General features: G+C 69.2%; 106 protein-coding genes (2 of these 106 only partly in view). 69 read left to right on the forward strand and 37 right to left on the reverse strand.

Annotated elements, in window-relative coordinates:
* Positions 1–34 carry the 5' end (the start) of a hypothetical protein gene (locus MRBLWH11_RS11105; RefSeq protein ID WP_341944900.1) on the reverse strand. It extends 377 nt beyond the left edge of the window, so only the first 34 of its 411 coding nucleotides appear in the window; the start codon lies at positions 32–34; the stop codon falls past the left edge of the window.
* 118 nt (positions 35–152) lie between these two features.
* Here MRBLWH11_RS11105 and MRBLWH11_RS11110 point away from each other — a divergent pair, with 118 nt between their 5' ends.
* Positions 153–1,763 (forward strand): LuxR C-terminal-related transcriptional regulator, encoded by a 1,611-nt coding sequence (locus tag MRBLWH11_RS11110; RefSeq protein WP_341944901.1) that lies wholly within the window; start codon positions 153–155, stop codon positions 1,761–1,763.
* 21 nt (positions 1,764–1,784) lie between these two features.
* Here the strand turns inward: MRBLWH11_RS11110 and MRBLWH11_RS11115 are convergent, their stop codons facing one another.
* Positions 1,785–2,573, reverse strand: a complete 789-nt coding sequence (locus MRBLWH11_RS11115) for an IclR family transcriptional regulator (RefSeq protein ID WP_341944902.1) — start codon at positions 2,571–2,573, stop codon at positions 1,785–1,787.
* 52 nt (positions 2,574–2,625) lie between these two features.
* On the opposite strand from MRBLWH11_RS11115, the gene hutH reads away from it, so the two are divergent.
* The 3 genes from hutH to hutI are packed head-to-tail and all read left to right on the forward strand — an operon-like array spanning position 2,626 to position 7,002.
* Complete coding sequence (gene hutH / locus MRBLWH11_RS11120) at positions 2,626–4,167, forward strand: histidine ammonia-lyase (RefSeq protein WP_341944903.1); 1,542 nt, start codon at positions 2,626–2,628, stop codon at positions 4,165–4,167.
* Positions 4,160–5,833 carry a urocanate hydratase gene (gene hutU / locus MRBLWH11_RS11125; protein ID WP_341944905.1) on the forward strand — a complete coding sequence of 558 codons (1,674 nt, stop codon included), beginning with the start codon at positions 4,160–4,162 and terminating at the stop codon, positions 5,831–5,833. Before hutH ends, hutU begins: the two co-directional genes overlap by 8 nt.
* Positions 5,830–7,002, forward strand: coding sequence for an imidazolonepropionase (hutI, locus tag MRBLWH11_RS11130; protein ID WP_341944906.1), 1,173 nt, complete (start codon positions 5,830–5,832; stop codon positions 7,000–7,002). Before hutU ends, hutI begins: the two co-directional genes overlap by 4 nt.
* 13 nt (positions 7,003–7,015) lie before the next feature.
* Here hutI and MRBLWH11_RS11135 read toward each other — a convergent pair whose 3' ends face one another.
* Genes MRBLWH11_RS11135 through MRBLWH11_RS11150 form a run of 4 tightly spaced genes read right to left on the reverse strand, consistent with a single transcriptional unit; the run spans position 7,016 to position 12,067 of the window.
* On the reverse strand, positions 7,016–8,881 hold the full coding sequence (locus tag MRBLWH11_RS11135; RefSeq protein ID WP_341944907.1) for a glycogen debranching N-terminal domain-containing protein: 1,866 nt from the start codon (positions 8,879–8,881) through the stop codon (positions 7,016–7,018).
* The gene (locus MRBLWH11_RS11140; protein WP_341944908.1) at positions 8,878–9,717 is read right to left on the reverse strand and encodes a carbohydrate ABC transporter permease; all 840 of its coding nucleotides are present in this window, start codon (positions 9,715–9,717) and stop codon (positions 8,878–8,880) included. The genes MRBLWH11_RS11135 and MRBLWH11_RS11140 overlap by 4 nt, the downstream gene beginning before the upstream one ends.
* Entirely contained in the window at positions 9,714–10,811 is a 1,098-nt protein-coding gene (locus MRBLWH11_RS11145; protein ID WP_341944909.1) for a sugar ABC transporter permease, read from the reverse strand. Before MRBLWH11_RS11145 ends, MRBLWH11_RS11140 begins: the two co-directional genes overlap by 4 nt.
* A 2-nt stretch (positions 10,812–10,813) precedes the next feature.
* Complete coding sequence (locus MRBLWH11_RS11150; RefSeq protein ID WP_341944910.1) at positions 10,814–12,067, reverse strand: extracellular solute-binding protein; 1,254 nt, start codon at positions 12,065–12,067, stop codon at positions 10,814–10,816.
* Between the two features lie 126 nt (positions 12,068–12,193).
* Here MRBLWH11_RS11150 and MRBLWH11_RS11155 point away from each other — a divergent pair, with 126 nt between their 5' ends.
* Entirely contained in the window at positions 12,194–13,198 is a 1,005-nt protein-coding gene (locus tag MRBLWH11_RS11155; RefSeq protein WP_341944912.1) for a LacI family DNA-binding transcriptional regulator, read from the forward strand.
* A gap of 44 nt (positions 13,199–13,242) precedes the next feature.
* Here MRBLWH11_RS11155 and MRBLWH11_RS11160 read toward each other — a convergent pair whose 3' ends face one another.
* From MRBLWH11_RS11160 to MRBLWH11_RS11170, 3 genes are read right to left on the reverse strand one after another with little or no spacing between them, the layout of a single operon-like run.
* The gene (locus MRBLWH11_RS11160) at positions 13,243–13,773 is read right to left on the reverse strand and encodes an AAA family ATPase (RefSeq protein WP_341944913.1); all 531 of its coding nucleotides are present in this window, start codon (positions 13,771–13,773) and stop codon (positions 13,243–13,245) included.
* Entirely contained in the window at positions 13,770–14,687 is a 918-nt protein-coding gene (locus tag MRBLWH11_RS11165) for an agmatinase family protein (protein WP_341944914.1), read from the reverse strand. The genes MRBLWH11_RS11160 and MRBLWH11_RS11165 overlap by 4 nt, the downstream gene beginning before the upstream one ends.
* Position 14,688: 1 nt before the next feature.
* Positions 14,689–15,966: a DUF445 domain-containing protein gene (locus MRBLWH11_RS11170; RefSeq protein ID WP_116636986.1), complete on the reverse strand. Its 1,278-nt coding sequence runs from the start codon at positions 15,964–15,966 to the stop codon at positions 14,689–14,691.
* A 36-nt stretch (positions 15,967–16,002) separates the two neighbouring features.
* Here MRBLWH11_RS11170 and MRBLWH11_RS11175 point away from each other — a divergent pair, with 36 nt between their 5' ends.
* Positions 16,003–16,275, forward strand: a complete 273-nt coding sequence (locus MRBLWH11_RS11175) for a metal-sensitive transcriptional regulator (RefSeq protein ID WP_056517673.1) — start codon at positions 16,003–16,005, stop codon at positions 16,273–16,275.
* 27 nt (positions 16,276–16,302) lie between these two features.
* Here the strand turns inward: MRBLWH11_RS11175 and MRBLWH11_RS11180 are convergent, their stop codons facing one another.
* Positions 16,303–17,850, reverse strand: coding sequence for an amino acid permease (locus MRBLWH11_RS11180; RefSeq protein WP_116636985.1), 1,548 nt, complete (start codon positions 17,848–17,850; stop codon positions 16,303–16,305).
* Positions 17,851–18,007: 157 nt separating this feature from the next.
* On the opposite strand from MRBLWH11_RS11180, the gene MRBLWH11_RS11185 reads away from it, so the two are divergent.
* Genes MRBLWH11_RS11185 through MRBLWH11_RS11205 form a run of 5 tightly spaced genes read left to right on the forward strand, consistent with a single transcriptional unit; the run spans position 18,008 to position 22,992 of the window.
* The gene (locus tag MRBLWH11_RS11185; protein ID WP_341944915.1) at positions 18,008–19,363 is read left to right on the forward strand and encodes a glutamine synthetase family protein; all 1,356 of its coding nucleotides are present in this window, start codon (positions 18,008–18,010) and stop codon (positions 19,361–19,363) included.
* The gene (locus MRBLWH11_RS11190; protein ID WP_341944916.1) at positions 19,344–20,096 is read left to right on the forward strand and encodes a gamma-glutamyl-gamma-aminobutyrate hydrolase family protein; all 753 of its coding nucleotides are present in this window, start codon (positions 19,344–19,346) and stop codon (positions 20,094–20,096) included. Before MRBLWH11_RS11185 ends, MRBLWH11_RS11190 begins: the two co-directional genes overlap by 20 nt.
* Entirely contained in the window at positions 20,093–21,454 is a 1,362-nt protein-coding gene (locus MRBLWH11_RS11195; protein ID WP_341944917.1) for an aldehyde dehydrogenase family protein, read from the forward strand. The genes MRBLWH11_RS11190 and MRBLWH11_RS11195 overlap by 4 nt, the downstream gene beginning before the upstream one ends.
* Positions 21,455–21,493: 39 nt before the next feature.
* Positions 21,494–22,273: a 3-oxoacyl-ACP reductase gene (locus MRBLWH11_RS11200; protein ID WP_341944918.1), complete on the forward strand. Its 780-nt coding sequence runs from the start codon at positions 21,494–21,496 to the stop codon at positions 22,271–22,273.
* Positions 22,270–22,992, forward strand: a complete 723-nt coding sequence (locus MRBLWH11_RS11205; RefSeq protein ID WP_341944919.1) for a GntR family transcriptional regulator — start codon at positions 22,270–22,272, stop codon at positions 22,990–22,992. The genes MRBLWH11_RS11200 and MRBLWH11_RS11205 overlap by 4 nt, the downstream gene beginning before the upstream one ends.
* A 28-nt stretch (positions 22,993–23,020) precedes the next feature.
* Here MRBLWH11_RS11205 and MRBLWH11_RS11210 read toward each other — a convergent pair whose 3' ends face one another.
* From MRBLWH11_RS11210 to MRBLWH11_RS11245, 8 genes are all read right to left on the reverse strand, one after another.
* A complete protein-coding gene (locus MRBLWH11_RS11210; protein ID WP_116636980.1) occupies positions 23,021–23,920 on the reverse strand; it encodes a hypothetical protein in 900 nt (299 codons plus the stop codon).
* 30 nt (positions 23,921–23,950) lie between these two features.
* Positions 23,951–24,856, reverse strand: coding sequence for a hypothetical protein (locus tag MRBLWH11_RS11215; RefSeq protein WP_341944920.1), 906 nt, complete (start codon positions 24,854–24,856; stop codon positions 23,951–23,953).
* 84 nt (positions 24,857–24,940) lie between these two features.
* The gene (locus tag MRBLWH11_RS11220) at positions 24,941–26,335 is read right to left on the reverse strand and encodes an aspartate aminotransferase family protein (protein WP_116636978.1); all 1,395 of its coding nucleotides are present in this window, start codon (positions 26,333–26,335) and stop codon (positions 24,941–24,943) included.
* A complete protein-coding gene (locus tag MRBLWH11_RS11225) occupies positions 26,332–26,799 on the reverse strand; it encodes an Lrp/AsnC family transcriptional regulator (protein WP_341944922.1) in 468 nt (155 codons plus the stop codon). The genes MRBLWH11_RS11220 and MRBLWH11_RS11225 overlap by 4 nt, the downstream gene beginning before the upstream one ends.
* Positions 26,800–26,887: 88 nt before the next feature.
* Positions 26,888–28,048, reverse strand: a complete 1,161-nt coding sequence (locus tag MRBLWH11_RS11230) for an acyl-CoA dehydrogenase family protein (protein ID WP_341944923.1) — start codon at positions 28,046–28,048, stop codon at positions 26,888–26,890.
* Entirely contained in the window at positions 28,045–28,803 is a 759-nt protein-coding gene (locus tag MRBLWH11_RS11235) for an alpha/beta hydrolase (RefSeq protein ID WP_116636975.1), read from the reverse strand. Before MRBLWH11_RS11235 ends, MRBLWH11_RS11230 begins: the two co-directional genes overlap by 4 nt.
* Positions 28,804–28,934: 131 nt before the next feature.
* A complete protein-coding gene (locus MRBLWH11_RS11240) occupies positions 28,935–29,849 on the reverse strand; it encodes a sugar kinase (protein ID WP_341944924.1) in 915 nt (304 codons plus the stop codon).
* Positions 29,846–31,054: an MFS transporter gene (locus tag MRBLWH11_RS11245; RefSeq protein ID WP_165808135.1), complete on the reverse strand. Its 1,209-nt coding sequence runs from the start codon at positions 31,052–31,054 to the stop codon at positions 29,846–29,848. The genes MRBLWH11_RS11240 and MRBLWH11_RS11245 overlap by 4 nt, the downstream gene beginning before the upstream one ends.
* A gap of 391 nt (positions 31,055–31,445) precedes the next feature.
* Between MRBLWH11_RS11245 and nrdH the strand changes: the two genes are divergently transcribed.
* From nrdH to nrdF, 4 genes are read left to right on the forward strand one after another with little or no spacing between them, the layout of a single operon-like run.
* Positions 31,446–31,679, forward strand: a complete 234-nt coding sequence (gene nrdH, locus MRBLWH11_RS11250; protein WP_046012882.1) for a glutaredoxin-like protein NrdH — start codon at positions 31,446–31,448, stop codon at positions 31,677–31,679.
* Positions 31,680–31,703: 24 nt separating this feature from the next.
* Positions 31,704–32,168, forward strand: a complete 465-nt coding sequence (gene nrdI, locus MRBLWH11_RS11255; RefSeq protein ID WP_116636971.1) for a class Ib ribonucleoside-diphosphate reductase assembly flavoprotein NrdI — start codon at positions 31,704–31,706, stop codon at positions 32,166–32,168.
* Positions 32,165–34,309, forward strand: a complete 2,145-nt coding sequence (nrdE, locus tag MRBLWH11_RS11260; RefSeq protein ID WP_341944927.1) for a class 1b ribonucleoside-diphosphate reductase subunit alpha — start codon at positions 32,165–32,167, stop codon at positions 34,307–34,309. Before nrdI ends, nrdE begins: the two co-directional genes overlap by 4 nt.
* A gap of 48 nt (positions 34,310–34,357) precedes the next feature.
* The gene (nrdF, locus tag MRBLWH11_RS11265; protein WP_341944928.1) at positions 34,358–35,338 is read left to right on the forward strand and encodes a class 1b ribonucleoside-diphosphate reductase subunit beta; all 981 of its coding nucleotides are present in this window, start codon (positions 34,358–34,360) and stop codon (positions 35,336–35,338) included.
* Positions 35,339–35,487: 149 nt separating this feature from the next.
* On the opposite strand, the gene MRBLWH11_RS11270 is transcribed toward nrdF, so the two are convergent.
* Complete coding sequence (locus tag MRBLWH11_RS11270) at positions 35,488–36,351, reverse strand: LysR family transcriptional regulator (RefSeq protein WP_341944929.1); 864 nt, start codon at positions 36,349–36,351, stop codon at positions 35,488–35,490.
* Positions 36,352–36,652: 301 nt separating this feature from the next.
* On the opposite strand from MRBLWH11_RS11270, the gene MRBLWH11_RS11275 reads away from it, so the two are divergent.
* The 5 genes from MRBLWH11_RS11275 to MRBLWH11_RS11295 all read left to right on the forward strand — a co-directional run bounded on the left by MRBLWH11_RS11275 (position 36,653) and on the right by MRBLWH11_RS11295 (position 42,798).
* Positions 36,653–37,585, forward strand: a complete 933-nt coding sequence (locus MRBLWH11_RS11275; RefSeq protein ID WP_341944930.1) for a dihydrodipicolinate synthase family protein — start codon at positions 36,653–36,655, stop codon at positions 37,583–37,585.
* Between the two features lie 125 nt (positions 37,586–37,710).
* Positions 37,711–39,198 carry an ABC transporter substrate-binding protein gene (locus MRBLWH11_RS11280; RefSeq protein ID WP_341944931.1) on the forward strand — a complete coding sequence of 496 codons (1,488 nt, stop codon included), beginning with the start codon at positions 37,711–37,713 and terminating at the stop codon, positions 39,196–39,198.
* A gap of 59 nt (positions 39,199–39,257) precedes the next feature.
* On the forward strand, positions 39,258–40,199 hold the full coding sequence (locus MRBLWH11_RS11285; protein WP_341944933.1) for an ABC transporter permease: 942 nt from the start codon (positions 39,258–39,260) through the stop codon (positions 40,197–40,199).
* The gene (locus MRBLWH11_RS11290; RefSeq protein ID WP_341944934.1) at positions 40,196–41,947 is read left to right on the forward strand and encodes a dipeptide/oligopeptide/nickel ABC transporter permease/ATP-binding protein; all 1,752 of its coding nucleotides are present in this window, start codon (positions 40,196–40,198) and stop codon (positions 41,945–41,947) included. Before MRBLWH11_RS11285 ends, MRBLWH11_RS11290 begins: the two co-directional genes overlap by 4 nt.
* On the forward strand, positions 41,944–42,798 hold the full coding sequence (locus MRBLWH11_RS11295; RefSeq protein ID WP_341944935.1) for an ATP-binding cassette domain-containing protein: 855 nt from the start codon (positions 41,944–41,946) through the stop codon (positions 42,796–42,798). The genes MRBLWH11_RS11290 and MRBLWH11_RS11295 overlap by 4 nt, the downstream gene beginning before the upstream one ends.
* A 20-nt stretch (positions 42,799–42,818) precedes the next feature.
* Here the strand turns inward: MRBLWH11_RS11295 and MRBLWH11_RS11300 are convergent, their stop codons facing one another.
* Complete coding sequence (locus MRBLWH11_RS11300; protein ID WP_341944936.1) at positions 42,819–43,433, reverse strand: TetR/AcrR family transcriptional regulator; 615 nt, start codon at positions 43,431–43,433, stop codon at positions 42,819–42,821.
* A 56-nt stretch (positions 43,434–43,489) separates the two neighbouring features.
* Between MRBLWH11_RS11300 and MRBLWH11_RS11305 the strand changes: the two genes are divergently transcribed.
* Positions 43,490–44,422, forward strand: coding sequence for an aldo/keto reductase (locus MRBLWH11_RS11305; RefSeq protein ID WP_341944937.1), 933 nt, complete (start codon positions 43,490–43,492; stop codon positions 44,420–44,422).
* Between the two features lie 838 nt (positions 44,423–45,260).
* Here MRBLWH11_RS11305 and MRBLWH11_RS11310 read toward each other — a convergent pair.
* Positions 45,261–45,698, reverse strand: coding sequence for an organic hydroperoxide resistance protein (locus tag MRBLWH11_RS11310; RefSeq protein ID WP_341944938.1), 438 nt, complete (start codon positions 45,696–45,698; stop codon positions 45,261–45,263).
* A 342-nt stretch (positions 45,699–46,040) separates the two neighbouring features.
* On the opposite strand from MRBLWH11_RS11310, the gene MRBLWH11_RS11315 reads away from it, so the two are divergent.
* Positions 46,041–47,228, forward strand: a complete 1,188-nt coding sequence (locus MRBLWH11_RS11315; RefSeq protein WP_341944939.1) for an FAD-binding domain — start codon at positions 46,041–46,043, stop codon at positions 47,226–47,228.
* Positions 47,228–47,860 carry a TetR/AcrR family transcriptional regulator gene (locus MRBLWH11_RS11320; RefSeq protein ID WP_341944940.1) on the forward strand — a complete coding sequence of 211 codons (633 nt, stop codon included), beginning with the start codon at positions 47,228–47,230 and terminating at the stop codon, positions 47,858–47,860. The genes MRBLWH11_RS11315 and MRBLWH11_RS11320 overlap by 1 nt, the downstream gene beginning before the upstream one ends.
* A gap of 37 nt (positions 47,861–47,897) precedes the next feature.
* On the opposite strand, the gene MRBLWH11_RS11325 is transcribed toward MRBLWH11_RS11320, so the two are convergent.
* On the reverse strand, positions 47,898–48,719 hold the full coding sequence (locus MRBLWH11_RS11325; protein ID WP_341944941.1) for an SDR family NAD(P)-dependent oxidoreductase: 822 nt from the start codon (positions 48,717–48,719) through the stop codon (positions 47,898–47,900).
* An 89-nt stretch (positions 48,720–48,808) separates the two neighbouring features.
* On the opposite strand from MRBLWH11_RS11325, the gene MRBLWH11_RS11330 reads away from it, so the two are divergent.
* The 3 genes from MRBLWH11_RS11330 to MRBLWH11_RS11340 all read left to right on the forward strand — a co-directional run bounded on the left by MRBLWH11_RS11330 (position 48,809) and on the right by MRBLWH11_RS11340 (position 52,297).
* Positions 48,809–49,798 carry an aldo/keto reductase gene (locus tag MRBLWH11_RS11330; RefSeq protein ID WP_341944942.1) on the forward strand — a complete coding sequence of 330 codons (990 nt, stop codon included), beginning with the start codon at positions 48,809–48,811 and terminating at the stop codon, positions 49,796–49,798.
* A 272-nt stretch (positions 49,799–50,070) separates the two neighbouring features.
* Positions 50,071–50,640, forward strand: coding sequence for a TetR/AcrR family transcriptional regulator (locus MRBLWH11_RS11335; RefSeq protein WP_341944943.1), 570 nt, complete (start codon positions 50,071–50,073; stop codon positions 50,638–50,640).
* A gap of 649 nt (positions 50,641–51,289) precedes the next feature.
* Positions 51,290–52,297: a hypothetical protein gene (locus tag MRBLWH11_RS11340; RefSeq protein WP_341944944.1), complete on the forward strand. Its 1,008-nt coding sequence runs from the start codon at positions 51,290–51,292 to the stop codon at positions 52,295–52,297.
* Between the two features lie 22 nt (positions 52,298–52,319).
* Here the strand turns inward: MRBLWH11_RS11340 and MRBLWH11_RS11345 are convergent, their stop codons facing one another.
* A complete protein-coding gene (locus MRBLWH11_RS11345) occupies positions 52,320–52,931 on the reverse strand; it encodes an NAD(P)H-dependent oxidoreductase (RefSeq protein WP_341944945.1) in 612 nt (203 codons plus the stop codon).
* Between the two features lie 94 nt (positions 52,932–53,025).
* On the opposite strand from MRBLWH11_RS11345, the gene MRBLWH11_RS11350 reads away from it, so the two are divergent.
* Positions 53,026–53,232 (forward strand): hypothetical protein, encoded by a 207-nt coding sequence (locus MRBLWH11_RS11350; protein WP_116636965.1) that lies wholly within the window; start codon positions 53,026–53,028, stop codon positions 53,230–53,232.
* Between the two features lie 12 nt (positions 53,233–53,244).
* On the opposite strand, the gene MRBLWH11_RS11355 is transcribed toward MRBLWH11_RS11350, so the two are convergent.
* The 3 genes from MRBLWH11_RS11355 to MRBLWH11_RS11365 are packed head-to-tail and all read right to left on the reverse strand — an operon-like array spanning position 53,245 to position 54,676.
* The gene (locus tag MRBLWH11_RS11355; RefSeq protein ID WP_116636964.1) at positions 53,245–53,847 is read right to left on the reverse strand and encodes a GNAT family protein; all 603 of its coding nucleotides are present in this window, start codon (positions 53,845–53,847) and stop codon (positions 53,245–53,247) included.
* A gap of 8 nt (positions 53,848–53,855) precedes the next feature.
* A complete protein-coding gene (locus MRBLWH11_RS11360) occupies positions 53,856–54,293 on the reverse strand; it encodes an ImmA/IrrE family metallo-endopeptidase (protein WP_341944946.1) in 438 nt (145 codons plus the stop codon).
* An 8-nt stretch (positions 54,294–54,301) separates the two neighbouring features.
* Complete coding sequence (locus MRBLWH11_RS11365; protein ID WP_243409025.1) at positions 54,302–54,676, reverse strand: XRE family transcriptional regulator; 375 nt, start codon at positions 54,674–54,676, stop codon at positions 54,302–54,304.
* A gap of 118 nt (positions 54,677–54,794) precedes the next feature.
* Between MRBLWH11_RS11365 and MRBLWH11_RS11370 the strand changes: the two genes are divergently transcribed.
* From MRBLWH11_RS11370 to MRBLWH11_RS11380, 3 genes are read left to right on the forward strand one after another with little or no spacing between them, the layout of a single operon-like run.
* Positions 54,795–55,070, forward strand: coding sequence for a hypothetical protein (locus MRBLWH11_RS11370; RefSeq protein WP_341944947.1), 276 nt, complete (start codon positions 54,795–54,797; stop codon positions 55,068–55,070).
* Positions 55,071–55,080: 10 nt separating this feature from the next.
* The gene (locus tag MRBLWH11_RS11375) at positions 55,081–56,010 is read left to right on the forward strand and encodes an aldo/keto reductase (RefSeq protein WP_116636996.1); all 930 of its coding nucleotides are present in this window, start codon (positions 55,081–55,083) and stop codon (positions 56,008–56,010) included.
* A 38-nt stretch (positions 56,011–56,048) separates the two neighbouring features.
* Positions 56,049–56,432, forward strand: a complete 384-nt coding sequence (locus tag MRBLWH11_RS11380; protein ID WP_116636962.1) for a PLDc N-terminal domain-containing protein — start codon at positions 56,049–56,051, stop codon at positions 56,430–56,432.
* 3 nt (positions 56,433–56,435) lie between these two features.
* Here MRBLWH11_RS11380 and MRBLWH11_RS11385 read toward each other — a convergent pair whose 3' ends face one another.
* Genes MRBLWH11_RS11385 through MRBLWH11_RS11395 form a run of 3 tightly spaced genes read right to left on the reverse strand, consistent with a single transcriptional unit; the run spans position 56,436 to position 58,686 of the window.
* The gene (locus MRBLWH11_RS11385; protein WP_341944949.1) at positions 56,436–57,410 is read right to left on the reverse strand and encodes a DUF1731 domain-containing protein; all 975 of its coding nucleotides are present in this window, start codon (positions 57,408–57,410) and stop codon (positions 56,436–56,438) included.
* Positions 57,407–58,042 (reverse strand): DUF4166 domain-containing protein, encoded by a 636-nt coding sequence (locus MRBLWH11_RS11390; RefSeq protein ID WP_341944950.1) that lies wholly within the window; start codon positions 58,040–58,042, stop codon positions 57,407–57,409. The genes MRBLWH11_RS11385 and MRBLWH11_RS11390 overlap by 4 nt, the downstream gene beginning before the upstream one ends.
* A gap of 38 nt (positions 58,043–58,080) precedes the next feature.
* Entirely contained in the window at positions 58,081–58,686 is a 606-nt protein-coding gene (locus tag MRBLWH11_RS11395; RefSeq protein ID WP_341944951.1) for a helix-turn-helix domain-containing protein, read from the reverse strand.
* Positions 58,687–58,792: 106 nt separating this feature from the next.
* Between MRBLWH11_RS11395 and MRBLWH11_RS11400 the strand changes: the two genes are divergently transcribed.
* Positions 58,793–59,599 carry a sugar phosphate isomerase/epimerase gene (locus tag MRBLWH11_RS11400; protein WP_341944952.1) on the forward strand — a complete coding sequence of 269 codons (807 nt, stop codon included), beginning with the start codon at positions 58,793–58,795 and terminating at the stop codon, positions 59,597–59,599.
* A complete protein-coding gene (locus MRBLWH11_RS11405; RefSeq protein ID WP_341944953.1) occupies positions 59,599–60,729 on the forward strand; it encodes a Gfo/Idh/MocA family oxidoreductase in 1,131 nt (376 codons plus the stop codon). Before MRBLWH11_RS11400 ends, MRBLWH11_RS11405 begins: the two co-directional genes overlap by 1 nt.
* Positions 60,730–60,757: 28 nt before the next feature.
* Here the strand turns inward: MRBLWH11_RS11405 and MRBLWH11_RS11410 are convergent, their stop codons facing one another.
* Positions 60,758–61,954 carry an ROK family protein gene (locus MRBLWH11_RS11410; protein ID WP_116636956.1) on the reverse strand — a complete coding sequence of 399 codons (1,197 nt, stop codon included), beginning with the start codon at positions 61,952–61,954 and terminating at the stop codon, positions 60,758–60,760.
* 114 nt (positions 61,955–62,068) lie between these two features.
* On the opposite strand from MRBLWH11_RS11410, the gene MRBLWH11_RS11415 reads away from it, so the two are divergent.
* The 8 genes from MRBLWH11_RS11415 to MRBLWH11_RS11450 all read left to right on the forward strand — a co-directional run bounded on the left by MRBLWH11_RS11415 (position 62,069) and on the right by MRBLWH11_RS11450 (position 70,317).
* A complete protein-coding gene (locus MRBLWH11_RS11415) occupies positions 62,069–63,178 on the forward strand; it encodes a Gfo/Idh/MocA family oxidoreductase (protein WP_116636955.1) in 1,110 nt (369 codons plus the stop codon).
* Positions 63,175–64,698, forward strand: a complete 1,524-nt coding sequence (locus MRBLWH11_RS11420) for a sugar ABC transporter ATP-binding protein (RefSeq protein WP_116636954.1) — start codon at positions 63,175–63,177, stop codon at positions 64,696–64,698. Before MRBLWH11_RS11415 ends, MRBLWH11_RS11420 begins: the two co-directional genes overlap by 4 nt.
* A complete protein-coding gene (locus MRBLWH11_RS11425; RefSeq protein WP_341944954.1) occupies positions 64,695–65,777 on the forward strand; it encodes an ABC transporter permease in 1,083 nt (360 codons plus the stop codon). Before MRBLWH11_RS11420 ends, MRBLWH11_RS11425 begins: the two co-directional genes overlap by 4 nt.
* Positions 65,774–66,817 carry an ABC transporter permease gene (locus MRBLWH11_RS11430; protein WP_341944955.1) on the forward strand — a complete coding sequence of 348 codons (1,044 nt, stop codon included), beginning with the start codon at positions 65,774–65,776 and terminating at the stop codon, positions 66,815–66,817. The genes MRBLWH11_RS11425 and MRBLWH11_RS11430 overlap by 4 nt, the downstream gene beginning before the upstream one ends.
* A gap of 2 nt (positions 66,818–66,819) precedes the next feature.
* A complete protein-coding gene (locus MRBLWH11_RS11435) occupies positions 66,820–68,028 on the forward strand; it encodes a substrate-binding domain-containing protein (protein ID WP_116636952.1) in 1,209 nt (402 codons plus the stop codon).
* Positions 68,029–68,138: 110 nt separating this feature from the next.
* Complete coding sequence (locus MRBLWH11_RS11440) at positions 68,139–68,993, forward strand: sugar phosphate isomerase/epimerase family protein (RefSeq protein WP_341944956.1); 855 nt, start codon at positions 68,139–68,141, stop codon at positions 68,991–68,993.
* Positions 68,990–69,997, forward strand: coding sequence for a sugar phosphate isomerase/epimerase family protein (locus tag MRBLWH11_RS11445; RefSeq protein ID WP_341944957.1), 1,008 nt, complete (start codon positions 68,990–68,992; stop codon positions 69,995–69,997). The genes MRBLWH11_RS11440 and MRBLWH11_RS11445 overlap by 4 nt, the downstream gene beginning before the upstream one ends.
* 26 nt (positions 69,998–70,023) lie before the next feature.
* Positions 70,024–70,317 carry a Dabb family protein gene (locus tag MRBLWH11_RS11450; RefSeq protein ID WP_341944958.1) on the forward strand — a complete coding sequence of 98 codons (294 nt, stop codon included), beginning with the start codon at positions 70,024–70,026 and terminating at the stop codon, positions 70,315–70,317.
* A 12-nt stretch (positions 70,318–70,329) separates the two neighbouring features.
* Here the strand turns inward: MRBLWH11_RS11450 and MRBLWH11_RS11455 are convergent, their stop codons facing one another.
* Positions 70,330–71,286 carry an NYN domain-containing protein gene (locus tag MRBLWH11_RS11455; RefSeq protein ID WP_341944959.1) on the reverse strand — a complete coding sequence of 319 codons (957 nt, stop codon included), beginning with the start codon at positions 71,284–71,286 and terminating at the stop codon, positions 70,330–70,332.
* On the reverse strand, positions 71,279–72,274 hold the full coding sequence (locus MRBLWH11_RS11460; RefSeq protein ID WP_341944960.1) for a Gfo/Idh/MocA family oxidoreductase: 996 nt from the start codon (positions 72,272–72,274) through the stop codon (positions 71,279–71,281). The genes MRBLWH11_RS11455 and MRBLWH11_RS11460 overlap by 8 nt, the downstream gene beginning before the upstream one ends.
* Before the next feature lie 106 nt (positions 72,275–72,380).
* On the opposite strand from MRBLWH11_RS11460, the gene MRBLWH11_RS11465 reads away from it, so the two are divergent.
* From MRBLWH11_RS11465 to MRBLWH11_RS11500, 8 genes are all read left to right on the forward strand, one after another.
* Positions 72,381–73,763, forward strand: coding sequence for an NtaA/DmoA family FMN-dependent monooxygenase (locus tag MRBLWH11_RS11465; protein ID WP_341944961.1), 1,383 nt, complete (start codon positions 72,381–72,383; stop codon positions 73,761–73,763).
* A gap of 135 nt (positions 73,764–73,898) precedes the next feature.
* Positions 73,899–75,533 (forward strand): TIGR04028 family ABC transporter substrate-binding protein, encoded by a 1,635-nt coding sequence (locus MRBLWH11_RS11470; protein WP_341944962.1) that lies wholly within the window; start codon positions 73,899–73,901, stop codon positions 75,531–75,533.
* Positions 75,534–75,563: 30 nt separating this feature from the next.
* Positions 75,564–76,532 carry an ABC transporter permease gene (locus MRBLWH11_RS11475; protein ID WP_116637000.1) on the forward strand — a complete coding sequence of 323 codons (969 nt, stop codon included), beginning with the start codon at positions 75,564–75,566 and terminating at the stop codon, positions 76,530–76,532.
* On the forward strand, positions 76,529–77,422 hold the full coding sequence (locus MRBLWH11_RS11480) for an ABC transporter permease (RefSeq protein ID WP_341944963.1): 894 nt from the start codon (positions 76,529–76,531) through the stop codon (positions 77,420–77,422). The genes MRBLWH11_RS11475 and MRBLWH11_RS11480 overlap by 4 nt, the downstream gene beginning before the upstream one ends.
* Entirely contained in the window at positions 77,419–79,035 is a 1,617-nt protein-coding gene (locus MRBLWH11_RS11485) for an ABC transporter ATP-binding protein (protein ID WP_341944964.1), read from the forward strand. Before MRBLWH11_RS11480 ends, MRBLWH11_RS11485 begins: the two co-directional genes overlap by 4 nt.
* On the forward strand, positions 79,032–80,051 hold the full coding sequence (locus MRBLWH11_RS11490) for a putative FMN-dependent luciferase-like monooxygenase (RefSeq protein WP_341944965.1): 1,020 nt from the start codon (positions 79,032–79,034) through the stop codon (positions 80,049–80,051). The genes MRBLWH11_RS11485 and MRBLWH11_RS11490 overlap by 4 nt, the downstream gene beginning before the upstream one ends.
* The gene (locus tag MRBLWH11_RS11495) at positions 80,048–80,674 is read left to right on the forward strand and encodes a CMD domain protein (RefSeq protein WP_341944966.1); all 627 of its coding nucleotides are present in this window, start codon (positions 80,048–80,050) and stop codon (positions 80,672–80,674) included. Before MRBLWH11_RS11490 ends, MRBLWH11_RS11495 begins: the two co-directional genes overlap by 4 nt.
* Positions 80,671–81,276 (forward strand): alkylhydroperoxidase domain protein, encoded by a 606-nt coding sequence (locus MRBLWH11_RS11500; protein ID WP_341944967.1) that lies wholly within the window; start codon positions 80,671–80,673, stop codon positions 81,274–81,276. The genes MRBLWH11_RS11495 and MRBLWH11_RS11500 overlap by 4 nt, the downstream gene beginning before the upstream one ends.
* 15 nt (positions 81,277–81,291) lie before the next feature.
* On the opposite strand, the gene MRBLWH11_RS11505 is transcribed toward MRBLWH11_RS11500, so the two are convergent.
* Together MRBLWH11_RS11505 and hrpA are read right to left on the reverse strand one after the other, a co-directional pair.
* On the reverse strand, positions 81,292–82,236 hold the full coding sequence (locus MRBLWH11_RS11505; protein WP_341944968.1) for an NADP-dependent oxidoreductase: 945 nt from the start codon (positions 82,234–82,236) through the stop codon (positions 81,292–81,294).
* Between the two features lie 42 nt (positions 82,237–82,278).
* A complete protein-coding gene (hrpA, locus tag MRBLWH11_RS11510; RefSeq protein WP_341944969.1) occupies positions 82,279–86,190 on the reverse strand; it encodes an ATP-dependent RNA helicase HrpA in 3,912 nt (1,303 codons plus the stop codon).
* A gap of 68 nt (positions 86,191–86,258) precedes the next feature.
* On the opposite strand from hrpA, the gene MRBLWH11_RS11515 reads away from it, so the two are divergent.
* The 7 genes from MRBLWH11_RS11515 to MRBLWH11_RS11545 all read left to right on the forward strand — a co-directional run bounded on the left by MRBLWH11_RS11515 (position 86,259) and on the right by MRBLWH11_RS11545 (position 92,552).
* Complete coding sequence (locus MRBLWH11_RS11515; protein WP_341944970.1) at positions 86,259–87,029, forward strand: CPBP family intramembrane glutamic endopeptidase; 771 nt, start codon at positions 86,259–86,261, stop codon at positions 87,027–87,029.
* A complete protein-coding gene (locus MRBLWH11_RS11520; RefSeq protein WP_341944971.1) occupies positions 87,029–87,703 on the forward strand; it encodes a hypothetical protein in 675 nt (224 codons plus the stop codon). Before MRBLWH11_RS11515 ends, MRBLWH11_RS11520 begins: the two co-directional genes overlap by 1 nt.
* A complete protein-coding gene (locus MRBLWH11_RS11525) occupies positions 87,696–87,986 on the forward strand; it encodes a transcriptional regulator (protein WP_341944972.1) in 291 nt (96 codons plus the stop codon). The genes MRBLWH11_RS11520 and MRBLWH11_RS11525 overlap by 8 nt, the downstream gene beginning before the upstream one ends.
* Before the next feature lie 42 nt (positions 87,987–88,028).
* The gene (locus tag MRBLWH11_RS11530) at positions 88,029–89,246 is read left to right on the forward strand and encodes a heparan-alpha-glucosaminide N-acetyltransferase domain-containing protein (RefSeq protein ID WP_341944973.1); all 1,218 of its coding nucleotides are present in this window, start codon (positions 88,029–88,031) and stop codon (positions 89,244–89,246) included.
* Positions 89,243–90,079, forward strand: a complete 837-nt coding sequence (locus MRBLWH11_RS11535; protein WP_341944974.1) for an aldo/keto reductase — start codon at positions 89,243–89,245, stop codon at positions 90,077–90,079. Before MRBLWH11_RS11530 ends, MRBLWH11_RS11535 begins: the two co-directional genes overlap by 4 nt.
* Positions 90,080–90,151: 72 nt before the next feature.
* Positions 90,152–90,721, forward strand: coding sequence for an FMN reductase (msuE, locus tag MRBLWH11_RS11540; RefSeq protein WP_116637036.1), 570 nt, complete (start codon positions 90,152–90,154; stop codon positions 90,719–90,721).
* 31 nt (positions 90,722–90,752) lie between these two features.
* The gene (locus MRBLWH11_RS11545; protein ID WP_341944975.1) at positions 90,753–92,552 is read left to right on the forward strand and encodes a DUF255 domain-containing protein; all 1,800 of its coding nucleotides are present in this window, start codon (positions 90,753–90,755) and stop codon (positions 92,550–92,552) included.
* 3 nt (positions 92,553–92,555) lie between these two features.
* On the opposite strand, the gene MRBLWH11_RS11550 is transcribed toward MRBLWH11_RS11545, so the two are convergent.
* Positions 92,556–92,774: a hypothetical protein gene (locus MRBLWH11_RS11550; RefSeq protein ID WP_341944976.1), complete on the reverse strand. Its 219-nt coding sequence runs from the start codon at positions 92,772–92,774 to the stop codon at positions 92,556–92,558.
* A gap of 208 nt (positions 92,775–92,982) precedes the next feature.
* On the opposite strand from MRBLWH11_RS11550, the gene MRBLWH11_RS11555 reads away from it, so the two are divergent.
* From MRBLWH11_RS11555 to MRBLWH11_RS11565, 3 genes are read left to right on the forward strand one after another with little or no spacing between them, the layout of a single operon-like run.
* Complete coding sequence (locus MRBLWH11_RS11555) at positions 92,983–94,074, forward strand: histidinol-phosphate transaminase (RefSeq protein ID WP_341944977.1); 1,092 nt, start codon at positions 92,983–92,985, stop codon at positions 94,072–94,074.
* Positions 94,071–95,489 (forward strand): amino acid permease, encoded by a 1,419-nt coding sequence (locus MRBLWH11_RS11560; RefSeq protein ID WP_116637021.1) that lies wholly within the window; start codon positions 94,071–94,073, stop codon positions 95,487–95,489. The genes MRBLWH11_RS11555 and MRBLWH11_RS11560 overlap by 4 nt, the downstream gene beginning before the upstream one ends.
* 3 nt (positions 95,490–95,492) lie before the next feature.
* A complete protein-coding gene (locus MRBLWH11_RS11565) occupies positions 95,493–95,975 on the forward strand; it encodes an Lrp/AsnC family transcriptional regulator (RefSeq protein ID WP_341944978.1) in 483 nt (160 codons plus the stop codon).
* 14 nt (positions 95,976–95,989) lie between these two features.
* On the opposite strand, the gene MRBLWH11_RS11570 is transcribed toward MRBLWH11_RS11565, so the two are convergent.
* Positions 95,990–97,543, reverse strand: coding sequence for a phospholipid carrier-dependent glycosyltransferase (locus MRBLWH11_RS11570; RefSeq protein WP_341944979.1), 1,554 nt, complete (start codon positions 97,541–97,543; stop codon positions 95,990–95,992).
* A 35-nt stretch (positions 97,544–97,578) separates the two neighbouring features.
* On the opposite strand from MRBLWH11_RS11570, the gene rsmI reads away from it, so the two are divergent.
* From rsmI to MRBLWH11_RS11625, 11 genes are all read left to right on the forward strand, one after another.
* Positions 97,579–98,400: a 16S rRNA (cytidine(1402)-2'-O)-methyltransferase gene (rsmI, locus tag MRBLWH11_RS11575; protein WP_341944980.1), complete on the forward strand. Its 822-nt coding sequence runs from the start codon at positions 97,579–97,581 to the stop codon at positions 98,398–98,400.
* Complete coding sequence (locus MRBLWH11_RS11580) at positions 98,397–99,038, forward strand: class I SAM-dependent methyltransferase (protein WP_341944981.1); 642 nt, start codon at positions 98,397–98,399, stop codon at positions 99,036–99,038. The genes rsmI and MRBLWH11_RS11580 overlap by 4 nt, the downstream gene beginning before the upstream one ends.
* 19 nt (positions 99,039–99,057) lie before the next feature.
* A complete protein-coding gene (locus MRBLWH11_RS11585; RefSeq protein WP_341944982.1) occupies positions 99,058–100,164 on the forward strand; it encodes a LacI family DNA-binding transcriptional regulator in 1,107 nt (368 codons plus the stop codon).
* Between the two features lie 84 nt (positions 100,165–100,248).
* Positions 100,249–101,943, forward strand: coding sequence for an ABC transporter substrate-binding protein (locus MRBLWH11_RS11590; RefSeq protein WP_341944983.1), 1,695 nt, complete (start codon positions 100,249–100,251; stop codon positions 101,941–101,943).
* On the forward strand, positions 101,940–102,920 hold the full coding sequence (locus MRBLWH11_RS11595) for an ABC transporter permease (RefSeq protein WP_116637028.1): 981 nt from the start codon (positions 101,940–101,942) through the stop codon (positions 102,918–102,920). The genes MRBLWH11_RS11590 and MRBLWH11_RS11595 overlap by 4 nt, the downstream gene beginning before the upstream one ends.
* Positions 102,917–103,831, forward strand: a complete 915-nt coding sequence (locus tag MRBLWH11_RS11600; protein ID WP_341944984.1) for an ABC transporter permease — start codon at positions 102,917–102,919, stop codon at positions 103,829–103,831. The genes MRBLWH11_RS11595 and MRBLWH11_RS11600 overlap by 4 nt, the downstream gene beginning before the upstream one ends.
* Positions 103,828–105,555, forward strand: a complete 1,728-nt coding sequence (locus MRBLWH11_RS11605; RefSeq protein ID WP_341944985.1) for an ABC transporter ATP-binding protein — start codon at positions 103,828–103,830, stop codon at positions 105,553–105,555. Before MRBLWH11_RS11600 ends, MRBLWH11_RS11605 begins: the two co-directional genes overlap by 4 nt.
* Positions 105,556–105,595: 40 nt before the next feature.
* The gene (locus MRBLWH11_RS11610) at positions 105,596–106,765 is read left to right on the forward strand and encodes a family 1 glycosylhydrolase (protein ID WP_341944986.1); all 1,170 of its coding nucleotides are present in this window, start codon (positions 105,596–105,598) and stop codon (positions 106,763–106,765) included.
* A gap of 28 nt (positions 106,766–106,793) precedes the next feature.
* Positions 106,794–108,335 carry a molybdopterin-dependent oxidoreductase gene (locus MRBLWH11_RS11615; RefSeq protein WP_341944987.1) on the forward strand — a complete coding sequence of 514 codons (1,542 nt, stop codon included), beginning with the start codon at positions 106,794–106,796 and terminating at the stop codon, positions 108,333–108,335.
* A gap of 40 nt (positions 108,336–108,375) precedes the next feature.
* Complete coding sequence (gene metG / locus MRBLWH11_RS11620; protein WP_341944988.1) at positions 108,376–109,953, forward strand: methionine--tRNA ligase; 1,578 nt, start codon at positions 108,376–108,378, stop codon at positions 109,951–109,953.
* 3 nt (positions 109,954–109,956) lie between these two features.
* Complete coding sequence (locus tag MRBLWH11_RS11625; protein ID WP_341944989.1) at positions 109,957–110,853, forward strand: TatD family hydrolase; 897 nt, start codon at positions 109,957–109,959, stop codon at positions 110,851–110,853.
* On the opposite strand, the gene MRBLWH11_RS11630 is transcribed toward MRBLWH11_RS11625, so the two are convergent.
* Positions 110,835–111,561 carry the 3' portion of an MFS transporter gene (locus MRBLWH11_RS11630; protein ID WP_341944990.1) on the reverse strand. Its footprint extends 560 nt past the window's final position, so the window shows 727 of its 1,287 coding nt (coding positions 561–1,287); its start codon lies off the right edge, out of view; the stop codon is at positions 110,835–110,837. The two genes, MRBLWH11_RS11625 and MRBLWH11_RS11630, sit on opposite strands and share 19 nt — an antisense overlap.

The following is a 111,561-nucleotide window of genomic DNA, read 5'->3' on the forward strand; positions in this document are numbered from 1 at the left end:
CTCCGGCAATGGATCTCCTTCGTGTCGTGTGCATGACGACTCCCTCCTCAGCCCGACTCCCGGGCTCTCCCGTTCTCATGGTGCTCGTCATGCGCTGTTGCGGGCCATGGGGGAATCGAGCTATTCACCCGGCCGGGGGATACCATGACGCCATGTCTCGCGCTGCCCGTCTCGACGCGCTTCTTCGGCAGCTCGTCGTCGTCGACGCAGTGCCTCCTGAGCTGTACCGCGACCCGGCGGGCTCGTCGGACGTCGCCTTCGACAGCGCGCTCGCGGCACTCGCTGCAGTGTGGGCGGGGCAGTTCGGCATCGCCGCTCCCTTGGCGACGGTGGCTCGTCGTGCTGCAGACGACCCCGACACCGTGGTCTTCGCCGAGAGCGTGTGCGGACTCGTCCGGGCAGGGACGCCCATGTCGGCTCCGCCCGAAGAGTTCGCGTCCGCCGCGCGGGTCTCCGCGGGCATCGCGAGCGAGCTCCGCCTGCCCCTCTGCGCTCTTCTCGCCGAAGCGGCTCTCGCGGAGGCGCGCCTCGATATCGCGGAAGGGCTTCTCTCGGTCGTCCCTCCCCGCACGGCGCTGTTCGGTCGACGGGATCACCCGTTCCTGACCGTCATCCGCTGCTTCGTGGCGAGGGTGCGGCTGTTCAGCGGCGATGTGAGCGGCGCCGCCGACGAGGCGGCGCAGGCGTGCGCGGGTGCCGGGACGGAGGCGGAGCGGATCTTCGCGACCGCGACCGCGGCGGTCATCGACGGGAGTGCCGGACGGCGGCAGGAGGCGCGGGCGGCGGTGAGCGGCATCCTCGCACGGGACATCGCGCCGGTGAACGCGTTGATGAGCGGGGCGTTCCTGCTCGCGAGCTACGCGGCGATCGTCGGCGACGACGTGCGGACCTCCGCGGTCGCCGTGCTGCGGGCATCCGTGGATCCCTCCTTCGGACAGGTGCGGATCGTCGATCGCGCGATCTGCCTCGAGATCCTGACCAGGGCCGCCGTCGACGCGGGCGACCTCGACGCTGCTCGCTCCTGGCAGCTGCGCGCTGCTCCGCTCGCTGAGCACCCGAGCGCGAGCTCGACGGTCGAGCGGATCGCGAGCCGGGTGTCGCTCCTCGCCGGCGATGCCGAGCGTGCGCTCGAGGAGGCAATGCGATCGGTCGCTCTCGCTGAGAGCGCGCGGCGCGCATTGGAGGCAGCAGAGGGTGAGATCCTCGCGGCCCGCGCCAGGATCTCCCTGCGCGAACGAGGAGCGGCCGCACGGCGACTGGCGGATGTCGTGACCGATGCGGATGCACACGGCTTCGGCGCCGTGCGCCGGTCGGCGTCCCGCGAGCTCCGGTCGGTGGGCAGGCGCCTCCCTCCGGACACGCGCCGCGGGTGGGAGGGGCTGTCCGCCCGTGAACAGGGCATCGCGCTGCTCATCTCCGAGGGGCGCAGCAACGCGCAGATCGCGTCGTCCGAGTTCCTGTCCGAGCACACGGTGCGCATCCATGTCTCGCGGGTGCTCCATGCCTTCGGGGTCCCGACGCGGGTGGGTGTGGCGTCGGCGTTGGGAGCAGCCTCCGCGGCTGCCGGACCCGAGCCGCTGACGGTGCGCCAGCAGCAGATCGTCGCCCTCATCACGAGCGGTGCGACGAACCGCTCGATCGCGGAGCGGCTCGAGGTGAGCGAGTCGACGGTCGAGAAGCATGTGAGTGCGGTGATGCGACGGTGGGAGGTGACATCGCGTTCGGGTATCGCCCGCCGGGCGGCCGGTCAGCACCCCGTCTGAGCGCGACGGGCCTGATCCCGCTCATCGCCTCAACCGGGATTCCAGGACGGATGCCGTGGCCGTCACGGCATCCGCCAGCGCGCGCTCGTCCCGCTCCTCGCCGGCCCAGGTGACCGCGACGGCAGCCACCGGCCATCCGGCCTGATCGCGCACCGCGACGCCCACCGAGCGCAGGCCCGCCGCCACTTCGCTGTCCTCCGTCGCGTAGCCGCGCGAGCGGACCTCCCGGAGCAGCTCGCGCAACTCTGCGGGACGACGAGGTCCGAGTCCGGTGCGGTCGGGGAAAGCGGAGGCGCTCGGGTAGAGCGCGCGCACCTGCTCGCGGGGGAGCACGGCGAGCATCGCCCGCCCGCTGGCCGTGAGATGTGCGGGGAGACGTACGCCGACGTCGGTGATCAGCGCCGGCCGCCGCGGCGCGCGCTCCTCGACGATGTACAGCACGTCGCCTCCGCTCATCACCGCGAGGTGCGCGCTCTCACCCAGACGATCGGACAGCGCGGCGACCAGGGGGCGTCCGAGGCGGGCGAGCGGCTGCTGTCGTGTGTAGCCTCCGGCCAGCTCGAAGGCGGAGGTGCCGAGGCCCCACCGATGCTCCTCCTGGAAGTGCAGCACGAAACCGTGGGTCGAGAGCGTGGTGAGCAGGTGATACACGGTCGATCGGGGGAGCGACAGCTCACGGGCGATCGCGGAGGCGGCGACCGGCGCCGGGCGACCCGCCAGATAGCTCAGGATCCGCAGGGTGTTCTCGGCCGCCGGCACCTGAGGTGCGCCGCTCCCTGAGGCTTGCGAACTGTCTGGGATCACAGACACAGCATGTCATGATCCGCTGTCGCCGTCGACGCTGCGGGTGTGGAATCGGAATATGAGTGATCTCGCCCCTGTTCTCGTCGGTGCCCGGCCGCTGACGCCCGCCGAAGTGGTCGCCGTCGCCCGGCACGGCGCGCCCGTCACGCTCGATCCCGCGGCCCTCGAGCGCGTCGCCGAGACGCGCCGGGTCATCGACGGACTCGCCGCCGACCCCGACCCCCACTACGGCGTCTCCACCGGATTCGGCGCGCTGGCGACCACCTTCATCGCGCCCGACCGGCGACTGCAGCTGCAGGCCAGCCTGATCCGCTCGCACGCGGCGGGCACCGGCACCGAGGTCGAACGCGAGGTCACGCGCGGTCTTCAGCTGCTGCGCCTGCAGACACTGGCATCGGGTCGCACGGGGGTGCGTCCCGTCGTCGTCGAGACCTACGCGGGTCTGCTCAACGCCGGGATCGCCCCGGTCGTGCGCGAGTACGGCTCCCTCGGATGCTCCGGCGACCTCGCCCCACTCGCGCACATCGCGCTCGCGGCGATGGGAGAAGGACAGGTCCGCACGGCGGACGGTCAGCTCGTCGACGCCGCTGCGGCGCTGGCCGCGGCCGGCCTCGAGCCGCTGACGCTCGTGGAGAAGGAGGGGCTCGCCCTCATCAACGGCACCGACGGCATGCTCGGGATGCTCCTGCTCGCACTGCACGACCTCGAGACGCTGCTCCTGACCGCCGACATGGCGGCGGCGATGTCGGTCGAGTCGCAGCTCGGCACCGATGCGGTGTTCGCGGCCGACCTCATGGCCCTGCGCCCGCAGACGGGGCAGGCCGTGTCGGCGGGCCACCTGCGGTCGTTCCTCGGCGACTCGCCCATCGTGCACAGCCACAAGGGCCCGGAGGACGGACGGGTCCAGGACGCCTACTCGCTGCGCTGCTCGCCGCAGGTGCACGGTGCCGCCCGCGACACGATGGGCTACGCGTCGACCATCGCCGAGCGCGAGCTCGCCAGCGTGATCGACAACCCCGTCATCACCGTCGACGGCCGCATCGAGTCCAACGGCAACTTCCACGGAGCGCCGGTCGCCGCGGTTCTGGACTTCCTCGCCATCTCGGTCGCCGACGTCGCCTCGGTCTCCGAGCGCCGCACCGATCGAGCGCTCGACCCCGCCCGCAGCCACGGGCTGCCGCCCTTCCTCGCCGACGAGGTCGGCGTCGACTCCGGCCTCATGATCGCGCAGTACGCGGCCGCGGGGATCGTGTCCGAGCTCAAGCGCCTGGCGGTGCCGGCATCCGTCGACTCGATCCCGTCGTCGGCGATGCAGGAAGACCACGTCTCGATGGGGTGGGCCGCTGCCCGCAAACTCCGTCGTGCGATCGACGGACTCGGGCGCGTGCTCGCGATCGAGATCCTCACCGGCGCTCGTGCGCTCGACCTGCGAGCCCCTCTGCAGGCCGGACCCGCCACCGGCGCCGTCCGCGACCTCGTCCGCACCGTGGCCGCAGGCCCCGGCCCAGATCGCTTCCTCTCTCCCGAGATGGAGGCCGTCACCGAACTCGTCCAGTCGGGCGCCGTCGCCCGTATCGCAAAGGAGCACTCCCATGGCTGACACTTCGACCGGTTCGGCGACCCAGTCGCGCGTCGTCCGCGCCGCCCGCGGCAACCAGCGCACCGCCAAGAGCTGGGGCGCCGAGGCCGCCAAGCGCATGCTCATGAACAACCTCGACCCCGAGGTCGCCGAGCACCCCGAGGACCTGGTCGTGTACGGCGGCACGGGCAAGGCCGCCCGCAGCTGGGAGGCGTACGACGCGATCGTGCGCACGCTCGACGAGCTGGAGCCGGATGAGACGCTGCTCGTGCAGTCGGGCAAGCCGGTCGGGGTGTTCCGCACCCACGAATGGGCGCCGCGCGTGCTGATCGCCAACTCGAACCTCGTGGGCGACTGGGCGAACTGGCCCGAGTTCCGTCGGCTCGAAGAGCTCGGACTGATCATGTACGGGCAGATGACCGCGGGGTCGTGGATCTACATCGGAACCCAGGGCATCCTGCAGGGGACCTATGAGACCTTCGCCGCCGTCGCCCGCTCGCTGGGTCGCGATTCTCTGCGCGGCACCCTCACCCTCACCGGTGGCGCCGGGGGCATGGGCGGTGCGCAGCCTCTGGCCGTCACCCTGAACGACGGCGTCGTCCTGATCGTCGATGTCGACGAGACGCGTCTCGCCCGTCGGGTGGAGCACGGCTACCTCGACGAGTACACGACCGATCTCGACGCCGCCGTGGCGAGGGTCACTGCGGCCAAGGAATCCGGAGAGCCTCTCTCGGTCGGTGTCGTCGGCAATGCGGCGGAGGTCTTCCCCGAGCTGCTGCGCCGCGGGGTGCCGATCGACATCGTGACCGACCAGACCAGCGCGCACGACCCGCTCGCCTACCTTCCGGTGGGCATCTCGGTCGCGGAGTGGAAGGCCGAGGCGGAGCGCGACGCCGAGGACTTCACCCGGCGCTCACGCGATTCGATGGCGCAGCACGTGGCGGCGATGGTCGCGTTCCAGGATGCCGGGGCCGCGGTGTTCGACTACGGCAACTCGATCAGGGCCGAGGCGCAGCTGGGCGGGTTCGACCGCGCCTTCGAGTTCCCCGGATTCGTGCCGGCGTACATCCGTCCCCAGTTCGAGGAGGGGCGCGGCCCCTTCCGCTGGGCAGCGCTCTCCGGCGACCCGGAGGACATCTACAAGACCGACCGGGCGATCGCGGAGCTCTTCCCCGACGACAAGCCTCTGCACCGCTGGCTCGAGAAGGCGGGGGAGAAGGTCCACTTCGAAGGGCTGCCTGCCCGCATCTGCTGGCTCGGGTACAAGGAGCGGCACCTTGCGGGCCTCAAGTTCAACGAGATGGTGGCATCCGGCGAGCTGTCCGCACCCATCGTGATCGGCCGCGATCACCTCGACTCGGGTTCGGTCGCCTCGCCGTATCGGGAGACCGAGGCGATGAAGGACGGTTCGGACGCGATCGCCGACTGGCCGCTGCTGAACGCACTGCTCAACACGGCATCCGGTGCCTCATGGGTGTCGCTGCACCACGGCGGCGGCGTCGGCATCGGCCGCTCGATCCACGCCGGTCAGGTCTCGGTCGCCGACGGCTCGGCGCTCGCCGCGGAGAAGCTCGAGCGCGTGCTGACCAACGACCCCGGTACCGGAGTCATGCGACACGTGGATGCCGGGTACGAGCACGCCCGCGAGGTGGCGCGTGAGCGCGGGCTGAAAGTGCCGATGCTGTGAGCACCGTCCTGATCACGAACATCGGCGAGCTGACGACCAACGTCGGCGTCGACGGCGACCCCTGCGGAACCCTTCACGACGCGGCGGTGCTCGTCGAGGACGGACGCATCGCCTGGGTGGGGGCGGCGGCGGATGCCGACCGCACGATCGCAGGCGAGGTCGTCGACGGGGGCGGTGGCGCCGTGATCCCGGGCTTCGTCGACAGTCACAGCCATCTCGTCTTCGGCGGCGACCGGGCCGCGGAGTTCGAGGCGCGGATGGCGGGGCAGAAGTATGCCGCGGGCGGCATCCGCTCCACCGTCGCCGCCACCCGCGCGGCGAGCGACGACGAGCTGCGCGCACGACTGCGGGGATTCGTCGACGAGATGCTCGCACAGGGCACCACGACCGTCGAGATCAAGAGCGGGTACGGCCTGAGCGTCGCGGACGAGGAGCGGCTCGTGCGCCTGGCCGCCGAGGTGACGCCTGAGGTGACGTTCCTCGGTGCGCACGTGGTACCGGCCGAGTACGCCGACCGGGCCGACGACTACGTCGACCTCGTGGTCGGACCGATGCTCGACGCCTGTGCTCCGCACGCCAGGTGGATCGACGTGTTCTGCGAGACCGGTGCCTTCACGGTGCCGCAGTCGCGGCGTGTGCTCGAGGCGGGCATCGCCCGGGGTCTCGCACCCCGCGTGCACGCGAGCCAGCTGGGCCCGGGGGAGGGCGTGCGTCTCGCGGTCGAGCTGGGCGCGGCATCCGTCGATCACGGCACGTACCTGACCGATGACGATGTCGCCGCGCTCGCCGCATCCGACACCGTGCTGACGCTGCTGCCCGGGGTCGAGTTCTCGACCCGTCAGCCGTACCCGGATGCGCGTCGTCTCATCGACGCCGGCGTGACGGTGGCGCTGGCCTGCGACACGAATCCCGGATCGAGCTTCACCTCATCGATGCCGTTCTGCATCGCGATCGCCGTGCGCGACATGGGGATGACGCCGGCGGAGGCCGTATGGGCGGCGACAGCGGGGGGAGCGCGCGCGCTGCGTCGAGACGACGTCGGCGCGATCACCCCCGGAGGGCGCGCCGACCTGGTCCTGCTCGACGCACCCACCCGCATCCATCTCGCCTACCGCCCCGGCGTCCCGCTGGTCCGCAGCGTCTGGAAGGACGGCATCCCGCTGGTGTGAGCGCCGCCGCGCGTCACGTCAGCGCCTGCGCGCACACCACGGCCGCAGCGGCCGACCAAGCCTGCGGACGGCAGGCGGCGGGGTACGGCACCGGCCGACCGCCGGGAATGCGCGCATCGCCGGCGTGCAGCTCGGGGACCCGGTAGTCGAATCCCTCGGCCGCGTCGAGAAGCTGCCGCGCGAGCACCCTGGCCTCGTCGGAGAGGCCGGAGCGCAGCATCCCGTGCACGGCGATCGCGGTGTCGTGGGTCCAGACGCTCCCGCCGTGATAGCTGAGCGGCCAGTAGCCGTCGGCACCCGTCGACATCGTGCGGATGCCGTATCCGCTCGACATGCTGTCGCCGGCGAGGAGCTCGACGCACACGCGCTCCTCGTCGGGGTCGAGGATGCCGGTGCCGAGCAGATGGCCGATGTTGCTGGTGAGCGTGTCGACGGCGGCGCCGTGCGCATCGAGGGCGATCGCCGGGTAGCGGCCCTCCTCCGTCGTGACCCAGAAGGCCTCCCGGAAGCGCGCGCGCAGGTCGGCGGCCCAGGTGCGCAGCTCCTCCGCGCCGGATTCGCCGAGTCGATCGAGCAGCGCAGCGCCGCGGACGGCGGCCTCGTAGGCGTATGCCTGCACCTCGCTCAGGGCGATCGGCCCTTCCGCCAGACGCCCGTCACGCCACTGGACTGAGTCGCCGGAGTCCTTCCAGCCCTGGTTCGCGAGACCGTGCCCCGATTCGTCGGCGTAGTCGATGAAGCCGCTTCCCGACGCATCGCCGTGCTCGACCATCCAGTCGACGGCGCCGCGCAGCGTGGGGAGGAGACCGCGCAGCTCGTCGTCGGGCATCCCGGCATCATGCGCATCAGCGAGCAGACACACCCACAGCGGCGTCGCATCGACCGTGCCGTAGTACAGCGGCGGGAGGTGCACTCCTTCGCCCGGAATGGTCAACCCGCTGCTGCGGAGTTCATGGGGGATCTTGCCGGGTGCCTCCGCCGTGGACACGTCATGCGTCGTGCCCTGGAGTCGGCCGAGCACCCGCAGGGTAGACGCGGCGATGGCGGGATCAGCGGCCAGCGCGAGACGCGCCGCCCAGATCGAATCCCGACCGAACAGCGTGAAGAACCAGGGCGCTCCCGCCGCGTAGAACGCGTCGTCCGGGTGCTCCGGTGTCGCCAGACGCAGGGCGCTGAGGTCGGCCGATGCCCGTGCGAGCCAGTGGGCGACCCGTGGATCAGCGACCTCCGGCAACTGCGCGGTCGCAGGATGCGCCGGTGCGGTGACCACCAGAGAGGTGTCAGCCAGCTCGAGCGTCCATTCGACGGTCTCCGCATCGCGCGCTGCGAGATCGAGCTCCCATCGCAGCGTCAGCCGCTCGCCGTCCGAGGTGACGGTCGCTCCGGGGGCGACCAGCGCGAAAGAGGCATCGTCGGCTCGGCAGGTGCGTCCGTCCCACGTCCAGGCGGCGTCGGTCGGCATGCCCGCCTTCACGAGTTGCATCGGCGCGAAGTCGGGCGTCAGCTGCACCGTGATGCCGATCGGCGTGGCCGCACGCAGGTGGCGGGAGACGCGGATCCGCTCCGAGAAGGAGCCGGCCGACACTCGGCGGTCGCGATCCAGCCGGACCTTGGGATCCGGCGTCTCGTCGTCCAGGCCGCGCAGCACATCCGTGAAGAGCACGCGCTGCGGGCTCGGCGACGAACAGCCGATCGACTCCAGGTCCGTCCCGTCGACGGCGATCTCCACGGCGCGGATCTGACGGACGTCGCCGTGGTAGATGCCGTGGATCGGGGCGGATCCCATCCCGCCGGCGTCGTCCGACCAGACCTGGGTCGGCGCCTCGAGCACGATCACGGCGGTGTCCAGCAGCGGTTGGAGGGGGGCGGTGGGGGTCATTCCTTGACGGCTCCTTCTGTCGAGTTCATGATGCGGCGCTGGAAGATGAAGAACATCACCGCGACGGGGATCGTCATGATGAGTGCGGCGGCCAGCTTGAGCGGATACTGCGTGCCCTGGCTCAGCTGCCCGCTGGCCAGGGAGGCGACGCCCTTCGTGAGCGTCGTCAGTGCCGGGTCGTTGGTCGACACGATGAAGTGGCTCAGCTCGTTCCACGATCCCTGGAAGGACAGGATCACGATCGTCACCAGTGCGGGCGTCGCCATCGGCAGGACCACCGACCAGAAGATGCGGAAGGTGCCAGCGCCGTCGATCCGCGCCTGCTCCTCCACCGATTCGGGGATCGATTCGAAGAAGTTCTTCATGATGAAGACGCCGGCGGCGTCGACGAGCAGCGGGAGGATCATCCCGGCGTACGAGTTGAACATCCCGAGCTGGTTGATCACGAGGAACTTCGGGATCAGCAGCACGACCGTCGGCACGGACATGACCGCGACGAGCGCCGCGAACACGACGCCGCGACCGCGGAAGCGGAGCCGGGCGAGGGCGTAGCCGGCGAGCGAGTTGAAGAACACCCGGCCGATCGTGACGAACACGGTCACGATCGCGCTGTTGACGAACCAGGACGGGAAGTCCGAGCGGGCGAAGAGCCGTTCGTAGGCCGCGAAGCTCCAGACCTCGGGGATCAGCGAGATGCCCGAGCTCGCCGCCTCCTCATCGGTCTTGAAGCTCGTGGCCACCTGCACCAGGAAGGGGTAGATGTAGATCACGGCGAGGACGATGAGCAGCGTGTAGAGCACGATCTGCCCCGTGAGCTGCTTCGGCGAGAGCCTCATGACGCCTTCCCCTTTCCGGCGATCTCGTAGGCGCGGATACGGCGACGGGAGACGGGCTTGTCGCGCAGCACCCAGCGCTGCAGGAGCGTGAAGGTCACGATGATGACGAACAGGATGAAGGCGATGGCCGCCCCCTGGCCCCATTCCTGGTTCTGGAACGCGGTCTGGTACGACAGGTACGCCGGGGTGAGAGTGGTCTTGCTCGGCGCGCCCCGCGTGCCGGTGTAGATCTGGTCGAAGACCTGCCAGCATCCGATCAGCCCGAGGGTGAGCACGGTGAAAAGAGTCGGTCGCAGCTGCGGAAGGGTGATGCGCCAGAACCGCTGCCATCCGTTCGCGCCGTCCATCATCGCGGCCTCGTCGACGTCGCCGCCGATGTTCTGCAGGCCCGCGAGGAAGATGAGCATGAAGGTTCCGGAGGTCGTGAACACCGCCATGAAGATGAAGGCGCTCATCGCGACGGAGGGGCCGGCGAACCAGTCCCACCAGGTGATCCCCAGGGCACCTGACTGCGTCAGCGCGTCGGGCCCGCTGTCGACGCCGAACACGCCGAGGAGCAGGTGGAGGATGCCGCGGGGGTCGTTGAACCAGTTCGGGCCGTTGATCCCGAACCAGAAGAGCACGTCGTTGACGGCGCCGCTCGCGGAGAAGAGGAACAGCCACAGCACGGTGATGGCGACGGAGCTCGTGACCGAGGGGAAGTAGTACGCGGTGCGGAAGAAGCCGCGGCCCCGCAGCATCGCCCGGTTGACGAGCACCGCCAGGAAGAGGGCCAGCGCGGTCTGCAGCGGCACGACGAGCAGCACGTACCACGCGTTGTTGCGCAGCGCCGTGCCGAAGTCCTTGGTCGCCAGGCCGCCGTCGGCGAGCACGGCCGAGTAGTTGCCGGCGCCGACGAACGACACCGACCCCGACAGGGGGCTGCCGCGACCTGCCCAGTCCGACATGCTGACCCACAGCGCCATGAGCACCGGGACCAGGAGGAAGACGCCGAGGATGGCGATCACCGGGGCGGTGAACAGCCACCCGGCGGCGGCCTCGCCGCGGCGGAGCCCGGAGGCACCTCCGCGACGAGGTTTCGACCGCTGGGCCATGACTACTCGACGATCGCTTCGAGGTTGGTCTGCACCGATCCGAGGATCGAGGCCGGATCGCCGCTCTTCAGCGTCTCGATCTGGGCGTTGAAGTCGGCGATGACATCGGCAGACCCGGCCTGGTTCGGCGGGAACTGGGCGTACTCGGCGCCCGCGAGGAACGGCGCGAGGGGCTCGTTCGCCGCAGTCCACTCATCCGCGGCGGACTGGATGGACGGCATGGGTCCGAAGGCCTCCGAGAACGCGAGCTGGCTGTCGGCGCTGGTCAGGTATTCGACCAGCTCGAGCGCGGCCTGCTGATTCGGGCTGTCAGCGGCCATGCCCCAGCAGTTCGTGAACTGCAGAGTGCCCTTGTCCGCGGGGCCCTCGGGAAGCTCGGCGACCGTGTACTCGACGCCGCTGAAGTCGTTCGTGAGAGCGCCGGTGATCCAGTTGCCCTCGATCACCATGGCCGCGGCCCCCTTGCCGAACGCCTCGCCGCCCCAGCCCGCGCCGACGTCCTTCGCGAACGCGAACGTGCCGTCGGCGAGATGCGTCTTCACGTACTCGAGGGCCTCGAGGTTGGCGGGGTCGTCTGCGATCGCGGCGCCGTCGCGGACGAGACCGCCGCCCGCCTGCGCCATGAACGTGCCGACGCGCTGATACTCGGCGCCGAAGGCGAGCCCAACGTGATCGGCGCTCGTCAGCGTCTTCGCCACCGCGGCGAGCTCGTCCCAGGTGGTGGGGATGTCGGCGTCGGTGAGCCCGGCCTCCGCCCACATCGTCGTGTTGATGATCAGCGCGAGCGAAGAGAAGTCCTTCGGGGCGCAGACGAACTCGTCGTCGATGGTGAAGTTCTCGACGAGGGACGGGTAGAAGTCGTCCTTGTTCGAGAGCTGATCGCCGTAGGCCTTCAGAGAGTCGTTCGCCGCGAACCCGGCGGCCTGATCGGCCGAGAGGTAGAAGAGGTCCGCGGGTGCGCCGGCGGCGAAGCCCTGCGAGAGCTCCTGGTCGAGGTTGGTGGCGACCTGCACCGTGACGTCGGTGCCGGACTCTTCGGACCACGCGTCCACCGCGGCCTGCACGGCCTCGGTCTCGGCGTCGCCGGAGGAGCCGATGAGCACCGTGAGCGCGTCGTCCGAGGAGGTGAGGCCCTCGGCATCGGGGGCGCCCCCGTCATCGCCGGCGAAGCCGGAGCCGCAGCCTGCGAGGATGAGCGTGCTGGCTAACAGCACGGCTCCTGTGCCGAAAGATGTCCGAGTGGTGTGCCGTGTCATTGTCTCTCTCCCTTGATGAGTCATTGTCGGGTAAAATTTGATCGATCAAACTCTGCGTGGATTAGGCTAGGCGCGAGGTGCGGGAGTGTCAAGCCCGCCGCAGACGAACGGGTGCGAGGAGGTGCCGTGGCGAAGGCTCCCACCGTCGAGGACGTCGCCGAGCGCGCAGGCGTCTCTCGGCAGACCGTGTCGAACGTGCTCAACACCCCCGACATCGTGCGCCCGGCGACGAAGGAGCGCGTGCTCGCGGCGATCCACGAGCTCGGCTACCGACGTCACGCGGCCGCGCGGCAGTTGCGCCTGCGCCGCAGCTCGACGATCGGCATCCGGCTGGACCCCTACCTCGGCGGCGTCTCGGGCGTCGTGCTCGACCGCTTCGTGCACGCGATCACCGAGCGCGCGAGCGAACGCGGGATGCGGATGCTCGTCTACGCGGCACGCACGCCGGAGGAGGAGATCGCCCGGCTGTCCGAGCTGTGGGAAGGATCGGAGATCGACGCCGCGATCATCACCGGCACGATCCGCGACGACGCGCGTGTGCGCAGCCTCGACGACGCGGGCCTGCCCTTCATCTCCTTCGGCCGGCCCTGGGGAGAGGATGACATCGCCGACCCCCGGCACCTCTGGGTCGACGTCGACTGCGCCGCCGGCACCCGTGCCGCGACCGAGCACGCGCTCACCCACGGGAAGAACGTCGCCTTCCTCGGGTGGCCAGAGGGATCGGGAACCGGTGACGATCGTGAGAGAGGCTGGCGCGAGGCGATGGGTGCGTCCGGTGGTAACGGGGTGCGACTCACCGCGGAGGACAGCGTGCCTCTCGCCCGGGCGAGCGTCGATGCCGTCCTGGCCGACGGCGACGCGCCCGATGCGGTGGTCTGCGCCAGCGACACGCTCGCCGTGGGTGCGCTCCTCGCAGCCAACGCCGCCGGACGCTCGGTGCCGGTGATCGGCTTCGACAACACCCCGACAGCCGTGGCGCTGGGATTCTCGAGCGTGGAACAGCGCCCGGAGGATGTCGCCACGGCGGTCCTCGAACTCCTCATGGGGCCGACGGGGGAGATCGTCGCGCCGCGCCGTCTGGAAGCCGGGACGGCGCACGCCCTGATCACGCCGGAGCTGGTCGTCCGCTGACGGAGCGCGCGGCCCTCGCTGCCGAAGTCACCCCGGCCCGCGGGTCACGCCGTCGTCGCCGCGAGCAGGTAGTCCAATCGAGACGCCGGATCTCCGCCCAGAGTGAGGAAGCGGGGACCCCCGACGGCCTCGCGCTCATCGGCGAGGTCGAGCAGTGCCGCATCCATCGCCTCGCGCAGCGCCATGTCCTCGTCGACGGGCACCCGGATGGGGTGCCGGTCGTCCAACGGCAGGAGCACGACCAGGTCGACATTCGCCAGAGAATCGTCGGCGATGGCCGTCGCATGGGCGACGAGCGCGCCGTCGCTGCGTCCCAGCTGCTCCAGCGCAGCCAGGTAGGCGACGAAGTCGAGGGGCCCGCGTTCGGAGATGACAGTCGATTCCCCCGCCGTCTCGCGCACGCGCGACGCCGTGAAGCGCAACTGCGCGGCGAAGCTCGCGGCGCTCGCCGGGTCGTCGAGGTCGAGATCCTCGAACGGGTCGCCGAGGACGAGGTACTCGGGTCGCCGTGCGACGAAGTCCGCGATGAGGGTGCTTTTGCCGCTGCCGTGCGTGCCCGAGACGATGATCCTCATGACCGTGCGGCGAGCCCGGCCAGCAGCTCCAGCACGCAGAGCGCTGCGAGGCGGACGGTGCGGGCGTCATCGGTGTCGGCGGTCGCGTCGACCTCGGCCAGGTCGGCGCTGATCACGCGCGGGTCGGAGGCCACGGCGCGGGTGAGTGCGCGCACCTCCCACGCCTGCAGGCCGCCGGGAACGCTGGCCGGGCAGCCGGGGGCGACCGCGCGGTCGCACACGTCGACGTCGATGTCGAGGTGCACGCGCGGGTCGGTGCCCGCACCGGCGATCTCGACCGCCTCGGCCACCACGTCGTCGATGCCGCGGCGTCGCAGCTCGTCGAGCGTGATGACGCGGATGCCCCAGTCCGCGGCGCGCCGTGCGTAGGCGGCGGAGTTGGCGAAGTCGGCGATGCCGATCTGCACGATGCGCGTCGGGTCGATGCACATCGTGTTGAGGGTCGACGTCACCGGCACGTCTTCGACCAGGCGCCGCACGGGAGTGCCGTTGGAGACGCCGTCGCGCAGATCGAAGTGCGCGTCGAACGTGATGAGCCCGGTCGCCCGGGCACCCAGGGCGACCGGGTAGGTGAGCGAATTGTCGCCGCCGAGGGCGATCACGAGCCCGGTCGTCGCCGAGAGCTCGCGCACCCGCGCGATCACCTCGGCCTCTCCGCCGTCGCCGTCGGGCTCTTCGATGTCACCGGCATCCGCGACCCGCAGCAGATCGTTCAGATCGCGGATCGGCGGGCCCATCAGCGTCGTCCCGTAGCGGGGGAGGGCATCGCGGATCGCCGCCGGCGTCGCGCGCGCTCCTGTCGGAGACAGGGAGGTGCGCCATGTCGGCACTCCGAGGAGCACCGCGTCGGCCGTGCCGTCAAAGGTCGGCCAGGCGCCGGCGCGCGGCCAGAGAGGATCGTGCGACAGAGGCATGTCAGACTCCGGGGATCAGGGCGTGGGCGATCGTGAAGATCGCGAGACCGGCGAGGGCGCCGACGAACGTGCCGTTCAAGCGGATGTACTGCAGGTCGCGGCCCACCATGAGCTCGATCTTCTCGGTGGTCTCGGCGGGATCCCAGCGCTCGACCGTGTCGGTGATGATCGAGGCGATGTCATGCCGGTAGCGGTCGACGAGGAAGACGGCGGCATCCGACACCCAGGTGTCGACGCGGTGCTGCAGCGCGGCATCCGTCGTCAGGCGCTCGCCCACCTCCTGGAGGGCGCGCACGGCGCGCCGACGCAGCCCGCTCTCCGGATCCGCGAGGGCGGTGAGCAGACCGTTCTTCGCGGTGTTCCATGCCTCGGCCGCGAGGGCGCCCACCCGCGGGCTGTCGAACAGCGACGCCTTCGCGTTCTCGAGCTTCGCCCGGGTCTCGGGATCGTTCTGCAGGTTGTCGGCCAGTCGGGAGAGATACCCGTCGATCGCGATCCGCGCCGGATGCCGCGGGTCGGCCTGCACGGCATGCACGAACTTGATGGCCTCGTTGTAGACGGTGTCGTCGACGAATCGGTGCGCGAGCTTGGGCACCCAACCGGGCAGGCGACGGGAGACGAGGCCGGAGAACGACTCGGCGTTCGCTTCGAGCCATCGTCCGATGTTGTCCACCGCGAGGTCGACGGCGCCGTGGTGCGCATCGGCGGCGACGATCTTCTCCAGCCAGACGCCCGCGGGCGGTCCCCACTCCGGTTCGACGAGGTGCTCGCGGGCGAGGTCGGTGATGAGGTCGCGGACGTCGTCGTCGCTGAGCGCGTTGAGCACGGCCGTGGCGATCGTGGCGCCTTCAGCGCCGACGCGCTCGGCGTGCGGTCCTTCCTTCAGCCACTCGCCCGCACGCAGTGCGATCGCGGTGCTCGACAGCTTCGTGCGCACGACGCCGGCTTCGAGGAAGTTGGTCTCCACGAACTCGCCGAGCGTGCGCCCGATCTCGTCCTTGCGGCTCGGGATGATCGCGGTGTGCGGGATCGGGAGCCCGAGCGGCCGCCGGAACAGGGCGGTCACGGCGAACCAGTCCGCCAGGGCGCCGACCATTCCGCCCTCGGCGGCGGCGCGCACGTACGCGAGCCAGCCCCATCGCTCCTGGAAGGCGAAGGCGAAGACGAACGCGACCGCCATGAACACCAGCGCGCCGAGGGCCACGGCCTTCATGCGACGGAGGGCGCGCAACCGCTCCTGGTCGGCGGGCGAGAGCTGCGCCATCGGTGTTCGCGGCATGACGCCATCCTTTCACGCGGAGAGTACCCTCGAGACGTGATCGAAGACATCAAGAAGCGCGCTCTGCACCGCACCAGCATCCTCGAGGGTCAGATGCGCGGCGTCGCGCGGATGATCGAGAACGAGGAGTACTGCATGGACATCATCACGCAGTCCCGTGCGATCCAGCGCTCACTCGAGTCGCTGAACCGTCTGCTGCTCGAGAATCACCTGCGCACGCACGTCACGCACATGTTCGACGAGGGGGGAGAGGAGCGCGACAAGGCGGTCGCCGAGCTTCTCAAGGCGTTCGACTTCGACCGCAAGTAGGGTCGGGCCCGACGCGCTCCTCTGCGGTCACCGCTTCCCGTCGAAGATCTCGCCCTCCATCGCGTCGTAGCCCTCGGCCTGCGGGTCTCCGTGCGAACCGCCCGAGAGCGCGTACTCCTCTTCCGGGGAGAGCACGAGGCGGTGCCGGAAGAACAGGCCGAATCCGAGCAGGATGATCGCGTAGACGATCGCGATCGCGATGATGGCCGGGCCGAACGTCGGGTTCAGCAGGAAGCCCACGAAGATGAGCGCGGCGATCACGAGCGCGATCACGGCGCCCGGGATGCCCCAGGGGCTCACATAGGGGCGGTCGACGTTCGGGAACTTCTTGCGCAGGATGATGAACGACACGAGCTGGAGCCCATAGGCCACGACCGCACCCCAGACGGCGATGTTCAGCACGATCGCGCCGGCGACCGTCCCTGCACCCTCCGAGTCGACCGCCGTGAGCACATCGAGCACGATCAGAGCGACGAAGCCGATCGCGGCCCCCACGGTGAGGGCCACCCACGGGGTCTGACGCTTCCCGGTGAGGGAGAGGAACCGCGGGTAGTAGCCGGCGCGGGACAGCGAGTACATGTTGCGGCCGTAGGCGAACATGATGCCCTGCAGTGACGCGAGCAGACCGATCAGGGCGAACAGCGCCAGCACCGCGGCGAGCTGGTCTCCGACGATCGCGCGGAAGCCGTCGAGGAGCGGCTCGCCGGCGGTGCCGGTGGCCTCGGCACCGATCACTCCGGTGTTGAGGAACAGCACCAGGAGGCCGGTCACGATGAGGGTGCCCCGGGCCCAGAATCCGGCCTTCGGGATGTCGCGGGTCGGGTTGTGCGACTCCTCGGCGGCCAGCGGCAGCTCCTCGATCCCCAGGAAGAACCACATCGCGAAGGGCAGGGCGAACAGGATCGGCAGCACGCCGTGCGGGAGGAAGGTCGACTGTCCCTCGTCGGGGACGATGTCCCACAGCGCGTCCCAGCTGAAGGCGCCGGAGAAGATCGCCATCACGGAAAACACGAGGATGATGCCGATCGAGATCACCGAGACGACGATCGCGAAGCGGAAGGAGATCGCGGCGCCCGCGGAGTTCAGCGCGATGAAGACGACGTAGAGGATGAGGTACCAGACCCACCCCGGCAGCTCGAGACCGAGCAGCTCGCTCGTGATGCCGTTCGCATACGATGCCGAGAAGTAGACGATCACCGCCGTGGTGGCGACGTACTCGATCGTCTCGGCGGCGCCGGTGACCAGGCCTCCCCAGGGGCCCATGGCCGATCGGGCGAACGAGTAGGCCCCGCCCGTGTGGGGCATGGCGGCCGCCATCTCGCCGATCGCGAAGATCATGCCGTAGTACATGGCGACGAGGATCGCGAAGGCGATCAGCATGCCACCGAAGCCCGCGAAGTCGATGCCGAAGTTCCAACCGGAGAAGTCGCCGGAGATGACGGCGGCGACGGCGAGACCCCAGAGTCCCCAGACGCCGGCCGATCTCTTCAGGGTCCGTTTCTCGAAGTAGTCACTCCCGGCACGTGTATAGGTCGCCCCAGCGACCTTGCGGGATTCATTGCTCTGCTCAGACATCCGCTCTCCGTTCGCATGCACACAGGCGCCGGGTGCACCTTGCGGATGATTGTGGCAGTCAATGGTGGTTTCGTCTACCTTTAGACGTCGAGGTGATCTACTCTGAGGGCGAAGCCGGTCGGTCGATCGCCTTCACCACGACGACGGGAGCGAGAAGATGTCGGGAAACCTGAGCATCGAGCAGCTGGATGCCGGCATCGCCGCCGGCGAGATCGACACGGTGATCGTGGCCTTCGCCGACGCGCAGGGACGACTGGTCGGCAAGCGGGTCTCCGCGCGGCTGTTCCAGGAGGACATCCTGCATCACGGCGCCGAGGCCTGCGACTACCTGCTGTCGGTCGATGTCGACATGAACACGGTCGACGGCTACGCGATGTCGGGCTGGAACCGCGGATACGGCGACATGGTGCTGCGCCCCGATGTCGTCACGCTCCGTCGGTTGCCGTGGCTCGAGGGCACGGTCCTGATCATGGCCGATCTGGTCTGGCAGAACGGCGAGCCGGTGGGGCCGTCGCCGCGCGCGATCCTCGATCGGCAGCGCGATCGCCTGGCCGAACGGGGATGGACCGCCTTCTCGGGAACCGAGCTCGAGTTCATCGTGTTCGAGAACACCTACCGCGACGCCTGGGCGCGCAAGTACGAGGGACTGACGCCGGCGACCGACTACAACGTCGACTACAACCTGCAGGCCTCGACCCGGATGGAGCCGCTGCTGCGCGACATCCGCAACGGGATGGACGGCGCGGGCATGTACTGCGAGGGCGTCAAGGGCGAGTGCAACCTCGGCCAGCAGGAGATCGCGTTCCGCTACGCCGAAGTGCGCGAGACCGCCGACCAGCACGTGATCTACAAGAACGGTGCGAAGGAGATCGCCGCGCAGCACGGGCAGGCGCTCACCTTCATGGCGAAGTTCAACGAGCGCGAGGGCAACAGCTGCCACATCCACCTCTCGCTGCGTGCGGATGACGGCACTCCGGTGATGGCCGGCGACGGAGCGCACGGGTTCAGCCCGGTCATGGAGCACTGGATCGCCGGCATCCTGGCGACGCTCCGCGAGTTCACGCTGCTCTACGCGCCGAACATCAACTCCTACAAGCGCTTCGCCAAGGGCAGCTTCGCGCCGACCGGCGTCGCCTGGGGCATCGACAACCGCACCTGCGCGCTGCGCGTGATCGGCAGCGGTTCCGGGCTCCGGGTCGAGAACCGGGTGCCCGGCGGCGACGTGAACCCGTACATGGGCATCTCGGCGATCATCGCCGGCGGCCTGTACGGCATCGAGAACGAGCTGCCGCTGCCGGAGCGCTTCGAGGGCAACGCCTACGAGGCCGGCGTCGACCACCTCCCGACGACTCTCCGCGAGGCGGCGCAGCTGTTCAGCGAGTCGACCATCGCGAGGGCGGCGTTCGGCGACGACGTCGTGGACCACTACCTGAACCAGGCGCGCATCGAGCTCGAGGCCTACGACGCCGCCGTCACCGACTGGGAGCGCATCCGTGGTTTCGAGCGGCTCTGATCCGGCACCGCTGATCGGTGTCACGACCTATCTGGAGCGGGCGCAGCAGGGGGTGTGGGATGTGCGGGCCGCGTTCCTCCCCGAGCAGTACCTGACCGGGGTGACCGCATCGGGCGGCATCGCGCTGCTGCTGCCCCCGCAGGATCCGGAGACGGCGGATGCGGCCATCGCCGGAATGGACGGACTCATCCTCTCTGGCGGGGCCGACGTCGCCCCCGAGCTCTACGACGAGGAGCGGCATCCGCTCACCGATCCCGCCCGCACCGACCGCGACGCCTGGGAGCTCGCCCTGTTCCGCGCGGCGGAGCGGCGGCGCATCCCGGTGCTCGCGATCTGCCGGGGTCTGCAGCTCGTGAACGTCGCCCGCGGCGGCACCCTCCAGCAGCATCTGCCCGAGACTCTGGGAACCGAGCGCTATCGTCTCGGCGGCGGCGTCTTCGCCGAGAACGACATCGAGGTGTCGGACGACACGGCGCTCGCCGGGGTCCTCGGCGCGGGCGGGCTGCGGGTGCACAGCTATCACCACCAGGGCATCGATCGGCTCGGAGACGGACTGACCGCAGCCGCGCGCTCCGACGACGGACTCGTGCAGGCGTTCGTCGACACCTCGGCCGGCCATGTCGTCGGCATCCAATGGCATCCGGAGGAGAACGCCGAGGATCGGCGTCTCTTCGCCGATCTCGTCTCACAGGCTCGCGCGTTCGCCGCGCGACGGAAGGAAGAATCGCGATGAGTGCGTTCACCGTCATCAATCCGTCGACCGGCGCGGCGATCCGCGACGTCGCCCGCGCCGACATCGGAGAGACGGATGCCGCGATCGCCCGCGCCGTCGTCGCGCAGCGCCGGTGGGCGGCGCTGGCACCGGTCGTCCGCGCGGACGCGCTCCGGGCGTTCGCCCGCGCGGTCGAGGGTGCCGTCGAAGAGCTCGCCCAGCTCGAGGTGCTCAACTCCGGGCATCCGATCGGCTCCGCCCGCTGGGAGGCGGGGCACGTCGCCCAGGTGCTCAACTACTACTCCGCCGACCCGGAGCGCCTGTCCGGTCGGCAGATCCCGGTGGCCGGCGGGCTCGACGTGACCTTCCACGACCCCTACGGCGTGGTCGGCGTCATCGTGCCGTGGAACTTCCCCATGACGATCGCGTCGTGGGCGTTCGCCCCGGCGCTCGCCGCAGGCAACGCGGTGGTGCTGAAGCCGGCCGAGCTGACCCCGCTCACCGCGATCCGCCTCGGCGAGCTCGCGCTCGAGGCAGGGCTCCCCGATGGACTGTTCGAGGTCGTGACCGGCTCGGGCTCGGTGGTGGGCCAGCGACTGGTCGAGCATCCCGACGTGCGCAAGGTGGTCTTCACCGGGTCGACCGAGGTCGGCATCGAGGTGGCGGCGGGCTGTGCGCGTGCGCTCAAGCCGGTGACGCTCGAGCTCGGCGGCAAGAGCGCGAACATCGTCTTCGCCGACGCCGATCTCGAGCGGGCGGCGGCCGCGGTGCCCGGCTCGGTGTTCGACAACGCCGGCCAGGACTGCTGCGCACGCAGCAGGCTGCTCGTGCAGCGCTCGGTCTACGACCGCTTCCTCGAACTGCTCGAGCCGGCCGTCGCGGCCTGGCGCGTGGGAGACCCCGGCAGCTCCGACACCGACATGGGCCCGCTCATCTCGGCCGGACACCGCGACACCGTCTCCTCCTTCCTCGACGGCGCCGACATCGCGTTCCGCGGTACCGCGCCCGAGGGGGACGGGTTCTGGTTCGCCCCGGCCGTCGTGCGCGCCGACCCCTCCGACCGCATCGCCCAACAGGAGGTCTTCGGCCCCGTCGTCGCGGTGATGCCGTTCGAGGACGAGGCCGACGCGATCCGCCTGGCGAACGACACGGTGTACGGGCTCGCAGGCTCCGTATGGACCGAGAGCCTCGGACGCGGTGTGCGCGTGGCGCGAGGCGTGCGCAGCGGTGTGCTGTCGGTGAACTCGCACTCCTCGGTGCGCTACGCGACGCCGTTCGGCGGCATGAAGGCCTCCGGCCTCGGGCGTGAGCTCGGTCCGGACGCCGCCGAGCACTTCACCGAGACCAAGAACGTCTTCTTCGCGACCGATGAACCCTGATCGCGTCGCACCCCACACCCCACAGAGCGGAGAACCCACATGAGCATCGATCTGACCCAGCGCCTGAAGGACCGCGTCGCCATCGTCACCGGTGGTGCGAGCGGCATCGGGTTCGCCACCGCCGAGCGCTTCGCGGCAGAGGGAGCCTTCGTCGTCATCGCCGACGTCGACCCGGCGACGGGCGAGGAGGCTGCGGCGAAGGTGGGCGGGGTGTTCCGCCCTGTCGACGTCGCCGACGAGGCCAAGGTGAACGCGCTGTTCGACGGAGTGGCTGCGGAGTTCGGCCGCATCGACATCGCCTTCAACAACGCCGGCATCTCACCGGCCGACGACGACTCGATCGAGACGACGGAGCTGCCGGCGTGGGACCGGGTGCAGGATGTGAATCTCAAGAGCGTGTACCTGTGCAGCCGTGCGGCGCTGCGGCACATGGTGCCGGCGGGACGCGGCTCGATCATCAACACGGCGTCGTTCGTCGCGCTGCTGGGCTCGGCGACCTCGCAGATCAGCTACACCGCGTCTAAGGGCGGCGTGCTCGCGATGTCGCGCGAGCTGGGCGTGCAGTTCGCCCGGCAGGGGGTGCGCGTGAACGCGCTGTGCCCCGGACCGGTGAACACGCCGCTGCTGCAGGAGCTGTTCGCCAAGGACCCGGAGCGCGCGCAGCGACGGCTCGTGCACGTGCCGATGGGGCGCTTCGCGGAACCGTCGGAACTGGCGGCGGCCGTGGCCTTCCTCGCCTCGGACGACTCGTCGTTCATCACCGCGAGCGCTTTCGTCGTGGACGGCGGGATCACGAACGCCTACGTCACCCCGCTGTGAACGACCACGACGGCGACCTCGTCGAGGTGCGGAGAGCGGTCTATCGGCCGCTGCGGCGCGGCAACGCCCTGGAGGACGCGGTCGCCCGTCTCGTGCAGACGATCCGTCTCGGCGTGGTCGCCCCGGGGGAGTCCCTGCCCCCGGAGCGGGAGCTCGCGGCATCCTTCGGCGTGAGTCGCGACACCGTGCGCGAGGCCATCCGCGAACTGGCCGACACCGGCTATCTCCTTCCCCGTCGAGGACGGTACGGAGGGACCTTCGTCGCGGATCCGCTGCCGCACCCGTCGGTCCCCGGCGCCGTGACACCGGAGAAGATCGACGATGTCCTCGGCCTGCGGCGCGTTCTCGAGACCGGTGCCGCCCGCGCGGCCGCGAGCCGGTCCCTCGACGCCGCGACCCGTGCGGATCTGTGGGCGCGGCATGAGGCCGCGCTGCCGGCGGGACCGGACGAGTATCGACGCCTCGACACCCTGCTGCATCTCGCGATCGCGGAGGCCGCGGGCATCCCCTCACTCGTCGCGCTCGTGGCCGAGAACCGCGCCGACGTCAATGCCTGGCTCGACACGTTCCCGCTGATGCCGCGGAACATCCAGCACTCGGGGGAGCAGCACGAGAGCATCGTCTCCGCGATCCTCGCCGGACGAGCGGATGCCGCGGAGGCGGCGATGCGCGATCATCTCGCCGGCTCCGAGGCGCTGCTGCGCGGCTTCCTGACGTGACGGTCACCCGGCCGCTCGGATCGCCGGATCAGCGGTCGTCGTATCCCCAGCGGATGCCGAGCGCGCCAGGACCGAAGTCCCGACGCGTCTGATGCACCGAGGTCTGCGGCCGGAGCGGGCGGTAGACCGTGCCGTCCGTCGACTCGGTCCGTTCGAGCTCGTCGAGCCAGTCCGGGACGGCGTCCTCATGGAATCGCGTCCACAGGACGAGGTCGCGGATGGGGCGCACGACGAAGGCGCCGGTCTCCGGCTGCGAGGTGTACTCCTCGTGCCCTTCCATCGTGACCTCGATCATCGTCGTCGCGCCGAGCGTGAGCGGCTGGTCGAGCTTCAGGACGTAGGCGTACACGTGCTCGCTGACGTGCAGGTGATCGCGGACCATCCGCGCCCCTCGCACCGTCATCTCCGGGCGGTCGATGACGTCCTCCGCCGACAGCAGGGTGTACGTCACGTGGTCGACGGTCGCGGGGATGACGGACTGGATCAGGGTCTGGGCGGCACGGCGGCGCAGGTAGCCGTCGGCGGACACATCCGCGATCACATGCGTCGAGAGCTCACGGGTGATGTCGAGCGGCGGCGCATCGAGGAGCTCGAGCGTCTCGGACAGCGCCCGGGTGATCTGCTCCTCCGTGAACGGGTTGCGGGGTTCGTGCAGCGCTCCCAGGCGCACGCGCTCCGGCACCAGGCCGCCGAGAGCCCCCGATGGCAGGCCGAGAAGCCGCTCGATGTCCTCGACGGCGGCGAGCGAGGCTGCTCCCTCGGGTGCGCGCTCCCCGGAGCGCCAGTAGCTGAGTGTCGTGAGCGAGACGGGGTTGGCGCGGGCGACGAGTCGGCGCTGGAGCGACGAGAGCGAGATGCCGCTCGCGGTGAGCGCTGCTCCGAACGCCCTGCTGAACGAGTCGCGTCCGTCGGGAACCTCAGCTGCCATCCCACCCTCCTCTCCCCGACGATAGTCCCGTCAGCGGTCGAACCCCCATCGGATGCCGAGGATGCCGGGCCCGAAATCCCGGCGTGACTGGTGGATGGAGTCGCGCGGAGACAGCGCCCGCGACACCAGGCCGTCGGTCGCGGGCGTGCGCTCGAACTCCGTCGTCCAGTCGGGGACGGCATCCGGATGGAAGCATGTCCAGACGACGAGGTCACGGATCGGACGCATCACGAAGGCGGCCGTCTCGTCCTCGGCCGGGAGCTCTCCCGCGGGCGGCGGAGGGACAGCCATCCCGATCTCGAGCATCGTCGTCGCGCCCATCACCAGCGGTCGATCCAGGCGGAGCACGCAGGCGTAGACGTGCTCGCTCTCGTGCAGGTGCTCGCGCACCAGGGTCGCTCCCCGGAGCGTGCACTCCGGCCGGCGGACGACCCTCTCGACGGACATCAGGGCGTAGGTCATCTCGTGGACGAACGGTGCGACGGCCTGCACGAGGACCTGCGCCGTGCGATCGCGGAGCAGTCCGTTCTCGTCGACGGTCGACACCACGTGCGCGGACAGCGACCTCGTCGCCTCGATCGGCGGTGCATCGAGCAGCCTCAGGGTCTCGGCCGCCGCTTCGCGGACCTGGGATTCGGTGAACGGGTTCTGTGCGGGCGCGAGCGACCCGAGTCGTGCGCGCGTGCTCACGAGATCGAGCAGAGCGCCCGGGTCCAGTCCGAGCAGGCGCTCGACGTCCTCCAGCGCGGTCAGCGACCGCAGGCCGTCGGGGTGCCGTTCTCCCGACCGCCAGTAGCTGAGGGTCGCGACCGAGATGGGGTTCGCCCGGTCCTTGAGCCGTCTGTGCAGCCAGGACAGCGAGACCCCTCGCGCCGTGATCGCCCCCGAGAAGGCCTGCGCGAAGGCCGTCCGATTCTCTTCCCCCGTGTCGAGCATGATGTCTCCCGGGCGCCACCGTAGCGCCGGAGAGAGGGGCGGTATCCGCGCGACCCGATATGCTGCATCACCGCGCTCCGGCGGTCAGAGCACCGCCTGCGCGCGCGTCAGGACGTCGCGGAGGATCTGCTCGATCTCCCGGAACTCCGCCGGGCCCGTGGTGAGCGGGGGAGCGAGCTGGATGACGGGATCGCCCCGGTCGTCGGCGCGGCAGTAGAGCCCGGCCGCGAACAGAGCGGGGGAGAGGAATCCTCGCAGCAGCCGCTCGGATTCCGCATCGTCGAAGGTCTCCTTGGTGCTCTTGTCCTTCACAAGCTCGATTCCGAAGAAGTACCCGTCGCCGCGCACGTCGCCCACGAGGGGCAGATCGCTCAGCTTCTCGAGCTCGGCGCGGAACAGCGGAGAGTTCTCCCGCACGCGGGCGTTGAGTCCCTCCTCGTCGAAGATCGCGAGGTTCTCCAGCGCCACCGCCGCCGACACGGGATGGCCGCCGAACGTGTAGCCGTGGGGGAACGACACGTCTCCGTGCGAGAAGGGCTCGTAGATGCGGTCGCTGACGATCGTGGCGCCGATGGGGGAGTAGCCGCTGGTCATCCCCTTCGCGCAGGTGATCATGTCGGGCACGTAGCCGAGGCCCGTGCAGGCGAACGTGTGGCCGAGCCGGCCGAAGGCGCAGATGACCTCGTCCGAGACGAGCAGCACATCGTGACGGTCGCAGATCTCGCGCACGCGGGCGAAGTAGCCGGGAGGAGGCGGGAAGCACCCGCCGGAGTTCTGCACCGGCTCGAGGAACACCGCGGCCACCGTGTCGGCACCCTCGAAGAGGATCATCTCCTCGATGCGGTCGGCCGCCCAGCGTCCGAACGCCTCGAGGTCGTCGGCGGGCGCGCCCATCTCGGCCGCGCGGTAGAAGTTGGTGTTCGGCACGCGGAAGCCCCCGGGCGCGACCGGCTCGAACATGGCCTTCATCGCCGGGATCCCGGTGATCGCGAGCGCGCCGTGCGGCGTCCCGTGGTAGGCGACCGATCGCGAGATCACCTTGTGCTTGGTGGGCCTGCCCTGCAGCTTCCAGTAGTGCTTGGCCAGCTTCAGCGCGGTCTCCACGGCCTCGCCGCCGCCGGTCGAGAAGAAGACCCTGTTCAGATCTCCCGGAGCCTCGTCCGCGAGCCGGTCGGCCAGTTCGATCGCGGCGGGGTGGGCGTAGGACCACAGCGGGAAGAACGACAGCTCGGCGGCCTGGGCGGCGGCCGCCTCGGCCAGGCGGCGCCTGCCGTGTCCGGCGTTCACCACGAACAGTCCGGAGAGGCCGTCGAAGTACTCCTTGCCCGAGGAATCCCAGATCCGGTGCCCGTCGCCCTTGACGATGATCGGCACGCCCGACTCGGCCATCGTGGACTGCCGGGTGAAGTGCATCCAGAGATGATCCTTCGCCATCTTCTGCAGCGCGGATTCCGACGGGGTCGTGCGGGTCGTGCTCATCTGGTCCCCCAGTTGTAGAGCTGCTTCTGCAGCTTGGCGTAGATGAAGGTCTCGGTCGACACCACGCCCTCGATCGGACGGATGACGTCGTTGATGAGGGCCAGCAGCTGATCGTCGTCCTCGCAGACGACCTCGGCGAGCACGTCGAACGCTCCGACGGTGATCACCACGTAGTCGATCGCCTCGACCCGGGCGATCGCCTCCGCGACGATCCGCGTGTCGCCGGAGACGCGGATGCCGATCATGGCCTGACGGTGGAAGCCGAGCTGCATCGGATCGGTCACCGCGACGATCTGCATCACGCCCGATTCGGTCAGCCGCTGCACCCGCTGACGCACGGCGGCCTCGCTCAGGCCGACCACGCGGCCGATGTCGGAGTAGGAGCGGCGTCCGTCCTCTTGGAGCAGCTCGATGATCGTCTTGGACACCGCGTCGAGCGATGAGTGCTTCTTCACCGAACTCATGGTGCGATCTTCGCACTCGGCGGCGCGCTCGGCAACCGATTCCGCGGCCGCAGGTGAAGCTGGGGCGCGATATCGGCAGGATGTCGCCTCAGTCCTCCAGAGGACCGAGCCACGCGCTCGCCGCGGTGGCGTGGGCGGATTCCGGGTCGGAGGGGTGGAAGGCGCCGGCCAGGACATCGCGGTAGAGGCGGGACAGCTCGTTGGCGGAGAAGTACGAGCCGCCACCGCCGACGAGCATGGCCTGGTCGACGACCCGCTTGGCCATCGTGATGGCCCGGTGCTTCACACCGGAGAGGAGGGAGAACCAGCGGGCGCCGTTGTCGACGCGGTCGTCGACATCTCGGGCGAGGGCGGCGATCTGCGGCGGCAGGGCGTCGTAGTCGAGAGCCATGTCCGCGATCCGCCAGCGGATGTCGGGGTCCTGGCTGTACGCGGCGCCGGTCTTCTTGGAGCGGCGCTTCCCGGCGGCGAGCACGGCGAGCTCGAGCGCCCGTCGTGCGATGCCCGTGTACACCGAGGCGAGGAGGATCTCGAACACCGAGAAGATGCCGAAGACGATCGGGTCGGGGGTGGGGCCGGGGTCGATCCGGCGCACCACGTGCGCGGCATCCGCCGTCGCCCCGTTCAGGCGTGTGGTCCTGCTCTGCGTCGCGCGCATGCCGAGCGTGTCCCAGTCGTCGCTCGTCGCGACGGCATCCGTCCGCTCCACGAAGGCGAAGACGAGCTGGGGGGCATCGGGGCTGGTCGTGTCCAGGCCGTGCAGGCCCAGCCGCGTCCAGACCGGGGCGAGCGAGGTGAAGATCTTCGTTCCCGTGAAGGCGTAGCCGCCGCTGCCGTCGGGCACGGCGGCGGTGTCGCTGCCGAAGAGGACGAGGTCGTTGCCGCCCTCGCTGATGCCGAAGGCGAAGACCTCGCCGGCCACGGCGCCGTCCTGCACGAACTCGAGTCCCGGCACACCGCGGTCGGAGAACACCTTGGCGACACCGGTCCAGACGAGGTGCATGTTGATCGCGAGCGCCGTCGCGGGAGCTGCCCCGGCGAGCCGCTGCTGCAGGACCGCGGCCTGGGCGAGCGAGAGCCCGGCACCGCCGCGCTCGGCGGGGACCAGGATCGAGAGGTACCCGGCCGCGCGCAGCTCGTCGAGATCCTGCTGCGGGAAGGTGTTGTCGCGATCATGGATCGGCGCGCGTTCGCGGATCCGCTCGAGCAGGTCGTCGGGGAGGTACGCGGCGGGGTCGAAGTCGCTCATGACAGGGCCTCCAGGAGCTGGCGGATCGATTCCTCGGGCTTGTCGCGGTGCAGGGAGTGGCCGGCGCCCTCGACGACCGACATCGTGAACCGGGGATTGGCGGCGAGCACCTCGGCGGCCAGGTCGCCGGTGAAGATGCTGTAGACAGCAGGATCGGCGGCGATCACGTGCGTGGGGACGGTCACCCGCTCCGCCTGCTCCCGCACATCCCACGGCTGGTTCTGTGCGCTGGTCTGCTCCACGGCCCAAGCGCTCGCGCGCAGCACGGCGTCGACCTTCAGCTCGTGATCCTGCGGATGCCAGTGCGGATGCTCCTGCTGCACGACCTCGATCCGGGTGTCGGCGAAGGCGCGCTCCTGGCTCCGGCGCACGATCGACGCGTCGCGTCCGTCGACATGGATCGCCGGGTCGATGAGGACGAGGCGCCGGGTCCACTCCGGATCGGATGCCGCGGCCACCGTGCTGGCGGCCCCACCCAGCGAGTGGCCGATGACCGCATCCCACGAGCCGCCGTCATCGGGCAGCGTCGCGGCGAGGTCGGCGCCGTACGCCGCGACCGAGTAGTCGAGTGACCGGGGCGCGTCGCCGTGACCGCGCAGGTCGACGGCCGTCGTGTGCCATCCGGCCGCGGCCAGCGCATCGCCGAGACGCCACATCAGGGCACCGGAGGAACCGAGACCGTGCACGAGAAGGGCACGGCGAGAGGCCGAAGGAGAGCCCCAGGCGATGCGGGGGAGACGGAGCGGTGCAGACATGGTCCCAGCCTAGAACCGCGGGGTGCGGGCGGCGCCGGGCGCGCAGCGAGGAGTTGTGCGCCAGGCAAGGGCGGATGCCGGCGATCCATCCTGGTCAGGCGCACATGACCTCGCCGGGCGCGCAGCGCCGATCAGTCGACCGGGGGCATGTCCGCGTGGGTCACCAGCACGCGCGCGGCCGCGGCGTGCCCCGCCGAGAGACGCTCGTCCAGCGGCCGCTCCTCGAGCGTGGCCGCGAGGAATCCGGAGGCGAACGCGTCGCCGGCGCCGACCGGTTCGACCACGTCGACGCGCGGTGCGGGCACGAAGACCGGCTCGTCGTCTCCCGCGAAGGCGGTCGCTCCGACATCCCCGTCCTTCACGACGAGCAGCGCGCAGTTCGGAAGGAAGGCGCGGATCTCATCGGGCGTGACCGTTCCCCAGATCCGCTCGGCCTCGTCGCGTCCGACGAAGGTGATGTCGGCGGCATCCGCGAGGCGGGCGAGGGTCGCGGCGGCGTGCTCGCGGGACCAGAGAGGGCGTCGGTCGTTCACGTCGAACGACACGGCCGCACCCGCGGTGCGGGCGTCGACGAAGAGCTGATCGACCATGCGCAGGCACGTGTCGGACAGCGCCGGGGTGATGCCGGTCGTGTGCACGATGCGGACGCCCGCGAGGTGGGCGGTCGACAGGAAGCCCGGCTCCATCGCGGAGGCTGCGGAGCCTCGCCGGTAGTAGTAGACCGACGAGCCGTCGGCGCCGGGGTCCTTGAACATCACGCCGGTCGGCGCATCCGTGTCGCGCTCCACCCAGAGCTCGACGCCCCGCCTGCTCAGCTCCGACGAGATGCGGTCGCCGAGCGGATCGTCGCCGAGCCGGGACGCCCATGCCGCTCGATGACCGGAGAACGCGAGGCCAGCCGTCACGTTCGACTCCGCGCCCGCGAGTCCGATGGTCGCCGTCTCCGCGGTGGTCAGCGCGGCGCCGACCGGCGTGATCAGGGCCATCGTCTCGCCGACGCAGACGATCTCGGGGGCGGGGGACGACGGGGTGCGGGGGATGCTCATGAAGGGGTGACCGCCAGGGGTTCGGTGTCGGGATGAGGGCTCGCGTCGCGGTGACGCAGGTCGGGGAAGGAGCGCACGAAGACGACGGCGACGAGGAGGCCGACAGCGGCGAACAGGGTCGCGGCGAAGTACGCGCCGCGCCAGTCGCCGAGGTCGACGAGGAATCCGGCGACGGCGGAGCCCGCGGCGGCTCCGATGAGCTGGCCGGTGCCCGCCCAGCCGAACGCCTCGGCGGTCTCGGAGAACTTGACGCTGGCCGAGGTGATTGCGAACAGGACGGCGAGAGCCGGGGCGATGCCGATGCCGGCGAGCACGAGGGTGCCGCCGAGCCAGAACACGTTGAGCATGACCATCGTCAGCGCGAGACCGACGGTGACGATCAGCAGCCGCCGGGCCATGGCCCAGGGGCCGATCGGGATGTGTCCGAACGCGAGGCCGCCGACGAGGCTGCCGACGGAGAACACTGCGAGGACGAGTCCGGCCGTCAGGCTGCCGTGCTCGAACGTCGCGACGACGCCGACCTCGACAGCGGCGCAGGCGCCGATCAGGAGGAAGCCGATCACGGTGGCGAGCAGGACGGGCGGCTTGAGCACGACCTTGCCCAGCGCGTTGCGGCTGCGGGGGATCCGGACGCGTCCGACCTCGGGGGAGAGGATGAACCACGCGCCCCCGCCGACGAGGATGATCGCGACGAGCAGCAGTCCTTCCACGGTTCCGATCTGCGTGGAGACGAGCGTGATGACGACCGGTGCGAGGATCCAGATGATCTCCTGCAGAGAGGCGTCGAGGGAGAACAGCGGCGTCAGCTGCGAGGAGTTGACGAGCTTGGGATAGATCGTGCGCACGGCGGCCTGGATCGGCGGTGTCGACAGGCCCGCGATCATGCCCAGGATCATGTAGCCGGGCACGTTCAGGGGCAGCAGCGCCAGTCCGAGCACGGCGACGACGCAGACGCTGAGGGTCAGCGTGATCACGCGGCGCATCCCCCACACGCCCATCCATCGGCTCGTGATGGGGCCGGCGACGGCCTGTCCCACGCTGGTCGCGGCGAGGACGAGTCCGGCCGCGCCGTAGGAGCCGGTCTGCTGCTCGACGTGCAGCAGGATCGCGAGCGACGACATCCCGTTGGGGAAGCGTGCGGTCAACTGTGCGGCGATCATGCGCGCCACTCCCGGCGTGCGAAGAAGATCCCGGTATCCCGCCACCAGACAACGGTACCGGGCGCCGACGATCGGCGTCGAAGCGACGGCCCGTGCGACACGCCGACGACACGCCGAAAGGCGAATTCCACAGGCGATCCGATGTCGGAGGCCCCGCGTAGCGTGCCACCTGTGGATGGATCTCTCACAGGTGGCTCCCAGCCGCGGATTCTCGGGCTTCGCGGCCCTCTCCGACGAGGGGCCGCCTGTGGAAGAAACGGTGGAGAACCTGTGTTGTAACAGGGGAGAGCGGTGGAAAACTACACGGATGTAACTACTACCCCTTGTGGTCGCCCCCAATGTCGGTACCCATATGTAGTATTGAACTCCCGGCGGGGGGTCTGCCGGAAAAAGTCGCCTGATGAGAAGCAGGCCAGAGATTTGAGGGGTCAGAAAGATGTCGATCACGGTCTACACCAAGCCTTCCTGCGTTCAGTGCAACGCGACGTACCGGGCGCTGGACGCCAAGGGCATCGAGTACGAGATCCACGACCTCTCCGAGGACCCGACGGCCCTCGAGCAGGTCAAGGCGCTCGGCTACATGCAGGCGCCCGTCGTCGTCACCGACGAGGACCACTGGTCGGGCTTCCGTCCCGACAAGATCGCCGAGCTCGCGACCCGTCTGGCCTGACCGACAGCCCCTGAGGAGGGAACTATGAGCGCCGCCGTCGCAACCGCTGCGCCGCTCCTGGTCTACTTCTCCAGCGTGTCCGGAAACACGGCACGCTTCATCGAGAAGCTCGGGCTCCCCGCTCGGCGCATCCCGCTCCACCGGCAGGAGGGCGACCTCGTCATCGACGAGCCCTTCGTGCTGGTCACCCCCACCTACGGCGGGGGCGAGGGGCGCGGCGTCGAACGCGGGGCCGTGCCCAAGCAGGTGATCCGGTTCCTCAACGACGAGGCCAACCGGCGTCACATCCGCGGAGTCATCTCCGCGGGCAACACCAACTTCGGCGACTCCTTCTGTCTCGCCGGCGACATCATCAGCCGCAAGTGTCACGTGCCCCACTTGTACCGGCTCGAAATATTCGGCACACAGGACGATGTTGATCGCGTGAGCGACGGATTGGAACGACGGTGGGAATTGCAGTCGAAGAGCACGCAGAGCGTGACGCAGTGACCGAGACGGTGGCATTCAAGGCCAACCCGTCCTACGAGGGGCTCGACTATCACGCGCTGAACGCGATGCTGAACCTCTACGACGCGAACGGCAAGATCCAGTTCGACGCCGACAAGCGCGCCGCGCGGGAGTACTTCCTGCAGCACGTGAACCAGAACACCGTGTTCTTCCACTCGCTCAAGGAGCGTCTGGACTACCTCGTGGAGAAGGAGTACTACGAGGGCGCGGTCATCGAGAAGTACTCGTTCGACTTCATCCAGAAGCTCAACGACCTGGCCTACTCGAAGAAGTTCCGCTTCGAGACGTTCCTCGGCGCGTTCAAGTACTACACCAGCTACACGCTCAAGACGTTCGACGGCAAGCGCTACCTCGAGCGCTTCGAGGACCGCGTCGTGATGACGGCCCTCGGCCTGGCCGACGGCGACGAGAAGCTCGCGGTGAACCTCGTCGAGGAGATCATCTCCGGGCGCTTCCAGCCGGCGACGCCGACCTTCCTCAACGCCGGCAAGGCGCAGCGCGGCGAGCTCGTCAGCTGCTTCCTGCTGCGCATCGAAGACAACATGGAGTCGATCGCCCGCGGCATCAACTCCGCCCTGCAGCTCTCGAAGCGCGGCGGCGGCGTGGCCCTGCTCCTGTCGAACATCCGCGAGTCGGGTGCGCCGATCAAGCAGATCGAGAACCAGTCGTCGGGCATCATCCCCGTGATGAAGCTCCTCGAGGACAGCTTCAGCTACGCGAACCAGCTGGGTGCGCGTCAGGGTGCCGGCGCGGTGTACCTCAACGCCCACCACCCCGACATCATGCGCTTCCTCGACACCAAGCGCGAGAACGCCGACGAGAAGATCCGCATCAAGACGCTGTCGCTCGGTGTCGTCGTTCCCGACATCACGTTCGAGCTGGCGAAGAACGACGAGGACATGTACCTGTTCTCGCCGTACGACGTCGAGAAGGTCTACGGGGTTCCGTTCGGCGACATCTCCGTCACCGAGAAGTACCGCGAGATGGTCGACGACCCGCGCATCAAGAAGACGAAGATCAATGCGCGCGAGTTCTTCCAGACCGTCGCCGAGATCCAGTTCGAGTCGGGCTACCCGTACGTCATGTTCGAAGACACGGTGAACAAGGCCAACCCGATCAAGGGCCGCATCAACATGTCGAACCTCTGCAGCGAGATCCTGCAGGTGAACACGCCGACGACGTACAACGACGACCTGTCGTACGACAACATCGGCAAGGACATCTCCTGCAACCTCGGCTCGATGAACATCGCCCTGTCGATGGATGCCGACGACCTCGGCCAGACGGTCGAGACGGCCATCCGCGCCCTCACCGCGGTCAGCGACCAGAGCCACATCGGCTCGGTGCGCTCGATCGAGGACGGCAACGACCGCTCGCACGCCATCGGGCTCGGTCAGATGAACCTGCACGGCTACCTCGCTCGCGAGCACGTGTACTACGGCTCCGAAGAGGGCATCGACTTCACGAACATCTACTTCTACACGGTGCTGTTCCACGCGCTGCGGGCGTCCAACAACCTCGCGATCGAGCGCGGCACGACCTTCGACGGCTTCGAGGACTCGACCTACGCGTCGGGTGCGTTCTTCGACAAGTACATCGAGCGCGCCTGGGTGCCGAGCACCTCGAAGGTCAAGGAGCTCTTCGCGGGCAAGCACATCCCCACGCAGGAGGACTGGGCGGCGCTGAAGGCCTCCATCCAGGAGCACGGCATCTACAACCAGAACCTGCAGGCGGTGCCGCCGACCGGCTCGATCTCGTACATCAACAACTCGACGTCGTCGATCCACCCGATCGCGTCGAAGATCGAGATCCGCAAGGAAGGCAAGCTCGGTCGCGTGTACTACCCGGCGGCGTTCATGACGAACGACAACCTGGAGTACTACCAGGACGCGTACGAGATCGGCTACGAGAAGGTCATCGACACCTACGCCGCGGCGACGCAGCACGTCGACCAGGGCCTGTCGCTGACGCTGTTCTTCAAGGACACCGCGACCACGCGCGACATCAACAAGGCGCAGATCTACGCATGGCGCAAGGGCATCAAGACGATCTACTACATCCGTCTGCGTCAGATGGCACTCGAGGGCACCGACATGGCCGAGTGCGTCTCGTGCATGCTCTGAGGCGTTTCGTCTCGCTTCGCTCGCTCAACGACCGATCCTAGGAAAATCATGACTCCCTCCTCACCGCTCAAGCTGGTCGACCACGTGCAGGCGATCAACTGGAACCGCATCCAGGACGATAAGGACGTCGAGGTGTGGAACCGCCTCGTCAACAACTTCTGGCTGCCCGAGAAGATCCCGCTGTCCAACGACATCCAGTCGTGGAACACGCTGACCGCCGACGAGCAGCTGCTCACGATGCGCGTCTTCACGGGGCTCACCCTGCTCGACACCGTGCAGGCCACGGTCGGTGCGGTCTCGCTGATCCCCGATGCGATCACCCCGCACGAGGAGGCCGTCTACACGAACATCGCGTTCATGGAGTCGGTGCACGCGAAGAGCTACTCCTCGATCTTCTCGACGCTCGCGTCGACGAAGGAGATCGACGAGGCGTTCCGGTGGTCGGTGGAGAACCCGAACCTTCAGCGCAAGGCGCAGATCGTCACCGAGTACTACCGCGGTGACGATCCCCTCAAGCGCAAGATCGCCTCGACCCTGCTGGAGAGCTTCCTGTTCTACTCGGGCTTCTACCTGCCGATGCACTGGTCGAGCCGAGCGAAGCTCACCAACACCGCCGACCTCATCCGCCTCATCATCCGTGACGAGGCCGTGCACGGGTACTACATCGGCTACAAGTTCCAGAAGGGCCTCGAGACGGTCGACCAGGCCAAGCGGGACGAGCTGAAGGACTACACCTTCTCGCTGCTGTACGAGCTGTACGACAACGAGGTGCAGTACACGCAGGACCTCTACGACGGCGTCGGTCTCACCGAGGACGTCAAGAAGTTCCTGCACTACAACGCCAACAAGGCGCTGATGAACCTCGGCTACGAGGCGATGTTCCCGTCGAGCGTGACGAACGTGAACCCGGCGATCCTGTCGGCGCTCTCGCCCAACGCCGACGAGAACCACGACTTCTTCAGCGGCTCGGGCTCCTCGTACGTCATCGGCAAGGCCGAGGCCACGGAAGACGACGACTGGGACTTCTGAGAGTTTCTCTCTGAGGTTCCGGCTAGGCGACTGGTCGGTGGCCCGGATCCACGAACAGTCGCGGGTTCGGGCCTCTCGTCAAGGGTGGCCGCACCCGGTCTGGTCTTCGTCGAGCAACGGTACCGACCGCTGTCTGTCCGCTCAGAGGTCTAGGGCAGCAACTCACGGCCGACGAGTTGGAGTGCGGCCTGCAGCCGAATCGCCGCATCCGAGACGTCGTTGCCTCGGACGAGCACCGTGTCGACCCGGCCGAGCGAGGGAAGGTTCCACGATGATGGCGTCGGCTCAAGGTCGACCGGCATCATGCCGGATGCCATCACGCCGATTCCGAGCCCGGAACGGATTGCCGCGAGCTGGCCGTTGACACCTCGGACGACGTTCGTGATGTGCCAGGGGATGCCCCGCTCGTCGAGCGCTGCGGTCGAGTGGTTGCGGAGGAAGCTGGAGCGTGGGTATGCCACGAGCGGAAGGGGGCGCAGCTCCAGCCGTGCGGCGGGGTGAACGACCCAGGAGATCTCTTCAGAACGCAGCACGTCGAGACAGTCGTCCTGCGGCATCCGCTTGATGAGTGCCAGATCGAACTGGCCTCCGCGCAGCCGCCGGTAGAGGGGGCCGCTCTGCCCGACCGTGATCTCGACCTTGACCAGCGGGTTGCGCAGCCGAAACCCGCGCAGGGCATCGCCGAGGCGCGGACTCGCCGCGATGTCGTCGGTCACGGCCAGTCGCGCGCGCCCGGCAGCGACATTGGGTCGGAAGTGATCGTTCACCGCTGTATGCGCGGCGAGGACGTCGCGCGCGAGATTTGCGAGTTCTTCCCCCGCGGGGGTCAGGGTCACAACCGATTTCGGCCCCCGGCTCCGTGCAAAGAGTGACTCGCCGATCTCCTGCTCCAGTGAAGCGATCTGGTTGCTCACGGTCGACGGGCTGACGTCAGCCCGCTCCGCCGCTCGCGCAAAGCTTCGCGTCTCGGTCAGATGCAGAAAAGTTACAAGATTTGTGAGGGGGAGATTCATGGCTTCTCCGTTCCTTGCCAAAGGTGGATGAGGGTAACGCAATCTTTCGATCCTTCAAACTATTAGCGTCTTGGTGGCTTTCGCACAAGGGAAGGCGCACCTATTCGATCCGAATAGTGAACACAGCAGGGCGCGTCGCCAAACTCTCAGGTTCCGGTCTTCCGCGCCTTTTCACGCGGGGTTTGGCGGGATTCGGCGATTGACGAAGCCCCGCGTCGGGTGCCACAGTAGCGCCAACATCCAAAAACCGTGCGGCGCACGCTAATTGATGAATGCGCCGCGACTGAGAGGAGAGCGCTCGATGCCGAGCACTCAGGAAATGCTGCTGACGAACCAGGTGTGGCCGGTCATGCTGACGCCGATGAACGCAGACCGGACCATCGACTGGCGTGGCGTGGACGAGATCACCGACTGGTATATCGAGCACGGCATCACCGGGCTGTTCACGAACTCGCGATCCAGCGAGGTCGAGTTCCTGTCTGCGGAAGAGCGCGTGCGACTCGCGGAGCGGGTCGTCTCTCGTGCAGACGGGAGGGCGGCCGTCGTCGCGACCGGTACCTACGGCGGCTCCGCGGAGGAGGAGATCGACTCCATCAAGCGGATCGCCGATGTCGGTGCGGACGCCGTCATCATCCTCACCAACCACCTCGGCAATCAGGCTGCGTCCGAGGCGACGTGGACGGGGAAGCTCGAGCGCATCGTCGACGGGACCGGCGACATCAAGCTCGGATTCTACGAGTGCCCAACGCCGTGGAAGCGCCTCATCCCGGCGAACGTCTTCCGCTGGGCTGCGGAAACCGGACGATTCGTGTTCCACAAGGACCTGACTTTCGACCCGCAGGACATGCAGGACAAGATCGATGCCGCACGGGGAACGGATCTGCGCATCTACAACGGCGAGATCACCTCTACCTACCAGTCGATCATCGCCGGCGCGCACGGTCACTCGGGCTACGCCTCGAGCCTGGACCCCGACCTCATGGTCTGGTTGTGCGCCAACGCCCACCGCGACGATGAGCAGGTCAGGACTGTCCAGCGCATCATGAGCATCTTCGAACGCATGATCAACCTCGCCTATCCGAGTTCGGCGAAGCAGCTGCTCGCGGCGACCGGTCAGCTTGACATCACGGCGACCAGCCGCATGCCGGGCGCGTACCCCCTCGGCGTGCACGACTTCGACTCCCTGACCGACATGGTCGAGCTGATCGAGTCGCTGAAACTCGACCTCACCTGACCCGTGCGGTCCGGCGGTCACCCGCTGCCGGACCGCGCACCAATTCACACGACAAAGGAGTCCTGATAATGAGAAACCCTCGCGCCCGTCGGGTGGTTCAATCCCTGGCTGCTCTCGCAGCCTCCTTGGCACTCGTCGTCGGCTGCGCCGGCGGCACGAACACCAGCGACGGCTCGTCGTCGACCTCCGGATCGACGGACAAGCTCACGCTCGCGGTCACGATCGACAGCGGTTCCTGGGAGCCGGCGCTGCTGCAGAACGGACACCAGGCGCAATACTGGAACGCCGTCTACGACACCCTTCTGCACATGGAGTCGGATGCGTCGATTACGCCTGGTATGGCGGAGACGTGGGAGTACAACGACGACAACACCGTGCTCACCCTCACCTTGCGCCCCGGTATCACGTTCACCGACGGGGCGAAGTTCGATGCCGAGGCCGTCAAGGCCAACATCCTCAACCTGAAGAACGGCACCGGTCAGAACGCGGTCATGGTGAAGTCCGTTGCCGATGTCGTCCCCATCGACGAACTGACCGTAGAACTGCGCCTGAGCGCCCCCGATCCTGCGCTGCTCACCTACCTGACCCTCGCAGGAGGAGTCATGGGGAGCCCAGACGCGCTGGGCTCAGAAGCAATCACCACGGCCCCGGTGGGATCGGGACCCTACGTCCTGGACACCGCCGCTTCCGAGCCCGGCGTGCGGTTCGAGTTCACCCGGAACGAGGATTACTGGGACCAGGAGTCGTACCCCTACGACAACCTCGAGCTCGTGGTCATGAATGAGCTCACGGCGCGAGTCAACGCACTGCGCTCCGGCCAGGTGCAGGGCATCGCCGCCGACGGCTCGGTCGTCGAGGAGGCGAAGGGTGCGAACCTCGACGTGTACGAGTGGCCGCTCAATCGACGCGGGCTGTACCTCGCTGACCGCGACGGCACTGTCGTCCCCGCGCTGAAAGACGTCCGTGTTCGTCAGGCGATCAACTACGCCATCGACGCGGACGGGATCCTCGACGGGATCCAGCTCGGATACGGTGAGCGGTCGAATCAGGTCTTCAACCCCACCTCGGTCAACTACCTGCCCGAGCTCAACGACCTGTATCCCTACGACCCCGAGAAGGCGAAGGAGCTGTTGGCCGAAGCAGGCTACGCCGACGGGTTCGAAGTGGTCATGCCGGAGAGCGCCGGGGAGAAGTCGAACCCCATCGTCGAGCAGCAGCTCGCCGAAGTGGGCATCACCGTCAAGTGGGTGAAGGTCGATCCGACGAACTACGTCGCAGAGGTGCAGTCGGGAAAGTACGGCATGTTCTGGATGTCGAACTCCACGGCGGAAGCCTGGTGGGACATGAGCAAGCAGATCCCCGCCGACGCCCCGTGGAACCCGTTCTCGACCTCGACGCCCGAGCTCGACGCCCTCATCACCGAGGCGCGCGGCGCATCCGGCGAGGCCTACGCCGACGCGATGAAGGACATCAACCGCTACGTCGTCGAGAACGCCTGGTTCGATATCTGGTACCTCGAGAACGTGATCTACCTCGCGTCCCCGGAGGTCGCCGTCTCGGTTCACCCGATGAACGTCGTCCCCTTCATCAAGGACTTCCGTCCCGCCGACTGAGACGTGCCGGCGGACCCCGCAGGACGGGGTCCGCCGGTTCACGCCCTCGAAAGGACCTCATGGTCTCATTTCTCGTGCGTCGCCTCGTCGCCGCCATCATCCTGCTGATCGCGATCACCGCGCTGTCGTTCAGCCTCATCTGGTCCTCGAGCGGGAACGTCGCCCGGAACATCCTGGGAGAGCTCGCCACGCAAGACCAGATCGACGCCCTCAACCACAGGCTCGGACTGGATCGCCCACTCGTCGTCCAGTACGGCGACTGGTTCCGGCACGCGATCCAGGGCGATTTCGGCGTCTCCTACTTCACTGCAACGCCGGTCGTCGACTCGCTGGCGACTCGACTCCCGGTCACCCTGTCCCTGGTCACCGTTTCGATTCTGATCGCCACCGTGATCGCGGTCGCCCTCGGCATCACCGCAGCCGTCCGACGCGGCGGAACCGACCGTGGGATCCAGGTCTTCTCCGTCGTCGCGGAGTCGTTGCCGAACTTCTGGGTCGGTCTGATGCTCGTCTCGACACTCGCCATCGGGCTGGGGTTGTTTCCCGCCACCGGCTATGTGCCCATCGACGAGTCGCTGGGCGGGTGGCTGTCGACCATCACACTTCCGGTGACGGCGCTTGTCATCGGCAGTATCGCCTCCGGCGCGCAGCAGATCCGGAGCGCGGTGATCGACGTGCTCCGCAAGGACTACGTCCGGACGCTCCGTGCACGCGGCCTGTCGGAGGGATCGATCCTGTTCCGCAACGTGCTGCGCAACGCCGCTCCGCCGGCGGTCACCGTCATCTCCCTGCAGTTCATCGGCATGCTCTCGGGCGCCGTGCTCATCGAGCGGGTCTTCGCCCTCCCCGGTATGGGGAGCCTCGCCGTGAACGCGGCGATCCTCGGGGACATCCCCGTGATCATGGGCGTCCTCGTCGTGACGGCCGTCATCGTCGTCGTCATCAACCTGGTCGTGGACCTCGCGATCACCTGGATCAACCCGAAGGCGAGAGTGCAATGAGCGATCTCCTGATCGGTAGCGAACAGGCTCCGGCGCGCGTTCGGCGCAGCGGCGTACTGCGGCGTTTCCTGCGCAACCCCCTGGCGATGTCGGCCGCCGTCGTGCTGACCCTGGTCATCCTGATCAGCGTGCTGGCCCCGCTCATCGCGCCCGGGAGTCCGACGTTCGCCCGACTCGACATGGTGAATGCGCCGCCCGGGGGCGAGTACCTGCTCGGTGGCGACGGAGCGGGGCGCGACGTGCTGAGCCGCCTCATCTGGGCGGGCCGGCTGACTCTGCTCGGCGCGACGATCACTGTGTTCGTCGCCGTCGCGATCGGTGTGGTGACCGGTCTCGTCGCCGGATACTTCGGCGGCTGGTTCGACAACCTCTCGGGGTGGGCGGCCAACCTCATCATCGTCCTCCCCGGCACAATCGTCCTCGTTGCGATGTTCTCCGTGCTCGGCCCGAACATCCTGTTGTCGATGGTCGTACTCGGCATCATGTTCGCGCCGAACTTCTTCCGTCTGGTGCGCAACCAGGTGATCTCCGTCAAGAACGAGCTGTATGTCGACGCGGCGCGGGTGTCGGGTCTCGGCGACGCCAGGATCATCACCAGACACATCCTGTTCGTTGTCCGCGCTCCGATCATCATCCTTGCCGCGACCATCGCGGGGGCAGCCATCGTCGTGCAGGCAGGACTCGAGTTCATTGGCCTCGGCGACCCTGCAACTCCGACATGGGGCGGAATGCTGCAGGACGCGTTCTCCAACCTCTACAACGGTCGCCACCTGCTCTTACCGCCCGGCCTCGCCATCGGCATCACTGTCGCGTCCTTCATCCTGGTCGCGAACGGGGTGCGTGATGCGCTCGACGGCGACGAGGCGAAGGTGCGTCGGCGAAAGCCAGCGCGCACGGTGACGACCGCCGACGTGCCACAGAGCGCGTCGGAGAACGGGCGACTGCTGCAGATCGACGGCCTCGTGGTGGGCTACACGAAAGCGCACGGCGAGCAGACCAACGTCGTCCATGGCATCGACCTGACCGTCGACCGCGGCGAGATCGTCGGCCTGGTCGGCGAGTCCGGGTCGGGGAAGACCCAGATCGCCCTCAGCACGCTCTCTCTGCTCCCCGCCGGTGGCGAGGTCCATGCCGGAGCGGTGCGGTTGCACGGCGTCGACCTTTCGACGTTGTCATCTGGGCAGATGCGACGCATTCTGGGCGCGACCATCGGCTACATCCCGCAGGAGCCGATGAGCAACCTCGATCCATCGTTCAAGATCAGCACCCAGTTGGTCCTGCCGATGATGCGCGTGCTGAAGATCTCCCGTTCGGACGCGAACAAGAAGGCATTGGCGTTGCTTGAGCGCGTCGGGATCGTCGATCCGCCCCGCGTCATGGCGTCGTATCCGCATCAGATCTCCGGCGGCATGGCTCAGCGTGTGCTGATCGCCGGAGCCGTCTCCTGCGACCCCGCACTGCTCATCGCCGACGAGCCGACCACGGCGCTGGACGTGACCGTCCAGGCCGAGATCCTCGACCTGATCCGCGACCTGCAGCGTGAACGCCATATGGGCGTCCTGCTCGTCACGCACAATTTCGGCGTCGTGGCCGACCTGTGCGACCGGGTCGCAGTGATGAAGTCGGGGCGCATCGTCGAGGACCGTCCGGTCGCCGACATCTTCCAAGATCCGAAGGATGACTACACCCGAATGTTGCTCGCATCGACGGTCGAGGGGGCGCCGCTTCGCAGCCCCCTGGCATCGTGACCGCCCCGGGCCTGACGCTCGACGTCAGGGACCTTGTCGTCGAATACCCAGGGCGCGGATGGCGAGCGAAGCCGTTCCGTGCTCTGCACGAGGTGTCGATCCAGATCCGCCCGGGCGAGACTCTCGGCCTGGTGGGCGAGTCGGGGTCGGGGAAGACGACGCTGGGCCGAGCGGTTCTGGGACTCGCCCCCATCACCGCGGGGTCCGTGACGCTAGAGGGCGAGCCGGTTACGGAGCTGGACCGGCGCTCACGGCGGGCACTCGCCGCGCGACGCCAGGTTGTGTTCCAGGATCCGTACACGTCGCTGAATCCGGTGATGGCGGTTGGTGACATCCTCTCCGAGCCTCTCAGGGCCCAGGGTGCATCCGAGCGTGAGGCACGAGGGCGCATCGGCGCTCTGCTCGAACAGGTCGGCCTCCCAGCGGATGCCGCTGACCGACTTCCGCGGGAGTTCTCTGGAGGTCAGCGTCAGCGCGTGGCAATCGCGCGGGCCCTCGCCATCTCCCCGCGTCTCATCGTGTGCGATGAACCAGTATCCGCGCTGGATCTGTCGACGCAGGCGCGCGTGCTCGACCTGTTCATCGAGATCCAGGAGCGCACCGGTATCGCCTACCTCTTCATCTCCCACGATCTCGCGGTCGTGCGTGCCATCAGCCATCGGGTGGCGGTCATGCATGCCGGTCGTATCGTGGAGCAGGGTGATGCGGACGGCGTGACTCGTGACCCGCGGGTTGCCTACACACGACGTCTGTTGTTGTCGGCGCCCGTCCCGGACCCCCGCGAGCAAGCGAAACGGCGGGCCGCGCGCCGGGCTCTCGCCGAAGTGAGCGAGCAGGAGGGACGGTTCTGACTGCCGGGACCGGGTCGGGCTCAAGTCGTGCGGATCAGTGTCCACAGATCGTCGAGCACCGCGCTCATCTCCACTTCCGGGTCGATCAGCCACTGCACCTGCAGGCCGTCGGCGGTCGCGATGAGCAGAGTCGCGATGCGCGCCGCGTCCAGTGCGGAGGTGATCTCGCCAGCCCGTTGACGCGCCAATATCGTGTCGCCGAGTCGTTGCCGGAGACGCTCGTTGCGGTCGAGGAAGAACTCATGCGCCGGATGAGATGCCTCAATCGCGCACGTCGACATCACAGCGAAAAGCTGTGCGAGGCCGGGAACGGCGACATTACGGCGGACGACGTCGAAGAAGAGATCGAGGTCGTCGCTGTCGGTGCCTTTCTGATGGTTCTCCTGCTCACGGCGGTCCAGGATCGCGACGAGCAGCTCCTCCTTCGACCCGAAGTAGTGGAGCAGGCCGGCCTGGCTCAGATTCGCCGCTTCGGCCAGCTCGCGAATCGAGGTCTTCTGGTAGCCGTTCTCGGCGAAGACGGCGAGCCCCGCACGGAGGACCTCCTCCCGTTTCGCGATGCCCTTCGCATACGATCTACGCGCCGTCACCCGGCCAATGATAGGCCAGGCCGCAGACTTTCGTGGCCCTTGCACGTCACCCCAGCTGTCGCGTGAGTGCGTTCCGACCGCCGACCTCTCAAGGAGAACTCATGAACACTTTCATCCTGCCCGGAACCGAACTCGTAGTCCCTGACGTCATCCTGGGGCTGATGCGCATCCAAGACCATACGGACGAGGAAGTCCGGACGCTGGTGCGCACCGCTCGTGACGCGGGCATCGCGTTCTTCGACCACGCCGCCATCTACGGCAGCGTCCCGCACGGTTGCGAGCGACGGTTCGCCGAGGCCCTGCAGCTCACCGCCAGGGACCGCGAACAGGTCATCATCCAGTCGAAGGCGGGCATTGTGAAGGACGGTCCTTACTTCGATTTCTCCGCCGAGCACATCATCGAATCGGTGCACCGCTCTCTCACCGCGCTCGGGACCGATTACCTTGACATTCTCCTTCTGCACCGGCCCGATGCTCTGGTCGAACCAGAAGAGGTGGCTCGCGCCTTCGACGAACTCGCCGCCGCCGGCGCGGTCCGTGCCTTCGGGGTCTCGAACCACACTCGCGGACAGATCGAGCTCCTGCGTCGCTACGTCGGCCGACCGCTCGTCATCAATCAGCTGCAACTGTCGATCACCCACGCGCCGATGATCGCCCAGGGGGTCGCGGCCAACATGCGGGGGACCGACCAGGCGGTGATGCGGGATGGGGGCGTCCTCGACTACTGCCGTCTGCATGACATCACCATCCAAGCGTGGTCGCCGTTCCAGGCAGGTTTCTTCGATGGCCCGTTCCTTGGATCCGACCGATACCCGGAGCTGAACGCCGTCATCGACCGCTTGGCCGCCAAGTACGATGTGCCGGGTGAGGCCATTGCCGTTGCCTGGATCACCCGGCATCCGGCGCAGATGCAGGTCGTGCTCGGCACGACCACACCGTCTCGCGTAACCGCAGCCGCCCAGGGCTCGGGAGTCCCTCTCACCCGGGCGGAGTGGTACGAGCTGTTCCGCGCCGCCGGCCACGTGTTGCCGTGAAGCGGCGGCCGGACCGTGAGCTTCAGGGGAAAGCTGTTGGCGTGGCCGACGATCGTCCGCAGCCGTCATCCAAGTTCTCGCGGGAAGCTCTTCTGTCCTGATCCGCATTCGGCCAACCTGATCGGGGCAGACGAGGCCCGCGCCGTCCGCGCCGTCGAGCTGATGCGCGGAGACCTTCGCAGCGCGGTCCTGCCAGCCGGTCGGCGCAGCCGCAGAGGTCGGTCCGACGCGATCGATGTATGACCCGCGAGTCGGGTGGAGGCCGCTCATCGACCCAGCGGAATGAAGTTGAAACACAGTCACGTTGCACATCTCGGTCGAGTTTTGGCTATCCCTCGATTGTGATCAGCTTCCGCAACGATGGCGAAGGGCACGGCAACCGCTGAAACGTGATCGACCTTCTACTACCGCGCCACGTTCTGGAGCGGCGTCGATGAGGCGAGAACGCAAGTCGGCGAAGCCTGGGCCGATCCACCAGAACACGGAAGTATGCTTCGTCAACATCAACCTCGCGGGTTTCGACGCGCACAAGCACGATGGGATGCCGTCGTGGATTAGGCCTTCGGCACGCAGCCTCGGGCTCGAGTCGTCGAGGTCGAGTCCTGCGAGTCGGCGATCGAAGAGCTGAAGGCCGCTGTTGCTAGGGCCAAGGCACCCACATCGTGGGGGTCCACCCATCTCGACAGCGACCCGCTGACCTGCTCCACCATCGGAAAGGCCGCTAGGACGTGCCGATGCTGTCGGTTTTCCGAATCTCGAAACCCCCGATCCGGACGGGGCGCCCTTCGTCAGATGGGGCTGGTCAACGCACTTCGTGCGCTGACCAGCTCCGTCTAGGTCACACGACCAGGATCTCGACGGGCGCGTTGCCGCGAAGCGCGTTCGAGTAGGGGCAAGAGTAGTGAGCAGCGTCGACGACTCGTTGCGCATCCTCTGATGCAAGTCCGGGAAGGTGCACCTCCAGTCTCACTGCCAGACCGAAGGCGCCATCCTGAGTCGGCCCGACCGATACCGAGGCATCAATCGAGGTGTCGGCTGGCACCCTGATTCCGAGACCAGTGCTCACATGATTCATCGCCGAGATGAAGCATGCCGAGTAGCCGGCGGCGAGAAGTTGTTCGGGATTGGTGCCCGACCCCCCTCTTCCCCCGAGCCCAGGGGGAGATGAGAGCGAAACATCCAGTGCGCCGTCGTCACTTCGGGCGGTCCCGCCGTCCCGTCCGCCTGTCGTGTGTACCTCGGCTGTGTAACGAATTGGGTGTGGCATCGTGGCCATGAAGGTGCTCCTCGTGAATAAGTGTACGATCCGTACCGTACTATTCTATGTCGCGACAGCGGTGCGAGGCCTGCGGCAATCGACGGTGTTCGAACGAATAGCGACCTTCCTGTGCCGCCCCGTGTCGCGTCGCGACGCCTGCTCTCCAGCGGCGCGTCACGCATCGGTTCGGCGGCTGCGCGTCGCAACCGACGACTTCTGGACCACAGTCAGCAACTCTCCTCTGGAAAGAAGTCGATGGGGTCGCGCACGGAACGGCCGAGATCGTCGAGTCTCCAGGCGGCTCGGTGCCGTCTCGGCATAGTTGACCATCAGTTCGACCGGTGGTCTAATCTGATCGTCATGAAGATCTTGATTGTCGGTGCCGGAGTCGCTGGTCCAACCGTGGCGCATTGGTTACTGTCGGGGAATCACGAAGTGACGATCGTCGAGCGAGCGTCCGCACCGCGCGAAGGCGGCTACCTCATTGATTTCTGGGGCGCCGGCTTCGAGGTGGCGGAACGCATGGGGATCGTTCCGCGACTCTCGGAAGTGGGATATGCAGTGCGGGAGCTGCGTGAGGTGGACGACCGGGGCCAGACGATCGCTCGGATGGATCCCCGCCGCGCCGCGAAGAGTGCGAGCGGCCGGTTCCTCAGCGTCGCGAGGTCTGACCTGGCGGCGATCATCCTGTCGGGCCTCGAAGGCCGCGTCGAGACACTGTTCGGTGACACGGTCACCACGATCGAGGACCGGGGCGACCGCGTAGTGGTGCAATTCGCGATCAGCCCCGCGCGGGATTTCGATCTGGTCATCGGCGCTGATGGTCTCCACTCGAGCGTACGCCGACAGGTGTTCGGATCCGAGAGCGACTTCGAACGCTACCTCGGCATCATGGTGGCGGTCTTCGTTCTCGATGGATACGAGCCGCGCGACGAGTTGGTCGGTGTGACGCGGACGACGGTGGGCAGGCAAGTGCTCCGCTTTGCGCAGCGCGACGGGTCGACGGTGGTCGCGCTCACTTTCCGCCACGAAGCAGCTTCTCCTCTCGGCGACTTGACCGCTCAGCAGGACCTGCTCCGCGACTACTTCGCCGACATGCGTTGGGAGGTGCCTGAGATTCTCGATCGAATGCCTGACGCACGGTCGTTCTACTTCGACCGCGTGAGTCAGATCCGGATGCCCGACTGGAGCCGAGGCAGGGTCGTGCTGCTGGGGGACGCGGCGGCATGCGCGTCGCTGCTCGCGGGGCAAGGCTCCGCGCTGGCGATGATCGAAGGGTATGTCCTCGCGCAAGCCCTGAACGATCCCGACAACGACCATACGGCTGCGCTCATCGAGTACGAGCACGCACTGTCGTCCTTCGTGCGGTCGAAGCAGGATGCGGCTGCACGGATGGGCGCCGCGTTCGCCCCCCGCAATCGCTTCGAACTGGCCTTGCGGAACGGGGCGATCCGGAGCATGCGCGTGCCCTGGCTTGCGGACATCGCAATCGGCCGAAGCCTGCACGATAGGGTCGATCTACCTGAGGCGAGTGGGAGGCCGAGCTGATGCCGCATGCACGGTTCCGAGCGCTCGATGCCGAGCAGCAGGCCGTGTTCATCGATGCTGCGTTCGCCGAGTTCTCTGCGCACGGGCTTGTTGGCTCCTCGCTCAACCGCATCATCCGTGATGCGGGCCTCTCGAAGGGCTCGCTGTACTACTACTTCGACGACAAGCAGGACCTCTATGGCGAGGTGCTCCGCGTCCACCTCGACCGTCTCTTGGACGGCCATCGCCTCGAGATCTCCGCTGAGCAGGACGCAGAGGTGTTCTGGAACGCCGTCGAGCGTCATGCCACCGTGATGATGACGAGACTCGAGTCCTCGCCTGAACTGCTCTCATTGTTCGGCGACGCCCTCGGTTCGGCTGCCGCAAGACGAGACGCCGAGCACGTCGCTTCCCCCTGGTGGGGCCGGGTGATCGAAACCGGCCAAGCGGCGGGTGCTGTCCGCGCGGACCTGCCGACCGATCTGCTCGTGTCCATGGCTATGGGAATGACTCTGGCCATGGATACGTGGCTGCTCACTCACACATCGGCCGACACCGACCTTGCCATCACGTTGCCAAGACTGATGCGGATGCTGAGAGGCGCGCTCGCACCGGATCCAGCGGAGGGCCAACCAGCGCAGCGGCTCCAATGACGAACGGTACCGCGACATCTTGTCCAGTTCCTGCTGGTCAGGGTGCTCCTTGGGCGGCCACTGCCACGTGCTCCCAATCGGCCCACTCGGCCAAGCGCTTCGGATATGTGTCGCGGACCCAGGCGAGTGCGTCGGTGCCGAAGAGCACGCGAAGCGGTGGGTTGGGAGCATCGACGATGGAAAGCAGCGCCTGACCGGCCGCACCGGGATCGCCCACGTTCATCGCTGCAGACCTCGCGGCGCGCGCGACGCGGAGGGAGTCGTACGCGGGCATCTGAGGAGCGATGACCTTGGAGCTGGTGCCCCATTCGGTCGCGAATGCGCCTGGCTCTATCAAAGTGACGGAGACGCCGAACGGTGCGACCTCGTGGTGAAGTGCCTCGCTGAACGCCTCGAGCGCCCACTTGGAGGCGTTGTAGATGCCTGTGTAGGGGACCACGAGAACGCCCCCGACGCTCGAAACCTGAATGATGTGCCCGGACCCCTGTTCGCGGAGAATCGGCAACACGGCCTGTGTCACCCAGAGCGCGCCGAACACGTTCGTCTCGAACTGGTCGCGTACAAGTTCTTCGGTCACTTCCTCCACCGCGCCGAACAGCCCGTAGCCGGCATTGTTGACAACCACATCCAGCCGGCCGAAGTGTTCCCGCGCGCGCGCGACGACTGAGCCTACCGAGTCCCGATCGGAGACATCGAGGGAGAGTGGAAGGACAGCATCCCCGAATCGAGCGACGAGATCGGCGAGGGCTTCGGCGTCGCGCGCGGTCGCCGCGACGTGGTCGCCGCGCTCGAGTGCTGCCGTTGCGAACTCTCTGCCGAGCCCGCGGCTACTGCCAGTGATGAACCAGACCTGGGACATGAAGATTCCTTTCGAGCGGACCACGCATCCGCGTGTTGTACAGTACGTATCGTACACCTCAGCGTAGGTGTCTTCGAACGGAGCAAAGCATGAAAACGAGAATCCTGGGAACGGCTGCGAACGGCACGGATCTTCCCGTCTCGGCTGTGGGGATCGGACTCATGGGGATGTCGCAGTGGTACGGCGCTCCCTCCAGCGAGCAGGACGCAATCAGAGTGATCCTTGGAGGAATCGATCAGGGCTTGACGTTCCTCGACACGGCCGATGTCTATGGACCTTTCACGAACGAGATCATGCTCGGAAAGGCCATCGCCGGACGTCGTGATGACGTCGTGGTGGCGACGAAGTTCGCGAACACTCAGACCGAGACGGGGTTGGTCACCGATGGGTCTCCCGCGAACGTCCACGCCCGCGCCGACGCGTCGCTTCAGCGGCTGGGTATCGACGTGATCGACCTCTATTACCTGCACCGTGTCGACCCGAACGTGCCTATCGAGGACACGGTCGGCGCGATGTCGGAGCTGGTCCAGGAGGGCAAGGTCCGCTACATCGGGCTCTCGGAAGCCGCGCCCGCGACGATCCGCCGCGCACATAAGATCCACCCCCTCACCGCGGTGCAGACGGAGTACTCCCTGTTCAGCCGCGATGTGGAAGACGAGATCCTTCCGACTCTCGATGAACTCGGGGTGTCCCTTGTCCCATACTCTCCCCTCGGGCGGGGGATGCTGACGGCGACCATCTCGTCGGCAGAGGAATTGGACGCAGATGACTGGCGCCGGGCCAACCCTCGCTTCCTCCCCGGAGCGTTTGAGGCCAACATGCGTCTTGTGGACGTGCTCCGTGAGCTTGCTCGTGCCCATGACGTGACCGCAGGCCAGGTGGCGTTGGCATGGCTTCTCGCGCAGCGCGACGACCTCGTTCCTATCCCAGGCACTCGGCGGAGCAAGTATCTCGCTGAGAACCTCGGTGCGGCCGACGTTGAGCTGACGGCAGCCGACCTGTCGGCCATCGCCGGCGTTTTCGTCCCGAGCGCCGTCATCGGCGACCGTTACCCCGACATGACGGGGCTCAACGGCTAGGCACGACGCCGCGCCGCAGCGGGGAGCGCGGGGATACCGGTCGAACAGGTCAGAGCCAGCTCGGTCGGCATCCCCGCAGCAGGGCTGCAGTGAGAGACTAACTAGACACGCGCCCCACGGTGACTCGCGTCAGGCTCTGCCGACGATGACGCCAAACAGAGGATGAACCGCTGAACGACAACACGACCGAACCAGAGGCGACCGACGCAGGATCCCAATCGCGAATCCATCAGCGCTCGTCCGCGCCGCGTAGCCTGCGCTCACGCGAATCCGTGCTCGCCGCCACGATTGCGCTCCTCGATGAAGGAGGGCTCCCGGCAGCGACGGTCGACAACATCTCAGCTCGTTCCGGCGTGAGCAAAGTCACCATCTATCGACACTGGCCGAACAGGACCGCTGTATCAGCGGAAGCATTCGGCCTGAAGATGGCCCACGCGACACCGATCCCACGCACAGCAGACCCGCTCGAGGACATCCGCACTCATGTCAGGAGGGTCAGTGCGTTCTACTCCACAGACAACGGCAACGTCTTTCGGCAGCTACTGGCCGCATGCGCGACCGATCCATCGGCAGCGCCTTACTTTCAAGAGTTCTTTCTCGAGATTCGTCGACGACTCATCGCCGAACTCTGGGAGCGAGCGGTGTCCTTCGGGGTCGCAGATCCGTCCGTCGATGCCGACACCGCAGATGACGTGCTGTTCGGACCGCTGATCTATCGCCTCATGAGCGGACACAAGCCGCTCACCGAGGCCGAGGCGGACCTGATCTCGAGCGCAGCTCTCAACGGTCTTCGCCGGGCTGATCGAAACGGTGCCGAAGAGCTCGACGCGCCGTCCCGGTAGCGCTCACCGCCGAGCGAGCACCACCACCGGTTCCGTATCGCCGGCCGATGCATCGGGCGTCCGTCTCTGCCGACGATGGAGTTCCTCGTCCCCTACAGACGGCGCTTCGATGTGTCACGCAACCCGCGCCCGCTTTCCGCGCTCGCCCTCGTCGCCGTCGGACTGACCGGCTCGATGGTCGCGCTCGCCGGGTGCGCGACGTCCGCCGCAGAGAGTTCTGCGACCGACTCATCGGGATCGTTCGATGCCGAGACGGTGAAGAAGCTTGACCGAATTCTCGACGACGCCGTCTCGGATCCTGACATGCCGGGCGTGACGCCGGCTGTCTGGAGCCCGGATGGCGATCACGTCGCCTCTGCCGGATGCGCCGACGTCGAGGCGAAGACGAAGATGACTCACAGGCCCCTGGGGGCCGCTCCCCAGAGCGGCTCACCAGGGTCCCATCTCGTGCCACCCACCTCTCCGACACGGAGTGCCGGGTGCCGGCGCATCCTGTCGCGAGGGTGCACCGGCACCGTGGGGGAACCGCGAACGGGGGAGCGTTGCGCGATTCACCTGTAAAGAGTGCGGAATCCCCGCAGAGTGACGCGCATCGGGCAGGAAAGGGCCGTTCCCGGCCCACGGCGACGGGCGTTCTAGGATGGCTCCGATGAGCGAGCCGACCACCGACGCCGCGGTGCGCGCGACCGTGGGGCGCAAGCTCATCCGCAACCCGATGCTCTGGGGAGCGCTGCTGCTGCTCGGTGCGATCGCCGCGACGATCGCCGGCGATGACCTGAGCATCTTCCCGATGCTGTTGATGCTCGTCGGCGGATGGTGCTTCGGCTTCGCATTCGTGAACGCGACCCTGCGCATGACGCCGTCCCGCAACGGTGCGTACCTGCACATCGGCGTCGCCGTCGTCCTCGGCGCGATCATGACGTTCGTGGTCGAGTTCGGGAGCGAGCTGCTCGCGTCCCTCCCGGAGTCGGTGCGCGCCGTCGCGGTCGTGCTGCAGATCGCCGCGATCCCGGCGACGGGCTGGATCTGGCTCGGACTGCTCAGCCGCGTCACCGACGCGTTGACGCGACGCGACCGGAGGAAGCATCCTCTGCCCACGACCGTCGAGTGGGAGCGCGAGGAGAGCGGCGACGGGTCGAGCGTGCGCATCAACGGCATCCCGCTCCGGATGAAGGTCCTCACGGGCGCGATCGTCGGAATCGTGATCGTCTTCGGACTCTTCGGCACGCTGCTGCTGATCGCCTTCGACGACATCGTCATGCGACTGGGGCCGCGACTCCTGATCATCGTGGTGGGGGTCGTGATCGCACTGCCGGTGTACCTGGCGTTGACCGCGGTGCTGCGGCGGCGAACGGTCGCCTGCGTCATCGCCTTCGGCAACGACGAGCTCCGCGTGCGGGTGGGGGATGAGGATCACGTCGTCGCGTTCCGAGACCTCGAGTTCCTGCTGTGGCGGACCCGAAGCGACTACGCGCGGATCGAGGTGCGCGGGGCCGGCGTCGATCTGTCGGTGGTCGCCGGACTCGCGAAGCCTCCGGCCGGTCGCACGGCCGGACTCCCCGCCCTGCCGCGACGCGTCTTCCGTCGCCTGGAGCTCGCGGGGATGAGCGTGGAGCGCGCGCGCCGCGGCGAGGTGATCACGTTCACGCGTCCGTGAGCCCTGTGCGACGACCTGGGCCTCAGGTGCTCGGATACTCCCGCTCTCGCAGCACCCGTGCGAGATGCGCCGCATTCCGAGCCGCTGTCGCCGTCGCGGCGGCCACCTTCTCAGGCACGTCGTCCAGATCCTTGTAGTCGACGGTCTGCATGGCCTCGCCGTTCCAGTAGACGGACGACTGCGACGGGATCGTGTACCCGACGTCGTTCAGCGATTGGAAGAGGATCGCGGCGATGTGGTGTGCGCCGTCTTCGTTGCCGACGATCCCGGCGATGGCGACCTTGTCGAGCAGCGTGAGCCGACCGCGGGCATCGGTCTCCGAGAGCTCCGCGTCGAGCCTCTCGAGCACGCGCTGAGCGACGCTCGAGTGCTGTCCCATCCAGGTCGGCGTGACGAAGACCAGGATGTCGGCGTCGAGGATCTGGCGGCGCACGCCGGGCCACGCATCGTTCCCGCCCATGTCCTTCTCGACGCCGGGGCTGATCACGTGGTCGACAGCACGGATGACCTCGCCGGTGACACCGTGCCCCGCCAGGGCCGCGAGGATCTGCGACGCGAGCAGGTCCGAGCTCGAATCGCCAGGGGAGGGCTTCAGCGTGCAGGAGATGGCGACAGCCGTCAGCGGAGCGTTCATGGGGAGAGCGAACCACGGCCCTCCGCCCCGACCCAAGGGGGTTTCGTCCGCCCGTCCGGTACGCTAGAAGGCGGCCGCTACGACAGGAGATCCCGTGATCCTCAGCTTCATCTTCTTCATGATCCTCTTCCTCGGAGGCATCTGGCTGATGGGTCTCGCGCAGTCGCTTCCCGTGGAGTACGCGGCCTACGTCTTCGTCGCCGGTCTCCTGATCGTGAGCCTGTCGCTCGCGTTCATGATGCGTCAGCGCGGCTCCGCGACCCGCCGCAAGGACAACTGGTCGGGCAGCCCGACCGAGTGATCGTCGGCGCGCTCAGCGCCGTCGCGCGAGTCGCGCCTCGAGGTTGGCCTTCACCGCCGGCCATTCCGGCTCGATGATCGAGAACTCGACGCTGTCGCGCAGCGCGCCGTTGCGGTAGCGGCTCATGGCTCGCATCACGCCGTCCTGCTTGGCGCCGAGCCGCTCGATGGCCGCGCGCGACTGGAAGTTCACCCACTGCGTCGTCAGGCCGACCCGGAAGACCCCGAGCGTCTCGAAGGCGTGCCGCAGCAGCAGGAGCTTGGACTCCGCGTTCGTGCCCGTGCCGTGCGCCGACGGACGGTTCCAGGTGTATCCGATGTGCAGACGCGGCACATCGGCGACGATGTCGTAGAACGAGGTCAGACCGAGGACGCGCCCGGAGGCGTCGAACGCGGTGAACGGCAGCATCTCGCCCGTGTCGATCAGGCCGATGCGGCGGTCGACCTCGGCGGCGACGCCGTCGGGAGCCGGCACCGACGTGTACCAGGCGGTCTTCCACAGGTCGCCCTCCTCGACGGCCTCCACGAGGCCAGCGACGTGAGAGCGATCGAGCGGACGGAGCTCGACGAGCTCACCGGTCAGGGTGACGGGGGCGGGGGTGACGAGGAAAGCCATGAGGATATTCAATCAGCGCACGCAGGCTGAGCAGAGCCTCCCGCCGCGCTGAACCCGAGCGTCGCATCCGTTCCCTTTCGCCGGAGAAGGCGCTGATACGCGACGACGATCTCTACCGTCACCCCGAGCTCGAACGCGAGGCTCGCCAGGTGCGGTCCGCGCAGGTGCTCGGCCTCCGCGTATGCGCGGGGCGTGATGAGGCGGGCGGCCGCCCATTCGTCGGCCTGCCGTTCCTGCCTCTCGCGAATCGTCGCGGACCTGGTCGGCTCGTGCCCGAGCAGGGCGTGGGCGAGCTCGTGCGCGAGCACGCTGAGTGCCGTGCGAGCGGTCATGCCGGGGGCGAGTCGGATGGTACCGGATGCCGGCTCGAAACCGCCGCAGGTGGCTCCGGACCGCTCGACGATGCGCAGGCCATGCTCCTCGGCGAGGCGGAGGAGCTGGTGCATGAGGTTCCCTATTCGTAGAGATCGTCGGTGTCGGCGCCGTGGCGGAGGCCGGAATCGAATGCGACTTCCCTCTGATCATGGCGCGGGCCTGGGACATCGGGTCGGCGGCGCAGAACGCTGATGCGCGCGGCGGGGGCGTCGTCAGCGCGCAGACGATCCTCGGCACGGTCGAGGAGCACGTGGGGCTCGAGGCCGACCACCGCGCACACCTGGTAGACGACGGGGATGGGGATCGATCGTTTGCCGGTGACGTAGTTGTCCAGGGCGCTCCGCGCGATGCCGATGTCACGCGCCATGGCGGCGATGCTGCTTCGCGCCGCCGCGATCTCGGCGCGGAGCTGGCTGCCCACCGCTGCGTTGAAGTCGTCTGCAGGTGTCTTCACCCGGCACACGATAGCACCGACGTGTAGCCAGAATATCGTCATATTGGTACAGGCGAGCGTTGAATGGAGGCGTATGACTTTGTAGTGTCGACATATGGGATCGGAAGCAGGTCATTTGGTGGCACAGGCCGTTCGGCAGCACCTGCATCGACGCGAGTTGTCGTTGGAGTGGCTCGCTGCGGAGATGGGAATCGAGCCCGCACTTCTGCACGCGAAGCTCTCCCAACAGACGGATCCCACGGGAGCAGACCCCGCGGTCCTCGATCTCACGGTCGTCGACCTGGCGAACATCGCGACCGCCCTCAGGGTCCCCGTCTCATCGCTGGCTCCGAGCTCGCCCGGTGCGACGCCCGATGCGGGCGATCGGCGGGCATCGGGGGTCTTCGACGGGTAGCGTGTCCGACATGAAGACAGTGCCGTTCGGATCCGCCACCGCCCCCGCCGTCGTCGCCGGAATGATGCGCATCGACGACAAGGACGACGCGCACATCCGCGATCTCTACGCCGCCGCACGCGATTCCGGAATCGACTTCTTCGATCACGCCGACATCTACGGCGGGAGCATGCATCACTGCGAGTCGCGGTTCGCCGACGCTCTGCGGCTCACCGCCTCCGAGCGCGACGAGATCGTGCTGCAGACCAAGTGCGGCATCGTGCCGAAGCAGGGAATGTTCGACTTCTCCTACGAGCACATCGTCGCTCAGGTCGAGGGGTCGCTCGCCGCCCTGCGCACCGACCGGATCGACGTGCTCCTGCTCCACCGCCCCGACGCGCTCGTGGAGCCCGACGAGGTCGCCCGGGCGTTCGATGAGCTCGAGGCCGACGGCAAGGTGCGGGCGTTCGGAGTGTCGAACCACACGCCGAGGCAGATCGACCTGCTGCGCACGGCCGTGCGTCAGCCGCTGATCGCGAACCAGCTGCAGTTGTCGATCACCCACGCGCCGATCATCGCGCAGCCCATCGCGATGAACATGGCGGGCGAGGAGCAGAGCGTCGTCCGCGACGGCGGGGGCATCGTCGAGTACTGCCGCATCAACGGCATCACGATCCAGGCCTGGTCGCCGTTCCAGGGCGGCTTCTTCACCGGGGTCTTCCTCGGCAACCCGGAGTACGCCGAACTCAACACGGTGATCGATCGACTCGCCGCGTCCTACGGCGTCACCCCGATCGCCATCGCGACCGCGTGGATCACCCGGCACCCCGCGCACATGCAGGTCGTGCTCGGCACGACCACGCCGCAGCGCGTGCGCGATGCCGCGGCCGGCGCCGACGTCGAGCTCACGCGCGCCGAGTGGTACGAACTGTTCCGCGCCGCGGGCCACCTGCTCCCGTAGGCCGCGCGGCCGAATCCAGCGTCGTCTACCCTGAACTCATGCCGTTCCTGTTCTCGATCCTCGTCATCGCGCTGATGATCGGCGCGCTGATCGACATCATCACGCGCGACGACTCGCAGGTGAAGCATCTGCCGAAGATGGTGTGGATCATCATCGTGATCCTGCTGCCGTTGATCGGCAGCGCGCTCTGGTTCGGGATCGGGCGGGAGTACGGCGAGTCCGGCATCTCGCTCCCGCGGATGCGGCGGTCCGAGCGGCCGGCGGGACCCGTGGACGTCCGCCCGGCACCGCCGACGGACCTTCGCACGACCGAGCAGCAGATCGCCGACCTCGATCGGGAGATCGAGGAATGGCGCCTGCGCGAGGAGCTCGAGCGGCGCCGCCGAGACGGCGAGGAACCTGCCGCCGGGGCGGCGTCCTAGAAGCTACGCCGCGGGCGCGACCTTGCGATCGAGGGATTCCCTGACGGTGTCTTCGAGCATCGGATAACGGAACTCGAACCCTGCGGTGGTGAGCTTCTCCGGGAGCACCCAGCGGCTCTTGAGAACGAGCTCGGTCTCGGTGCGGATGCCGATGGCCCCGAGTTCCAGCATCCACCGCGGCATCGGCACTCCGATACGGGCGCCGAGCACGCGGCGCACCGTCGCCATGAACTCGACGTTGTCGACCGGGTGGGGCGCAGCGGCGTTGATCGGACCCTCGAGTGTCGGAGTCTCCTCGAGGAAGTCGATGATGCGCGCCACGTCTTCGATGTGCACCCAGCTGAAGCGTTGACGCCCTCGGCGCGCACCGAGGAGGTGCGCGGTGCCCGCCGCGCGGCGAGCACGGCTCACCGGCCAGCGGCCGTCGTGTTGGGCCCCGCCGAGTCCCAGCCGGGCGAGGTTCCGGATCGGGCCGAGCACGCCGCCGTGGCCGAGGACGATCGCGCTGCGCAGCGCGATCCGGCGCGTGCGGGGGAGGTCGGCGGCGAACAGCGCGTGCTCCCAGGCCTTCGCGACCTCGACCGAGAATCCGCTGCCGATCTCGCCGTCCGACTCGGTCATCGGCCGATCCTCCGCATGCCGATAGATCGTGGCGGTGGAGGAGTTCACCCAGAGCGCGGGAGGGGCGGAGGCCTTCTCGATGGCGCGGCTCAGCGACGAGGTCGTCTCCAGGCGCGAGCGGAAGATCTCGGCGCGGTTCTCGGGGGTGTAGCGGCAGTTGACGCTCTTGCCCGCCAGGCCGATCACGAGAGAGGCACCGTCGACCGCCTGATCGATGGCCGTCTGATCGCCCCAACGGATGTCGGCTCCGGAGCGGGAGATCGTGACGACCTCGCGACCGTCGGACCGCAGGCGCGGGATCAGGTACCGTCCCATGAATCCGGTCGAGCCTCCGACGACGACCCTGCCTGCGCTCATCCGGCGTTCTCCCTCTCTGCGACAGTCTCGATGCGGTACTGGAAGTGTCCGCGGTACTCGTACACGCGGCCGATGACCGGGACGTCGATGCTCACGCTCACGAACTGGCGGTCGGCGGCGTCGTCGAACCGCTCGGTGAGTCGGACGACGGGGGAGAGGAATCGGGGGAGTCGTACGCGCAGGCGTCCGAGGCGGAACCCGACCGCGCGGCTCGTGAGCTCGAGGGCTCCGTCGTGGGCGCGCACGTCGAAGCAGGCGGCGATGAGGCCGGGCTCGCCGAGCTCGTCGACCACGCGGCCATGGCGGGTGAGGGCGACGGCGTCGTGCATGACCCACGGCCCGCGCGCCAGGTGGAACGTGCGCTCGCCGATGGCGCGGGAGGCGATCGTGCGGTTCTCGATGCGGAAGGGGATGTCGCGTTCCCAGCAGGCGGCGACCACGCCGCGGCGCTCGAGCAGGCGGAGGATCGGCCAGAGCCAGCGTCGTGGCGTCCCGACCCGTTCGAAGACGCCCTCGCCGATGCCGACGGCGCCGTCGGGGATCGCCTGGAAGTACGTGCGAAGCCGCGGATGCAGGTCGTCGAGGCGCTCGCCGAGTGCTCTCGCGTAGGGGGACTGCGGCACGGGCGTCACGCTTCGAGCCTAGCCCGCGTGCCTGCCGCCGCCGGACTTCAGCCCGCCGGTCGCAGCAGCCGGTCGAGGAGGGCCAGAGCCTCGTGCTGCGGCGCGGCGTCGTCGAGCAGCCACTGGGTCTGCAGACCGTCGGATGCTGCCACGACGAGCGCGGCGACGGCATCCGGATCCGCGTCCTGGCGGAGGCGTCCACGTTCCTGCTGCTCTCTGACAGCGTCGGCGAGGCGGGTTCGGAGGTCGGCGAACCGTGCCGTCGCGAAGTCGCGCGCCACGGGGTGACCGTCTTCCAGGGCTGAGGCGACCAGTGTCGAGTAGAGCTGGACGAGCCCGGGAACCTCGCGGTTGGTGCGCGCGGACGCGATCATCCGCTCGACCGGCGTCGCGTCGTCCGGCACGATCTCCTGCCGGTGGGCGGGGGCGTTGCTCTCTTGGTACACGGCGACGAGGAGCTCCTCCAGCGAGCCGAAGTAGTGCGTCAGTGCGGCGTGCGTGACCCCGACCTCGCGGGCGATGGCGCGCAGGCTGGTGCGGTCGGCGCCGCGCTCGGCGAAAACCTCGATGGCGCGGTCGAGGATCTCCTGGCGCCGCGCGATCCCCTTCGCATAGGCGCCGCGCTGGCGAGGGCGCTCATCGTCGTCGGGCATGGTCGGAGTCTAGCGAATGAAAACTTCCGCGTGGAGGTATTTGGTGATAGCGTGCTGACGTCGGGTCGCGCACCCGCCGTCACCGATGACCGAAGGAGCAAGACCGATGACGATTCAGACCTCCCTCCAGCTGTTCACGATCAAGGAGCAGCTGGACGCCGACCTCGAGGGCTCGCTCGCCGCGGTCGCCGCGCGCGGCTTCACCGCCGTCGAGCCGTACGACTTCGTGCGCCGCGCCGCGCCGCTGGCCGACGCGCTCACGGCAGCGGGGCTCACTGCGCCGTCCGGCCACGCCTTCCTCGCCTCGCAGTCGTTCGTCAACCCGGACGGCAGCGGGACCACCGTTCCGGTGCCGTCGCCCGCCGAGGTCTTCGCCGCGGCGAAGGTGCTCGGCATGACGACGGTCATCGACCCGTACACCGAGCCGGCCCGCTGGACCTCGGTCGAGCAGATCGAGGAGACCGCGCGCCTGCTCAACGAGGCCGCCGCCGTCGGAGCCGCGGTCGGCGTGCGCGTGGGCTACCACAACCACGCGCACGAGCTGGAGGCCGTGTTCGACGGCGTCACCGGCCTCGAGGTGCTGGCGGGACTGCTCGACGAGCGCGTCGTGCTCGAGGTCGACCTCTACTGGGTCGCCCGCGGCGGCGTCGATCCCGTCGCCCTCCTCGAGCGTCTGGGCAGCCGCGTGATCGCGGTGCACGCCAAGGACGGCACGCTCGACCCTGCCCTCGCGAATGCCTACCCGCCGGCCGACCAGGTGCCCGCGGGCGAAGGCGCCGTGCCGCTCGTCGAGGCGATCGCCGCGGCATCCGCCCTCGAACTCGCGATCGTCGAGTTCGATCACTACGACGGCGTCCTCTTCGACGCGATCGAGCGCAGCCGCGTCTACCTCGACGAGAAGGTCGCGGGCTGATGGCGGGCGGCACCGGTCCCGTCGGCGTCGGCATCATCGGCGCGGGGAACATCAGCGACCAGTATCTGACCCAGCTCACCACCTTCCCCGACGTGCGCGTCCTCGCGGTCGCGGACGTGATCGAGGAGCGCGCGAAAGCGCAGGCGGAGAAGTACGGGGTGCCGCGCGCCGGCGGCGTCGACGTCGTGCTCGACGACCCGGAGATCGACATCGTCGTGAACCTCACGATCCCCGCGGTGCACGTGGAGGTGTCCGAGGCGATCATCGCCGCCGGCAAGCACGTCTGGACCGAGAAGCCCATCGGCGTGAGCCGTGAGGAGTCCCGTCGGCTGCTCGAGAAGGCGGAGGCCGCGGGCCTCCGGGTGGGCGTCGCGCCGGACACCGTGCTCGGACCGGGAGTGCAGACGGCGAAGCGCGCGATCGCTCGCGGCGACATCGGGCGCCCGCTGTTCGGTCAGACGACCTTCCAGTGGCAGGGCCCGGAGATCTTCCACCCGAACCCGGCGTTCCTCTATGCGAAGGGGGCGGGACCGCTGCTCGACATGGGGCCGTACTACGTCTCCACGCTCGTGCACGTGTTCGGTCCCGTCGCCTCGGTGGCGGCGCTCGGGCTGCAGGGGACGGCGACCAGGCGCGTGCAGGTCGGCGAGCTGGCAGGCCAGGAGTTCCCCGTCGAGATCCCGTCGACGCTGAGCGTGCTCATGGAGTTCGAGCAGGGCGGTCAGGGGCAGAGCATCTACAGCACGGACTCGCCCGCGATCCGTCAGGGGATCGTCGAGATCACCGGCACCGAGGGCACGCTCGTGATCCCCGACCCGAACACGTTCGGCGGAGCGATCTCGATCACCCGCCCGCTCCGGCTCGGGCAGCAGCCGGTCGAGCAGGAGGTCGTCGACGTCGTGCAGGAGGGCGCGCTCGCCGGTCGCGGCGTCGGGCTGCTCGACATGGCGCGCTCGATCGCCGCCGGCCGTCCGCATGTCGCGACGGGGGAGTTCGGCTACCACGTGCTCGACACGCTGCTGTCGATCGAGGAGGCCGCGGAGGGCCGCCGCTTCGTCGCCGTCGAGAGCTCGCTCGACCAGGTCGGCGCGCTCGACGCGGACTTCGACCCCTTCGCCGCCACGCTCTGAGCGCAGGCACAGGGTGGCGGAGGCGCGCTCAGCGCGTCTTCGCCACCACGTAGGCGTCGACGTTCGCGGGTGAGAGCACCTCGCGTGCGACCATGATCGCGGCGCCGAGCACGGCGGCGCGATCGCCGGCCTGGGACTGCACGATCGCCAGATGCTGCGTCGCCAGCGGGATCGAGCGCCGGTAGACGATCTCGCGCACGCCCGCGAGCAGATGCTCACCGGCCCGGGCGATGCTGCCGCCGAGCACGATGATCGACGGATTGAGCAGATTGACGACCGTGGCGAGGACCTCGCCGACGTCGCGTCCGGCCTGACGGGTGGCCTCGATCGCGGCGGCGTTGCCCGTGCGCACGAGGTCGACGACGTCGGACGCGCTCTGCACGTCGTGCCCGTCGTCGCGGAGCGCGACGGCCAGGGCCGACCCGCTGGCGAGGGCCTCCAGATCGCGTTCGTCGCCCGGCTCGCGCGTGGATCCGGCGCCGGTCGGCACCTGGACATGCCCCATGTCTCCGGCAGAACCCTGCGCGCCGCGCTGCAGCTGCCCGCCCGCGATGATGCCCGCCCCGATCCCTGTCGACACCTTGACGAAGATGAGGTCGTCGACCTGCGGCCAGCTCGTGGCCTGCTCGCCGAGGGCGAGGATGTTGACGTCGTTGTCGACGAGCACCGGCACGTCGAAGGTCTGCTGCACGTATCCCGGAACGTCGAAGCGGTCCCACCCTGGCATGATCGGCGGATTGGTCGGTCGGCCCGTGGAGTGCTCCACGGGCCCCGGCACGCCGATGCCGACCCCGAGCAGGGGGAGTCCTGCGGCCGACGGCAGCTCCAGCAGGGCGGTGCCGTCGGTGATGATCGTGTCGAGGAGCGTCTCGGGCCCGTCGCCGATATCGATCGTGCGCGTGCGTGCGTCGAGGATCACGCCCGCGAGGTCGGCCACCGCCACTGTCGCGTGCGTCGCGCCGAGGTCCACGGCGAGCACGAGCCCGGCTCGCGGGTTGAACGCGACACGGGCAGGCGGTCGCCCGCCGGTCGACGCCGCCTCGCCCGCCGGGCGCAGCAGATCGGCGGCGAGGAGGGCGTCCACGCGCAGCGCCACCGTCGAGCGGGCGAGGCCGGTGAGAGCGGCGAGCTCGGCCTTGGTGCGCGCGTGCCCGTCGCGGAGGATCTGGAAGATCTCGCCGGTGCCCGGATTCGTCGCGGGGACGGGGCGCAGAACGTCAACCATTGCGTCAGTAAACCACAGGCTTTCGCCACTCGGGCGATTGACTTCAAATTACGAAACGATGACTTTTGACGAAGGACTAGCAAAAGTAGCGAAGCGTGTGTCAGAATCGCCGACATGACAACGGATGTCACAGACACCGGTCTCGGAACGATCCGAGCCGGCATCCTCGGCGGAGGATTCATGGCCCGCGTGCACCGCACGGCGGCCCGAGACGCCGGAGGCGAGCTCCGCGCCATCGCCACCCGCTCCGCCGCCGGCAGCCGCCATGCCGCCGACGCCCTGGGTGCCGAGCGTGCAGAGGCCGATGCCATCGCACTCCTGGACGCGGCCGACATTGACGTGGTCCACATCTGCACCCCGAACGCGACGCACGCCGAGCTGGCCCTGCGCGCTCTGCAGGCAGGCAAGCACGTGGTCTGCGAGAAGCCCCTCGCGACGACCGCGCACGACGCGAGGACGCTCGCAGACGCCGCGGAGGCCTCCGGGCGCGTGGCCGCCGTGCCCTTCATCTACCGCTACCACCCGATGGTGCGCGAGGCGCGGGCCCGCGTCGCCCGCGGCGACATCGGCGAGCTCCTCACCCTGGACTGCTCCTACCTGCAGGATTGGATGCTGTTCCCCACCGACGACGACTGGCGGGTGCGCTCCTCCTCGGGCGGTGCGTCCCGTGCGTTCGCCGACATCGGCTCGCACCTGTGCGATCTCATCGAGTTCGTGATCGGCGACCGCATCCGCGCGCTGAGCGCCCGCACGCGCCGGGTGTTCCCCGAACGCGCCGGGCACGAGGTCGACACCGAGGACATCGTGGCGGTTCTCGTCGAGACCGTGTCGGGGGCACTCGGAACCCTTCTCATCTCGCAGATGGCCGCCGGGCGGAAGAACGCGCTCACCCTCGAGCTGCACGGGTCCCGGCAGAGCATCCGCTTCGAGCAGGAGCGTCCGGAGGAGCTCTGGATCGGCACGCGCGAGGAGTCGCGGCTGCTGCTGCGCGATCCGGCGGGCTCCGCTCCCGACTCCGCTCGGCTGCAGCGGGTTCCCGCCGGGCACGCGATGGGCTACCAGGACGCGTTCAACGGGTTCGTCGCCGACGTCTACGCCGCGATGGCCGGTGCGCAGCCGGACGGGATGCCGACCTTCGCCGACGGACACCGCTCGGCCGTTCTCACCGAGGCGGTCCTGCAGTCGGCGGCCGACGACGGACGATGGGTGGAGGTGACGGCATGAACGCGACCACGACGCAGCCGGTGCTCGCAGTGAGCGGCATCCGCAAGTCGTTCTTCGGCGTCGAGGTGCTCAAGGGCATCGACTTCGATGTGCGACCGGGAGAGGTGCACGGTCTCGTCGGCGAGAACGGCGCGGGCAAGTCGACTCTGATGAAGATCATCGCCGGCGTGCAGCCCGCCGATGAGGGCGTCGTGGCCTACCGCGGCGAGGAGGTGCGCCACGCGCACCCCCGGCAGGCGATGGATGCCGGCATCGTCACGGTGTTCCAGGAGTTCACGCTGCTGCCCGAGCGGACGGTCGCCCAGAACGTGTATCTCGGACGCGAGCCGCGTCGCGCCGGGTTCGTCGACCGGAAGGCGATGATCAGCAGCACGGCAGGGCTCCTCGCCGACCTCGGCGTCTCCTTCATCGATCCGCAGGCGCGCGTGGGCTCGCTGACCGTGGCGGAGCAGCAGATCGTCGAGATCGTGAAGGCGCTGTCGTTCGATGCGCAGGTGATCTCGATGGACGAGCCGACCGCCGCACTCAGCGACCGCGAGGTCGAGCTCCTGTACGCGATCATCCGCCGTCTCACCTCCCGCGGCGTCGCCGTGATCTACGTCTCGCACCGGTTGAAGGAGATCTTCGACCTCTGCGACCGCATCACGATCCTCAAGGACGGCTCCCTCGTCTCCACCGACGAGACGGCCGCTCTCACGACGGACGAGCTCGTGCGGCGCATGGTCGGACGCTCGATCCAGTCCTACTTCCCGGATGCCGTCGAGGGCACGACCGTGGGCGAGCCGCGCATCGAGCTCGAGGAGTGCGGCAACGCCTACGTCGACGGGGTGTCGCTGACGCTCCGTGCAGGCGAGATCGTCGGCATCGCCGGCCTGCAGGGCTCGGGGCGCACCGAACTGGTCGAGGGGATCTTCGGCATCCAGGCCTTCACCCGTGGCTCGATGAGGATCGACGGCTCACCGGTGCGCATCAGCAGCGCCCGGTCCGCCGTCCGCGCCGGGCTCGCCCTCGTGTCGGAGGACCGCAAGGCGCAGGGTCTCGCGCTCGGCCAGTCTGTGCTGGACAACGCCCTGCTGGTCGTGCGGAGCGTGTTCCCCGGTCGCACGTCGGCGTCGCGTCGCGAGGTGCCCGGAGTGCTCAGCTCGCTCGAGATCAGCTCGCGGGGACTCGACCAGGAGGCGCGCTTCCTCTCCGGAGGCAATCAGCAGAAGGTCGTCCTGGCGAAGTGGCTGCTCACACGGCCCCAGATCGTGCTGTTCGACGAGCCGACCAGGGGCATCGACGTCGGCGCGAAGTACGCCGTGTACCAGCTCATGCGAGAGCTGGCGGCGCAGGGCACAGCGGTGCTCATGGTCTCGAGCGAGCTGCCGGAGGTGATCGGCATGAGCGACCGCATCCTCGTCATGCACGACGGCGAGCTCGTGGCGGAGCTGCCCGCAGGGTCGGCGGAGCACGAGATCCTCGGCGCCGCGACCGGTGCGGGGGATCCCCGGACCTCGACGGACGGAGGTGCGCGATGAAGCGCATCCGGATCGACTCCACAGTCATCGTCCTCGGCATCCTGATCCTCGCCCTCATCGTCGGGGCGATCCTCATCGGGACCGTCGGACGCAACTTCCTCAGCCCCGGCAACATCCGGGACATCCTCACCGGCATGAGCGTGCTCGGCCTCGTCGCGATCGGGCAGACGCTCGTGGTCCTCGGCGCCTCGCTCGACCTGTCGGTCACCTACGTGATCAGTCTCGCCAGCCTGCTGGGGGCGACGATCATGAACGGCAGTCCGGGCAACATCCCGGCGGCCGTGGCGATCACGCTGCTCGTCTGCGCCGGGATCGGCCTCGTCAACGGACTCATCGTCACGGTGCTCAAGGTGAACGGCTTCATCGCGACGCTCGGTGTCGGGCTCATCCTGCAGGGCATCCTCAACACGAACTTCGAGGGATCGGCGGGAGCCGTGCCGTGGGAGTTCCAGCTGATCGGCGCGACCGGCGTCGGACCGGTGCCCGTGTCGACCATCATCATGATCGCGCTGGCCATGCTGGTCTGGTTCCTTCTGGACCGCACCCGCACCGGTGCGCATCTCTATGCCGTGGGCGGCGACCCCGAGATCGCTCGCCTGTCGGGTGTCCGCACGCGGCCGCCGCTCATCGCCGCGCATGTGCTGTGCTCGGTGTTCGCCGGCCTCGCCGGCCTCCTGCTCGCCAGCCGCCTCGGCGTCGGCAGCCCGACGGTCGGGCAGCAGGGCGGCTACGCGCTGCTCTCGATCGCCGCGGTGGTCCTCGGCGGCACGCTCCTCCTCGGCGGACGCGGATCGATCTGGGGCACGGTCGGCGGCGTCGCCATCCTGGCGGTCGTCGACAACGTGATGAGCGTGATGCAGGTCAACCCGTTCCTCAAGGACGTCGTGCGCGGCGTCGTCATCGTGGCGGCCGTCGCCGTCTACAGCCGCCGCGCCATCGTGCGCCGCCGGCCGCGATTCGGCACCGGCGGCACCCGCACCGGCGGCGACGACGCGGCCAAGGCGGCCGAAGACGAGATGGCGGCGGCCGCATCGCAGCTCGCCGATACGACTCCCGCAGCGGAAGGAGGACGCGCATGAACGTCCTGCGCTCGCTCATCAGCCCCCGAGGCGCCGTGTTCCTGCTCCTCGTGCTGCTGCTGGTCGCCGTCATGATCCTCAACCCGAGCTTCGCGGAGCCGGGCCAGCTGATGCGATTCATCCAGCGGGTGGCTCCCATCGCGATCGTCGCGATCGGGCAGTACTTCGTGATCATCGCCGGGGAGTTCGACCTCTCGCAGGGGTCGCTCATCACCGCGCAGGTGATCGTCGCCGGCAACCTGGTGGGCCAGGACGATTCGCGCACGGTCCCGGTGCTCCTGCTCATGGTGGTCTTCGGCATCGCCGTCGGGCTCGTGAACGGCCTGATCACGACGCTGCTCAAGGTGCCGTCGTTCATCGTGACGCTGGGCATGATGCTCGCGCTCCTCGGCGGGGTCATGTGGTGGACCGGGGGAGCGGCGACCGGGAACCCGGCCGACAGCTTCCGCGAGATCGGCCGCGGCGGGATCCGCGACGTGCCGTTCCTGGAGTTCATCCCGTGGGCTGTGCTGATCCTCATCGCCTGGCTCGCGCTGGGCATCTGGATCACGAAGATGCCCCTCGGCAAGTCCCTCATCGCGGTGGGCGACAACGCCGGCGCGGTCGACTACGCCGGCGGGCGCCGCGCCTGGGTCACCACACGGGCGTTCGTCATCTCCTCGCTGTCCGCGTCGCTCTCGGCTGTGCTGCTCGTCGGCTACGCCGGTGTGCACCCCTCGGTGGGCCGCGGCTACGAGTTCATCGCCATCACGGCCGTCGTGCTCGGCGGCGTCGTGCTCGGCGGCGGTCGCGGCTGGATCGTCGCCGCCGCGGCCGGGGCGTTCGCGCTCGAAGCGCTCTTCATGCTCCTCAACATCGCGGGGGTCCCGTCGACGCTCCGCGACGCCGTGCAGGGCGTCATCATCATCGCCGCCGTCGCCTACTCCGCCGTCGCCTTCCGCGCCCGGCGCCGGCGCGGCCCACAGGCTTCCCCCGACCTCACGACCGCAGAATCCGTATCAACCAGCACCATCCACACAGAGAAGATCAGAGGAGATTAGCAATGCGACGATCAATGAGGATCGCCACCGCAGGGGTGGCTCTCTTCGGACTCATCGCGCTCGCCGGGTGCACGACCGACCCGTCCGTCGCGCCGGCCGAGTCCGACAGTCCCGAGGAGTCGGCGGAGACGACCGAATGGTTCGATCAGGAGCTGTTCGACAAGCAGAACGAGGAGCGAGGTGTCGAGCCGCAGGGGCCGGCCGAGGAGCCGTACCTTCAGCACATCAACGCGGAGATGGTCGACACGGCCGAGTTCGCGAGCGAAGGCGCCAAGAAGGCCTGTTTCGCGAACGCCTCGATCTCCAACCCGTGGCGTCAGACGGGCTGGATCACCATGAACGAGCAGCTGAAGGCGCTGCAGGCCGACGGCGCGATCAGCGCGATGGAGACGCGCGACGCGCAGGACTCCGATGACACGCAGATCGCCGACATCGACTACTTCATCGCCGAGGGCAACTGCGATGTGTTCCTCATCTCGCCGAACAGCACGGCGGCGATGACCCCGGCCGTCGAGCGGGCGTGCGAGACGGGCAAGCCCGTGATCGTGTTCGACCGCGGTGTGAACACCGACTGCTACGTGTCGTTCATCCACCCGATCGGCGGCTTCGCCTGGGGCATCGACACGGCCGAGTTCCTGATCGACAACCTCGAGAAGGGCGACAAGGTCGTGGCGCTTCGCATCCTGCCGGGCGTCGACGTGCTGGAGCACCGCTGGGCCGCTGCCGAGAAGCTCTTCGACGAGGCGGGCATCGAGGCCGTGGACTACTTCACGGGCGCTGATCCCGCCGAGATCAAGAGCATCATCTCGGACGAACTGGCCAAGGGCGACGTGCAGGGCATCTGGATGGATGCCGGTGACGGCGCCGTCGCCGCCATCGAGGCGTTCGAGGACGCCGGAGCGGACTATCCGGTCATGACCGGCGAGGACGAGATGAGCTTCCTCCGCAAGTGGAAGGACACCGGTCTCACCGGTCTCGCGCCGGTGTACTCCAACTTCCAGTGGCGCACGCCGCTCCTCGCGGCGCAGAAGATCTTCGCCGGCGAAGAGGTGCCGAAGGAGTGGGTGCTTCCGCAGAAGCCGATCACGGAGGGCGAGCTCGACCAGTACCTCGAGGCGAACGAGGGCATGCCCGACGGTCACTACGCCAAGTTCGGCGGGGAGAACCTCCCGGGGTACCCCACCGTGTGGCAGGAACGGCAGATCCCGTAACCTGACGGGACGAGTGCGGGCGTTTCGTCTCGCTTCGCTCGCTCAACGACCGAAGCCCGGTCGTTGAGCGACGAGACGAAACGCCCGCCGGCATGATTCGAAGGAGAAGGATGCCCCGCACGATCGCCGTCAACACGTGGGTGTGGACGTCGCCGCTCACGGACGCGACCCTCGAGCCGCTCGCCCGGAAGGCCTCCGGACTCGGCTACGACGCCCTGGAGCTGCCCCTCGAGAACGTGGGGGACTGGGATCCGGTGCGCGTGCGCGAGACCCTCGACCGATTCGGTCTCGGCGCGATCGTGGTCGGGGCGATGGGACCGGGGCGGTCGCTGATCGCCCGCGTCGGTGATGTGGCCGCCACGCAGGACTATCTGCGGGCCTGCATCGCCGCCGCGCGCGAGCTCGGCGCGGATGCCGTCGCCGGCCCGTTCTACGCCCCGACCGGTGTCACCTGGCGCATGGACGTCGACGAGCGCACCGCGGTCGTCCGCGAGCTGCGGGAGAACCTCGCACCGATCGCCGCCGAGGCCGCGGCTCTCGGGATCACCCTGGCCGTCGAGCCCCTCAACCGCTACGAGACGAGCGTGATCAACACGGTCGAGCAGGGGCTCGACGCACTGGCCCCGCTGCTCGGCGCCGGAGTCGGACTCGCTCTGGACACGTACCATCTCAACATCGAGGAGAAGAAGCCCGCAGAGGCGATCCGTGCCGCGGGAGCGGCGATCGCGCACGTGCAGGTGTGCGGCAGCGATCGCGGCGCCGTCGGCGACGACCACACCGACTGGCCCGAGATCCTGCGGGCGCTGGACGACGCGGGCTACCGGGGTCCGCTGGGACTGGAGAGCTTCACCGGCGAGAACGCCACGATCGCCGTCGCCGCGTCGGTGTGGCGCCCGCTCGCGGCGAGCCAGGACGAACTGGCCGCCCGCAGCATCGCGGCACTCCGAGCATTGGAGCATTCATGAGCACCCACCCCGTCACCCTGTTCACCGGTCAGTGGGCGGATCTGCCGTTCGAGGAGGTCGCCCGTCTCGCGTCCGAGTGGGGCTACGACGGGCTCGAGGTCGCCGCATCCGGCGACCATCTCGACCTGCGGCGCGCGGACGAGGACGACGCGTACGCGGCTTCCCGTCTCGAGGTCCTCGATCGGCACGGGCTGAAGATCTTCGCGATCTCGAACCATCTCACCGGTCAGGCGGTGTGCGACGCCCCGATCGACTTCCGGCACAAGGCGATCCTCCGCGACCACGTCTGGGGGGACGGTGACGCGGAGGGGGTCCGGCAGCGTGCGGCGGAGGACATGAAGCGCGCGGCGCGTGTGGCCCGCAAGCTCGACATCGACACGGTCGTCGGGTTCACCGGTTCGTCGATCTGGCCGTACGTGGCGATGTTCCCGCCGGTGCCGGCATCCGTCATCGAGGGCGGCTTCGAGGACTTCGCGGCCCGCTGGAACCCGATCCTCGACGTCTTCGACGGCGAGGGCGTGCGTTTCGCGCACGAGGTGCATCCGGGGGAGATCGCGTACGACTACTGGTCGTCGGTGCGGGCGCTCGAGGCGATCGATCACCGGAAGGCGTTCGGGTTCAACTGGGATCCCTCGCACATGATGTGGCAGAACATCGACCCGGTCGGGTTCATCGTCGACTTCGCCGACCGCATCTACCACGTGGACTGCAAGGACACCCGGATGCGCCCGCACAACGGCCGTGCCGGCGTGCTCGGCTCGCATCTGCCGTGGGGCGATCCCCGCCGCGGGTGGGATTTCGTCTCGACCGGCCACGGCGACGTGCCCTGGGAGGACTCGTTCCGCGCCCTCGACGCGGTCGGCTACACCGGACCGATCTCGATCGAGTGGGAGGACGCGGGGATGGACCGCCTCCACGGCGCCCCCGAGGCACTCGCGTACGTGCGGTCGCTGCTGTGGCCGAAGCCCGAGGCCTCGTTCGACGCCGCCTTCAGCAACCAGTGACCGCCTCTTCGTCCCACAGGAGCCCCATGTCGATCCAGCACACCGTCGTCTTCCGCCTCGTGCACCCTGCGGGTTCCGCCGAGGAACGCGAGTTCCTCGCCACGGGTCACGCCGTCCTGACCTCTATCCCGGGGGTTTCGGACTTCACGATCCGCCGCCAGGTCAGCCCGAAGAGCGACCTCGCCCATCAGTTCTCGATGGTCTTCGCGGATCAGGGCGCCTATGACACGTACAACGCCCACCCTGCGCACACCGCCTTCGTGGCGGAGCGCTGGGTGCCGGAGGTCGAGGCCTTCCAGGAGTACGACTTCGCCGAGTGAGCGGCGCCGGCTCTACTGCTCGCGCAGCTTGACCAGGCGCTCGTGGCCCGTCTCCTCGAGCTCCGCGATGTCGTCGCGGGACTTGAGGAAGTCGGAGAAAGATCGGTAGCCGAGAGCCTTCTCGCTGAACGACGGATCCATGCGGCGCATGTGCGTCTTGACCGCCGAGCTGTGCAGCCATTCGTCGGCGTCGGTCTTGTCGTGCCCGAGGCGCAGCGCACGCTCCAGCAGCTGCGTCGCCTCGCCCTGCTCGTCGACCTTGGGCTCCTCGACCTTGGCCACCGCCGTCTTGGACTTGGCCCTGCGCGGCGCCTTCGCCTTGGGCGCGTCTGCCGGGGCTTCTGCGGCGGGCTCGACGGTCTCCGCGACCTGCGGGGCGACGGCCGGAGCGGGCTTCGCCGGACGAACGACGCCGGGGAGCGAGTCGTAGGCCTCGAACTCGTCGCAGGCCGCGGCCAGCGACTTGGCGGTGGAGCCGGCGACGCCGACCCCGATCACGTAGCGTCCGAGCCGCTTGCAGCGCTGTGCGAGCGGCACGTAGTCGCTGTCGCCCGCGACGATCACGACGTGCGTGAGGTCGGGGAGGCGGAACATGTCCTCGACGGCATCGACCGCGAGACGGATGTCGGCGCCGTTCTTGGCGTATGCCGCCGCCGGGAAGAGCTGCACGAGGTCGACCGCGCGGGCGACGAGCTGGGAGCGGTACTCGGCGTTGACGGGCGACGACCAGTCGGCGTACGCCCTCGTGAGCACGAGGGTGCCGAAGGAGGCGGCGTAGTCGATGATCGCGCCGACCTCGATCATGGCCCGGCTGAGCCGCTCGGCGACATCGGGATCGTTCGGGTTCTCGGTGATCCGCTGGCGGTCCTTGCCATAGGCGTTGCGACCGTGGACGCGGTCGTACCAGGAGATGACGATGTTGTCGAAGTCGAGGTAGACCGCGACGCGGGCGTTCGTGGGCTCAGCCACGGTCGGACTCCTCGTGCGGGTAGCGCACGCCGATCTGGGAGCGGATCTCGTCGAGGGTCCCCATGATCGCCACGGTCTCGGAGATCGGGAGCAGATCGCCCGCGATGTTCCCCTCGGCCACGAGCCGTTCGGCCGCGAGCGCCTCGAACTGCATGCCGCGCCCTTCGATGTCGGAGGCGTACTCCTCGTGGACGGTGCCGTCCGGCAGCACGACGCGGAACGACGTGGGGGCGTACCAGACGTGGTCGATGTCGATGCGCGCGGCCGTGCCGACGATGCTCGCCGTGTTCGGGCCGGCGGCGCGGGAGGACGAGAGGGTGGTCGAGATCGCCCCGCCCTCGTGCGTCATGACCGTCGCGACCTCGGCATCCGCCCCGGTTTCGATCAGACGCCCGACGGCGCGGATGCTGGTGGGCGCCCCGAGGATGTCGTGGACGAACGAGATCGGGTAGATGCCCAGGTCGAGCAGGGCGCCGCCGCCGAGCTCGAGCGCGTTGAGCCGGTGCGCGGGATCGGAGGGCAGCAGCTGGGTGTGGTCGGCGGTCACGGCCCGGATCTCGCCGAGCGTGCCCTCGGCGATGATCTCGCGGATGCGGATCATGTGCGGCAGATACCGCGTCCACATGGCCTCCGTGACGAGCAGCCCCTTCTCGGCGGCCAGCCGCTGCAGGTCCTCGGCCTCGGCGCGATTCAGCGTGAACGCCTTCTCGGCGATGACGTGCTTGCCGTGCTCGAGCAGCAGGCGGGCGTTCTCATGGTGCATCGGATGCGGAGTCGAGACGTAGACGATGTCGACATCCGGGTCCGACGCGAGAGCCTCGTAGGAGGGATGCGCGTGCGGGATGTCGAAGCGGCTCGCGAAGGCGTCGGCCGATTCCTGCGAGCGCGAGCCGACGGCCACCAGGTCGAGTCCTGCGGTGCGCAGATCGGATGCGAACGAGGCGGCGATACCGCCGGTTGCGAGGATTCCCCAACGAAGACCAGTCATCGTCTCAGCGTAGACGGTGCTGTCGGTGTGACGGACTGTGACATCGCGTGACGCCCGGCATCGACGGCATGGCAGCGGCGCGCTCGCCGAATCTACGGTGGCGATCATGACCGGACCTCTCATCATCGGCGCCATGGTGCGCACACTCGGCGCGTACCCGTCGGGGTGGCGGCAGCCGGGAGCGCACCGCGACCCGGCGGGCGACGCCGACATCCTCCGCCGCATCGCGAGGGAGGGAGAGGATGCCGGCCTCGACTACCTCTTCTTCGGGGACTGGCTGGCGACCGGACCCGACCTGGAGTTCCGCGATCCGTACCTGCTCGCCCGCATCGATCCGGTCAGCGCGGTGCTGTTCCTCGCCGGCATCACCTCGCGGATCGGGCTCATCGCCACGGTCAACACGACCTACGCCGACCCGTACACGACCGCCCGGTCGCTCGCATCGCTCGACGTGCTCTCCGGGGGCCGTGCCGGGATCAATCTCGTGACCGGCGCCGAGCCGCGCGCCGCGGGCAACCACGGCCGCGACGCGCACGCCGACAACGAGACGCGCTACGACCGCGCCGAGGAGTTCGTCACGGCGCTGCGGCGGCTGTGGGACTCGTGGAGCGACGACGCCTGGATCGCGGATGCCGCGCGCGGCGTGCTCATCGACCCCGAGGGTCTTCGGGCCGCCGATCTGGAGGGCGAGCGGGTGCGGGTCACCGGTCCGTTGAACGTCGCCCGCCCGCCGCAGGGACAGATCCCCATCGTGCACGCCGGCACCTCGCCGCGATCGCGCGCTCTCGCGGCCACGGAGGCCGACCTCGCGCTCATCGCCGCGCCGAGCCTGGCCGACGCGATCGCCACCCGGGAGGGATTGCGAGCCATCGCCGCGGAGGCGGGACGCTCACCGGAGACGCTGAAGGTGATCGCCCCCGTGCTCCCGGTCGTCGCCGACACGGATGCCGCGGCGCACCGCATCGTGGAGCGCCTGCTGGCGCTCGTGCCGCTGGCAGAGGGGCATCAGGCCGCTCGCACGGCTTTCCCGACGAACCGGACCGTCGATGCGCTCGCCGATGCGCTCGGCGTCGCCGCGGACGATCCGCTCCGCGCCGCCGACTTCGACCAGCCGGTGAGCGTCGATGACGCCGCTCGGCTGGGGGAGCGCGGCGCCGCTCTCGTCGAGAGGGTGTCGCGCATCGCTGGCGTCGGCGTCTCGACCGGAGACCCGCTCACCTGGCGGCACCTCGTCGCCGCGCACGCCGTGCCCGCCGCCTTCGTGGTGGGCGACGCGCACGCGATCGCCGATCACTTCGAGACCTGGCGCGACGAGGGCGCGGCCGACGGCTTCAACGTGCTGTCGGCATTCCAGCCGGCGCAGTTCGAGGCGTTCACGCGCCTGGCCGCCCCCGAACTGCGCCGTCGCGGACTGCTCTCCGACGCCGACGACCGCGCCGGCGCGGCGCTTCGCGATCGCCTGCGTGTGACCTCCCGTGTCGACGCGTGACCGGACGTTTCGTCTCGCGACGGTCGGTGTCCGGCGCTTCGCCGCGCGGCATCCGTCTTCCCTAGCGTGATCCTCACCTCGCACCCCTGAATCACCCGCCGCACTCGTGCACCCGAAGCCCAGGAGGCATCTCCCATGAACCGCCGTCTCATCCGCGCAGCCGCCGTGGCGCTCCCGCTCGTCCTCGCGACGAGCCTCGCCGCCTGCGCCTCCTCGCCGGCCCCGGCCAACGCGCCCGCCGCGGGGAGCGACCCCGTCACCGGCGGCACGCTCACCTACCTCGAGCACCAGACGTACACGAACCTGTACCCGCCGCAGGCCGGCTTCTACCCGAATGGCGGCGTCGTCAACAACATCGCCGCCCGGCTCACCTGGCAGAACCCGGAGTCGCTCGAGATCGAGCCGTGGATCGCCACCGACTGGACCGTGAACGACGACGCGACCGAGTACACGTTCAACCTGAAGTCCGACGTCACCTTCTCGGACGGCACCCCGCTCGACGCCGCGGCCGTCGCGAAGAACTTCGACACCTACGGGCTCGGCGTCGCCGACCGCGGGCTCACGATCTCCGAGGCGATCAACAACTACGCCAGCAGCGAGGTCGTCGACGAGGACACCGTCACGTTCCGCTTCTCGGCACCCGCGCCCGGGTTCCTGCAGGCCACCTCGACGATCAACTCGGGGCTCCTCTCGCCTGCGACGCTCGACGGCACGATCGAGGACTTCGGCGCCGGCAACGCCGAGGACATCATCGGCTCCGGCCCCTTCACGGTGACCGACGAGAAGCTCGGCACCGAGTACACGCTCACGGCACGCGACGACTACGCCTGGGCGCCGGAGAGCGCGGAGAACCAGGGGCGCCCCTACGTGGACGCCGTGCACGTGCTCGTCACGCCGGAGGACTCCGTGCGCATCGGCTCGCTGCTCGCCGGTCAGGCCGACTACGTCCGCTACGTGCAGGCCTTCGACGAGGACCGGGTCGAGAGCGCGGGCTTCACCCTCTACGCGCCGCAGACCCGCGGTGTGAACAACGCGATCAGCCTGCGTCCCAGCAACCCGCTGCTCACCGACATCCGCGTCCGCCAGGCGCTGGTGGCCGCGGTCGACGCGCAGGAGGTCGTCGACACCCTCTTCACCGAGAACTACCCGGTCGCGAAGTCGGTCCTGTCGTCCGAGGCCCTCGGCTTCAAGGACGAGTCGGAGCACTACGCCTTCGACCCCGACAGGGCCGAAGAGCTGCTCGACGAGGCGGGATGGAAGCCGGGAGCCGACGGGATCCGCGAGAAGGACGGCGAGCGCCTCGCCTTCACGGTGTACGAGGCCAAGCCGCAGCCCCTCTCGAAGCAGACGCTCGAGCTCGTCGCCCAGCAGCTGGCGAAGGTCGGCGTCGAGCTGACGGTCAAGCCCGGCGATGCCGGAAGCGCGGCCGAGGACAACCGCGACCCGCTCACGACCGGCTTCTACCACTCGATGGTCGGCCGTGCGGACCTCGACGTGATCAAGAGCCAGTACTTCACGAAGAACCGCGACACGCTCATCTCGAACGACGCCGAGCTCGACGCTCTGCTGCTCGCCGTGGCATCCGAGCCCGATCCCGAGAAGCGCGTCGCCGCCTCCCAGGCCGTGCAGGACTACATCGCCGAGCAGGCGTATGTGATCCCGCTGTTCGAGGAGCCGCAGGTCTACGGCGCGGCGACCTACGTGCAGGGCGTGGCCTTCGAGTCGGTGGGTCGTCCGACCTTCTCCGGCGTGTGGCTCGCCGAGCACTGATGAGCACGGACTGATGGGCACGGTGCACCGATGAGCTTCGTCCTCCGACGAGCCGGGCAGGCCGCGATCGTTCTGATCGCGGCCTTCACGGCCACCTTCTTCCTGCTGCAGCTGCTTCCGGGCGATGCGATCCTGATCAAGTTCTCGGACCCGAGCCTCGGGCTCTCACCCGATCAGCTCGACAGCATCCGTGCGACCTACGGCGCGGACCTGCCGTGGTGGCAGCAGTATCTGCACGCGGGCCTGGGCTTCCTGGCCGGGGACTTCGGGTACTCGACGCAGTTCGGCACTCCCGTGCTCACGATGCTCGGCGAGGCGCTGCCGTCGACGCTGCTCCTCGCCTTCCTCGGCCTGGTCGTGGCGCTCGTGATCGCGGTGCTCGTCGCCGGGCTCTCATCGCTCGCGCGCTTCGCCTGGCTGCGTGACGGTCTGCGGCAGATCCCCGGGCTTTTCGTCGCGGTGCCGGTCTTCTGGCTCGGCATCCTGCTCATCCAGGTGTTCTCCTTCGGCCTCGGCTGGGTGCCGATCGTCGGCGCCGATCCGGTCTCGGGGCTCGTCCTCCCGGTCCTCACGCTCGCGGTGCCGATCTCGGCACCGCTCGCGCAGGTGCTCGTGCGCAGCATCGATCAGGTGCAGGCCCAGCCGTTCATCACGGTGGTGCGGGCCAAGGGCGCACCCCCGATCTGGGTCCTCACCCGCTCGGTCGCCCGGAACGCGGCCGTGCCGACGCTCACGATCGCGGGCGTCCTGTTCGGCGAGCTCGTCGGCGGCGCGGTGGTGACGGAGACCGTGTTCGGTCGCACCGGGGTCGGCCGGCTCACCGAGCAGGCCGTGGCGAACCAGGACATCCCGGTGCTGCAGGGCGTGGTGCTGCTGTCGGCGCTGGGCTTCGTGCTCATCAGCTTCGCGGTCGACCTCGTGACGCCGCTCATCGACCCGCGCCAGCGGAGCGTCGCGAGGGCGACGGCACCGCGCGCCCTGCAGGAGGTCCCGGCATGACCGTCCCCGTTCTCACGACTCTTCCCGTCCCGGTCGCCCCCGAACCCGAGGAGGATGCCGTCGCCCCGGCATCCGTCCGCCCCGCGAGGCCGCTGCGGGCGCTGCCGTGGGGTCTGTACCTGGCGATCTCGGTCGTCGTGCTGGCCGTGCTCTGGGCCGTGATCCCCGGGGTCTTCGCGCCGGGCGACCCGCTCACCGGAGCCCCCGCCGACAAGCTGCTGCCTCCGAGCGCCGCCCACTGGTTCGGCACGGACACCCTCGGTCGCGATCTGTTCGGCCGCGTCGTCCACGGCGCGGTGCACTCGCTCTCCGGCGCGCTCATCGCCGTGACCGTCGGCCTCGGCCTCGGCACCCTGATCGGCGCGGTCGCCGGCGCCGTCGGCGGCATCCTCGACGACGTGCTGATGAGGGTCGTCGACGTGCTGCTCGCGATCCCCGGCCTGCTGCTGTCGCTCTCGGTGATCATCCTGCTCGGCTTCGGAACGGTGAACGCCGCGCTCGCGGTCGGTCTGGGCAGCGTCGCGGCCTTCGCGCGCCTCATGCGCGCCGAGGTCGCCAGGGTGCGTCGCACCGAGTACGTCGAGGCGGCGTACGGCAGCGGTGCCACCTTCTTCTCGGTGCTCCGCCGGCATGTGCTCCCGAACTCGCTCACGCCCATCGTGGCGCTCGCCGCCCTGCAGTTCGGCACGGCGATCCTCGCGATCTCGACGCTCGGCTTCCTCGGCTACGGCGCGCCGCCGCCCACTCCCGAATGGGGACTCCTGATCGCCGAGGGGCGCAACTACATCGGGACGGCGTGGTGGCTCACAGCCCTCCCGGGTCTCGTCGTGGTCGCCGTGGTGCTCAGCGCCAACCGCATCAGCCACCGACTCGGAAGGAGCACCCGATGAGCGTCCTCGCAGCGACCGATCTGCGGATCTCGTACGCCGGACGCGAGGTCGTGCACGGCGTCTCGTTCGACATCCAGGAGGGCGAGACGCTCGCGCTCGTCGGCGAATCCGGATCCGGCAAGTCCACCACCGCGCACGCTCTCCTGGGGCTCCTGCCGCAAGGCGGGCGTGTGGACGGCGGCAGCGTGCGGCTCGGCGATCTCGACATCTCCGGCTGGTCGGACCGTGCTCTGCGCGGCATCCGGGGGCCGGAGATCGGTCTCGTGCCGCAGGATCCGACGACCTCGCTCGACCCGGTGCGTCCCATCGGCGCGCAGGTCGAGGAGATCCTGCGCCTGCACGGGCATCGGGACGGCAGGGCCCGCCGCGCCAGGGTCATCGAGCTGCTCGACCGCGTCGGCATCGACGATCCCGACCTCCGCGCCCGTCAGTATCCGCATGAGCTCTCCGGCGGAATGCGGCAGCGCGTGCTGATCGCCACCGCGATCGCGCTGGGACCCCGGCTGCTGATCGCCGACGAGCCGACGAGCGCCCTCGACGCCACGGTGCAGCGCAAGGTCCTCGACCTGCTCGACGAGCTGCGCCGCGATGAGGGCACCAGCATCCTGCTCGTGACGCACGACCTCGGCGTCGCCGCCGACCGCGCAGGACGGCTGGTCGTGCTGAAGGACGGCCGGATCGTCGAACAGGGCGCGAGCGAGGACGTGCTCGCCGCTCCGTCCGACGCCTACACGAAGCAGCTCCTCGCCGATGCTCCCGCGTTCACGACGGGCTTCCGCCGTCCGGACGCACCGCCGTTCCTCCGCGATGCGGCCGCGGTCGCGGCCGAGAACCCCTACGCGATCGTGGCCGAGGGGCTCGTGAAGGAGTTCCGGGTCGGCGGACGCGAGCGGTTCCGTGCCGTGGACGACGTGTCGTTCCGTGTGCGCAAGGGCACGACGCATGCGCTCGTGGGGGAGTCCGGCTCGGGGAAGACCACGACCGCCCGGCTCGTCACGCGCTTCCAGCAGCCGGATGCCGGCACGATCGAGATCGCGGGCGACGATGTGACGCGGGCGTCGCGCGAGCACCTGCGGGCGCTGCGCCGCCGCATCCAGCTCGTGTACCAGAACCCCTTCGCGTCGCTCGATCCGCGCCAGCAGATCGCGGACATCGTCGCCGAGCCGCTGCGGAACTTCCGCCAGGGTTCGCGAGCCGACCAGCGTGCACGTGCGCTCGCGCTGATCGACCGGGTCTCGCTGCCCGCCGACGTCGCGCGACGCACTCCGCAGGAGCTGTCCGGCGGGCAGCGCCAGCGCGTGGCGATCGCTCGCGCCCTCGCGATCGACCCGGAGATCGTCGTCCTCGACGAGGCGGTGTCGGCGCTCGACGTGACTGTGCAGGCGCGCATCCTCGAGCTGCTCACCTCGCTGCAGGCCGAGCTCGGCCTCACCTACCTGTTCATCTCGCACGACCTCGCCGTCGTGCGCCGGATCAGCCACACGGTCTCGGTCATGCGCCGCGGCCGGATCGTGGAGGAGGGCCCGACCGAAGAGCTGTTCCACGACCCGCAGCACGACTACACCCGGGAGCTGCTGGCTGCGGTGCCCGGTCGAACGGAGATCCCCGCATGACCGCCCCCACCGTCGCGTTCTTCACCCGTCTGCTCGACGACGCCTCGCCCGCGGAGCGCTACGCCCTCGCGGCCGCGCAGATCCAGCAGGCCGAGAGCGTCGGCATCGGACGGGCATGGGTCGCGCAGCACCACTTCCGCGCGGCGGAGGGCGGTCTCCCCTCGCCCCTGGTGTTCCTCGCGAGCATCGCGGCCCGCACCTCGCGCATCCGGCTGGGGACGGGAGTGATCACCCTGCCGCTGGAGGATCCGGTGCGCGTGGCCGAAGACGCCGTGGTCGCCGACCTGCTGTCCGACGGACGGATCGACCTGGGGCTCGGCAGCGGCGGCACGCCATCGTCGTTCGTGCCCTTCGGGGAGGACGTGCGCGACAAGGCGCCGACCTATGATCGCAAGCTCGCGGTGCTGCTCGACGCGCTGAACGGCCGCGACATCGGCGCCGGCAACACGCTCTACCCGGATGCCGCTGACCTCTCCGACCGTGTCTGGCAGGCCACCTTCTCGGCTCCGGGCGGCCACCGCGCCGGCATCCACGGGCACGGACTGCTGCTCTCTCGCACGCAGCCCCGCCGCGACGACGCCCTGCATGCGCCGCTGTCGGCGCTGCAGGATCCGATCATCGACGCGTACCTCGAGGCTCTTCCCGAGGGGTCGACGCCGCGCATCACCGCCTCTCGCACCGTGTTCGTCGCCGATGACCGGGCCGAGGCGCTGCGCTTCGCCGAGGTCGGGCTGCGGCGGGCGGCCGAGGGGTTCCGCCGACAGGGTCAGACGATCCCCGGCGACAGCATCGACGAGCTGATCGTCGCGCTCGACACGCACCTCGGCACGCCGGAGGAGGTGGCGGAGTCGCTCGCCGCCGACACCACCCTCGCCCGCGCGACGGAGATCGCGTTCCAGGTCCACTCGGTCGACGCCCCGCACGACCACGTGCTGCGTTCGATCGAGCTCTTCGCCGAGCAGGTCGCGCCCGCGCTCGGCTACGCACTCACCGACACCATCAAGGAGAAGGCATGACGCACGACATCGTCGATCAGATCGCGGGGGTGACGCCGGCGCTCGATGCACTGCGTCGTCGTCGCCCCGTCACCAGGGAGCAGCTGCAGGCGAGCTTCGACGCGCTGTTCCGTCCCGTCTCGGACGAGCACGTCTCGCAGGCGGAGCGCGAGCTCGTCGCCGCGTTCGCCACCCGACTCGCCGGCAGCTCCGACGCGACAGGGACGTTCTACGCCGACCGCGCGCTCGCCGCCGACCCGCATCGCGCGGCCGTCGTGCTGGCAGAGGCGTCGGACGCCGCGGTCGAGGGACCGTTCGGCGCGTACACCGAGCGCGGCCTGCAGAGCGAGAGCACAGAGGGCGAGCGCTACACGCCGTCGGATGCCGCGGCCGAGGCGCTCGGCAGCCGGGTCGCCGCGGCTCTGGCGCACACGCATCTGCTGGTGTTCCGTCCGCGGGAGGCGTCGTCGGCCGACATCGGTCGACTGCTCGCCGCCGGGTGGTCGGCCGACGGCATCGTCACGCTGTCGCAGCTGGTCTCCTTCCTGGCTTTCCAGCAGCGGGTCATCACGGGGCTCCGGGTGCTCGCCGCCGCCGGTCTCCGGTCGACCGCGCAGACCGATTCCGAGGAGGAGGCAGCTTGACCGTCGACCAGAGCGTGCTCACGCACGACGCCCCGCACCCGCACGCCTTCACCCGTGGCGAAGTCGGCTGGCTGCCGCACCTCTCGCCGCTGGCCGAGGACGAGCTCACCGAGCGCCACTACGACGGACTCGTCGATGCGGCCCGGGCCAAAAACGACTACTTCCGTCTGCTCGCCCGTGACCCCGAGATCCTGAAGGCGCGGACGCTCGTCGACAAGGACATCTTCTACAACGTCGCCGAGGGTCTTCCTCGGGCCGAGCGCGAGCTCGCGGCGACGGCGGCCTCGCGTCGCAACGGGTGCGTGTTCTGCGCCTCGGTGCACGCGCGCTTCGCGGCCCACCACGGCAAGCGCGTCGACGATGTCGACCGCCTGCTCGACGAGGGCGTGGAGGCGGACCTCGGCGAGCGGTGGAACGCCGTCGTCGCGGCATCCGTCGCCCTCACCGACACGCCCGGCGCCTTCGGGGAGGCCGAGATCGCGCGGCTCCGTGCGGCCGGCCTCGACGACCTGGAGATCGCCGACGTCATCCACGGTGCGGCCTTCTTCAACTGGGCGAACCGGCTGATGCTGTCGATCGGACGGCCGGTCGCCCCGGCGTGACGCGCGAGCCTCGGCCTAGGGGACGAGGATGATCTTGCCCGGGGCGGCGCCGGATTCCATGAGCTCATGGGCCTGCGCCGCTTCGGCGAGCGGAAGCTCCGGGCCGAGCTCGATCGTGAAGTCGCCGGCCGCGAGCAGCTCGACGGTCTTCGGGAGCGCCTCGGCACGCCAGGCGAGCTCCTCGTCGGTCAGGGGCACGGGGGAGCCCCCGGAGAACGCGCGGATGCCGAACGACGCGGCATCCGGCCCCCGCACGATCGTCGCGATCCGGTCCCGGTCCGCGACGAGGGCGAGAGAGGTCTCGATCGCCTCGTCGGTGCCCGCGCAGTCCAGGACGACCGTGACCGGAGCAGGTGCGGCCTCTCGCACGCGCTCCAGGAGGCCCGCGTCGTAGGAGATCGGGATGGCTCCGAGCTCGCGCAGCTGATCGTGGCGCGCGGGGCTCGCGGTGGCGATCACCGTCGCGCCCCAGGCCACGGCGAACTGCACGGCGGCCTGCCCCACGGCGCCGGAGCCGGCGTGGACGAGCAGCACGTCGCCATCGGTCACGCCGAGCGATCGCAGCGCCTGGTAGGCGGTGCCCGCAGGGATGCCGATCGCCGCTCCCTCGGCCGCGGTCACGGCATCCGGAAGGGCGACGAGCTTCCCGGTCGGGATCGCCAGCGCCGAGGCGTAGGTGCCGAGCGCATCACGGATCGCGACTCGGTCGCCGACCGCGAAGTCGTCGACCCCTTCGCCGAGGACCTCGACGACGCCTGCGCCGTCGAAGCCGACCGGCCGCGGCTCGGTGATGTCCGGCGACGGGCGCTTGCGGCTGCGCAGCTTCGCGTCGATCGGGTTCACACCGGCGGCCTCGATCCGCACGACCACCTCGCCGCGTGCTGCGACGGGGTCGGGGACCTCGATCTGGTGAAGGACTGCGGGGGATCCGAACTCGGTGTAGACGATCGCGCGTGCCATGGATTCAGGGTACTCGCCGCGTTTCGTCTCGCTGGCGCTCGCTCAACGACCGTTGCCGGCGAGTGCCTTCATGATGCGCTGCGGCGAGACCGCCTGCGCGGTGCCGAGGCGCTGCGCGAACACGCTGATCCGGTACTCCTCCAGGAGCCAGCGCACCTCGAACAGAGCGGGCGCGGCATCCGCGGCGAGGGGGGTCGTGCCGCCCGCGTCCTCGAAGGCCTTCGCCATCCGCTCGAACTCCGTCATGCGAGCGCGGTCCTTGCCCGGCTCGTTCGTCAGGGTCTTCAGGCGGTCGAGCATGCCCTCGAGATAGCGCGGGAAGTGCGCGAGCCGCTCGACGCCGGCCGCCGAGACGAATCCCGGGTGCAGCAGGCCCGACAACTGCGTGCGGATGTCGTTCAGCGGCCCGAGGAGCGCGAGGGAGTTCTGCGCCTTGATCCCGCGCTCGACCTCCCTGGCCTTCGTCAGGACGCGGGCGACCAGCGAGACGCAGGCGAACAGGTCGTCGACGAGAGAGGCGGAGACGGCGTCGCGCACGCGGGTGAACTCCGACTCGCTGCGCACGATCCCGCTGCCGTCGGTCGCCGCATCGATCACCCGTCGCGCGACCGCCGCCCGGCAGTCCTCGATCAGGGCGGCCGCGGTCTGGTACGGCGACGCCGCCAGCGCGAGCTTCTCCTGGCTGGTGAGGTGCTCCTGCACGTAGGACGAGGGAGAGGGGACGCCGAGCAGGACCAGTCGCAGCACCCCGGCGCGGGTCGCCGCCGCCGCGGCATCCGCCGTCGACTCGACGCGCACCGACACGGTCTTGCCCTGGTCGACGATCGCCGGATAGCCGCGCACCACGCCGCCCGCCACGCGCGTGTCGAGCACCTCGGGGAGATCTCCGACGGTCCAGGCCGTGAGGCCGGTCTGCTCGATCTTCGGGGCTGGATCGCTCGATACCCTCAGCGGTCCGGAAGTGCGCGGAGGGGCGGCGATCGATCGGGCGACACTGCTGCGGGCCCGATCGGAGAGCTGCGTCTGCAGGGCGCGCAGGTCGCGGTCCGATCCGGCGACCCGGCCCCGTTCGTCGACGGCACGGAAGTTCATCCGCAGGTGTGCGGGGACGCGTTGGTCCTCGAAGTCCTTCGCCGTGACGAGCTGGTTGGCCAGCGGCTGGATCAGTCGCGCGAGCGCCTCCTTGAGCGTGCGCGGCGGCAGGCCGCCGTGGTTCTCCGGGCCCTGGTCCGCGAGCTCGGCCCCGAACTTCTCTGCCCAGTCCGCGGCGGGGACGACGTGACGGCGGATCGCCTTGGGCAGGGCGCGCAGGAGGCCGGTGACCAGCTCGGCGCGGAGGCCCGGCACCTGCCAGTCGAAGCCGCGGTCCTCGATCTGCGCGAGCAGGGGAAGGGGCACGACCACGCTCACGCCGTCGTCGGCGGCTCCGGGCTCGAACCGGTACGCGAGACCGAGCACCTGATCGCCCTGGTTCCAGCGCGTCGGGAACTCGCTCTGATCGGCTCGGGCCTCGTCGTCGAGCAGATCGGCCTCGCGCATGACCAGAAGCTTCGGTGTAGCCTGCAGCGCCTCGCGCCACCAGGCCTCGAAGGAGCGCACGTCGAACACCTCAGGCGGGATCCGCTCGTCGTAGAAGCGGAAGACGGCCTCATCGCCGGCGAGGATGTCGCGGCGCCGCTCCCGCTCCTCGAGCTTCTCCAGACGCTTGCGGAGTTCGGCGTTGCTGCGCCAGAACGCACTGACCCGCTTGTCGATGCGCGTCGGATCCCATTCGCCCTCGACGAGCGCGTGTCGCACGAAGAGCTCGCGCGACGCCGCCCGGTCGATGCGCGCGAACTGCACGCGACGTCGGGGGATGATCTCGACGCCGAACAGCGTGACCTTCTCGAAGGCGACGGCGGCACCGGCATCCTTCGACCAGTGCGGCTCGGTGACCTGCCGCTTGGCGAGGTCGCCGGCGAGGGGCTCGGCCCACGCCGGATCGATCGCGGCCACCGTGCGCGCGAACGTGCGCGATGTCTCGACGATCTCCGCCGCCATCACCGCCTGCGGGCTCTTCTTGCGCAGCCCGGAGCCGGGGAAGATCGAGAAGCGGATGCCGCGGGCGCCGCGGTACTCGGCGATGCGCCGCCCCTTCGGCTCCTTGGCGGGGGAGTGGGACTTGCCCGCCGGTGCGGTGCGCTCGTCGAGGATGCCGATCTGCGAGAGCAGTCCCGACAGCAGTGCGCGGTGGATCGCGTCCGGATCGGAAGCGCCCTGCGAGGTCCCTGAGCCCTTCCTCGCGTCCTTGACCAGGGTGCTCAACTGGCGGTGCACGTCGAACCACTCGCGCACGCGCACGTAGTTGAGGTGCTCGGAGCGGCAGAGGCGGCGGAAAGCGCTCGATCCGAGCTCGCGCTGCTGCTCCCGCAGGTGGTTCCAGAGGTTGAGGAGCGTGAGGAAGTCGCTCGTCGGGTCGACGAAGCGCGCGTGCAGGCGGTCGGCCTCCTCGCGTCGCTCCTCCGGGCGCTCCCTGACGTCCTGGATCGTCAGACCCGACACGATCGGCAGGACGTCGTGCACGACCTGGGTCCCTGAGCCTGTCGAAGGGCGCCCCGCCTCGATCAGCATCCGTGCGAATCGCGGGTCGATCGGCATGCGGGAGATCTCGCGGCCGACGCGCGTGAGGTGAGGGGAATCGTCGCGCCGCGACGGCTCCACCGCGCCGAGCTCGGTGAGCAGGTCGAAGGCGGCCTTCACGCCCCGCGAGTCCGGCGGGGTGAGGAACGGGAAGGCGGTGATGTCGCCGAAGCCGAGCGACAGCATCTGCAGGATGACCGAGGCCAGCGAGGTGCGCAGGATCTCGGGTTCGGTGAACTCCGGACGCTTCTCGAAGTCCTCCTCCGCGTACAGGCGGATGGCGATGCCGTCGCTCGTCCGTCCGGCGCGACCCGAGCGCTGATTCGCCGAGGCCTGCGAGATCGCCTCGATCGGGAGCTGCTGCACCTTGGAGCGGTTGCTGTAGCGCGAGATGCGGGCCGTGCCGGTGTCGATCACGTACCGGATGCCGGGAACCGTGAGGCTCGTCTCGGCGACGTTCGTGGCGAGGATCACCCGGCGGCGCACGCCCGCCACGCGGCTGCGCTCGAAGACCCGGTGCTGTTCGGCCGCCGACAGGCGTCCGTAGAGGGGGAGGACCTCGGTCGGGGAGCGATCCTTCGCGTAGGCGCCGCGCACGGCGTCCGCGGCGTCCCGGATCTCGGCCTCGCCCGGCAGGAAGACGAGCACGTCGCCGGGCTCCTCGCGGTCGAGTTCGCGGAGGGCCGCGACGATCGCCGACACCTCGTCCTCTTCCTCGGTCTCGTCGGTCTGCGCGCGGTAGCGGATCTCGACGGGATACGTGCGGCCGGAGACCTCGATGATCGGCGCGGGGGCGCCGCCCTCCGGGGCGAAGTGCTTCGCGAAGCTCTCCGGATCGATCGTCGCGGAGGTGATGATCACCTTGAGATCGGGACGCTCGGGCAGGATGCGCACCAGGTATCCGATCAGGAAGTCGACGTTGAGCGAGCGCTCGTGCGCCTCGTCGATGATGATCGTGTCGTAGCGGGTGAGCAGCCGATCGCGATGGATCTCGTTGAGGAGGATGCCGTCGGTCATCAGCGCGACGCGGGTCTCGTCGGACACCTTGTCGGTGAAGCGCACCTTGTAGCCGACGAGCGTGCCCAGCTCGACCTGGAGCTCCTCCGCCACGCGCTCGGCGATCGTGCGGGCGGCCAGACGTCGCGGCTGAGTGTGCGCGATACGGGTGCGGCCGAGCTCGAGCGCGATCTTCGGCAGCTGCGTCGTCTTGCCCGATCCGGTCGCGCCGGCGACGATGACGACCTGGTTGTCGCGGATGGCGTCGGCGATCTCCTCCCTGGCCGCGCTGACGGGCAGCTCCGGGGGATAGGAGATGAGGGGGAGGGACGCAGACATAGCCCTCCATCGTATGACGGATCATGGATGCCATTGCCTTGCAAAGCACTTTGAGATACAAAGTAAGTATGACGACACGGAGATGGGCGATCGGACTGCCGGTGCTGCGGGTCGCTCTCGTCGCGGCGGCATCCGTCTCGGTCTGGCTCGTCGCCCGGATCGATGAGGTCGACCTCGCCTTCCCGCCGCCGCCGATGCTCGCGGTCGTCGCGATGCTCCCCGTCAACGTGGTCTGCCTCCTGCTCGTCGCGCGGCTGCTGCGACGCGAGGGGCGTACCGTCCGGGAGCTCCTCGGCTATGAGCCGCGGCGCCTCGGACGCGACCTCCTCTGGGGGCTGCTGTGGCTCGTGGTGATGTATCTGCCGTTCGTCGCCACGATCATGCTCGTCGTCTGGCTGCAGTACGGCAGCGAGATCTTCGTCCGGATGGAGACGATCTTCTTCGACCCGGCAAGCATCCCGGCTCTCGATCCCGTCACCTGGAGCGTCATCGCGGTCGTCGGGGTGCTCAGCTTCGCGCCGCTGAACGCCCCGGTCGAGGAACTCGTGTATCGCGGCTACGCCCAGGGCGAGCTCGACAGGCGCTGGCCGACGACCCTCGCGATCCTCGTGCCCGCGGCGCTCTTCGCCACGCAGCACATCTGGTACGCGCCCACACCCGCAGCAGTGCTCGCGTTCGTCTGCGCCTTCTTCGTGTGGGGCGCGGGATCCGGGCTCATCTATCGGCGTCAGCGCCGGCTGATGCCCCTGGTCCTCGCGCACGGGCTGGTCAACCTGTTCTTCACCCTTCCCGTGCTCGTCTTCGTCATGATGGGCCTGCCCGTGAACGGAGCCGTCTGATGGTCGAGTCGTCGAACCCTGAGGAAGAGGCGCTCGCGCCGGCGGAGATGCTCGCGCTGATGCAGGCCCAACAGCGCAGCATGGAGGGTCGGATCGCGGCCTTCGTGCCCGTGCTGCTCACCGCGTGGGGCGTCGCGTGGCTCGTCGGTCTCGGATCGCTGTGGTCGATCGACGGGATGCGTCCTGGTCTCACCGTGCCGCCGGTCGTGGCCCTCACGATCGCCGTGGCGCTGATCGTCGGCGCGATCGTCCTCTCGGCGGTGCTGGGCGCTCGTTCGGGACGCGGCATGCGCCGTGACGCGGCGACGGCGTTCCCGGCGATCGTCTACGGCTGCACCTGGAGCGTCGGCACCGTCGCGATCGTCGTCCTCGGGCTCGGCCTGCTCGCGAACGGCATGGACGCCGCGCTCGCGCGCATCTTCTTCCCCACGGCGCTCGTGCTTTTCGCCGGGCTCATGTTCGTCGTGGGGGCCGCCGTCTGGCGAGCGGTGCCGATGCTGATCCTCGGCGGGTGGATCGTCGTGGTCGCCGCGGCGGCGCCGTTCTTCGGGTACCCCGCCGTCCTCCTGGTGCTGGCCGTCGGCGGCGGATTCGGCTTCCTCGTTCTGGCGGTGCTGTCGTTCCGCCACCTCGCCCGACTGCGCCGTCCCCTGGCAGGAGCACGCCGTGGTTGAGCTCGACCCGGTGATCCATGCCGCCGCGCGGCTGCGGATCACCGCGGCGCTCGCGACGCTGGAACCCGCCGACAGCATCGCGTTCCCGCGCCTGCAGGAGCTGCTCGACATGACGGCGGGCAACCTCTCCACGCATCTGCGCAAGCTGGAGGATGCCGGCTACGTCACGGTCGAGAAGACGCATCGGGGACGGACGCCGGTCACCTACCTCGCGCTCACTCCGCGGGGGAGGCGGGCGTTCGAGGCCTACACCGAGGCGCTGCGCGCCGTGCTGGGCGGGTGACCTCCGCACCCCATCCACAGTGCAGGGCCCTACGATCGTCGGGTGACGACGACAGAGCTGCCGCCCGCCCCGGAGCGCGCGCGAACCCCGATCGCCCTGCGCCCGCTGCGCTGGCTCCGCGGATTCGGGCGCCCGCCCCGCATCCTCGGACTCGACGTCGCACGAGGGCTCGCGATCCTCGGCATGGCCGGGGCGCACATCGGCGAGACCGAGGCGTTCGACTGGACGGACCCGACCACCTGGACGGATCTCGTGCACGGGCGCTCCTCGATCCTCTTCGCCGTCCTCGCGGGAGTCTCGATCGCGCTGATGACGGGCCGCTCGACGGTGCCGGAACGAGAGCGCCTCCCCGACATCCGTCTGCGGCTGGTCGGACGCGGTGCGGTGATCTTCGCGATCGGCCTCGCCCTCGAGATGCTGAACACCCCCATCGCGGTGATCCTCACGCTCTACGGACTGATCTACGTCGCGGTCATCCCGTTCCTGCGCTGGCGGCCGTGGCAGCTGCTGCTCGGCGCCGGGGTGCTCGCGCTCGCGGGGCCGCCCCTGCTGGCGTTCCTGGCCGCCGTCACGCTGCATCCGTACGGCGCCGGCATCGGCTTCGTGCTCTACGGGTCGTATCCCCTCACGGTCTGGATGGCGCTGGTGCTGGGCGGCATGGCGCTCGGTCGCCTGCACCCCGAGCGCATCCGCACCGCCGTGATCGCGCTCGGCGTCGGCATCGGGCTCGCCGTCGCGGGCTACGGTCTGGGAGCCGCCGGTCAGGCACTCGGCGCCTCCGTCGCCCTCGAGCGCGGCTCGGGCGTCATGAAGAGCGGTTGGGAGGGCTACGCGCAGGCGCTCGCGCAGGACGATCCGCTCCGGGCAGTCATCGGCGCGCTGCTCGCGGTCGACCCGCACAGCGGAGGGACGGCCGAGGTGATCGGCTCCGGTGGCTTCGCGCTCGCCGTCATCGCTCTCTGTCTCCTGCTCAGCCGGCCGCTGCGCTGGCCCCTGCTGCCGCTCGGAGCGCTCGGCTCCATGCCGCTGTCGGCATACAGCCTGCACGTGGTCTCGATCATGATGGTCGCGGGTCCCGGCGGCTTCTCCACGAGCAACTCGTTCTGGGGTCTGACGGCGATCGGCCTTCTGCTCGTGACGACGCTCTGGTCGATGTTCCTGGGACGCGGCCCCCTCGAGCGACTCCTGGGGCGCGGAGCGGCGGCGATGGCCGCGATTCCGACCTCGCCTGTCATCACAGGTCATAGGCTGGAATCATGACCATTCCTGCACTCGAACTGAACGACGGCAACTCCATCCCGCAGCTCGGCTACGGCGTCTTCAAGGTGCCGCCGGCAGAGACAGAGCGCGCGGTGAGCGAGGCGCTGGAGATCGGCTACCGCCACATCGACACCGCGGCGATCTACGGCAACGAAGAAGGCGTCGGCGCGGCGATCGCGGCATCCGGCATCGCCCGTGACGAGCTGTTCGTCACGACGAAGCTGTGGAACGACCGCCACCACGACGAGGAGCCGCGCGCGGCGATCGCCGAGAGCCTGGACAAGCTCCGGCTCGAGAGCGTCGACCTGTACCTCGTGCACTGGCCGACCCCCGCGAAGGACGACTACGTGCACGCGTTCGAGAAGCTCGTCGAGCTGCGCGAGGCGGGCCTCACCCGCAGCATCGGCGTCTCGAACTTCCTGGTGCCGCACCTCGAGCGCGTGGTGAACGAGACCGGCGTCGTGCCGGCCGTCAACCAGATCGAGCTGCACCCGGCCTACCAGCAGCGCGACGTCGTCGCGTGGTCCGACGAGCACGGCATCCGCACCGAGGCGTGGGGTCCGCTCGGCCAGGGCAAGTACGACCTGTTCGGCACGCCCGCCGTGGCCGACGCCGCCGCGGTGCATGGCGTCACGCCCGCGCAGGCGGTGCTCCGCTGGCACCTGCAGAAGGGCATCATCGTGTTCCCGAAGTCGGTGCGCGCCGAGCGCCTGCGGGAGAACCTCGACGTCTTCGGCTTCACGCTGACCGACGCGGAGGTCGCGGCCATCGACGCACTCGACCCCCTCGACGGCTCGGGTCGCGTCGGTTCGCATCCCGACGAGGTGAACTGACCCGCACGGCTCACATGACGCCCCGTGTCGCTCTCCGCGACACGGGGCGTCGTCGTGGGTACCGTCGAGGTCATGACAGCTCCGTTCCGCGTCGTCGCCGTGTCGGGTTCCCTGCACGAGCCGAGCAAGACGACCGCCCTCGTCCGCGCGATCACGGCCGCCATCGCAGAGCGCGCCCCCATCGAGTCGCAGCTCATCGAGCTGACGCAGATCGGGCCGGGCCTCGCCGGGGCTCTCCGCCGCGACCAGCTCCCTGCCGAGGTCGAGGAGCAGCTGCGCGCGATCGAGACCGCCGACCTGCTGATCGTCGGGAGCCCCGTCTACCGGGCATCGTTCACCGGGCTCTTCAAGCACCTCTTCGACTTCGTGGGGCAGTACGACCTGGTCGGCAAGCCGGTGCTGCTGGCGGCCACCGGCGGCGGTGAGCGACACGCCCTGATCATCGAGCACCAGCTGCGACCGCTGTTCGGCTTCTTCCAGGCCCTCACGCTCCCGCTCGGCGTCTACGCGAGCGACACCGACTTCGACGGCTACGAGATCACGTCCGAGATCCTGCAGTCGCGCATCTCGCTCGCGGCCGAGCGCGCGCTGCCCCTCGTGGGCTACGCGGCCTCCCGACCCGTGGAGCTTCTCGTCTCCTGATCTCGCGGCCGGGGCGGCGTAGCGTGAGTCCATGACCAACCGGCTCGCCGACACCCTCAGTCCGTACCTGCGCGCGCACGCCGACAATCCCGTCGACTGGTACCCCTGGGGCGCGGAGGCCTTCGTCGAGGCCCGGCGCCGCGATGTGCCGCTGCTGATCTCGATCGGCTACTCGACCTGCCATTGGTGCCACGTGATGGCCAGGGAGTCCTTCTCCGATCCCGCGATCGCCGCCCTCATGAACGACGGCTTCGTGTCGGTGAAGATCGACCGTGAGGAGCACCCGGAGGTCGACAGCGCCTACATGGCCGCGGCATCCGCCTTCACCCAGAACCTGGGTTGGCCGCTCACCGTGTTCGCCACACCGCGCGGGCGGGCGTTCTACGCCGGCACCTACTGGCCGCCGGATGCCCGCCCGCCGATGCCGGCGTTCCGCGACGTGCTCGCGGCCGTTCGGGAGGCGTGGACCCTGCGGCGTGCGCAGGCTGAGGAGTCTGCGGATGCGGTGACCGAGGCGCTGGCGCGCGCCGCCGAATCCTCGCCCGCCGATCTGCCCGACGACGCCGCGATCGCCCGCGCGGCCGAATCCGTCGCCGCCCGCGAGGATCGCCGGCACGGCGGGTTCGGCGGGGAGCCGAAGTTCCCGGTCGCCACGACGCTCCGGTTCCTGCAGGATCCGCTCGTGCGTCGGCAGGCGCCCGAGGCCGCCGCCGCCGTGGGAAGGGCCCTCGCCGCGATGGCCGGCTCCCCGCTGCGCGACGCCGACGGCGGCTTCTTCCGCTATGCCACCCGGCGCGACTGGTCGGTGCCGCATTACGAGCGGATGCTGACCGACAACGCGCAGCTGCTCGATGTCGCGCTCGCCGCGGGCGATGACGAGGTGGTCCGGGGCATCGCGGCCTTCCTGCTCGGAGTGCTCCGCCGCAAGGGCGGCGGCTTCGGTGCGGCGCAGGACTCGGAGTCCTGGATCGACGGCGTGCGCAGCGAGGGCGGGTACTACCTGCGTGCGGTTCCCGAGCGCGCGGCGCTGTCGCCTCCCGCCGTCGACGGCAAGGTCATCACGGGCTGGAACGGTCTCGCGATCGGAGCACTCGCCCGCGCCGGCGCGCGTCTCGGCGAGCCGTCGTGGATCGGCGCGTCCGAGGCCGCCGCCGCTCACGTCCTCCGGGTCAACCGCGGCGCCGGAGGCGCTCTCGTGCGCGCCTCGCTCGACGGGGGAGCCTCGGGCGCGGTCGCGACGGCTGCCGATCTCGGGCTCCTCGCCGAGGGGCTGTTCGCCCTCGCCTCAGCGACCGGGGAGGCGTCCTGGGCGGTTACGGCGCGCGGCATCCTCGACGACGCGCTGGAGGGCGTGGGGCGAGATCCGCTGCTGACGGACAACGGCATCGCGACGGCGCCGGATCACACGGACGGCGATCTCCCCTCCGACGCTGCGGCGGTCGCGGCCGCGGCACTGACCGCCTGGCGACTGGGCGCGGGGGATCGGTACCGCGACGCGGCCGCTCGGACCGTGCGGGACCTCGCGGTCCGGGCGCTCGAGCAGCCGTTCGCGCACGGCAGCCTCCTGCGGGTGGCGGCGGGGCTCGCCGCACCCCCTCGTCAGATCGTGGTCGTGACGAACGAGCCCGGCGGCGCGCTGGCCCGGTCCGCGCAGCGGGCCGATGCCGACGTGATCGCCGTGGTCGCCCCCGCCCAGGCGGCGGCGTTCGCGGATGCCGGGTTCGAGCTCTTCGAGGGCAAGGCGGCGACGGTGGAGCGCGCCTACGACTGCCGCGCGTTCGTGTGCCGGTTGCCGGTGTCGGATCCGGCCGCGATCTCGTCGGGTCGCTGAGCGTCAGCGGGCGTTGCGCGGGTGCTGTCTCGCGGTGCGCTCGTTGCCCCGGCGGTAGTTCCCGGTCAGGCGAGCCATCAGCAGCTGGGCATCACCGTGCTCGACGTCCACGAGGAACTCCTCGGCGCGGGCGCCGCGCAGGACCGCAGCCGTCGTCCCGTGGTGGCGGATGACGACCTCGTCGCCGCGCACGGCGAACTCGAAACCGGAAGGGCTGCCCATGCCGCGAGCGTAGCGGGTGCTCTGCAGCGGTTGTGCAATCTGCATAGGCTCTCGCGGGAGTTCGGGGAATGATTGCGCGTCATGCCCAGCATCCGGTGCACCGATTGCTCAGCCGATCGGATCCGGTCTAGGGTTGCGCGACGGCGGGAAGGACCACTCGGTCCGCCGCCGGAACGCCGCATCCCCGATCAGCAAGGACGCTCTGACGATGCCCCTCCCCACCCGTGCCGCCCTCGATGTCGTGCCCGCGTACCGTCAGGGGCGCTCGGCTCCGGCCGGGGCGTCGAAGCTCTCGTCGAACGAGTCGCCGCACTCGCCGCTGCCATCGGTCGTCGATGCCGTTCGCGAGCGCCTCGATGCGATCAATCGCTACCCCGACATGAGCGCCGCCGTCCTGCGCGACGACCTGGCCGCCCGGTACGAGGTGGATCCGGCCCTGGTCACCGTCGGAGCCGGCTCCGTCGAGATCGCCGCGCAGCTCATCCACGCCGTCGCCGGCGAAGGAGACGAGGTCATGTTCGCATGGCGGTCGTTCGAGGCGTACCCCTCGCTGGTGCGGATCGCGGGCGCCACTCCGATCGCCGTGCCGCTGAACGCCGAGCACGCGCACGACCTCGACGCGATGCTCGCGGCGATCACCCCGCGCACCCGTCTCATCTTCGTCTGCAACCCCAACAACCCGACCGGCACCGTCGTCGGCGTCGACGCCCTGGAGCGCTTCGTCGCAGCCGTGCCGCACGACGTGCTCGTCGTCATCGACGAGGCGTACGTCCACTTCGACAGGACGGCGAGCTACGGCGCCGGCATCCGGCTGTTCCGCCGCTACCCGCACGTGGCGGTGCTGCACACGTTCTCGAAGGCGTACGGCCTCGCGGGGCTCCGCATCGGCTACGCCATCGCCCCGGCCGAGATCGCCGAGAGCCAGCGCAAGGTCGCCGTGCCGTTCGGGGTCACCGACCTCGCCCAGACCGCCGCACGCGCCTCGCTGGCGGCCGAGGACGAGCTCGCGGGACGCGTCGACGAGGTCGTCGCGCAGCGCGATCGGATGCTCGCGATCCTCACCGAGGCCGGCTGGCCGGCCGTCGCCTCGCAGGCCAACTTCGTGTGGGTGCCCGCGGGGGAGCGCACCGCGCAGCTCGAGGCGCAGCTCCACGACGGCGGGGTGATCGCCCGGGCGTTCCCCGGGGAGGGCATCCGCATCTCGTCCGGCAGCGCCGTGGACATCGACCGCGTGGAGGCCGCGCTCTCCGCGGCCGACGCGGGATCAGACCTGACCGATCGCAAGGAGGCGACCGTATGACCGTTGACCGTGAGACCCGTGACCCCCTGACCGAGCCGCCGGTCACGACGACGACCACCAAGGGCCTGCATCCGGGGCTCACGCGGCGCCAGATCTCGATGATGGGACTCGGCGGAGCGATCGGCGCCGGCCTGTTCGTCGGATCGGGTCAGGCGATCGGTCTCGCGGGGCCCGCGGTGCTGATCTCGTACCTCGTCGCCGGCGGCATCGTCGTGCTCGTGATGGCCATGCTCGCCGAGATGGTGGCCGCGCGTCCGAGCTCGGGAGCCTTCAGCTCCTACGCGCAGAAGGCGATGGGCCGCAGCGCCGGGAGCGCAGTGGGCTGGCTGTACTGGATCCAGCTGGTGGTCGTGATCGCGGCCGAGGCGACCGGTGCCGCGGGGATCGTCGCGAACTGGATCCCCGGCATCCCGGCCTGGGTCTGGGTCCTCGTGTTCGTCGTGGCGCTCACCGCCGTCAATCTGTTCGGCGTCCGCAACTACGGACGCTTCGAGTTCTGGTTCGCGGCGATCAAGGTCGTGGCCATCATCGCCTTCCTCGTCGTCGGGGCGTGCGCGATCGTCGGCCTCATCCCGGGTGTCCCCGCGACCGGCATCGCCAACCTCGTGGACAACGGCGGCTTCGCCCCGAACGGGCTGACCGGGATCGCCGCCGCGCTGCTCATCGTCGTCTTCGCCTTCGGCGGCACCGAGGTCGTCGCCATCGCCGCGGCCGAGTCGGACGATCCTTCGCGCAACATCCGGCGGATCGTGCGGGAGGTGCTCGTGCGCATCCTCGTCTTCTACGTCGGCTCGATCTTCGTGATCGTCGCGGTCCTGCCCTGGAACGACCCGGCGGTGACCGAGGGGCCCTTCTCGGCCGTTCTCGCGACGCTGAACGTGCCGGGCGTCGGCCTCGTGATGGACCTCATCGTCGTGATCGCGCTCCTCTCCGCCATGAACGCGAACATCTACGGGGCGTCCCGCATGGCGTATTCGCTGGGAGAGCGCGGGCTCGCACCGCTGGCCGCGACCCGCACCAGCCTCAAGGGCGTTCCCTTCGTGGCGGTCCTGGCATCCGTCGCCTTCGGCTTCGTGACGGTCGGACTCAACTGGGCGTTCCCCGACGTCGTCCTCCCCGCTCTGCTCAACGTGGTCGGCTCGACCCTCCTCGTCATCTGGACGGCGACGGCCGTCGCGCAGATCATCCTGCGGCGGCGTGCCGACGCCGCGGGGGAGACGATGCCGATGCGCATGTGGGGCTTCCCGTGGCTCTCCGTGCTCTGCCTGCTGCTGCTGGCCGCTGTCATCGTGCTCGCGATGTTCGACCCGGGGGCTCGCGTGCAGCTGCTGCTCACCCTCGGGCTCACCGGCGTGCTCCTGCTGGTGGCTCGCGCGACCCGGAGCGTCGCGCGCCCCGGCGTCAGGAAGGACTAGCCGATGCGCATCGATCGCCTCGATGCCGCGCTCATCCGGATGCTCACCGAGTCGCCGCAGCTGCCGATCCTCGAGTGCGCACGGCGACTCGGGATCGCCCGGGGCACCGCGACCAGTCGCCTCGCGCGGCTGCACGAGGGCGGCGTGATCGAGGCGATCGTGCCCCGCATCGACCCGAGCGGCTTCGGCTACGGGGTGGTGGCCTTCTGCCTCGTCGAGATCGATCAGAAGGTCGGGCACGACGACGTCGCGGCGGCACTGGCCGACGCGGTGCCGGAGATCGTCGACATGCACACGGTCACCGGGGCGAGCGACATGCAGCTGCGTCTGGTCGCGCGGGATGCGACGCAGCTGCAGGAGGTGCTCGACCGGGTCGCCCTGGTGCCCGGCGTCGCGCGGACGGCATCGTCGATCGCGATGCGCACGCACCTGTCCGGGCGCGTGCTGCCGTTGGTGGAGCACGTCGCGACGGATGAGCCGGCATAGCCGAGCCGCCGGGGTCAGACCCAGCCGGGCAGCCAGTTGTGCAGCAGCCAGAAGTCGTACGGCACGCTCATGCCGGTCCAGACCGGGTAGAAGAACGCCGAGACCAGCACGATGAACGCGAGGCAGATCAGGACCGTCCGCTCGCCGGACTGGCGCCGGTGCAGCGGATCCTGCCGTCGTCCGGCGATGGTCCGCAGCGTGAGCGCCAGCGCGATCACGAGGAACGGCATCATCACGACCGTGTAGAACTGGAAGATCGTGCGCTCGGGGAACATCAGCCACGGCAGGTAGGTCGCCGCGAGGCCGACGAGAGGCAGCCCGACCTCGGCGCCGACCGGTCGGCGCGTGATCCAGCCGCGCACCAGTCGATAGACGAGGTAGACGGACGCCGCGACCCCGCCGTACCAGATGAGCGGGTTGGGGATCGACGAGATCACGGCGATGCAGTGGTCCACCCCGCACGGCCCCGGATCCGACCCGACCCACACCGCCGTCGGCCGCAGCAGGAAGGGCCACTCCCAGGCGGGGCTAGCGTACGGGTGCCCCTTGGTCAGCCCGACGTGGAAGCCGAGGATCGTCTGGTGGTAGTTCCAGAGCGCGAGCAGGGGATTCGCGTCGCTCTCCCTGTCGTAGCCGCCGGCCGTCACGAGCCATCCGGTCCAGCTGACGAGGTACACCGCGAATGCGGGGAGCACCACCAGGACGAACGACACGGGGCCCTGGCGGAAGGCGGCGGACGTCGGCCAGAGCACCACGCCGGCACGTCGGCGCGCCAGCGCATCCGTCACGACGACGTACAGACCGAAGGCCGCCAGTGCGTAGAGTCCCGACCATTTCACCGCGGATGCCGCGCCCAGCGCGGCTCCGGCGGCGACGAGCCAGGGGCGGCGCCACAGCACCGGTCCCCAGAACGGGGCCGGCGCGTCGGAGTCCCGTCGTTCGAGCAGCGGGATCGTCCGCTGTCGATCGATGAGCAAGAACAGCGCCCCGAGCAGGAGGAAGAACGTGAGGATGCCGTCGAGGAGCGCGATGCGGCTGAGGACGATGCTCAGCCCGTCGATCGCGAGCAGGGTCCCCGCGGCCGTGGCGACCACCACGGAGCCCGAGAGTCGACGGGCGATGAGGTAGACGAGGAGGACCGAGGCGGTGCCGAGCAGTGCGGTCGCGAGTCGCCAGCCCGCGCTGTTGTCCGGTCCGCCCAGCGCCATCCCGAGGGCGATCAGCCACTTGCCCAGCGGCGGATGCACGACGAAGGCGCCCTTGTCGGAGAGCGGCAGCTCCTGCAGCGTGATGAAGGCCTCGTTCGCGTTCTCGCCCCAGACGCCCTCGTAGCCGAGGGTCCACAGGGACCAGGCGTCCTTGACGTAGTAGGTCTCGTCGAATGCGAGCTGATGCGGGTGGCCGAGGTTCACCAGGCGCAGCACGGCCGCCACCGCAGTGACGAGCAGCGGGGCGAGCCAGCGGACGGCCCGTCCCCAGTCCGGGCTCTGCAGCACGCGATCGCGCAGCTGTCCGTAACGCGTCAGCCGGTCCTCGGGAGCAGGCAGCAGAGGCACGGGCGCGGTCACCGGTCCAGCCTAGACAACGCGCCTATGCTGAGCGGGTGATCATCCTCGCTGCCACGCCGATCGGAAACCTCGGCGACGTGTCCCGTCGCCTGGTGGAGGTGCTCGAGAACGCGGAGACGATCGTGGCCGAGGACACGCGCACCACCCAGAAGCTGCTGAAGGCGTTGCAGATCGACAACCGGCCGCGGCTGATCGCGCTGCACGACCACAACGAGAAGCAGAAGGCGGCGGAGATCACCGCGCTCGCCGCGGAGTCCGATGTCGTCGTGATGAGCGACGCCGGCATGCCGACGGTCAGCGATCCCGGCTACGGGCTGGTGGCCGAGGCCGTCGCGCAGGGGGTCACGGTGACCGCGATCCCCGGGCCGAGCGCCGTGCTGATGGCCCTCGCGATCTCTGGTCTTCCCACAGACCGCTTCACCTTCGAGGGATTCCTCCCGCGCAAGCCGGGGGAGCGGCGCTCCGTGCTGCGCGCGCTCGCCGCAGAGGCGCGCACCATGGTGTTCTTCGAGTCGCCGGCCCGCCTCGCGAGTGCGCTCGCCGACATGGGCGCAGCATTCGGCGATGAGCGGCGCATCGCCGTGTGCCGCGAGCTCACGAAGTTCTACGAGGAGGTGCGCCGGGGCACGGCATCCGAGCTCGTCGCGTGGGCGCAGGAGGGCGTGAAGGGCGAGATCGTCGTGGTCGTCGAGGGCGCGTCGCGCCGAGACGCCTCGCCGGAGGACGCCCTCGCCCAGGTGCAGAAGCTCGTGGCCGACGGCATCCGTCTCAAGGACGCCGCCTCCGAGGTCGCCGCGCTCACCGGACTCTCGTCCCGCGATCTGTACCAGGCCGCTCTGGCGGCCCGCACGCGATGAGTTCGCCCGCGGATGCGGCGATCGCAGCCGCCTATGACGTGCGGGCCGAGGAGTATCTGAGGCTGGGTGGCGCCGTCGATCAGATGGATCCGCGCGATCGTGACGCGATCGCGCGGTGGCGGGACGCGACTCCGGGCCGTCTGCTCGACGCCGGTTGCGGGCCGGGGCACTGGACCGCCTTCCTGGGCGACGGCGGCAGCGACCGTCGCGAGGTCTCGGGCCTCGACATCTCCGCCGAGTTCATCGCGTCCGCTCGCTCGCGCTTTCCCGACCTCTGCTTCGATCGGGCGTCGTTCCGTGCGCTCCCGTTCTCCGACGGCTCCGTCGGCGGCATCCTCGCCTGGTACTCGCTGATCCACCTCCCGCCCGCCGACGTGCCGGACGTGCTCGGAGAGTTCGCCCGCGTGCTCGCGCCGGGCGGCAGTCTGCTCCTCGGTTTCTTCGCCGGAGAGCCGCGCCGGCCCTTCGCGCATGCCGTCGCCACGGCGTACTTCTGGTCGGCGGATGCTCTCGACGCCCTGCTGGCGGATGCCGGGTTCGAGGTGGCCTTCGCCGAGCAGCGTGAGCGCGAACCCGGAGAGATGAGCGTGCGCCCCCACGGAGCCCTGATCGCCCGCCGGGTACCCTGGGCAGGATGACGGCGACGGAGGGGCGATCGTGACCAAGGCGGCGACGGTGTACGACGTCGCGGACCGTGCGGGCGTCTCGATCGCCACGGTCTCGCGGGTGCTGCGCTCACCGGATGCGGTGCGACCGGTCACACGCGAGCGGGTGCTCGATGCCGTGTCCGCGCTGGGATACGTGCCCAGCGGCAGCGCGCGCGGCCTCGCCGAGCGGCGCACGGGGGTGCTCGGCCTCTACTTCCCGGGGTTCGACGCCGCCGAAGAAGCGCCCGCGTTCGACGTGCTCTCGAACATCGAGGGGGCGACGCCGCCGTTCACGATCGTCCAGGACGAGACGGATGCCGAGGGCGAGCATCCCTCGATGCTCTTCCTCGACGAGGTGCTCCGCGGCGCCGAGCTGGAGGCGTGGAAACAGGGGTTCGTGCTGATGGTCGGCGTCGGACGCGACGACCCCGACCGGTCGACCGTGCGGGACATGGCCGGCCGCGTCGACGGCCTCGTGGTGCTGGCGCGCAGTGTCCCGGATGACGTGCTCGCGCGGCTGGCCCGTCGCATCCCGGTCGTGGTGCTCTCGGGACCGTCCCGCGGCGACAGCTACGATCACGTGACCGTGAGCAACGCCGAGGCGATGGCGGAACTGACCCGCCAGGTGCTCGCGCAGACCGGCGACACGCCGCCGGTGTTCCTGGCCGGACCCGAGGATTCCCCGGACGGCGCCGAGCGCTGGGAGGGGTTCTCCCGCGCCATCGCCGAGGCCGGGCTCCGCATCGACGATGTGGTCGTGCTGCGCGGCGACTTCACGCGCGCCTCGGGCCGTCGTGCGGCGGAGCGGCTGATCGCGCACGGCCTGCCGACCGCGTTGATGGCGGCCAACGATCAGATGGCGCTCGGCGCGCTGGACGCCTTCGGCTCGGCCGGCATCGAGGTGCCGGAAGACCTGATCGTGACGGGTTTCGACGGCATCGAGGCGGCAGCGCTGTCGCGTCCGCGCCTGACGACGGTCCGCCAGCCGATGATCGAGCTCGGGCGAGCGGCGGTGCAGGTGCTCGCCCGACGACTGGTGCGCCCCGATGCGGACCCGGTCGCGGTGCGCCTGCCCCTCGAGATCGTCGTGCGGGAGAGCTCGCTGCGCGCGTCCTGACCACGCATCGCAGGGCCGGACACACGGTCCGCGATCGATGTCAAGGGGTTGCCGTCGCAAAATGTATGCGCTTACAATCGACCCATGGTGACAAAGTTGTCGAAGACGGACAGAGTGTCGGGCACGCACATGTTCCGACGCTGGCGGAGAGCGGCTGTCGTCGCGCTCGCCGGCGCAGCGGTCGTGCTGAGCGGATGCAGCATCCAGATCACGTCGCAGCCCGATCCCTCGATCGGTGCGGACACGATGCTGATCAACGCCGACAAGGGCAATCCGTTCTTCACCCAGAACTTCAATCCCTACCTCACCAACACGCGCACCGCCTCGCGGTGGATCTACGAGCCGCTGATCCTGATGAACAACCTCGACGGCTCGCTGAACCCCTGGCTCGCGACCGAATGGGAGCAGCCAGATGCCCGCACCATCGTGATGACGCTCCGCGATGACGTGACCTGGAGCGACGGCGAGAAGTTCACCGCCGACGACGTCGCCTTCACCTTCCAGATGCTCAAGGACAATCCCTCGCTCGACATCAAGGGGGCCTGGCAGCACCTCGAAACCGTCGAGACCGACGGCGACACCGTCACCCTCCACCTGCAGGGCGACGACGCCCCGGCGCTGACGATCCTCGGCCAGACCATGATCGTCCCGGAGCACCTCTGGGAGGACGTCAAGGATCCCGGCACGTACCGCAACGAGGACCCGGTGGGCACCGGGCCGTTCGTGCTCGGCAACTACAACGACCAGCAGTACTCGGTGGACAAGAACCCCGACTACTGGCAGGCCGACAAGATCGACATCGAGCACATCATCCTGCCCGCGACGAACTCGCAGCTCGACACCGTCAGCCGCGGCTACGACTGGTCGTACTCGTTCATCTCCGATGTCGAGGGCACGTGGGGCGCGGCGAGTCCGGACAACACCTGGTGGTTCCCGCCGGGCGGCGTGATCGCGCTCCTGCCGAACCTCGAGGTCGCCCCGTTCGACGACGTGAACGTGCGTCGCGGCATCGCCCTCTCCCTCGATCGTGAGGAGATCGCCGAGACGGCATCCGAGGGCTACATGGAACCCGCGGGGCAGACCGGACTCATCCTGCCGAACCAGGAGGAGTACCTCGATCCCGAGATCCCCGACCAGGGGATGCTCACGCAGGACGCGGATGCCGCGCTCGCAGCCTTCGCCGAGGCGGGGTACACGCTCGAGGGCGATCGCCTGGTCGGCGAGGACGGCGAGCAGCTCGAGTTCGCGATCACCACCGCGAACGGCTACTCCGACTGGACCAGGGCCGCGCAGACCGTGCAGCGCCAGCTCGCCGAGGTCGGCGTGAAGGTCAGTCTCAAGCTCCCGCAGCCGGCCGGCTACCAGAGCGCGATCAGCAACGGCGACTTCGAGATGGCGATCGGCGGCATGGGCGGCGGAGACGTCTACCAGGCCTACAACAACCTGCTCTCCAGCGAGTTCTACGTGCCGTCCGGCGAGGCCACCGCGAACAACTTCGAGCGATTCCGCTCGGAGGAGGCCGACGCGCTGCTCGCGGAGTACCGCGGCACCGTCGACACCGCCCGACAGGCGGAGATCGTGTACGAGCTGCAGGGCATCGTCTACGACCAGATGCCGGTCATCGGCCTCTACTACGGCGGCATCTGGGGGCTGTTCAGCGACGCCAAGTTCACGGGCTGGCCCACCGCGGAGGACCCGTACATGATCCCGCAGAACTACGACAACGCGCCGCTGATGATCTTCACGCGGCTCGAGCGAGTCAAGGAGGAGGGCCAGTGAAGTACGTCTTCCAGAAGCTCGGCCTGTTCGTGCTCACCCTGTGGGCCGCGATCACCCTGAACTTCTTCCTCCCGCGTCTCATGCCCGGGTCGCCCGCGGACGCGGCGATCGCGAAGCTGTCGCAGAACGGCCCGGTCTCCGACGCCACGCGCGCGGCGATCGAGGCGCAGCTCGGCGTGCCGACCGGCTCGATGTGGGATCAGTACGTGGCCTATCTCGGCCAGGTGGCGCGTCTCGACTTCGGCGTCTCGTACACGTTCTATCCGCAGTCCGTGTCGAGCATGGTGTCGACCGCCCTGCCGTACACGATCGGGCTGGTCGGGATCGTCACGATCCTGGCGTTCGTGATCGGCACACTCATCGGTGTCGCCGCGGCCTGGCGCCGGGGCACCTGGCTCGACAGCCTGCCGACGCTCACCGGATCGTTCCTCAGCACGTTCCCCTACTTCTGGACGGCGCTGCTGCTGCTGTTCTTCTTCGGCTACGTGCTGCACTGGTTCCCGACGACGGGCGCATACTCCGCGACGACGACTCCCGGCTTCACCCCCGAGTTCATCGGCGATCTGCTGCTGCACGCGATCCTGCCGGCGCTCACGATCCTGCTCACCTCGCTCGGCGGCTGGATCATCGGCATGCGCAACGCCATGATCAACACGCTCGGCGAGGACTACATCACCTTCGCCGAGGCGAACGGTCTGCGCGGTCGCACGATCGCTCTGCGCTATGCGGCCCGCAACGCGATCCTCCCCAACCTCACCGGCTTCGGGCTCACGCTCGGCGGGGTGGTCGGCGGGTCGATCCTCGTGGAGCAGGTCTTCGGGTACCCCGGCATCGGATACCTGCTCTTCAACGCCGTGATCGGGCAGGACTACCCGCTCATGCAGGCGCTCTTCCTGATGATCACCGTGAGCGTGCTCATCGCCAACTTCCTCGTAGACATCCTCTACGGGGTACTCGACCCGAGGACCCGCCGATGACCTCCACGATGAACGTCAAGATCCCGGCCGACCGCATCGCCGCTCCGAGCCCCTGGCGGGCCTTCGGACGGATGGTCGGCACCCTCTGGTCCAACGGCAAGGCGCGCCTGGGGCTCTGCATCCTCGCCGTCTTCGTGCTGGTGGCGATCTTCGCCCCGGTGCTGGCGCCCTACGGGCCGAAGGACAACGACTTCGACCGCAACGCCGACGCCTCGGCGGCGCACTGGCTCGGCACGACCGCGGCGGGGGAGGACGTGCTCAGCCAGCTCATCTACGGCTCGCAGATCAGCATCCTCGTCGGTTTCGCCGCCGGCGTCCTCTCGACGATCGTCGCCATCCTCATCGGACTGACCTGGGGGTACATGCGCGGCTTCGGCGGCGACGTGGTCGGCTTCATCGTCAACCTCTTCCTCGTCATCCCCGGCCTGCCGCTGATGATCGTGATCGCCGCGTATCTGCAGAACGGCGGCATCCTCATGATCATCGCCGTGATCGTGGTCACCGGGTGGGCGTGGGGCGCGCGTGTGCTCCGCAGCCAGACGCAGTCCCTCCGCGGGAACGACTTCGTCACCTCGGCGCAGTTCTCCGGAGACAGCAGGGCGCGCATCATCTTCCGGGAGATCCTGCCGAACATGACGTCGATCATCGCCGGCACGCTCTTCGGAGCGGCGACGGCCGCGATCCTCGCCGAGGCGGGCCTCGAGTTCCTCGGACTCGGCGACTCCAGCATCGTCAGCTGGGGCACCATGCTCTACTGGGCGCAGAACTCCAACTCGCTGCTCACCGGTCAGTGGCTGCTGCTGTTCGCCCCCGGTCTCTGCATCGCCCTGCTGGCGCTGAGCCTCACACTCATCAACTTCGGCGTGGACGGCATATCCAACCCGCGCCTGCGAGAGGGGAAGGGACGATGACCGTCTCCGCACAGACGCCCGCCGAGCAGGACGAGATCCTGCTCGACGTGCAGAACCTGTCGGTCGAGTACGCCTCGCCCGGCACCGCGCCGGTCGCGGCCGTGCACGACGTGTCCTTCTCGCTGCGGCGCGGCGAGTTCGTCGGCCTGGTCGGCGAGTCGGGGTCGGGCAAGTCGACGCTCGGCTTCGCACTGACCCGCCTGCAGAAGCCGCCCGCCCGCATCAGCGGCGGACGCATCCTGTTCGGAGGCCGCGACATCCGCGAGCTCGACACCGAGGAGCTGCGGCAGCAGCGTCAGGGCGGCTTCGCCATGGTGCTGCAGTCCGGCATGAACGCGCTCAACCCGGTGCGCTCCGTCGGCGCGCACTTCCAGGACATCTTCGCCGCCCACGGACACGTGCCGCGCGAGGACCGCGATGCGCGTGCCAGGGAGCTCATCGGCAAAGTCGGTCTCGACGCCGAGGTGCTGAAGCGCTACCCGGGCGAGCTCTCCGGCGGCATGCGGCAGCGCGCGTCGATCGCGCTCGCGCTGTCGCTCGAACCCCAGCTCATGGTGTTCGACGAGCCGACGACCGCGCTCGACGTGCTCGTGCAGCACGCCGTGATGGACACGATCAAGGAGCTGCAGCACGCCGAGCACTTCACCGCCATCCTCATCAGCCACGATCTCGGCATCGTGCTCGAGGCCACCGATCGCGTGATGGTCATGCACGAGGGGAGGATCGTCGAGGATGCGCCGAGCCGGAAGATCCTCGAGGACCCGAGCGACGAGTACACCCGGATGCTGCTGAGCCACTACGCCGATCCGCGTGCGAAGACCATCTCCATCCCGGGCTTCGTCGACCTCGGGACCCGGCGTCGTGAAGGCCGCTCCCGCACCGATGTCACCGAGACCGTGCCGACCGTGTCGGAGCGCGACTCCCGGCGCGCCGATGCGGCAATCGTCGTGGAGGGCGTGTCGAAGCGCTACCCGGCGCCGCGCCGCGGTCAGGAGGCCGTCACCGCCGTGGACGACGTCTCGTTCCGGCTCGAACCCGGCGAGGCGTTGGCCCTCGTCGGAGCATCCGGATCGGGCAAGTCGACCATCGCGAAGCTGATCACGGGCGTCGAGAAGCCGACCTCCGGCTCGGTGCGCTTCGGCGACACGGATGTCGCCTCGCTCAAGCGGCGAGGGCTCCGCGACCTCCGCAAGGACGTGCAGATGGTGTTCCAGGACCCGTATGCGGCGCTCAACCCGCTGCACACGGTCGAGTACGCCCTGACGCGGCCGGTCATGAACTACACGAAGCTCCGGGGACAGGAGGCCAGGGCGCGCGTCCTGGAGCTGCTGGAGACCGTGGGCCTCACGCCAGTGGAGCAGTTCGCGGCGAAGCTGCCGCACCAGCTCTCCGGTGGGCAGCGTCAGCGTGTCGTGATCGCCCGGGCGCTCGCGAGCGACCCCCAGGTGCTGATCGCCGACGAGCCCGTGTCGATGCTCGACGTCTCCCTCCGTGCCGGCGTGCTGGCGCTCCTCGAGGATCTGCGAGAGCGGTGGGGCATCAGCATGCTCTACATCACGCACGATCTGCTCAGCGCCCGCCTCGTGACCGAGAACATCCTGGTGCTGAACAGCGGACGTGTCGTCGAACGCGGCGAGACGAGCGAGGTGCTGCAGCACCCGGAGGATCCGTACACGGTCCAGCTGCTGGACGCCGTGCCCAATCCTGCCCGCGCGGCGCGCTGATCCCCGCGCGATCGCGAACGTACGACCGAAAGGAGCACTCGTGCTCACATTCCCTGACGGCTTTCTCTGGGGAGCTGCGACCGCGGCCCATCAGGTGGAGGGGAACAACACGACCAGCAATTGGTGGGCCATGGAGCATGCGCCCGGGTCTCCCATGGTGGAGCCCTCGGGCGATGCGGCCGACCACTTCCACCGGTATCCGGAGGACATGCGTCTGCTGGCGGATGCCGGACTGAACTCCTACCGGTTCTCGGTGGAGTGGGCGCGCATCGAGCCGGAGCGCGGCTTCGTGTCGCGCGCGATGCTCGACCACTACCGCCGCATGATCGACACGGCGCGGGAGAACGGGCTCGATCCCACGGTCACGCTGATGCACTTCACGGTGCCGCAGTGGTTCCAGAAGGACGGGTTCTGGCGGGCGGATGACGCGGTCGACCTGTTCTCGCGCTACGTCGAGACCGTGCTGCCGATCCTCGACGGTGTGAGATACGTCTGCACGATCAACGAGCCGAACATCGCCGCGATGCTCGCCGGGGGAGAGGATGCCGCGAACCTCGTGGCGTTCGGGCTCCCGAACCCCGACCTCGCGGTCGCCGACACCCTGCTCGATGCGCACCACCGGGCATCCGAGATCCTGCACTCCGTCTCGGGCGTACAGGCAGGATGGACCATCGCGACGCAGGCCTTCCACTCCACGGGTGAGCCGGGTGCCGACGAGATGGTCGCCACCTACGGAGACCCGCGCGACCACTGGTACCTCGACCAGTCGGCCGGCGACGACTTCGTCGGGGTGCAGGCCTACACGCGCACCTTCATCGGTCCGGAGGGCCCGCGACCGGTCGCCGACGACGTCGAGACCACGCTCACCGGCTGGGAGTTCTTCCCCGAGGCGCTCGAGCTGGGTGTGCGCAGCGCGTGGGAGCGCAGCGGCGGAGTTCCCGTGCTCGTCACGGAGAACGGCATCGCCACGGCCGACGACCCCCGGCGCATCGCCTACACGCAGGGGGCGCTGGAGGGCCTGCACCGCGCGATCTCCGACGGCATCGACGTGCGGGCGTACCAGCACTGGAGCGCCCTCGACAACTACGAGTGGGCGAGCGGGTTCGCGCCGACGTTCGGGCTGATCGGCTTCGATCACGAGACGTTCGCGCGCTCGCCGAAGCCGTCGCTGGCCTGGCTCGGAGAGGTCGCGCGCCGGAACGGCCTCTGACGCTCGCGCCCGGGGTTACGCTCGGGTCATGACGCATGCGATGCGCGAGACGCGCGCCGGCGACCGCCTGCGGTCGGCGGCGGCCGGGCTGAGTGCCGCGGTCATCGGCGTCGGCGTCGCGGAACTGGTCGCGGCGATCGTCGAACCCGCCGCCAGCCCGTTCGCCGTGATCGGAGGCGGGTTGATCGACCTCGCCCCGGCCTGGGCGAAGGACACGGCCATCGCGCTGTTCGGCACCGGAGACAAGATCGCGCTCATCACGGGCATCGCCCTGGTGCTCGCCGTCGTCGCCGCCGGTGCCGGGATGCTGGAGCTGCGACGATCGGGCCTCGGCGCGGTGGTCCTGGGCGGACTCGGCGCGCTCGCGCTCGTGGTCGCGATGACCCGTCCCGGCGCCGGACCGTTCGCCTGGGCTCCCGGACTGGTCGCCGGCGTCGTGGCGGTGATCGCGGTGCGCACGCTCATCGGCCGGCTGCGGCCGATCGCGGGGCTCGGGCCGGACGGCGAGGACCGCCGGCGGTTCCTCGTCTGGACCGCGGGGGTCGCCGCCGTGGGCATCGTGACGCTCATCGCCGGCAACGTCGCGCGCGGCGCCACCCGATCGATCGAAGCGGTCCGCGAGGCGCTTCGGCTGCCCTCGGCGGCGCGGCCGCTGGGCTCCGTTCCCGCGGGTGCCGAGCTCGACATCCCCGGGCTCGCGCCTCTCGTGACTCCGAACGCGGAGTTCTACCGCATCGACACCGCCCTGATCGTGCCGCGGATCGACCCTGCCGACTGGTCGTTGCGCATCCACGGCATGGTCGACCGTGAGGTGGTGATCACCTGGGGCGAGCTGCTGAGCCTGCCGATGCAGGAGGCGGACGTCACGCTCGCGTGCGTCTCGAACGAGGTCGGCGGATCGCTGATCGGCAATGCGCGCTGGCTCGGCCATCCGGTCCGTGAACTGCTCGCCCGCGCGGGAGTCTCGTCGGATGCCGACATGGTGCTCTCCACGTCGTCGGACGGGTTCACCGCGTCGACGCCGCTGGAGGCGCTCACGGATGACCGCGACGCCCTGCTCGCGATCGGGATGAACGGCGAGCCGCTGCCGATCGAGCACGGCTTCCCCGTCCGCATGGTCGTCCCCGGCCTCTACGGCTACGTGTCGGCGACGAAGTGGGTCACGCAGCTCGAGGTCACGCGCTTCGATCGGGCCACCGCGTACTGGACCACGCGCGGCTGGTCGGAGCGCGGGCCCATCAAGCTGCAGTCGCGCATCGACGTGCCCCGCGGAGGCAGCGTCGAGTCGGGCGAGACCGTCATCGCTGGCATGGCCTGGCAGCAGCACGTCGGCGTCGCGGGCGTCGAGGTCCGCATCGATGACGGCGAGTGGCAGCGTGCCGAACTCGCCGAAGCTATCTCGGCCGACACCTGGGTGCAGTGGCGTCTGCCGTGGACCGCTGAGAGCGGTCGGCACGCGATCGAGTGCCGTGCGATCAGCGACGACGGGGAGACCCAGACCGACCAGCCGGCGGCTCCGGCGCCCGACGGCGCACAGGGTTGGCACCGGGTCGACGTGACGGTGGCCTGAGCGCGTAACTCGACCCCTGATCCCACCTAGAATTGACCCCATGCCCGCAGGCGAATCGTTCTACATCACCACGCCCATCTACTACCCCTCCGACGTGCCGCACATCGGTCACGGGTACACGACGGTGGCCGTCGACACCCTCGCGCGGTGGCACCGCCAGGCGGGCGATGACACCTGGATGCTGACGGGCACCGACGAGCACGGCCAGAAGATGCTGCGGGCCGCTGCCGCCAACAACGTCACGCCGCAGGAGTGGGTCGACAAGCTCGTCAGCGAGAGCTGGTTCCCGCTGCTGACGACTCTCGACGTCGCCAACGACGACTTCATCCGCACCACGCAGGAGCGCCACGAGACGAACGTGCAGACGTTCTTCCAGCGCCTGTACGACCGCGGCTACATCTACGCCGGCGAGTACGAGGCGCTGTACTGCGTGGGCTGCGAGGAGTTCAAGCCCGAGTCCGAGATCGTCGACGGCACCGGACCCTTCGAAGGTCTCAAGGTCTGCGCGATCCACTCGAAGCCGCTCGAGCTGCTGCAGGAGAAGAACTACTTCTTCAAGCTGAGCGAGTTCCAGGACAAGCTCCTCGAGCTGTACCGCACCCAGCCCGACTTCGTGCGCCCCGATTCGGCGCGCAACGAGGTCGTCTCCTTCGTCAGCCAGGGACTGAAGGACCTGTCGATCTCGCGCTCGACCTTCGACTGGGGCATCCCGCTGCCGTGGGACGAGTCGCATGTCATCTACGTGTGGGTCGACGCGCTCCTGAACTACGCCACCGCGGTCGGCTACGGCTCGGACGAGGAGACGTTCGAGCGTCGCTGGCCCGCGTACCACGTGGTCGGCAAGGACATCCTGCGCTTCCACGCCGTGATCTGGCCGGCGCTGCTGATGGCCGCAGGCCTCGAGGTGCCGAAGGGTGTCTTCGCGCACGGCTGGCTGCTCGTCGGCGGCGAGAAGATGTCGAAGTCGAAGCTCACCGGCATCGCGCCGACCGAGATCACCGACGTCTTCGGCTCCGACGCCTACCGCTACTACTTCCTGTCGGCGATCGCCTTCGGTCAGGACGGGTCGTTCTCGTGGGAGGACCTGTCGGCGCGCTACCAGTCCGAGCTCGCGAACGGCTTCGGCAACCTCGCCTCGCGCACCACGGCGATGATCGAGAAGTACTTCGATGGGATCGTGCCGCCCGCGGCCGAGTACACCGAGCAGGACCTCGCGATCCAGAAGATCGTCGCGGATGCCGCGTCGAAGGCGGATGCCGCCGTCACGCAGTTCCGCATCGACGAGGCGATCTCGTCGATCTGGACCATCGTCGACGCCCTGAACGGGTACATCACCGAGAACGAGCCGTGGGCTCTGGCGCGCGATGAGGATCAGCGCGCGCGTCTCGGCACGGTGCTCTACACCTGCGCCGAGGGGCTGCGTGCGCTCGCCGTGCTGCTGTCGCCGGTGATGCCGCAGTCCACCGAGAAGCTCTGGCATGCGCTCGGCGCCGGCGCGACGCTCGGACGCCTGCAGGATCAGCCGATCCGCGAGGCCGGCACCTGGGGCGCCCTGCGCCCCGGCACGAGCGTCAACGGGCTCGCACCGCTGTTCCCGCGGGTGGAGTCCACGGCCTGACGCATGGCTGACACGTACGTCCGCGAGCGCTCGGGAGACGGCCGCAAGGATCTGAAGTATCCGGCCGCTCCCGAGCCGCTCGCCGTGCCCGTGTATGACAACCACGCGCACCTCGAGATCCTCGACGGCGACCCGTCGACAGGCTCAGAGAACCACGGGCTGTCGCTCACCGAGCAGCTCGACCGCGCCCAGGCCGTCGGCATCGCGGGCGTCGTGCAGGCTTCGGGCGACATCGAGTCGTCGCGCTGGGCCGTCGAGGCGGCGGCATCCGATCGTCGCGTGCTGGCAGCCGTGGCCATCCATCCGAACGACGCGCCGACCTACGCCGAGGAAGGTCGTCTCGATGAGGCGATCGCGGTGATCGACGAGCTCGCCGCGCACCCGCGTACGCGCGCGATCGGCGAGACGGGTCTCGACTTCTTCCGCACGGAGCCGGAGCGCCGCGCGCCGCAGCACGCGTCGTTCGAAGCGCACATCGCGCTGGCGAAGAAGCACGGCATCGCGATGCAGATCCACGACCGCGATGCGCACGACGCGGTGCTCGAGACGCTGGGCCGCGTCGGCGCCCCCGAGCGGACGGTCTTCCACTGCTTCTCCGGCGATGACGCGATGGCGCGGATCTGCGCGGATGCCGGGTACCACCTGTCGTTCGCCGGCAACGTCACGTTCAAGAACGCCCAGAACCTGCGCGACGCGCTGAAGGTGACCCCGCTCGACCGGATCCTCGTCGAGACGGACGCACCGTTCCTCACGCCGGTGCCGCTGCGCGGTCGCCCGAACGCCCCGTACCTCGTGCCGATCACCGTGCGCTTCATGGCCGCAGAGCTCGGGATCGACGTCGACGAGCTCTCCCGACAGCTCGCCGAGAACACGCTCCGCGTCTACGGCTCGTTCGGCTGAGTCGCCGAGACGATCTGCGAGATCGGCTTCCAGACGAACAGCAGGGTGAGCGCCGCGCCCGCGAACGCGAACCACCACGGTGCCGTGAGGCCCCAGATCTGAGCGATCGTGCCGCCGAGGGCCTGCCCGATCACCATGCCGCCGAAGACGCCGACCATGTTCACGGAAGCCACTCGGCCCTGGAGCTCCGCCGGGACGAGCCGCTGGCGCACGGTGGTCGAGATCGTGCCCCAGACGAAGGCGTAGGCGCCGAAGAAGAACATGATGACCAGGGCGACCCATCCGGTGGTCGTGAGCGCGAAGGAGAGATGCATGAGCACCTCGAGCGAGAGCACCACGCGCATCAGCGTCGCGAACGACACGTGCCGCTCCAGCCACCCGAAGCATGCGGTGGCGAGCAGTCCACCGACCGCGGACGCCGTCGTGAGCGCGCCGAACCCGACGGCTCCCATGTGCAGGTGCTCGGTCGCGTAGAGCACCAGCACGCCCCAGGGGGCCGCCCACGTGACGTTGAACACGAGGATGATCAGCACCAGCATGCGAACGGGAGGGTTGCGCCACAGCCAGCGCAGGCCCTCGGCGATGTCGGTGTGCACGGGAGGGTGCGTTCGCTCCTGGGTCCCTGAGCCTGTCGACTGGGTCCCTGAGCCTGTCGAAGGGTCGCGCGGCGGCACCGGCGTCCTGGCCATGCGCGAGATCAGCACGACC

Source organism: Microbacterium sp. LWH11-1.2 (assembly GCF_038397745.1).
GTDB lineage: Bacteria > Actinomycetota > Actinomycetes > Actinomycetales > Microbacteriaceae > Microbacterium.

Bases quoted from the DNA above. Each gene is read 5' to 3' on its own strand.
- hutU (WP_341944905.1), top strand. From the start codon at position 4,160: ATGGCTGACACTTCGACCGGTTCGGCGACCCAGTCGCGCGTCGTCCGC.
- nrdI (WP_116636971.1), top strand. From the start codon at position 31,704: ATGAGCGCCGCCGTCGCAACCGCTGCGCCGCTCCTGGTCTACTTCTCC.
- MRBLWH11_RS11275 (WP_341944930.1), top strand. From the start codon at position 36,653: ATGCCGAGCACTCAGGAAATGCTGCTGACGAACCAGGTGTGGCCGGTC.
- MRBLWH11_RS11185 (WP_341944915.1), top strand. From the start codon at position 18,008: ATGTCGGGAAACCTGAGCATCGAGCAGCTGGATGCCGGCATCGCCGCC.
- hrpA (WP_341944969.1), bottom strand. From the start codon at position 86,190: ATGTCTGCGTCCCTCCCCCTCATCTCCTATCCCCCGGAGCTGCCCGTC.
- MRBLWH11_RS11460 (WP_341944960.1), bottom strand. From the start codon at position 72,274: ATGACTGGTCTTCGTTGGGGAATCCTCGCAACCGGCGGTATCGCCGCC.
- MRBLWH11_RS11475 (WP_116637000.1), top strand. From the start codon at position 75,564: ATGAGCTTCGTCCTCCGACGAGCCGGGCAGGCCGCGATCGTTCTGATC.
- MRBLWH11_RS11560 (WP_116637021.1), top strand. From the start codon at position 94,071: ATGACCGTTGACCGTGAGACCCGTGACCCCCTGACCGAGCCGCCGGTC.
- MRBLWH11_RS11110 (WP_341944901.1), top strand. From the start codon at position 153: ATGTCTCGCGCTGCCCGTCTCGACGCGCTTCTTCGGCAGCTCGTCGTC.
- MRBLWH11_RS11385 (WP_341944949.1), bottom strand. From the start codon at position 57,410: ATGAGCGCAGGCAGGGTCGTCGTCGGAGGCTCGACCGGATTCATGGGA.
- MRBLWH11_RS11605 (WP_341944985.1), top strand. From the start codon at position 103,828: ATGACCGTCTCCGCACAGACGCCCGCCGAGCAGGACGAGATCCTGCTC.
- MRBLWH11_RS11395 (WP_341944951.1), bottom strand. From the start codon at position 58,686: ATGCCCGACGACGATGAGCGCCCTCGCCAGCGCGGCGCCTATGCGAAG.
- MRBLWH11_RS11285 (WP_341944933.1), top strand. From the start codon at position 39,258: ATGGTCTCATTTCTCGTGCGTCGCCTCGTCGCCGCCATCATCCTGCTG.
- MRBLWH11_RS11520 (WP_341944971.1), top strand. From the start codon at position 87,029: ATGGTCGAGTCGTCGAACCCTGAGGAAGAGGCGCTCGCGCCGGCGGAG.
- MRBLWH11_RS11380 (WP_116636962.1), top strand. From the start codon at position 56,049: ATGCCGTTCCTGTTCTCGATCCTCGTCATCGCGCTGATGATCGGCGCG.
- MRBLWH11_RS11220 (WP_116636978.1), bottom strand. From the start codon at position 26,335: ATGAGCACGACCCGCACGACCCCGTCGGAATCCGCGCTGCAGAAGATG.
- MRBLWH11_RS11330 (WP_341944942.1), top strand. From the start codon at position 48,809: ATGAAAACGAGAATCCTGGGAACGGCTGCGAACGGCACGGATCTTCCC.
- msuE (WP_116637036.1), top strand. From the start codon at position 90,152: ATGACAGCTCCGTTCCGCGTCGTCGCCGTGTCGGGTTCCCTGCACGAG.
- MRBLWH11_RS11200 (WP_341944918.1), top strand. From the start codon at position 21,494: ATGAGCATCGATCTGACCCAGCGCCTGAAGGACCGCGTCGCCATCGTC.
- MRBLWH11_RS11310 (WP_341944938.1), bottom strand. From the start codon at position 45,698: ATGGCCACGATGCCACACCCAATTCGTTACACAGCCGAGGTACACACG.
- MRBLWH11_RS11485 (WP_341944964.1), top strand. From the start codon at position 77,419: ATGAGCGTCCTCGCAGCGACCGATCTGCGGATCTCGTACGCCGGACGC.
- MRBLWH11_RS11615 (WP_341944987.1), top strand. From the start codon at position 106,794: ATGACGCATGCGATGCGCGAGACGCGCGCCGGCGACCGCCTGCGGTCG.
- MRBLWH11_RS11420 (WP_116636954.1), top strand. From the start codon at position 63,175: ATGAACGCGACCACGACGCAGCCGGTGCTCGCAGTGAGCGGCATCCGC.
- MRBLWH11_RS11410 (WP_116636956.1), bottom strand. From the start codon at position 61,954: ATGGTTGACGTTCTGCGCCCCGTCCCCGCGACGAATCCGGGCACCGGC.
- MRBLWH11_RS11320 (WP_341944940.1), top strand. From the start codon at position 47,228: ATGCCGCATGCACGGTTCCGAGCGCTCGATGCCGAGCAGCAGGCCGTG.
- MRBLWH11_RS11555 (WP_341944977.1), top strand. From the start codon at position 92,983: ATGCCCCTCCCCACCCGTGCCGCCCTCGATGTCGTGCCCGCGTACCGT.
- MRBLWH11_RS11490 (WP_341944965.1), top strand. From the start codon at position 79,032: ATGACCGCCCCCACCGTCGCGTTCTTCACCCGTCTGCTCGACGACGCC.
- MRBLWH11_RS11360 (WP_341944946.1), bottom strand. From the start codon at position 54,293: ATGCACCAGCTCCTCCGCCTCGCCGAGGAGCATGGCCTGCGCATCGTC.
- MRBLWH11_RS11590 (WP_341944983.1), top strand. From the start codon at position 100,249: ATGGTGACAAAGTTGTCGAAGACGGACAGAGTGTCGGGCACGCACATG.
- MRBLWH11_RS11545 (WP_341944975.1), top strand. From the start codon at position 90,753: ATGACCAACCGGCTCGCCGACACCCTCAGTCCGTACCTGCGCGCGCAC.
- MRBLWH11_RS11210 (WP_116636980.1), bottom strand. From the start codon at position 23,920: ATGGCAGCTGAGGTTCCCGACGGACGCGACTCGTTCAGCAGGGCGTTC.
- MRBLWH11_RS11400 (WP_341944952.1), top strand. From the start codon at position 58,793: ATGACGATTCAGACCTCCCTCCAGCTGTTCACGATCAAGGAGCAGCTG.
- MRBLWH11_RS11270 (WP_341944929.1), bottom strand. From the start codon at position 36,351: ATGAATCTCCCCCTCACAAATCTTGTAACTTTTCTGCATCTGACCGAG.
- MRBLWH11_RS11150 (WP_341944910.1), bottom strand. From the start codon at position 12,067: ATGACACGGCACACCACTCGGACATCTTTCGGCACAGGAGCCGTGCTG.
- metG (WP_341944988.1), top strand. From the start codon at position 108,376: ATGCCCGCAGGCGAATCGTTCTACATCACCACGCCCATCTACTACCCC.
- MRBLWH11_RS11345 (WP_341944945.1), bottom strand. From the start codon at position 52,931: ATGAACGCTCCGCTGACGGCTGTCGCCATCTCCTGCACGCTGAAGCCC.
- MRBLWH11_RS11435 (WP_116636952.1), top strand. From the start codon at position 66,820: ATGCGACGATCAATGAGGATCGCCACCGCAGGGGTGGCTCTCTTCGGA.
- nrdH (WP_046012882.1), top strand. From the start codon at position 31,446: ATGTCGATCACGGTCTACACCAAGCCTTCCTGCGTTCAGTGCAACGCG.
- MRBLWH11_RS11355 (WP_116636964.1), bottom strand. From the start codon at position 53,847: ATGGCTTTCCTCGTCACCCCCGCCCCCGTCACCCTGACCGGTGAGCTC.
- MRBLWH11_RS11495 (WP_341944966.1), top strand. From the start codon at position 80,048: ATGACGCACGACATCGTCGATCAGATCGCGGGGGTGACGCCGGCGCTC.
- MRBLWH11_RS11430 (WP_341944955.1), top strand. From the start codon at position 65,774: ATGAACGTCCTGCGCTCGCTCATCAGCCCCCGAGGCGCCGTGTTCCTG.
- MRBLWH11_RS11180 (WP_116636985.1), bottom strand. From the start codon at position 17,850: ATGTCTGAGCAGAGCAATGAATCCCGCAAGGTCGCTGGGGCGACCTAT.
- MRBLWH11_RS11625 (WP_341944989.1), top strand. From the start codon at position 109,957: ATGGCTGACACGTACGTCCGCGAGCGCTCGGGAGACGGCCGCAAGGAT.
- MRBLWH11_RS11505 (WP_341944968.1), bottom strand. From the start codon at position 82,236: ATGGCACGCGCGATCGTCTACACCGAGTTCGGATCCCCCGCAGTCCTT.
- MRBLWH11_RS11135 (WP_341944907.1), bottom strand. From the start codon at position 8,881: ATGACCCCCACCGCCCCCCTCCAACCGCTGCTGGACACCGCCGTGATC.
- MRBLWH11_RS11225 (WP_341944922.1), bottom strand. From the start codon at position 26,799: ATGAGTTCGGTGAAGAAGCACTCATCGCTCGACGCGGTGTCCAAGACG.
- MRBLWH11_RS11580 (WP_341944981.1), top strand. From the start codon at position 98,397: ATGAGTTCGCCCGCGGATGCGGCGATCGCAGCCGCCTATGACGTGCGG.
- MRBLWH11_RS11235 (WP_116636975.1), bottom strand. From the start codon at position 28,803: ATGTCTGCACCGCTCCGTCTCCCCCGCATCGCCTGGGGCTCTCCTTCG.
- MRBLWH11_RS11145 (WP_341944909.1), bottom strand. From the start codon at position 10,811: ATGGCCCAGCGGTCGAAACCTCGTCGCGGAGGTGCCTCCGGGCTCCGC.
- MRBLWH11_RS11405 (WP_341944953.1), top strand. From the start codon at position 59,599: ATGGCGGGCGGCACCGGTCCCGTCGGCGTCGGCATCATCGGCGCGGGG.
- MRBLWH11_RS11240 (WP_341944924.1), bottom strand. From the start codon at position 29,849: ATGAGCATCCCCCGCACCCCGTCGTCCCCCGCCCCCGAGATCGTCTGC.
- MRBLWH11_RS11470 (WP_341944962.1), top strand. From the start codon at position 73,899: ATGAACCGCCGTCTCATCCGCGCAGCCGCCGTGGCGCTCCCGCTCGTC.
- MRBLWH11_RS11480 (WP_341944963.1), top strand. From the start codon at position 76,529: ATGACCGTCCCCGTTCTCACGACTCTTCCCGTCCCGGTCGCCCCCGAA.
- MRBLWH11_RS11445 (WP_341944957.1), top strand. From the start codon at position 68,990: ATGAGCACCCACCCCGTCACCCTGTTCACCGGTCAGTGGGCGGATCTG.
- hutH (WP_341944903.1), top strand. From the start codon at position 2,626: ATGAGTGATCTCGCCCCTGTTCTCGTCGGTGCCCGGCCGCTGACGCCC.
- MRBLWH11_RS11340 (WP_341944944.1), top strand. From the start codon at position 51,290: ATGAGCGAGCCGACCACCGACGCCGCGGTGCGCGCGACCGTGGGGCGC.
- nrdF (WP_341944928.1), top strand. From the start codon at position 34,358: ATGACTCCCTCCTCACCGCTCAAGCTGGTCGACCACGTGCAGGCGATC.
- MRBLWH11_RS11230 (WP_341944923.1), bottom strand. From the start codon at position 28,048: ATGAGCGACTTCGACCCCGCCGCGTACCTCCCCGACGACCTGCTCGAG.
- MRBLWH11_RS11290 (WP_341944934.1), top strand. From the start codon at position 40,196: ATGAGCGATCTCCTGATCGGTAGCGAACAGGCTCCGGCGCGCGTTCGG.
- MRBLWH11_RS11165 (WP_341944914.1), bottom strand. From the start codon at position 14,687: ATGCCTCTGTCGCACGATCCTCTCTGGCCGCGCGCCGGCGCCTGGCCG.
- MRBLWH11_RS11160 (WP_341944913.1), bottom strand. From the start codon at position 13,773: ATGAGGATCATCGTCTCGGGCACGCACGGCAGCGGCAAAAGCACCCTC.
- MRBLWH11_RS11465 (WP_341944961.1), top strand. From the start codon at position 72,381: ATGACCGGACCTCTCATCATCGGCGCCATGGTGCGCACACTCGGCGCG.
- MRBLWH11_RS11535 (WP_341944974.1), top strand. From the start codon at position 89,243: ATGACCATTCCTGCACTCGAACTGAACGACGGCAACTCCATCCCGCAG.
- MRBLWH11_RS11515 (WP_341944970.1), top strand. From the start codon at position 86,259: ATGACGACACGGAGATGGGCGATCGGACTGCCGGTGCTGCGGGTCGCT.
- MRBLWH11_RS11375 (WP_116636996.1), top strand. From the start codon at position 55,081: ATGAAGACAGTGCCGTTCGGATCCGCCACCGCCCCCGCCGTCGTCGCC.
- MRBLWH11_RS11215 (WP_341944920.1), bottom strand. From the start codon at position 24,856: ATGCTCGACACGGGGGAAGAGAATCGGACGGCCTTCGCGCAGGCCTTC.
- MRBLWH11_RS11195 (WP_341944917.1), top strand. From the start codon at position 20,093: ATGAGTGCGTTCACCGTCATCAATCCGTCGACCGGCGCGGCGATCCGC.
- MRBLWH11_RS11140 (WP_341944908.1), bottom strand. From the start codon at position 9,717: ATGAGGCTCTCGCCGAAGCAGCTCACGGGGCAGATCGTGCTCTACACG.
- MRBLWH11_RS11415 (WP_116636955.1), top strand. From the start codon at position 62,069: ATGACAACGGATGTCACAGACACCGGTCTCGGAACGATCCGAGCCGGC.
- MRBLWH11_RS11425 (WP_341944954.1), top strand. From the start codon at position 64,695: ATGAAGCGCATCCGGATCGACTCCACAGTCATCGTCCTCGGCATCCTG.
- MRBLWH11_RS11325 (WP_341944941.1), bottom strand. From the start codon at position 48,719: ATGTCCCAGGTCTGGTTCATCACTGGCAGTAGCCGCGGGCTCGGCAGA.
- MRBLWH11_RS11550 (WP_341944976.1), bottom strand. From the start codon at position 92,774: ATGGGCAGCCCTTCCGGTTTCGAGTTCGCCGTGCGCGGCGACGAGGTC.
- MRBLWH11_RS11315 (WP_341944939.1), top strand. From the start codon at position 46,041: ATGAAGATCTTGATTGTCGGTGCCGGAGTCGCTGGTCCAACCGTGGCG.
- MRBLWH11_RS11600 (WP_341944984.1), top strand. From the start codon at position 102,917: ATGACCTCCACGATGAACGTCAAGATCCCGGCCGACCGCATCGCCGCT.
- MRBLWH11_RS11565 (WP_341944978.1), top strand. From the start codon at position 95,493: ATGCGCATCGATCGCCTCGATGCCGCGCTCATCCGGATGCTCACCGAG.
- MRBLWH11_RS11170 (WP_116636986.1), bottom strand. From the start codon at position 15,966: ATGCCGCGAACACCGATGGCGCAGCTCTCGCCCGCCGACCAGGAGCGG.
- MRBLWH11_RS11305 (WP_341944937.1), top strand. From the start codon at position 43,490: ATGAACACTTTCATCCTGCCCGGAACCGAACTCGTAGTCCCTGACGTC.
- MRBLWH11_RS11440 (WP_341944956.1), top strand. From the start codon at position 68,139: ATGCCCCGCACGATCGCCGTCAACACGTGGGTGTGGACGTCGCCGCTC.
- MRBLWH11_RS11450 (WP_341944958.1), top strand. From the start codon at position 70,024: ATGTCGATCCAGCACACCGTCGTCTTCCGCCTCGTGCACCCTGCGGGT.